At 62.6% G+C, this 111,162-nt stretch carries 112 protein-coding genes and 5 pseudogenes (2 of these 117 cut by a window edge); 56 read left to right on the top strand and 61 right to left on the bottom strand.

Annotation, left to right across the window (positions count from 1 at the left end):
• From P3T40_RS17430 to P3T40_RS17405, 6 genes are all read left to right on the top strand, one after another.
• Positions 1–507 carry the 3' portion of a phage terminase large subunit gene (locus P3T40_RS17430; protein WP_429268966.1) on the top strand. It extends 1,047 nt beyond the left edge of the window, so only the last 507 of its 1,554 coding nucleotides appear in the window; its start codon lies off the left edge, out of view; its stop codon occupies positions 505–507.
• A gap of 133 nt (positions 508–640) precedes the next feature.
• Positions 641–2,074 (top strand): MFS transporter, encoded by a 1,434-nt coding sequence (locus P3T40_RS17425; protein WP_429268965.1) that lies wholly within the window; start codon positions 641–643, stop codon positions 2,072–2,074.
• A gap of 622 nt (positions 2,075–2,696) precedes the next feature.
• Positions 2,697–3,287, top strand: a complete 591-nt coding sequence (locus P3T40_RS17420) for a DUF2760 domain-containing protein (RefSeq protein ID WP_429268964.1) — start codon at positions 2,697–2,699, stop codon at positions 3,285–3,287.
• A complete protein-coding gene (locus tag P3T40_RS17415) occupies positions 3,284–5,131 on the top strand; it encodes an Hsp70 family protein (protein ID WP_429268963.1) in 1,848 nt (615 codons plus the stop codon). The genes P3T40_RS17420 and P3T40_RS17415 overlap by 4 nt, the downstream gene beginning before the upstream one ends.
• Before the next feature lie 5 nt (positions 5,132–5,136).
• Entirely contained in the window at positions 5,137–7,905 is a 2,769-nt protein-coding gene (locus tag P3T40_RS17410; RefSeq protein ID WP_429268962.1) for an Hsp70 family protein, read from the top strand.
• Positions 7,906–8,049: 144 nt separating this feature from the next.
• A complete protein-coding gene (locus tag P3T40_RS17405; protein ID WP_429268961.1) occupies positions 8,050–8,961 on the top strand; it encodes a LysR family transcriptional regulator in 912 nt (303 codons plus the stop codon).
• A gap of 54 nt (positions 8,962–9,015) precedes the next feature.
• Here P3T40_RS17405 and P3T40_RS17400 read toward each other — a convergent pair whose 3' ends face one another.
• The 8 genes from P3T40_RS17400 to P3T40_RS17365 all read right to left on the bottom strand — a co-directional run bounded on the left by P3T40_RS17400 (position 9,016) and on the right by P3T40_RS17365 (position 19,406).
• Positions 9,016–10,428 carry an MFS transporter gene (locus tag P3T40_RS17400; RefSeq protein WP_429269019.1) on the bottom strand — a complete coding sequence of 471 codons (1,413 nt, stop codon included), beginning with the start codon at positions 10,426–10,428 and terminating at the stop codon, positions 9,016–9,018.
• 103 nt (positions 10,429–10,531) lie between these two features.
• The gene (locus P3T40_RS17395) at positions 10,532–11,338 is read right to left on the bottom strand and encodes an enoyl-CoA hydratase/isomerase family protein (protein WP_429268960.1); all 807 of its coding nucleotides are present in this window, start codon (positions 11,336–11,338) and stop codon (positions 10,532–10,534) included.
• A gap of 5 nt (positions 11,339–11,343) precedes the next feature.
• Positions 11,344–12,909, bottom strand: coding sequence for an AMP-binding protein (locus P3T40_RS17390; protein ID WP_429268959.1), 1,566 nt, complete (start codon positions 12,907–12,909; stop codon positions 11,344–11,346).
• Positions 12,902–13,462: a (2Fe-2S)-binding protein gene (locus P3T40_RS17385; protein WP_429268958.1), complete on the bottom strand. Its 561-nt coding sequence runs from the start codon at positions 13,460–13,462 to the stop codon at positions 12,902–12,904. The genes P3T40_RS17390 and P3T40_RS17385 overlap by 8 nt, the downstream gene beginning before the upstream one ends.
• On the bottom strand, positions 13,435–14,256 hold the full coding sequence (locus tag P3T40_RS17380) for an FAD binding domain-containing protein (RefSeq protein ID WP_429268957.1): 822 nt from the start codon (positions 14,254–14,256) through the stop codon (positions 13,435–13,437). The genes P3T40_RS17385 and P3T40_RS17380 overlap by 28 nt, the downstream gene beginning before the upstream one ends.
• The gene (locus P3T40_RS17375) at positions 14,253–17,300 is read right to left on the bottom strand and encodes a xanthine dehydrogenase family protein molybdopterin-binding subunit (protein WP_429268956.1); all 3,048 of its coding nucleotides are present in this window, start codon (positions 17,298–17,300) and stop codon (positions 14,253–14,255) included. Before P3T40_RS17375 ends, P3T40_RS17380 begins: the two co-directional genes overlap by 4 nt.
• Positions 17,297–17,917, bottom strand: coding sequence for a UbiX family flavin prenyltransferase (locus P3T40_RS17370; RefSeq protein WP_429268955.1), 621 nt, complete (start codon positions 17,915–17,917; stop codon positions 17,297–17,299). The genes P3T40_RS17375 and P3T40_RS17370 overlap by 4 nt, the downstream gene beginning before the upstream one ends.
• On the bottom strand, positions 17,910–19,406 hold the full coding sequence (locus tag P3T40_RS17365) for a UbiD family decarboxylase (protein ID WP_429268954.1): 1,497 nt from the start codon (positions 19,404–19,406) through the stop codon (positions 17,910–17,912). The genes P3T40_RS17370 and P3T40_RS17365 overlap by 8 nt, the downstream gene beginning before the upstream one ends.
• Positions 19,407–19,717: 311 nt before the next feature.
• Between P3T40_RS17365 and P3T40_RS17360 the strand changes: the two genes are divergently transcribed.
• On the top strand, positions 19,718–20,677 hold the full coding sequence (locus P3T40_RS17360; protein WP_429268953.1) for a LysR family transcriptional regulator: 960 nt from the start codon (positions 19,718–19,720) through the stop codon (positions 20,675–20,677).
• Positions 20,678–20,735: 58 nt separating this feature from the next.
• Here the strand turns inward: P3T40_RS17360 and P3T40_RS17355 are convergent, their stop codons facing one another.
• Complete coding sequence (locus tag P3T40_RS17355; protein WP_429268952.1) at positions 20,736–21,668, bottom strand: 2-hydroxyacid dehydrogenase; 933 nt, start codon at positions 21,666–21,668, stop codon at positions 20,736–20,738.
• A 283-nt stretch (positions 21,669–21,951) separates the two neighbouring features.
• Here P3T40_RS17355 and P3T40_RS17350 point away from each other — a divergent pair, with 283 nt between their 5' ends.
• Entirely contained in the window at positions 21,952–23,445 is a 1,494-nt protein-coding gene (locus P3T40_RS17350; protein WP_429268951.1) for a diguanylate cyclase domain-containing protein, read from the top strand.
• A 97-nt stretch (positions 23,446–23,542) separates the two neighbouring features.
• Here the strand turns inward: P3T40_RS17350 and P3T40_RS17345 are convergent, their stop codons facing one another.
• Positions 23,543–23,845, bottom strand: coding sequence for a putative quinol monooxygenase (locus tag P3T40_RS17345; protein ID WP_429268950.1), 303 nt, complete (start codon positions 23,843–23,845; stop codon positions 23,543–23,545).
• 207 nt (positions 23,846–24,052) lie between these two features.
• On the opposite strand from P3T40_RS17345, the gene P3T40_RS17340 reads away from it, so the two are divergent.
• The 8 genes from P3T40_RS17340 to P3T40_RS17305 all read left to right on the top strand — a co-directional run bounded on the left by P3T40_RS17340 (position 24,053) and on the right by P3T40_RS17305 (position 32,379).
• Positions 24,053–24,772 carry a carbonic anhydrase gene (locus tag P3T40_RS17340; RefSeq protein WP_429268949.1) on the top strand — a complete coding sequence of 240 codons (720 nt, stop codon included), beginning with the start codon at positions 24,053–24,055 and terminating at the stop codon, positions 24,770–24,772.
• Positions 24,773–25,124: 352 nt separating this feature from the next.
• A complete protein-coding gene (locus P3T40_RS17335; protein WP_429268948.1) occupies positions 25,125–26,093 on the top strand; it encodes an AraC family transcriptional regulator in 969 nt (322 codons plus the stop codon).
• A gap of 81 nt (positions 26,094–26,174) precedes the next feature.
• Entirely contained in the window at positions 26,175–27,239 is a 1,065-nt protein-coding gene (locus P3T40_RS17330; protein ID WP_429268947.1) for an ABC transporter substrate-binding protein, read from the top strand.
• Positions 27,240–27,307: 68 nt separating this feature from the next.
• Entirely contained in the window at positions 27,308–28,111 is an 804-nt protein-coding gene (locus P3T40_RS17325; RefSeq protein WP_429268946.1) for an ATP-binding cassette domain-containing protein, read from the top strand.
• A 14-nt stretch (positions 28,112–28,125) separates the two neighbouring features.
• Positions 28,126–29,409 carry a sugar ABC transporter permease gene (locus P3T40_RS17320; RefSeq protein WP_429268945.1) on the top strand — a complete coding sequence of 428 codons (1,284 nt, stop codon included), beginning with the start codon at positions 28,126–28,128 and terminating at the stop codon, positions 29,407–29,409.
• Between the two features lie 19 nt (positions 29,410–29,428).
• On the top strand, positions 29,429–30,157 hold the full coding sequence (locus P3T40_RS17315; protein ID WP_429268944.1) for an SDR family oxidoreductase: 729 nt from the start codon (positions 29,429–29,431) through the stop codon (positions 30,155–30,157).
• A gap of 113 nt (positions 30,158–30,270) precedes the next feature.
• Complete coding sequence (locus P3T40_RS17310; RefSeq protein WP_429268943.1) at positions 30,271–31,971, top strand: FGGY-family carbohydrate kinase; 1,701 nt, start codon at positions 30,271–30,273, stop codon at positions 31,969–31,971.
• Positions 31,972–31,986: 15 nt separating this feature from the next.
• A complete protein-coding gene (locus P3T40_RS17305) occupies positions 31,987–32,379 on the top strand; it encodes a VOC family protein (protein WP_429268942.1) in 393 nt (130 codons plus the stop codon).
• A gap of 188 nt (positions 32,380–32,567) precedes the next feature.
• Here P3T40_RS17305 and P3T40_RS17300 read toward each other — a convergent pair whose 3' ends face one another.
• On the bottom strand, positions 32,568–33,536 hold the full coding sequence (locus tag P3T40_RS17300; protein ID WP_429268941.1) for an AraC family transcriptional regulator N-terminal domain-containing protein: 969 nt from the start codon (positions 33,534–33,536) through the stop codon (positions 32,568–32,570).
• 395 nt (positions 33,537–33,931) lie between these two features.
• Between P3T40_RS17300 and P3T40_RS17295 the strand changes: the two genes are divergently transcribed.
• Both P3T40_RS17295 and P3T40_RS17290 read left to right on the top strand, forming a co-directional pair.
• Positions 33,932–34,984, top strand: a complete 1,053-nt coding sequence (locus P3T40_RS17295) for an NAD(P)-dependent alcohol dehydrogenase (RefSeq protein ID WP_429268940.1) — start codon at positions 33,932–33,934, stop codon at positions 34,982–34,984.
• A gap of 230 nt (positions 34,985–35,214) precedes the next feature.
• Positions 35,215–36,174 (top strand): LysR family transcriptional regulator, encoded by a 960-nt coding sequence (locus P3T40_RS17290; RefSeq protein ID WP_429268939.1) that lies wholly within the window; start codon positions 35,215–35,217, stop codon positions 36,172–36,174.
• Between the two features lie 197 nt (positions 36,175–36,371).
• Here P3T40_RS17290 and narZ read toward each other — a convergent pair.
• A pseudogene (gene narZ / locus P3T40_RS17285) lies at positions 36,372–36,764 on the bottom strand (nitrate reductase subunit alpha); the annotation flags it as partial.
• Between narZ and P3T40_RS17280 the strand changes: the two are divergent.
• Positions 36,755–36,919: pseudogene (locus tag P3T40_RS17280) on the top strand (OmpA family protein); the annotation flags it as partial. The pseudogenes narZ and P3T40_RS17280 sit on opposite strands and share 10 nt — an antisense overlap.
• 9 nt (positions 36,920–36,928) lie before the next feature.
• On the opposite strand, the gene P3T40_RS17275 reads toward P3T40_RS17280, so the two are convergent.
• Together P3T40_RS17275 and P3T40_RS17270 are read right to left on the bottom strand one after the other, a co-directional pair.
• A complete protein-coding gene (locus tag P3T40_RS17275) occupies positions 36,929–37,684 on the bottom strand; it encodes a Fic family protein (RefSeq protein WP_429268938.1) in 756 nt (251 codons plus the stop codon).
• 99 nt (positions 37,685–37,783) lie between these two features.
• Positions 37,784–38,278: a hypothetical protein gene (locus P3T40_RS17270; protein ID WP_429268937.1), complete on the bottom strand. Its 495-nt coding sequence runs from the start codon at positions 38,276–38,278 to the stop codon at positions 37,784–37,786.
• Between the two features lie 325 nt (positions 38,279–38,603).
• Between P3T40_RS17270 and P3T40_RS17265 the strand changes: the two are divergent.
• Positions 38,604–38,792, top strand: a pseudogene (locus P3T40_RS17265) (DotU family type IV/VI secretion system protein); the annotation flags it as partial.
• 51 nt (positions 38,793–38,843) lie between these two features.
• Here the strand turns inward: P3T40_RS17265 and P3T40_RS17260 are convergent.
• Genes P3T40_RS17260 through P3T40_RS17230 form a run of 7 tightly spaced genes read right to left on the bottom strand, consistent with a single transcriptional unit; the run spans position 38,844 to position 46,301 of the window.
• Positions 38,844–39,179: a hypothetical protein gene (locus P3T40_RS17260; protein ID WP_429268936.1), complete on the bottom strand. Its 336-nt coding sequence runs from the start codon at positions 39,177–39,179 to the stop codon at positions 38,844–38,846.
• A 34-nt stretch (positions 39,180–39,213) separates the two neighbouring features.
• The gene (locus P3T40_RS17255) at positions 39,214–39,678 is read right to left on the bottom strand and encodes a dihydroneopterin aldolase (protein WP_429268935.1); all 465 of its coding nucleotides are present in this window, start codon (positions 39,676–39,678) and stop codon (positions 39,214–39,216) included.
• A complete protein-coding gene (locus tag P3T40_RS17250; protein WP_429268934.1) occupies positions 39,675–40,325 on the bottom strand; it encodes a sarcosine oxidase subunit gamma in 651 nt (216 codons plus the stop codon). The genes P3T40_RS17255 and P3T40_RS17250 overlap by 4 nt, the downstream gene beginning before the upstream one ends.
• Positions 40,315–43,314, bottom strand: coding sequence for a sarcosine oxidase subunit alpha family protein (locus tag P3T40_RS17245; protein ID WP_429268933.1), 3,000 nt, complete (start codon positions 43,312–43,314; stop codon positions 40,315–40,317). The genes P3T40_RS17250 and P3T40_RS17245 overlap by 11 nt, the downstream gene beginning before the upstream one ends.
• On the bottom strand, positions 43,311–43,631 hold the full coding sequence (locus P3T40_RS17240) for a sarcosine oxidase subunit delta (protein ID WP_429268932.1): 321 nt from the start codon (positions 43,629–43,631) through the stop codon (positions 43,311–43,313). Before P3T40_RS17240 ends, P3T40_RS17245 begins: the two co-directional genes overlap by 4 nt.
• Positions 43,632–43,654: 23 nt before the next feature.
• Positions 43,655–44,899, bottom strand: a complete 1,245-nt coding sequence (locus P3T40_RS17235; protein ID WP_429268931.1) for a sarcosine oxidase subunit beta family protein — start codon at positions 44,897–44,899, stop codon at positions 43,655–43,657.
• A 16-nt stretch (positions 44,900–44,915) separates the two neighbouring features.
• Positions 44,916–46,301: an L-serine ammonia-lyase gene (locus P3T40_RS17230; protein ID WP_429269018.1), complete on the bottom strand. Its 1,386-nt coding sequence runs from the start codon at positions 46,299–46,301 to the stop codon at positions 44,916–44,918.
• Between the two features lie 411 nt (positions 46,302–46,712).
• Here P3T40_RS17230 and P3T40_RS17225 point away from each other — a divergent pair, with 411 nt between their 5' ends.
• Positions 46,713–47,792, top strand: a complete 1,080-nt coding sequence (locus tag P3T40_RS17225) for a GlxA family transcriptional regulator (RefSeq protein ID WP_429268930.1) — start codon at positions 46,713–46,715, stop codon at positions 47,790–47,792.
• Positions 47,793–47,871: 79 nt separating this feature from the next.
• Here the strand turns inward: P3T40_RS17225 and zwf are convergent, their stop codons facing one another.
• The 3 genes from zwf to lhpH form a co-directional block, all read right to left on the bottom strand.
• Positions 47,872–49,362 (bottom strand): glucose-6-phosphate dehydrogenase, encoded by a 1,491-nt coding sequence (gene zwf / locus P3T40_RS17220; RefSeq protein ID WP_429268929.1) that lies wholly within the window; start codon positions 49,360–49,362, stop codon positions 47,872–47,874.
• Positions 49,363–49,515: 153 nt separating this feature from the next.
• Positions 49,516–50,463 (bottom strand): bifunctional Delta(1)-pyrroline-2-carboxylate/Delta(1)-piperideine-2-carboxylate reductase, encoded by a 948-nt coding sequence (gene lhpI / locus P3T40_RS17215; protein WP_429268928.1) that lies wholly within the window; start codon positions 50,461–50,463, stop codon positions 49,516–49,518.
• A gap of 30 nt (positions 50,464–50,493) precedes the next feature.
• Complete coding sequence (lhpH, locus tag P3T40_RS17210; RefSeq protein WP_429268927.1) at positions 50,494–51,501, bottom strand: trans-3-hydroxy-L-proline dehydratase; 1,008 nt, start codon at positions 51,499–51,501, stop codon at positions 50,494–50,496.
• A gap of 193 nt (positions 51,502–51,694) precedes the next feature.
• On the opposite strand from lhpH, the gene P3T40_RS17205 reads away from it, so the two are divergent.
• Entirely contained in the window at positions 51,695–52,432 is a 738-nt protein-coding gene (locus P3T40_RS17205) for a FadR/GntR family transcriptional regulator (RefSeq protein WP_429268926.1), read from the top strand.
• A gap of 78 nt (positions 52,433–52,510) precedes the next feature.
• On the opposite strand, the gene P3T40_RS17200 is transcribed toward P3T40_RS17205, so the two are convergent.
• Together P3T40_RS17200 and P3T40_RS17195 are read right to left on the bottom strand one after the other, a co-directional pair.
• Positions 52,511–52,777, bottom strand: a complete 267-nt coding sequence (locus P3T40_RS17200; protein WP_429268925.1) for a hypothetical protein — start codon at positions 52,775–52,777, stop codon at positions 52,511–52,513.
• Positions 52,778–52,894: 117 nt separating this feature from the next.
• Complete coding sequence (locus P3T40_RS17195) at positions 52,895–53,539, bottom strand: C39 family peptidase (protein ID WP_429268924.1); 645 nt, start codon at positions 53,537–53,539, stop codon at positions 52,895–52,897.
• Positions 53,540–53,965: 426 nt separating this feature from the next.
• Between P3T40_RS17195 and P3T40_RS17190 the strand changes: the two genes are divergently transcribed.
• Positions 53,966–56,980 carry an autotransporter outer membrane beta-barrel domain-containing protein gene (locus tag P3T40_RS17190; RefSeq protein ID WP_429268923.1) on the top strand — a complete coding sequence of 1,005 codons (3,015 nt, stop codon included), beginning with the start codon at positions 53,966–53,968 and terminating at the stop codon, positions 56,978–56,980.
• A 321-nt stretch (positions 56,981–57,301) separates the two neighbouring features.
• Positions 57,302–58,156, top strand: a complete 855-nt coding sequence (locus tag P3T40_RS17185; protein WP_429268922.1) for a helix-turn-helix domain-containing protein — start codon at positions 57,302–57,304, stop codon at positions 58,154–58,156.
• 105 nt (positions 58,157–58,261) lie between these two features.
• Here the strand turns inward: P3T40_RS17185 and P3T40_RS17180 are convergent, their stop codons facing one another.
• From P3T40_RS17180 to P3T40_RS17170, 3 genes are all read right to left on the bottom strand, one after another.
• Positions 58,262–60,091, bottom strand: coding sequence for an ATP-binding response regulator (locus tag P3T40_RS17180; protein WP_429268921.1), 1,830 nt, complete (start codon positions 60,089–60,091; stop codon positions 58,262–58,264).
• Complete coding sequence (locus tag P3T40_RS17175; protein ID WP_429268920.1) at positions 60,061–60,570, bottom strand: molybdopterin-dependent oxidoreductase; 510 nt, start codon at positions 60,568–60,570, stop codon at positions 60,061–60,063. The genes P3T40_RS17180 and P3T40_RS17175 overlap by 31 nt, the downstream gene beginning before the upstream one ends.
• 242 nt (positions 60,571–60,812) lie before the next feature.
• Positions 60,813–62,477, bottom strand: coding sequence for an ATP-binding domain-containing protein (locus P3T40_RS17170; protein ID WP_429268919.1), 1,665 nt, complete (start codon positions 62,475–62,477; stop codon positions 60,813–60,815).
• A gap of 175 nt (positions 62,478–62,652) precedes the next feature.
• Here P3T40_RS17170 and P3T40_RS17165 point away from each other — a divergent pair, with 175 nt between their 5' ends.
• From P3T40_RS17165 to P3T40_RS17155, 3 genes are all read left to right on the top strand, one after another.
• Positions 62,653–63,279 carry a glutathione S-transferase family protein gene (locus tag P3T40_RS17165; RefSeq protein ID WP_429268918.1) on the top strand — a complete coding sequence of 209 codons (627 nt, stop codon included), beginning with the start codon at positions 62,653–62,655 and terminating at the stop codon, positions 63,277–63,279.
• Between the two features lie 24 nt (positions 63,280–63,303).
• Positions 63,304–63,957 carry a glutathione S-transferase N-terminal domain-containing protein gene (locus P3T40_RS17160; protein WP_429268917.1) on the top strand — a complete coding sequence of 218 codons (654 nt, stop codon included), beginning with the start codon at positions 63,304–63,306 and terminating at the stop codon, positions 63,955–63,957.
• 135 nt (positions 63,958–64,092) lie between these two features.
• Entirely contained in the window at positions 64,093–64,701 is a 609-nt protein-coding gene (locus P3T40_RS17155; RefSeq protein ID WP_429268916.1) for a transcriptional repressor, read from the top strand.
• 117 nt (positions 64,702–64,818) lie between these two features.
• Here P3T40_RS17155 and P3T40_RS17150 read toward each other — a convergent pair whose 3' ends face one another.
• Positions 64,819–65,229 carry a response regulator gene (locus P3T40_RS17150; protein WP_429268915.1) on the bottom strand — a complete coding sequence of 137 codons (411 nt, stop codon included), beginning with the start codon at positions 65,227–65,229 and terminating at the stop codon, positions 64,819–64,821.
• Positions 65,230–65,951: 722 nt separating this feature from the next.
• On the opposite strand from P3T40_RS17150, the gene P3T40_RS17145 reads away from it, so the two are divergent.
• The 6 genes and pseudogenes from P3T40_RS17145 to P3T40_RS17120 all read left to right on the top strand — a co-directional run bounded on the left by P3T40_RS17145 (position 65,952) and on the right by P3T40_RS17120 (position 71,822).
• Positions 65,952–66,272 (top strand): 2-keto-3-deoxygluconate permease, encoded by a 321-nt coding sequence (locus P3T40_RS17145; RefSeq protein WP_429268914.1) that lies wholly within the window; start codon positions 65,952–65,954, stop codon positions 66,270–66,272.
• 79 nt (positions 66,273–66,351) lie between these two features.
• Positions 66,352–67,071: a ribonuclease activity regulator RraA gene (locus P3T40_RS17140; protein WP_429268913.1), complete on the top strand. Its 720-nt coding sequence runs from the start codon at positions 66,352–66,354 to the stop codon at positions 67,069–67,071.
• Between the two features lie 56 nt (positions 67,072–67,127).
• Positions 67,128–67,574, top strand: coding sequence for a phosphotransferase (locus P3T40_RS17135; RefSeq protein ID WP_429268912.1), 447 nt, complete (start codon positions 67,128–67,130; stop codon positions 67,572–67,574).
• A 244-nt stretch (positions 67,575–67,818) separates the two neighbouring features.
• Positions 67,819–68,583, top strand: coding sequence for a gluconate 2-dehydrogenase subunit 3 family protein (locus P3T40_RS17130; RefSeq protein WP_429268911.1), 765 nt, complete (start codon positions 67,819–67,821; stop codon positions 68,581–68,583).
• 1 nt (position 68,584) lies between these two features.
• A pseudogene (locus P3T40_RS17125) lies at positions 68,585–70,363 on the top strand (GMC family oxidoreductase).
• A gap of 13 nt (positions 70,364–70,376) precedes the next feature.
• Complete coding sequence (locus P3T40_RS17120; RefSeq protein WP_429268910.1) at positions 70,377–71,822, top strand: c-type cytochrome; 1,446 nt, start codon at positions 70,377–70,379, stop codon at positions 71,820–71,822.
• Positions 71,823–71,831: 9 nt separating this feature from the next.
• Here the strand turns inward: P3T40_RS17120 and P3T40_RS17115 are convergent, their stop codons facing one another.
• Positions 71,832–72,650, bottom strand: coding sequence for a TetR/AcrR family transcriptional regulator (locus P3T40_RS17115; RefSeq protein ID WP_429268909.1), 819 nt, complete (start codon positions 72,648–72,650; stop codon positions 71,832–71,834).
• Between the two features lie 108 nt (positions 72,651–72,758).
• Between P3T40_RS17115 and P3T40_RS17110 the strand changes: the two genes are divergently transcribed.
• The 3 genes from P3T40_RS17110 to P3T40_RS17100 all read left to right on the top strand — a co-directional run bounded on the left by P3T40_RS17110 (position 72,759) and on the right by P3T40_RS17100 (position 76,900).
• Entirely contained in the window at positions 72,759–74,267 is a 1,509-nt protein-coding gene (locus tag P3T40_RS17110; RefSeq protein ID WP_429268908.1) for an MDR family MFS transporter, read from the top strand.
• Between the two features lie 365 nt (positions 74,268–74,632).
• Positions 74,633–75,652, top strand: a complete 1,020-nt coding sequence (locus tag P3T40_RS17105; RefSeq protein ID WP_429268907.1) for a zinc ribbon domain-containing protein — start codon at positions 74,633–74,635, stop codon at positions 75,650–75,652.
• 171 nt (positions 75,653–75,823) lie between these two features.
• Complete coding sequence (locus P3T40_RS17100; protein ID WP_429268906.1) at positions 75,824–76,900, top strand: TAXI family TRAP transporter solute-binding subunit; 1,077 nt, start codon at positions 75,824–75,826, stop codon at positions 76,898–76,900.
• Positions 76,901–76,987: 87 nt separating this feature from the next.
• Here the strand turns inward: P3T40_RS17100 and P3T40_RS17095 are convergent, their stop codons facing one another.
• Positions 76,988–78,418, bottom strand: a complete 1,431-nt coding sequence (locus P3T40_RS17095) for a PLP-dependent aminotransferase family protein (protein WP_429268905.1) — start codon at positions 78,416–78,418, stop codon at positions 76,988–76,990.
• Between the two features lie 111 nt (positions 78,419–78,529).
• Here P3T40_RS17095 and P3T40_RS17090 point away from each other — a divergent pair, with 111 nt between their 5' ends.
• The 10 genes and pseudogenes from P3T40_RS17090 to P3T40_RS17045 all read left to right on the top strand — a co-directional run bounded on the left by P3T40_RS17090 (position 78,530) and on the right by P3T40_RS17045 (position 88,384).
• Positions 78,530–79,453: a DMT family transporter gene (locus tag P3T40_RS17090; RefSeq protein WP_429268904.1), complete on the top strand. Its 924-nt coding sequence runs from the start codon at positions 78,530–78,532 to the stop codon at positions 79,451–79,453.
• A 153-nt stretch (positions 79,454–79,606) separates the two neighbouring features.
• Positions 79,607–79,981 (top strand): annotated as a pseudogene (locus tag P3T40_RS17085) (peroxidase-related enzyme); the annotation flags it as partial.
• Between the two features lie 72 nt (positions 79,982–80,053).
• Positions 80,054–80,254 (top strand): hypothetical protein, encoded by a 201-nt coding sequence (locus tag P3T40_RS17080; RefSeq protein ID WP_429268903.1) that lies wholly within the window; start codon positions 80,054–80,056, stop codon positions 80,252–80,254.
• Positions 80,255–80,363: 109 nt separating this feature from the next.
• Complete coding sequence (locus P3T40_RS17075) at positions 80,364–81,233, top strand: MerR family transcriptional regulator (RefSeq protein WP_429268902.1); 870 nt, start codon at positions 80,364–80,366, stop codon at positions 81,231–81,233.
• Positions 81,234–81,473: 240 nt separating this feature from the next.
• Positions 81,474–82,502 (top strand): sulfonate ABC transporter substrate-binding protein, encoded by a 1,029-nt coding sequence (locus P3T40_RS17070; protein ID WP_429268901.1) that lies wholly within the window; start codon positions 81,474–81,476, stop codon positions 82,500–82,502.
• A 405-nt stretch (positions 82,503–82,907) separates the two neighbouring features.
• Positions 82,908–83,807, top strand: a complete 900-nt coding sequence (locus tag P3T40_RS17065) for a mechanosensitive ion channel family protein (RefSeq protein ID WP_429268900.1) — start codon at positions 82,908–82,910, stop codon at positions 83,805–83,807.
• Between the two features lie 265 nt (positions 83,808–84,072).
• Positions 84,073–85,476, top strand: coding sequence for a flavin-containing monooxygenase (locus P3T40_RS17060; RefSeq protein ID WP_429268899.1), 1,404 nt, complete (start codon positions 84,073–84,075; stop codon positions 85,474–85,476).
• Positions 85,477–85,571: 95 nt separating this feature from the next.
• Positions 85,572–86,477 carry an SDR family NAD(P)-dependent oxidoreductase gene (locus P3T40_RS17055; RefSeq protein WP_429268898.1) on the top strand — a complete coding sequence of 302 codons (906 nt, stop codon included), beginning with the start codon at positions 85,572–85,574 and terminating at the stop codon, positions 86,475–86,477.
• Between the two features lie 99 nt (positions 86,478–86,576).
• On the top strand, positions 86,577–87,455 hold the full coding sequence (locus P3T40_RS17050; protein ID WP_429268897.1) for a metal-dependent hydrolase: 879 nt from the start codon (positions 86,577–86,579) through the stop codon (positions 87,453–87,455).
• Positions 87,452–88,384 carry an alpha/beta fold hydrolase gene (locus tag P3T40_RS17045; protein WP_429268896.1) on the top strand — a complete coding sequence of 311 codons (933 nt, stop codon included), beginning with the start codon at positions 87,452–87,454 and terminating at the stop codon, positions 88,382–88,384. The genes P3T40_RS17050 and P3T40_RS17045 overlap by 4 nt, the downstream gene beginning before the upstream one ends.
• On the opposite strand, the gene P3T40_RS17040 is transcribed toward P3T40_RS17045, so the two are convergent.
• A complete protein-coding gene (locus P3T40_RS17040; RefSeq protein WP_429268895.1) occupies positions 88,359–88,913 on the bottom strand; it encodes a putative glycolipid-binding domain-containing protein in 555 nt (184 codons plus the stop codon). The two genes, P3T40_RS17045 and P3T40_RS17040, sit on opposite strands and share 26 nt — an antisense overlap.
• Before the next feature lie 258 nt (positions 88,914–89,171).
• Here P3T40_RS17040 and P3T40_RS17035 point away from each other — a divergent pair, with 258 nt between their 5' ends.
• From P3T40_RS17035 to P3T40_RS17025, 3 genes are read left to right on the top strand one after another with little or no spacing between them, the layout of a single operon-like run.
• Positions 89,172–90,098: an urea transporter gene (locus tag P3T40_RS17035; protein WP_429268894.1), complete on the top strand. Its 927-nt coding sequence runs from the start codon at positions 89,172–89,174 to the stop codon at positions 90,096–90,098.
• A gap of 34 nt (positions 90,099–90,132) precedes the next feature.
• Complete coding sequence (locus P3T40_RS17030) at positions 90,133–90,909, top strand: class II aldolase/adducin family protein (protein WP_429268893.1); 777 nt, start codon at positions 90,133–90,135, stop codon at positions 90,907–90,909.
• Positions 90,855–91,142, top strand: coding sequence for a 4-oxalocrotonate tautomerase (locus P3T40_RS17025; protein ID WP_429268892.1), 288 nt, complete (start codon positions 90,855–90,857; stop codon positions 91,140–91,142). Before P3T40_RS17030 ends, P3T40_RS17025 begins: the two co-directional genes overlap by 55 nt.
• Positions 91,143–91,168: 26 nt before the next feature.
• On the opposite strand, the gene P3T40_RS17020 is transcribed toward P3T40_RS17025, so the two are convergent.
• The 24 genes from P3T40_RS17020 to P3T40_RS16905 all read right to left on the bottom strand — a co-directional run bounded on the left by P3T40_RS17020 (position 91,169) and on the right by P3T40_RS16905 (position 105,192).
• Positions 91,169–92,335, bottom strand: coding sequence for a tyrosine-type recombinase/integrase (locus tag P3T40_RS17020; protein WP_429268891.1), 1,167 nt, complete (start codon positions 92,333–92,335; stop codon positions 91,169–91,171).
• On the bottom strand, positions 92,283–92,495 hold the full coding sequence (locus P3T40_RS17015; protein ID WP_429268890.1) for an excisionase: 213 nt from the start codon (positions 92,493–92,495) through the stop codon (positions 92,283–92,285). The genes P3T40_RS17020 and P3T40_RS17015 overlap by 53 nt, the downstream gene beginning before the upstream one ends.
• Positions 92,495–92,965, bottom strand: coding sequence for an HD domain-containing protein (locus P3T40_RS17010; protein WP_429268889.1), 471 nt, complete (start codon positions 92,963–92,965; stop codon positions 92,495–92,497). The genes P3T40_RS17015 and P3T40_RS17010 overlap by 1 nt, the downstream gene beginning before the upstream one ends.
• A gap of 17 nt (positions 92,966–92,982) precedes the next feature.
• On the bottom strand, positions 92,983–93,279 hold the full coding sequence (locus tag P3T40_RS17005) for a hypothetical protein (protein ID WP_429268888.1): 297 nt from the start codon (positions 93,277–93,279) through the stop codon (positions 92,983–92,985).
• A complete protein-coding gene (locus P3T40_RS17000; protein ID WP_429268887.1) occupies positions 93,279–93,920 on the bottom strand; it encodes a hypothetical protein in 642 nt (213 codons plus the stop codon). Before P3T40_RS17000 ends, P3T40_RS17005 begins: the two co-directional genes overlap by 1 nt.
• On the bottom strand, positions 93,917–94,141 hold the full coding sequence (locus P3T40_RS16995; RefSeq protein WP_429268886.1) for a hypothetical protein: 225 nt from the start codon (positions 94,139–94,141) through the stop codon (positions 93,917–93,919). The genes P3T40_RS17000 and P3T40_RS16995 overlap by 4 nt, the downstream gene beginning before the upstream one ends.
• Positions 94,138–95,835: a Lar family restriction alleviation protein gene (locus P3T40_RS16990; RefSeq protein WP_429268885.1), complete on the bottom strand. Its 1,698-nt coding sequence runs from the start codon at positions 95,833–95,835 to the stop codon at positions 94,138–94,140. Before P3T40_RS16990 ends, P3T40_RS16995 begins: the two co-directional genes overlap by 4 nt.
• A 30-nt stretch (positions 95,836–95,865) precedes the next feature.
• Complete coding sequence (locus P3T40_RS16985; protein WP_429268884.1) at positions 95,866–96,249, bottom strand: hypothetical protein; 384 nt, start codon at positions 96,247–96,249, stop codon at positions 95,866–95,868.
• Positions 96,250–96,504: 255 nt separating this feature from the next.
• On the bottom strand, positions 96,505–96,849 hold the full coding sequence (locus P3T40_RS16980; RefSeq protein ID WP_429268883.1) for a hypothetical protein: 345 nt from the start codon (positions 96,847–96,849) through the stop codon (positions 96,505–96,507).
• Positions 96,846–97,433, bottom strand: coding sequence for a hypothetical protein (locus P3T40_RS16975; protein ID WP_429268882.1), 588 nt, complete (start codon positions 97,431–97,433; stop codon positions 96,846–96,848). The genes P3T40_RS16980 and P3T40_RS16975 overlap by 4 nt, the downstream gene beginning before the upstream one ends.
• A gap of 81 nt (positions 97,434–97,514) precedes the next feature.
• Entirely contained in the window at positions 97,515–98,270 is a 756-nt protein-coding gene (locus P3T40_RS16970; RefSeq protein ID WP_429268881.1) for a hypothetical protein, read from the bottom strand.
• On the bottom strand, positions 98,267–98,662 hold the full coding sequence (locus tag P3T40_RS16965) for a zinc-finger-containing protein (protein WP_429268880.1): 396 nt from the start codon (positions 98,660–98,662) through the stop codon (positions 98,267–98,269). Before P3T40_RS16965 ends, P3T40_RS16970 begins: the two co-directional genes overlap by 4 nt.
• Complete coding sequence (locus P3T40_RS16960; protein ID WP_429268879.1) at positions 98,659–99,342, bottom strand: cell division protein FtsK; 684 nt, start codon at positions 99,340–99,342, stop codon at positions 98,659–98,661. The genes P3T40_RS16965 and P3T40_RS16960 overlap by 4 nt, the downstream gene beginning before the upstream one ends.
• 106 nt (positions 99,343–99,448) lie before the next feature.
• Positions 99,449–101,074: a YqaJ viral recombinase family protein gene (locus P3T40_RS16955; RefSeq protein ID WP_429268878.1), complete on the bottom strand. Its 1,626-nt coding sequence runs from the start codon at positions 101,072–101,074 to the stop codon at positions 99,449–99,451.
• Complete coding sequence (locus P3T40_RS16950) at positions 101,067–102,152, bottom strand: hypothetical protein (RefSeq protein WP_429268877.1); 1,086 nt, start codon at positions 102,150–102,152, stop codon at positions 101,067–101,069. Before P3T40_RS16950 ends, P3T40_RS16955 begins: the two co-directional genes overlap by 8 nt.
• Positions 102,153–102,182: 30 nt before the next feature.
• Entirely contained in the window at positions 102,183–102,440 is a 258-nt protein-coding gene (locus P3T40_RS16945) for a KTSC domain-containing protein (protein ID WP_429268876.1), read from the bottom strand.
• Between the two features lie 39 nt (positions 102,441–102,479).
• The gene (locus tag P3T40_RS16940) at positions 102,480–102,662 is read right to left on the bottom strand and encodes a ribosome modulation factor (RefSeq protein WP_429268875.1); all 183 of its coding nucleotides are present in this window, start codon (positions 102,660–102,662) and stop codon (positions 102,480–102,482) included.
• The gene (locus P3T40_RS16935; protein WP_429268874.1) at positions 102,659–102,826 is read right to left on the bottom strand and encodes a hypothetical protein; all 168 of its coding nucleotides are present in this window, start codon (positions 102,824–102,826) and stop codon (positions 102,659–102,661) included. The genes P3T40_RS16940 and P3T40_RS16935 overlap by 4 nt, the downstream gene beginning before the upstream one ends.
• Complete coding sequence (locus tag P3T40_RS16930; protein ID WP_429268873.1) at positions 102,826–103,017, bottom strand: hypothetical protein; 192 nt, start codon at positions 103,015–103,017, stop codon at positions 102,826–102,828. Before P3T40_RS16930 ends, P3T40_RS16935 begins: the two co-directional genes overlap by 1 nt.
• A 1-nt stretch (position 103,018) precedes the next feature.
• On the bottom strand, positions 103,019–103,171 hold the full coding sequence (locus P3T40_RS16925) for a hypothetical protein (protein WP_429268872.1): 153 nt from the start codon (positions 103,169–103,171) through the stop codon (positions 103,019–103,021).
• A 106-nt stretch (positions 103,172–103,277) separates the two neighbouring features.
• Positions 103,278–103,466, bottom strand: coding sequence for a hypothetical protein (locus tag P3T40_RS16920; protein ID WP_429268871.1), 189 nt, complete (start codon positions 103,464–103,466; stop codon positions 103,278–103,280).
• A 738-nt stretch (positions 103,467–104,204) separates the two neighbouring features.
• Complete coding sequence (locus P3T40_RS16915) at positions 104,205–104,330, bottom strand: hypothetical protein (RefSeq protein WP_429268870.1); 126 nt, start codon at positions 104,328–104,330, stop codon at positions 104,205–104,207.
• 13 nt (positions 104,331–104,343) lie between these two features.
• Positions 104,344–104,601, bottom strand: coding sequence for a hypothetical protein (locus P3T40_RS16910; RefSeq protein WP_429268869.1), 258 nt, complete (start codon positions 104,599–104,601; stop codon positions 104,344–104,346).
• A gap of 393 nt (positions 104,602–104,994) precedes the next feature.
• Positions 104,995–105,192: an Arc family DNA-binding protein gene (locus tag P3T40_RS16905; protein WP_429268868.1), complete on the bottom strand. Its 198-nt coding sequence runs from the start codon at positions 105,190–105,192 to the stop codon at positions 104,995–104,997.
• Between the two features lie 115 nt (positions 105,193–105,307).
• On the opposite strand from P3T40_RS16905, the gene P3T40_RS16900 reads away from it, so the two are divergent.
• Positions 105,308–105,679, top strand: coding sequence for an Arc family DNA-binding protein (locus P3T40_RS16900; protein ID WP_429268867.1), 372 nt, complete (start codon positions 105,308–105,310; stop codon positions 105,677–105,679).
• Positions 105,680–105,749: 70 nt separating this feature from the next.
• Here the strand turns inward: P3T40_RS16900 and P3T40_RS16895 are convergent, their stop codons facing one another.
• The 4 genes from P3T40_RS16895 to P3T40_RS16880 all read right to left on the bottom strand — a co-directional run bounded on the left by P3T40_RS16895 (position 105,750) and on the right by P3T40_RS16880 (position 107,659).
• Entirely contained in the window at positions 105,750–106,145 is a 396-nt protein-coding gene (locus P3T40_RS16895) for a hypothetical protein (RefSeq protein ID WP_429268866.1), read from the bottom strand.
• Positions 106,138–106,356, bottom strand: coding sequence for a hypothetical protein (locus tag P3T40_RS16890; RefSeq protein WP_429268865.1), 219 nt, complete (start codon positions 106,354–106,356; stop codon positions 106,138–106,140). Before P3T40_RS16890 ends, P3T40_RS16895 begins: the two co-directional genes overlap by 8 nt.
• A gap of 34 nt (positions 106,357–106,390) precedes the next feature.
• The gene (locus P3T40_RS16885; protein WP_429268864.1) at positions 106,391–107,056 is read right to left on the bottom strand and encodes a LexA family transcriptional regulator; all 666 of its coding nucleotides are present in this window, start codon (positions 107,054–107,056) and stop codon (positions 106,391–106,393) included.
• A 375-nt stretch (positions 107,057–107,431) separates the two neighbouring features.
• A complete protein-coding gene (locus P3T40_RS16880) occupies positions 107,432–107,659 on the bottom strand; it encodes an ECs_2282 family putative zinc-binding protein (RefSeq protein WP_429268863.1) in 228 nt (75 codons plus the stop codon).
• A gap of 237 nt (positions 107,660–107,896) precedes the next feature.
• Between P3T40_RS16880 and P3T40_RS16875 the strand changes: the two genes are divergently transcribed.
• The 6 genes in view from P3T40_RS16875 to P3T40_RS16850 are tightly spaced (at most 3 nt apart) and all read left to right on the top strand, a layout consistent with a single transcriptional unit that may run on beyond the window.
• Entirely contained in the window at positions 107,897–108,292 is a 396-nt protein-coding gene (locus P3T40_RS16875; protein ID WP_429268862.1) for a hypothetical protein, read from the top strand.
• Positions 108,289–108,885 carry a helix-turn-helix domain-containing protein gene (locus P3T40_RS16870; protein ID WP_429268861.1) on the top strand — a complete coding sequence of 199 codons (597 nt, stop codon included), beginning with the start codon at positions 108,289–108,291 and terminating at the stop codon, positions 108,883–108,885. The genes P3T40_RS16875 and P3T40_RS16870 overlap by 4 nt, the downstream gene beginning before the upstream one ends.
• Positions 108,882–109,145, top strand: a complete 264-nt coding sequence (locus tag P3T40_RS16865; protein WP_429268860.1) for a hypothetical protein — start codon at positions 108,882–108,884, stop codon at positions 109,143–109,145. Before P3T40_RS16870 ends, P3T40_RS16865 begins: the two co-directional genes overlap by 4 nt.
• On the top strand, positions 109,142–109,684 hold the full coding sequence (locus tag P3T40_RS16860; protein ID WP_429268859.1) for a DNA N-6-adenine-methyltransferase: 543 nt from the start codon (positions 109,142–109,144) through the stop codon (positions 109,682–109,684). Before P3T40_RS16865 ends, P3T40_RS16860 begins: the two co-directional genes overlap by 4 nt.
• The gene (locus P3T40_RS16855) at positions 109,681–110,085 is read left to right on the top strand and encodes a hypothetical protein (protein WP_429268858.1); all 405 of its coding nucleotides are present in this window, start codon (positions 109,681–109,683) and stop codon (positions 110,083–110,085) included. The genes P3T40_RS16860 and P3T40_RS16855 overlap by 4 nt, the downstream gene beginning before the upstream one ends.
• 3 nt (positions 110,086–110,088) lie before the next feature.
• On the top strand, positions 110,089–111,162 hold the 5' portion of the coding sequence (locus P3T40_RS16850; protein ID WP_429268857.1) for a DUF1376 domain-containing protein. Its footprint extends 30 nt past the window's final position; 1,074 of the gene's 1,104 nt are visible here — the first part of the coding sequence; it begins with the start codon at positions 110,089–110,091; its stop codon lies off the right edge, out of view.

Genomic DNA, 111,162 nt, shown 5'->3' with positions numbered 1-111,162 from the left:
TGCCGGTTGACCGTCGACGTGTGCGGTATCGGCGCCGACTCGCTCGCACACCTTGACACGCTGCGTGATCCGGAAGGCAACCGCGTCCGTATCGGCGGCTTCAATGCATCCCTTGGCGTGCGCGATCCGGACAAACCTTTCGTCAAGTTCGCCGACGGCCGATTCAACACGAATAAAGAAACGTTTTTGAACGCTCGCGCACAGGCTATGCTTGGCGATCTGGCGCCGCTCTTCCGCAATACCTACCTTGCCGTGAAGTACGGCGTGAAGATGCGCCCGGACCAATGCATTTCGATCAGTGGCAAGATTGCGAAAGAGACCTTGCGCCAGCTTATGACGGAGATCGCACAGCCGCTCAAACAGCAGAGCAACGGAAAGCAAAAGGTCGAGTCGAAAGACGACATGAAAAACAAGCGCGGGCTCAAGTCGCCTAACCTGCTTGACGCGCTTGTAATGTCCGTCACGCCGCCGAACGATACGAAGGCCGCAGCGGGATTCTTCGGGTAGTCCAGGTATAGTCTGAAGTGTAGTTTTGACGCAACAAGCCTTGCCCGGTAAGGGTCCGGATTCCACTGAAAGGAACCGGGCCTCGGACCTAACCGGGTATTGAGGTCTTCGAACCATCCATTCAGGGGATGTCATGTCGAGCGCCGCTTCGCCCAGCGTTTTACCTCAAGCCCGTCCCAGTGCCGCTGCGCGTCTCGAGCGCCTGCCGTTTTCCGGCTATCACCGGACCATCTTCATCATCATCGCCGCGGCGTTTTTCTTCGATTCGATCGACCTCGGCACGATGACCTTCGTCCTCGGTTCGATCAAGACCGAATTCAAACTGTCGAGCGCGATGGCCGGACTGGTTGCGAGTGCAAGCTTCTTTGGCATGGTGCTCGGCGCGGCTGTCGCGGGGCTGCTCGCTGATCGCTTCGGACGCCGTCCTGTGTTCCAGTGGAGCATGGTGCTGTGGGGCATCGCGTCGTATCTGTGTTCGACCGCGCATTCGGTCGACGCGCTGATTTTCTATCGCGTGCTGCTCGGTATCGGCATGGGTATGGAGTTTCCGATTGCACAGACCCTGCTCTCCGAGTTCGTCCCCGCCGCCTCACGCGGGCGGCTCGTAGCGTTGATGGACGGTTTCTGGCCACTCGGCTTCATCACGGCGGGGATCGTCTCGTACTTCGTGCTGCCGCAGTTCGGCTGGCGCACCGTCTTCGCGCTGCTCGCAATTCCAGCCGTGTTTGTGCTGATCGTGCGCCGCGTCGTGCCCGAGTCGCCGCGCTGGCTCGAGCATCGCGGCAAGCCGGCTGAGGCGGACGCCGTCCTCATCGGCATCGAAGCGAAAGTGATGAAGGCAAACGGTCTCACGTCGTTGCCCGCACCGTCGATGCTGGCCGAGCCCGCGTCCGCCTCAACGCAAGGCGCCTTCCGCGAGATCTGGAGCGCGGCGTACCGCCAGCGCACCATCATGGTCTGGCTGCTGTGGTTCTTCGCGCTGCTCGGCTTCTACGGCCTCACGTCGTGGCTCGGTGCGCTGATGCAGCAAGCCGGTTTCGCCGTGACGAAATCGGTGCTCTATACGATGCTGATCTCGCTGGGCGGCGTACCTGGCTTCCTGTGCGCAGCGTGGCTGGTCGAACGTTGGGGACGCAAGCCAACCTGCATCGTTTCGCTGGTCGGCGGCGGGGTTATGGCGTTCCTCTACGGACAGACCGCGCTGCATGCAGACAGCGTCAGCCTGCTGATCTGTGCGGGACTGTTGATGCAGTTCTTCCTGTTCGGCATGTGGGCGGTGCTCTACACCTACACGCCCGAGCTGTACGGCACGGGTGCACGCGCAACGGGTTCGGGTTTCGCCTCCGCGATCGGCCGGGTCGGTTCGCTGATCGGGCCGTATGCGGTAGGTGTGGTGCTGCCGGTGTTCGGTCAGGGTGGCGTCTTCACACTGGGCGCGCTGTCGTTTGCAGTCGCTGCGCTCGCAGTGTGGATGATGGGGATTGAAACGAAGGGACTCGCACTCGAATCGCTGGCATCGCTTGAAGCTGCGGATAGTGCGCCAGCCTATGGCGTCGCGGTCGACTAAACGCGTTGAGCGGCTGCGGCCGCTTGCGTGGCGCGTTGCAGCAACGCGCAAAAAATAAGGCCCGCCTGACCTTGGCCTAACCTTCAACCACGCGGCACAGGCGAGCTTCGTAATGAGGTACCGGCCAACATCTGAGACCGGTTGCGTTCGTTTCCGGCTCGGTCCGGGTGTGAATTGCGGCGCCAACCGCCGCGTGACCTAGCCAATTACGAATGCGTCAGCATTTTATCGGCCAATGTTCTGAATACTTCATGAGTAATTTCCCGACCTTGACGCCGCTCCGTGTCAATCGATCTGGCGTCAACGTCAGTTCAGCACGGCGTCAATGCCGCGTATGTGCGCTCTATCACGGTAGCATTGCCACTTCCTTCGCAGGCTCCTGGCCCCACGACTGACCACCCTCCTCGGCACCCCATTGCGGCCTTTGGCCGATGCCGCCGCGCCCGAAAGGTAAAATACGGGATGAGGCCCGTTGGGCCGTGCCCAATCTGGGCCACCAGGCCAATCGATGGCCCCTTCGCACATCGACGTCCGCGACCCGATAACCCGCGGCGATGCCGGCTCGCGCCGGCATCGCCCGAGGACAGCTCGTCCTGTAACAGAGCCCCTCAGGAGCCACTTTATGACCGACTCGAACGTGTCTTTCCTAGGCAGGATTTCGCTAGCCGTCGGAACGTTCTTCAGCATTCTGGGCGACGGCGAGTTCGCCGCCCGCGTACAGCGCCTGCGCAGCGGCGCGCCCGTCACGGCCGCCCCGGTGGCCACGCCTGCACCCGTTGCTGCGCCTGCCCCCACACCTGCGCCTCAACCCGCAGCGCCCACGCTGCAGCAGGCGACGCCGGATGCCGCCCTCCAGCTTCTGGGGCTGCTGCAGCGCGATGCGCGCTTTATCGACTTCGTCGAAGAAGACGTGGCGGGCTACTCGGACGCCGACATCGGCGCCGCCGCCCGTGTCGTGCATGGTGGCTGCCGTACGGTGCTGCGCGAGCATTTCACGATTCGTCCGGTGCGTGAGGAAGCCGAAGGCAGCCGTGTGACGCTGCCTGAAGGCTTCGACGCCACCGCCATCCGCCTGACCGGCAACGTGGTCGGCAAGGCGCCGTTTACCGGCAGCCTCAGCCATCGCGGCTGGCGCGTCGCGGACGTGCGTCTGCCGAGGCTGGCAGCCAGCCACGACGCGTCCGTCATTGCAGCGGCTGAGGTGGAACTATGAGCGATCCGCGTTATTCGATCGGCATCGATCTGGGCACGACCCATTGCGCCCTCTCGTATGTCGACTTCGCCGGCAGCGACGGCGAAAAGACCACTCAGGACGTGCTGCCTATCACGCAGCTCACCGCACCGGCCACGATCGACGATCTGCCCTTGCTGCCCTCGTTCCTCTATCTGCCGCACGCGAGCGAACTCGCGCCGTTCGACCTCGGTTTGCCCTGGACAGGCGGGCGCGACTTCGCAGTAGGCGAAATGGCGCGCAGCCGCGGCGCGGGCACGCCTATCCGACTCGTGTCGAGCGCCAAGAGCTGGCTGTGCCACTCGGGCGTCGATCGCCGCGCCGCTATTTTGCCGAACGACGCGCCGCCTGAAGTGACCCGCGTGTCGCCGCTCGAAACCTCGATTCGCTACCTCACGCATCTGCGTGAAGCCTGGGACCATGTGCATCCTGACGCGCCGTTCAGCGAACAGGAAATTACCGTCACGATCCCCGCGTCGTTCGATCCGGCCGCACGTGAACTGACCGCTGAAGCGGCCCAGGCCGCCGGCTACGCAGGCATGACACTGCTCGAAGAACCGCAGGCCGCGCTGTATAGCTGGATCCAGAAGAGCGGCGGCCAGTGGCGCAAGCAGGTGCGTGTGGGTGACATCATCCTGGTGGTGGACGTCGGGGGCGGTACCACTGACCTGTCATTGATCGCCGTGGTCGAGCGCGAGGGCAACCTCGAACTGCATCGCGTCGCAGTGGGCGAGCATATCCTGCTGGGCGGCGACAACATGGACCTGGCGCTCGCGCACGTGGTGGCGCGCAAGCTGGCCGCCCAGGGCACGCAGCCCGATCCGTGGCAACTGCGCGCGCTGACCTACGCCTGCCGCGCGGCCAAGGAGACGCTCCTCACAGACGCTACCGCCGACGCCGTGCCGCTCGTCGTGCCGAGCCGCGGCGCCAAGCTGATCGGCGGCTCGATCCGTACCGAACTCACGCGCGCCGAACTCACGCAGACGATCCTCGAAGGCTTCTTCCCGCAAGTGGATAGCGCCGCGCGTCCGGTGAGCCGGGCGCGTGCCGGCTTGACGCAACTGGGCTTGCCGTACGCGCAGGATGCGGCGGTCACACGTCATCTGGCCGCGTTCCTCGGCCGCCAGGTCGCGGCACTCGCCGAACTCGAAGGACTGCAAAGCACGCAGCCCGAAGGTGCCAGCTTCCTGCACCCCACCGCCGTGCTCTTCAACGGCGGCGTGTTCAAGTCGCCGCTGCTGGTGGAGCGCATTCTGCAGACGCTCAACGGCTGGCTCGCGGCGGAAGGCGCGGCGCCTGCGCGTCTGCTGGAAGGCGCGGATCTCGACCTCGCCGTCGCACGCGGCGCAGCCTACTACGGCTACGTGAAGCGCGGCCAGGGCGTGCGGATTCGCGGCGGCATTGCGCGGGCGTTCTATATCGCGGTCGAATCCGCCATGCCCGCTGTACCCGGCCTCGAGCCGCCAATACAAGCGCTCTGTGTGGCACCCTTCGGCATGGAAGAAGGCACCGAGGCGGAACTGCCGGCGCAGGAATTCGGCCTCGTGGTGGGCGAGCCGGTGCACTTCCGCTTCTTCGGTTCGTCGGTGCGTCGGCAGGATCAGGTTGGCACGCTGCTCGATTACTGGTCGCCGGAAGAACTGCAGGAACTCGATGAGATCCAGGCCACCTTGCCGCCCGAGGGCCGCAGCCCAGGCGAAATTGTCGCGGTCAGGCTCCACGCGCGCGTGACGGAGGCCGGTACGCTCGAACTGGAAGCGATTCCTCGCGGCACCGGCGAACGCTGGAAAGTCGAGTTCGACGTACGCGGCAACGCCAACGCCTGAACGAGATGAAGCAGTACATCGTCGGGATTGATCTTGGCACGAGCAACACGGTCGTCGCGTATGGGGAGGCGGGGTCCGAGGACATCCGCGTCTTCGATATCGACCAGCTCGTCAGTCCCGGCGAAGTCGCTGCGCGGCCATTGCTGCCGTCGGTGCGGTATCACGCGGCGCCTGGGGAACTGAGCGCGGGGGATTTGCAACTGCCGTGGCCGGCTGCGCCGAAGCAAGATGAACACCCCGTCGTAATCGGCCGGCTCGCGCGCAGCCTCGGCGCGCAGGTGCCGGGGCGGCTCGTCTCCAGCGCGAAAAGCTGGCTTTCGCACGCCTCCGTCGATCGCACAGCGCCGATTCTTCCCTGGGGCGCCAGCGAAGACACCCACAAGGTCTCACCGGTCACCGCCAGCGCTAGCTATCTGGCGCATGTGCGCGCAGCCTGGAACCACCGCTTTCCACACGCCCCGCTCGAACAGCAGGACGTGGTGCTCACCGTGCCCGCCTCTTTCGACGACGGCGCCCGCGCCCTGACGCTCGAAGCGGCACGCATGGCGCAGTTGCCGAAGCTGCGGCTGCTGGAAGAGCCGCAGGCGGCTTTCTATGACTGGCTGTTCCGGCATCGCGGCTCGCTTGGCACCGAACTGGCGGACACGCGCCTCGTGCTGATCTGCGACGTGGGCGGCGGCACCACCGACTTCACCCTCATCAAGGTGCAGATGCAGGATGGGCAGCCGCAACTGACGCGAGTCGGCGTGGGCAACCACCTGATGCTCGGCGGCGACAATATGGACCTCGCGCTGGCGCATCTCGCCGAGAGCCGGCTGTCGACGCCGCAGTCGCGCCTGTCGGCGGCGAGCCTCTCGCAACTCGTCGAACGCTGCCGAGGCGCAAAAGAGCAACTGCTCGGCGCTGCTGCACCGGACTCAGCGTCGATTACGTTGCTGGGCGCCGGGTCGAAGCTGATCGGCGGTGCGCGGACGACCGAAATCACGCGCCAGGAAGTCGAGCAGATCATCGTCGACGGTTTTTTCCCGAGCGTTTCCGCGGATGCGCGGCCAGGACGACCGCGAGGTGCGATCGTGGAATTCGGCTTGCCCTATGCGAACGATCCGGCGATTACGCGGCACGTCGCCGCGTTTCTGAGCCGCCTGGCAGCGCAATCGCGCGAAGCCTTAGGCACAACAGGGAACGCTCACGACGACGCGTTACCCGTGCCCGATACGCTTCTGCTTAACGGCGGCGTGTTCCGTGCCGAGGCGCTCACCGAACGTCTCGCCACTACGCTGGGCACATGGCGCGGTGAGTCTCTGCATGTCTTGCACAACGACAACCCCGACGTGGCGGTCGCGCGCGGCGCAGTGGCCTACGCGCTCGCGCGTGAAGGCCACGCACCGCGGATCGGCGGCGGTTCGCCACGCAGCTACTTCCTCGTCCTTGATGAGGATGGCGAGGCGCTGCGCGGTGTCTGCGTGCTGCCACGCGGCACTGAAGAAGGCCGCGAGATTCATCTCGCAGACCGCACGTTTGCTTTACGACTTGGGCATCCGGTTCAGTTTCATCTGGTTTCCTCAGTATCTGATACGAAGTGGCAACCGGGTGAACTCGCCGCGTTACCGTTGGGCGAATTCGTGCGCCTGCCGCCAATCGCCACCGTCGTGCCGCCACGCGAAGCCAGCCAGTCCGGCGAAACCCCAGTCCAGCTCGTCGCCTCGCTCACTGAAGTGGGCACGCTCGAAGTGCACTGTATCGACGCCAGCGACGCCGCACAGCGCTGGCTGCTCGAATTCCAGTTGCGCCGTGGCGAGGCCAAAGTCACCGTCTCCGGTGAAGCGCCCCATCCGGCGTTGCCCCGCGCGCTCGAACTGATCGATCGCGCCTTCGGCTCGCGCTCGCAGAAAGTCGACTCCAAAGAGGTCAAACGCACGCGCGCGGAACTGGAGCAGATTCTCGGCCCGCGTGCGACCTGGAATAGTGCCCTCCTGCGCGAGCTGTTCAATGCGTTGTGGGAACGCGCCAAACGGCGGCGCCGTTCGGCGGATCACGAACGCCTCTGGCTGAACCTGGCCGGCTTTTGCATGCGTCCAGGATTCGGCTACCCGCTCGACGAATGGCGTGTCGAACAACTGTGGTCACTATTCGACGACGGCATTCAATACATCAATGACAGCCAGGTGTGGTCGGAATGGTGGACGCTGTGGCGCCGCGCCGCAGGCGGTCTCGGCGAGAGCGAGCAGCTCGATGTGCTCGACGCGGTGGCGTTTATGCAGACCGTCGGCACAGCACGCTCGAAGCTACCGTTCGATCCCGCGAAGTCCGGCTACGCCGATATGGTGCGCCTTGAAGCGTCGCTCGAACGGGTGCCAGCGGAACGCAAGATCGAACTCGGCGACAGGCTGATCGAGCGGCTCAGGAAGCCTGCTGAAAACCACCAGGGGTGGTGGGCGGTCGGCCGCATCGGTGCGCGCCGGCCGTTCTACGGCAGCGCGCACAGCGTCGTGCCGCCGGAGGTCGCGGTGAAGTGGCTTGACGCCATTCTGGCGCTCGACTGGAAGAAGGTCGAACCAGCCGCGTTCGCTGCCGTGCAGATTGCGCGCATGACCGGCGACCGCTCGCGCGACCTCTCCGATGAGGTTCGGGGAAGTGTCATTAAACGGCTCGAAACCGCGCACGCGCCGGCCAACTGGATCACGATGGTGCGCGAGACCGTCGAACTCGACGAGGCCGACGAGGGACGTGTATTCGGCGAATCGCTGCCGCCGGGGCTCAAGCTGATAGGCTGACGGCATGGGCTTAATGCACGTCCAGCGAGGCGCGCCAAGCAGCATGCGTATACGCGTGCACGCGCACCTACACCTGCGCACACATGCACGCGAGCGATTACACTCGAAGCTTCCACCAACCCTGCACGTTGCGCTTTCGGGCTTATGGATCTCAGGCAAATCCAGTATTTCATCGCTCTCTTCGAGGACGGTTCCGTCACGCGCGCGGCAAAACGTCTGAACATGGTGCAGCCCGCGCTCAGCATGCAGATCTCGAAGCTCGAAGCCGAACTGAACCAGAAGCTCTTCGAACGTGGTCCGCACGGCATGACCCCTACTGACGCGGCGCGTCTCATGTATCGCCTCTATACGCCGATCATGCGCGACATCGACCATGCACGCGAGCAATTGAGCCAGCGCGACGTGATCGTCACCGGCCGCGTCTCGCTCGGCATGGTCGCGTCCGAGGCGCAAAGCGTTTTGCCTGAGTCGCTCGCGAAGTTCAACGCGCTGTTTCCGCAAGTGGAAGTCTCGGTGGCTGACGGGTTCAGCGCGCAGTTGATCGACGCCGTTGAAGCTGGCCGGCTGGATGCGGCCATTATCAACAAACCGCGCGGGCGCCTCTCGCTCGATGTGGTGCCGCTGCTCGACGAAGAGATGGTGTTCGTGACGAGCGCCGCACACGGCGTCGAGTTGCCCGCAGAAATCGACCTCGCGCATCTGCCTGCCGTCGAACTGGTGCTGCCCACTCGACGCAACGGCCTGCGTGGCGTGCTCGATGCGGAATTGATGGCGGCCGATATCGTCATCAAACCGGCGTTCGAAATCGACCTGCTGAGCACGATTGTGCAGTTCGTCGAGCAGAGCCAGGTGGCGACGATCCTGCCGCGTGTCGTCGTGCAGCGGGAGGTCGACGAAGGCCGGCTGCGCGCTTATCCGATCGCTTCGCCGCCGATCGTGCGGCACATCATTCGCGTGAGCCACCCGAAGCGGCCGCTCGGACCGGCAGCCCATGCGCTGATCGAAATCATCACTGACGAGATTCGCCGGGTGACGACTGGCGTGCCGGGTCGCTGAGGCAGGTTATGCTGCCTCCTGGAGGCCGCACTCGTGCGGTGTCCTCAGTATGCGTTACACCGCCTCACGGGCTACGCCCTTATCGAGCCTACCGAGCGTCTCCGGTACGACAAACGCCCCAACCATAAAGATCACGCTAATCGCGCCCACAAAAATCGCCAGCGTCAGCGGCAACTCCCTTGCATCTTTGGCGACGAGCGAGACGGCGGTCGGCATCATCCCGCCTATGGCGAAGCCGATATTCCACGAAAGACCCGTGCCGGTCGCACGAATCGCTGTCGGGAACCGCTCGTTAAGGAAGATCAGGATCGGCGCATAACCTGCGCTACCGAGCGCACTTAGCACCACCGCATAGATACCGATCATCGTGATGCTCTGCGCGGTGGGCAGCAGCAGGAACAGCGCGGGCAACGCAACCAGCCGGATCAGGCCAATCCAGATGAATGCGCTCTTGCGACCGATAAACGTGCTGAGATGGCCAGCCGCAACCGACGCAACCAGTACAGCGATGCTGCAAATCATCAGGATTGCAGCCGCCGCGTTGTTCGGCACATGGCTCACCACCTTCAGGAAGGTCGGCAGATAGCCTGACGTCAGGTAGTAACCACTGCCGCCGCCGATGGTCAGCAACAGGTTGATGAGCAGGATCGAGCGGTAGTCCCTTGAGAACAGCGTGCGCAGCGGCGAGCGCACAATCTCGACAGGCGCGCTGCTGTTGCCGCTATTGCCGTCGCGTTGCACAACCGCAGCCGCAGCCGCAGCCGCTTTGGCAGCCTTCTCAGCGGCAAGCTTCTTCCACAGCGGCGACTCTTCGAGACTGTTGAAGACGAAGAGTCCGAGCATCGAACTGATGATGCCGGTGAAAAACATGCAGCGCCAGCCCCACACGTCGAACTGTTCGCCCGGGAACAGCGCCGACATCGCGAGAAAAGTGAGCGAGGCTAGCAACGCACCGAGCCCCGCCCCGCCACCGCCGATCAATCCCGATACCGCCCCGCGATACCTGGGCGCAACCGACTCGGTACCGATGGTATGCGTCGAGGCCACCACGCCGCCCACAAACACACCCTGTACAAGCCGCAGGACAACAAACAGCAGCGGCGCAATCAGCCCCACCTGCGCGACAGTCGGCAGCAGGCCGAACGCCGCAGTCGACAGGCCGACGCCGACCACGGCGAAGATCATCGCGCCCTTGCGGCCGTGCCGATCAGCGTAAGAGCCGAACCAGGCCGAGCCGAGCGGACGCATGAACAGCGTCACCGCAAATGACGCATAGACCGCGGCGAGCGAGAACATCGCATGTTCGGATGGAAAGAACAATCGCCCCACAACCGGCGCCACATAAAGCAGCACGAACAGATCGAACAGGTCGAGTGCCCATCCGAGGCATGAGGCAAACACCGCGCCCATCACCTGTTTCTGGTCGACTGCTGGCAAAGCGGCTCCATTTTGTGCGGCTACGGACATCTCCATCTCCTTGAAGGTCACCGGTTTCTCTTTCGATCGGTCCGGTGTCGAGGCACGCTTGATATGCGTGCTCTTGGTTGCCTTGTCGTTTTGGCAGTAGTACTCAGCTTCCGCGGAACACGGGCTTGCGCTTGCCATGAAACGCTTCGACGCCTTCGCGGAAATCGTCGGAGGTGCGCAAACGGCTATAGGAATGCCCTTCCAGTTCGATTGCAATGGACAACGGCGCGTCTTCGGTGTCGTTCAGGAGCTTCTTCGCGGTACGCTGCGCGAGCGGCGAGAAGGCACGCAGTTCATCGACCAGTGCATCGGTTGTCGCTTCCAGATCTGCATCGGGCACGCACTCCACGGCAATACCCCACTCGTAAGCCTGCTTGCCAGGAATGCGACGCGAGCGCATCACAATGTCCTTGGTGCGGCCAATGCCGACCATCTGCTGCAGACGCGCGGAGCCGCCCGAGCCCGGAATCTGGCCGAGCTTCTGCTCCGGCAGCGCATAGAAAGTCGTATCCGTGGCGATACGGAAATCGCACGCCAGCGACAGTTCGAAGCCCACACCAAAGCAGAAGCCGCGGTTCGCTGCGATCACGGGCTTCGAACAGCGCGCAGGCGCTGCGATATTCCATGCCAGTTTCGACACATGTTCCGGTGACGCTTCGAGAAAGCCCTTGATATCGCCGCCGCTCGAAAAGTGTTCGCCTATGGCGCGTACGACGATCACCCGCACGCGCTCGTCTTCATCGAGCGCTTCGAAGGCGGCGCGCAACTGGTCGCGGGCATGCATCGAAATGACGTTCAACGGCGGCCGATGCAGGATGATGTCGGCGCGCTCACGTGCGGCATCGATCTCGATCGAGAAGCCATCGAGCTCCTGAAGCAGCATCTGGCCGCGATGGGTCAAGTCAGTCATTTCGGTTACTCCTTGGTGGTATGAACAGGTTGGGCAACGGGCTCGCGGCCGTCGAGCTCGTACTCGCCGGCAGAGAGCTTGCGGCGCAGAATCTTGCCGACCGGCGACTTCGGAATATCGTCGACAAACACGTAGTCGCGCGGCCGTTTGAAATTGACCAGATCAGAGGTACGGCAATAGGCGTCGAGCGTTTGCGCATCGACGTATTCGCGGCGCTTGATAAAAGCCACTACGCGCTGACCCCAGCGTTCGTCATTGATGCCGGCCACGGCGACCTCGTCCACGGCCGGATGCAGCGACAGCACCGACTCGATATCGACCGGCGAAATGTTTTCGCCGCCGCTGATGATCATGTCGTCGACGCGGCCTGTGACGAACAGCTCGCCGTCAGCATCGAAATAGCCGGTGTCGCCGGTGAAATACCAGCCGTCGTGGAGCGACTTCGCGTTGGCGTCGGGGCGGTTCCAATAGCCCTCAAAGGCTTCGTCGCCGAGCAGGTCCGCGATGATCTGGCCTTCTTCGTGGACTTGCGCGAGCTCGTCCGGCGAGCCTGCGTCGAGCTTCACGACCCGCAAGCGCGTGTTGATACCGGCGCGTCCCGCGCAGCCCGGTTTTCTGGTGGCGTCCTGCTCGATGCTGACCGTGTACACCTCCGACGAGCCGTAGTGATTGACGAACAACTCGGGCTTGAATGCCTGCTGCAGGCGCTTGAGCAGGCCGTCGCTCATCGGCGCGCCAGCGAAGCCGAGCTTGGTCACCGTGGACGTGTCGGTACTGGCGAAGCCTGGATCAGCGAGTAGATCGTGATAAAGCGTCGGCACGAGATACAGGCAGGAGAGCCGGTAAGCGGCGATCGAATCGAGCGCGAGCCGCGCGTTCCAGCGGCGCACGCAGACGAACAGGCCGTCGACCAGCGCCATCGCCAGCAGCGAGCGCACGCCCATCGTGTGGTAAAGCGGCATCACGCCAAGCGTGCGTTCGCCGTGCCGGTAGAGGTTCTGCGCAACGTGCGCAAGCGCCGCGGCACGCTCATGCCGGTGACGGCGCGGCACACCTTTTGCCTTGCCGGTCGTGCCGGAGGTATAGAGGATCAGCGAGTAGTCGTCGGCGGTGGCATGGACGGCTTCGCCAGTATGTGCGCGCTCGACGAGCAACGCGTCGAATGAGGCCGTGCGGCCCTGTACCTCGTCGAGTCCGATACGCGGCAGCTTCTGCGCGGCGGGACTCTGGATCACCGCATCGGCGCATACCGGCTCGTAGACGATCGCCTTGACGCCCGCGTCGGTCACGCAGTAATCTAGTTCTTCGGGCTTGGCACGCCAGTTCAGCGGCACGATGACGAGCCCGGCAAACTGGCAGGCCCAGTGCAGCGTCGCCATTTCCCAGCGGTTTTGCAGCACCACCAGTAAACGATCGCCGCGTGCGAGACCGAACTCGCGCAGACCGTCGGCCACGTTGAGAATGACGCGATGCCACGCTGCATACGTTAGCTCGAGTTCGCCATCCACGAGCGCTAGCGCATTCGGACTGCGTTCAACGCATTGCAGAAACGTGCGGCCGAGATCAAGCATTGGCGGCCTCCGGGATTTCGTTGCGCTGCTTGCGGCGCGCAGCTACATCCAGCACGGCCGCGACGATCGGCGTATAGCCCGTACAGCGGCACAGATGGCCCGAGAGCATCTCGCGCACCTGTTCCTCAGTCGGATCCGGCACACGTTGCAGATAGTCGCCGCATGACATCAGAATGCCCGCCGTGCAAAACCCGCACTGCAGTGCGTGATGGCGCTGAAATGCCTGCTGCAGATCGCCGAGCGTCTGGTCGGGCGCGAGGCCCTCCACGGTATCGACACGCCGCCCTTGCACCTGCACGGCCAGCATCAGGCACGAACGCGCCGCGACGCCATCGATATGTACGGTGCACGCACCGCACACCCCATGTTCGCAGCCCACATGCGTGCCGGTCGCACCCAGTTCGTGGCGGATGAAATCCGACAGCAGGTCGCGCGTCTCACACAGACCACTGCGGGCGCGGCCATTAAGCGTCAGCGTGACGCGCTGAGTTTCGCCCTGCCGCATGATATTGCTCGATGCTTTGCTCACTTCGCCTCCTCGATCACGCGCCATCCGAGTTGCCGGACCAGATGCCGGCGGTATTTCGCGCTGATATGCGCATCGTCCTGCGCGCCCAGCTTCCAGCTCAAATCGTTCAATGCGCCGCGCAGATCATCGCCCTGCAGGTGCGGCCAGCGTTCGACCACCGGCCGGTCCGCCACGCCGCCCACAGCGAGGCTGATGGAGTCAGGCGTCACGACTGCCGCGCAGGCCACCATGGCGAAGTCGCCGTGCCGTGCGGAGAACTCCGTAAAGCCATAGCGTTCGCCCGGTTTTTTCAGCGGGAAGCGGACCGCTTCGACGAGTTCGTCCGGCGCGCGCGCCGTCATCAACATGCCTTGAAAGAAATCCGCGGCCGCCAGTACGCGCTTTTTCTTCTTCGAGCGCAGCACCACCTCGCCGCCCAGCGCGGTGAGCACTAGCGGCAATTCCGCGCTCGGATCGGCGTGCGCAATCGAGCCGCAGACCGTGCCGCGGTTGCGAATCTGAAAGTGTGAGATGTACGGGAAGGCCATCATCAGCAAGGGCGTTTCGTTCACCAGCCACTTGCGCCACTCGACGCTGCCCTGCGTCGCCGCCGCCCCAACCACCAGATAGCCCGCATCGTTGTCGACGCGCACCGAGTTCAGTTCCTCGGTGCGCGAGATGTCGATCAGGAGACGCGGTTGCGCAAGCCGCATGTTGAGCACGGCCATCAGCGATTGGCCGCCTGCGAGGATGCGCGCGTCCTCACCGGTTTCAGCTAGCGCATCGAGTGCATCCTGCGTCGTCATGGCGTGCAGATAATCGAATGACGCCGGTTTCATGTCGTCCTCCTGAAGATCGCCAACAGGCGCGACAGCCACGATCCGCCCGCTTTCAATGGATTACCTGACGCCTGGCGCCCAAGCGATTCGAACAACTGGCGCAACACGACCTTCGCCGCGCCCTCTAGCATGCGGCCGCCGACCGCCGCAACCTTGCCTGACACCTGCGCTTCGTAGTCGTACGAAAGCCGCGTGCCTTGCGCTATCGCTGTCAGTTCGATCAGACCGTTGCCGCGTGCGCTGCCTAGCGGCGAGATGCCCGCGCCGGCCAGTTTCAGCCGATGCGGTGGATCGAGATCCGATAGCCCGATCTGCGCTTCGAAGCGCGCCTTGATCATGCCCACGCCAACGGTGACATCCGCGCGATACTGGTTGGTCCCCGTCGACTCCAGCGCATGACAACCCGGAATCACCTTAGCGAGCGCGCTCGGATCCATCAGCACCGCGAAGATTGCCTCAGGCGTGGCGGGCAGATCGACCGTGCCTTGTGCGGTGAGCGCCTTGCCGCCACCCGGCACGGCCGGTTTCGCGGCAGGCGCCTCGCGGAGCTCCGGTCGCGACGGTTCGGGGTCGTCGATGCCGATCAACGCCATTACTTTCGATGGCGTCAGCGGCAAACGGATATCGTCCACAGCGAGTGCATCGGCCACCGCGTTGGCAATGCACGGCGGCGTGCTCATGTTGTTGCCTTCGCCAAGCCCTTTCGCACCAAGCGGCGTGAATGGCGACGGCGTTTCCAGATGCACGATGACCGGATCGGGCACCTCGCAGGTGGTTGGCATCAGATAGTCGGCGAGCGTGCCCGACTGGAAGCTGCCGTCCGCGCCATAACGAAACTCCTCCATCAGCGCCGCGCCCAGCCCTTGCGCGAACGCGCCGCGAATCTGGCCGTCGGCGAGCGCGGGGTTTAGCAGCGTGCCGGCATCGTGCGCCGTCACGTAACGGTCGATGCGGATCCGGCCGGTCACGCGATCGATTTCGACGCCGCACATATCGAAGGCAAAACCATAGGCTGCCGAAGTATTGATGCGATCGTTCTCGTCCGGCGCGTCCATGTTTTCCGGCGTCCAGAACACGGTTTCGCGCAGCCCCGGTTCCTCGCCTTCCGGCAATAGAGCGGGCGCCCAATGCGGCGCATTGCTGGCGACACGGCCGAACGGGATCGCCTTGTCTTCGGCGCCCTTCACATAGACACGTCCGCCTTCGAAGCACACTTCATCGGTCGTGCAGCCGTACTGGTTGGCGACGATCCGCGCCAGCTTGTCGCGCACCCGCACGGCGGCGAGATGAACCGTACCCGCCACCGCGCCCGCAAAACGGCTCGAATAATTGCCCGCCGCAACCGACCATGCATCTTTGTGCGTATCGAATTCGACGTTGACGACGATGTCTTGCGGCTCGACGCCGAGCACGTCCGCGACCACCTGCGCGCAGACCGTCATATGCCCTTGCCCCGCCGGAGTAGAGGCCACCGTGACCACCACGCCGCCCAGCAGATCGACGCTCACAGTCGCGCTCGCAATTGCGCCGCTCTTCGGCCCTGCCTTCTTGCGGGCCTCAGCGGGCATCACGGTAGTGATGTATCCCATGTTCGACACGGACGGCTCGACGATCGCCGCAAAGCCGATGCCGTACAGGCGGCCCTCCTTGCGGGCTGCCTCGCGACGTGCAACGAGCTCGTCGTAGCCTCCCGCGGACAACGAGCGGCGTAGCGCCTCCTGATAGTTGCCCGAATCGAGCAGCGCACCGGCTGCAGCGCGATAAGGAAACGCGTCCGCCGCGACGAAATTGCGCCGGTAGACCTCCAGCACGTCGAGTTTCAGCGTAAGCGCAATCCGTTGTATCAACCGCTCCAGCGCGAAATACACTTGCGGGCCGCCGAAGCCGCGCACGAGCCCGGTGGGCGTTTTGTTTGTCAGCACAACACGATTGCGCACCAGCAGGTTTGGAATCGCGTAGGCGCCGGTGAGGCAACCGTGCATCCGGTAGAACGTCGCGGGTTCCGGCGCGCGCAGATAACCCCCGCAGTCTTCGAGCTGGTCGTAGGAGAGCGCGATGATCCTGCCGTCGTTTTCCACCGCGGCTTCGAGTGTCGAAAAGCGCGCCGTCGCCGATGTGGCCGCGCTCAGATGTTCGAGCCGGTCTTCGACCCACTTCACCGGCGCACCGGCCTTTCGCGAGGCAAGGCACATCAGGACTACATAGGGAAACACCGCCTGCTTCACGCCGAAGCTGCCGCCCGAGTCGCGCGGCGCCTTGTGACGCAGCCGGTTCGCCGGCACGTTCAGCGCCATCGCCATTACCGCGTGCAGCGAGAACGGTCCCATGAAATTCGATGTTACGTCGTAGCCTTCGTCACCTGACAGGAACTCGGCAATCACCACGCCGCATTCAATCGGCGCACAACTATTGCGCGGATAGTGCGCCTGCAGCTTCACTCGGTGCGGCGCTTTCTCGAACGCGGCTTCGGGGTCGCCATAGCGGAAGTGCCGATCGCTGATCACGTTGGTGCCGACGCGCTCGTGCAAAATGGGAGCGTCATCGCTGGCCGCCTGTTCGATTGACGTCACCGGATCGAGCAGCGTGTAGTCGACCTTGATCAGGTCGAGTGCGTCTTCCGCCAGCGCACGCGATTCCGCCAGCACTACGGCCACCGGTTCGCCGACGTAACGCACGCGGTCCATCGCCAGCGACCATTGCTCCATGGGCGACTTCACGCCGACGACGAACGGCCGCGACCATGCGCGCAGATCATCGCGGGTCAGCACGGCGCGCACGCCGGGGTGCTTCAATGCGTCTTCGGCGCGGATTGCAGCGAGCTCGGCATGCGCATGCGGCGAACGCAAGATCGCGGCATGCAGCGTGCCGGGCTTCACGCCGATGTCATCGCCATAACGGCCGCGGCCAGTCAGGATCGCGGGGTCTTCGACGCGCTGCATCGAGCGGCCGACGTGCCGCCGTGGGGCTGCGCCCGGAGCCGCTTCTTCGGCTTCGTGCGGAATCCCTGGCTTGAGCTCGGCAAAAGCCGTATCGCGCTGGTTCATCGGTCTGTTCCCTCATCGCGGCCCGCAAATGCATCGGCGAGACCGCTCCAGCGGTGTGCGATCTCGCGATGCTCGATGCCGAACAGATCCAGAATCCGCCCCACCGTGTGATCGACCACGTCGTCGATGGTCTGCGGATGCGCGTAGAACGCCGGGACCGGCGGCATTACGATCGCACCCATCTCGGTGGCGAGCGTCATGTTGCGCAGATGGGCCAGATTCAATGGCGTTTCCCGCGCTACCAGCACGAGGCGGCGGCGTTCCTTGAGCATGACATCGGCCGCACGCGTCAGCAGGTTGTCGGCGAAACCGTTCGCGACGCTCGCGAGCGTTTTCATCGAACACGGTGCAATCACCATGCCCGAGGTCAGGAACGAGCCGCTCGCAACCGAGGCGCCAATATCGCGCACGTTATGGACCACGTCGGCCATGCCGTCGAGGTCGCCACGGCTGAGACCCAGCTCCTGCGCGGCCGTCACCGCGCCCGATGCCGACACGATCAGATGGGTCTCATGCGTGCCAAGGCGGCGCAGCGCGGCGAGCAAGCGCACGCCGATAACCGCGCCGCTGGCCCCCGAGAGGCCCACGACGATGCGCTCGCGCTGACGCTCAGTCATGCCGCTTGCCCGCGTCAGCACCCAGATAAGCGGCGAAGCTGGCGTTGTCCGCCGCAACCAGGGCGTCGAGATCGACCTTGTTCTCGCCGGGAATCCGCACGCGTGTGAACACGTGCGCCGGATAGACGACCGGCCGCGTGGCGTCGAGCCCCATCTTCGCGCTCACGCCTTGCAGATGAAGCGGTGCATCCACGGGCTGGCCGACCGTGGTGGACGGATCGAGCGGCGAGCCTTGTGCGCCCTCGATCACCACCAGATCACGATCAGCCTGAAAACGCGTCGCTACCGCCCATTCGATTTCCGCCGGATCGTGCACGTCCACATCGGTATCGACCACGACGACCTGCTTGATGTCGTAATGCGCGCCGAACGCGCAGAGGATCACATTCTTAGCTTCGCCTTCACGCCTCTTGTCGAACTGGATCCACAGGTGATAGCGGCACACGCCCCCTACCGAGAGGTGCACGTCCTTCACGCCCGGATGGCTGCGCTGCAGGTGAGCGAGCAGCGTCGCCTCGCGCGGAATCGCGCCGAGCAGCAGATGCTCCATTTCCGCCGGCACAATCGTATGAAAAATCGGCTTCTCGCGATGCGTGAGCGCAGTGACTTCGATCACTTCACGCGCCTCCTGTGCGCTGTAGTACTTAGGAAATTCGCCAAACGGGCCTTCCGGCTCACGCACGTTCGGCAGGATGCGGCCTTCGATCACGATCTCTGCAAACGCGGGCACATGCACCCCGTTCGTCACGCATTGGACGACCGGCAGCGGCATGCCGTGCAGCGCGCCGGCGATTTCCAGCTCGTCGTGATCGATCGGAGTAATTGCTTGCGAAGCGAGCATCGTCAGTGGATCGACGCCGATTGCGACTGCCACGTCGAGCGCATCGCCTGCTTCTTCCGCGGCCTTCTGAAACGCGTACAAATGGCGCGGCAGCATCAGGATCGCCATGCGGTCCGGGCCATGCACCTGGATGCGGTTGATCGACACGTTCTGCACGCCGGTGCGCGGATTGCGCGCGATCACGAGACCCGCTGTGATATAGGGGCCGTTGTCATGTTCGCTGTGCGTGGGGATGGGAAGCAACGCGTGCAGATCGATGTCCTTCGTCAGCACTACCTGCTGGCACGGCGCAGCGTCGCGCGGCAAGACTTTCGACGCAATCGGCTGCCCGGCCGCTTCGCGAAACCGCGTCAGCAGTTGAGATTCGGCCACGCCCATGGCTTCAGCAATCCAGGCGCGCTTTGACATGAATCCGCTCACGACCGGAATGTCACGGCCAGCCGGCTTCGTGAAGAATACGGCCTGGTCGCCGTCGAGATGTTTGGCGATGGCGGCGAGTTCGTGTTCGAGCGCGACGGGTTTGTCGATCGTCGCCAGACGATCCGTTCTTGCAAGATGCGCGAGCCAGTCGCGCAGCGTCAGCACGCCGGATTGCGGGGCCCACGACAAGGAAGAGGTGCCGTTCGTGACGGCATCGCGTGTGTTCATCTACGTCTCCATTGATGCCTCGCTATGCGCCGGGAACAGTCGCCGCGAGATATGCAATGAAGCGTAGCGAGATCGCTGTATAAGTTCTAATACTGTTTTTTGATGTTTTGAATCATCGATACTGATATCCGTGTTAGCCCCAATGACACCCGGCTTACAAAACGATATCCATTGAATTACCGTCTCAGGCGAGCTGGAGCGGCATCATCCGGGACATCCGTTGGTGCACTTTCCGGCGCAAACCTGATAATGTGATCCGAGCTCATTAGCCACGTTGATGGCCCCCGACTTGACGTCCCATTCAGATCGCTATGGACCTCAAACAAATCCAGTATTTCATCGCGCTGTTTGAAGACGGTTCCGTCACGCGTGCCGCAAAGCGCCTGAACATCGTGCAGCCCGCATTGAGCATGCAGATTGCCAAGCTCGAAGACGAGCTGCACCAGCAACTCTTCGAACGCGGTGCGCACGGCATGGCCCCGACCGCCGCGGGGCGGTTGATGTACCGCCTGTTCCTGCCGATCGTGCGCGATCTCGCCCATGCCAGGCAGCAACTCGTGCAGCGCGACGAAGTGGTGACCGGTCACGTCGCGATTGGGCTGATCGCCTCGGTGACGGAGAGCGTCCTCGCGGATTCGCTGTCGCGCTTTCATACGCGTTATCCGCACGTCGAAGTGACGGTGGCGGATGGTTATAGCGCCACTTTCATCGATTGGGTGGCGGGCGGCCAGCTCGACGCTGCGCTGATCAACAAGCCCCGCTCGCGGCTCTCGCTCGATGCGCAGCCGCTCCTCGATGAGGAAATGGTGCTGGTCACCAGCGCCATGCACGGTCCCGATCTGCCGCACGCGATCGAACTGGCGCAGTTGCCCGAACTGGAGCTCGTGTTGCCGACCAAGCGTCATGGTCTGCGCGGCGTGCTCGATACAGCCGCGCAGCATGAAGACATTCTGCTTGCACCGCGCTTCGAAATCGATGTGCTCTCCACCATCGTCAAGCTCGTGGAGAGCACGCGTTTTGCCACGATCCTGCCGCGCATCGCCGTCGAACGTGCCGTGCGGCAAGGCACGTTGCGCGCCTATCCGATCCTCGCGCCGCGCATCGTGCGCCATATCGTCTGTGTGAGCCACCCGCGCCGACCCCTGAGCGCGGCGGCTGACGCGCTGATCTCGATCATTGCCGACGAACTGCGTCAGGTGTCGAGTGCGTCAGATATGAACGTGCCGCTGCCGCACGAGCGGATCTCGACGGTTCGCCGCCCATCGTCCTGATTCAAGTGGTCCAGCAGGCGACTACCGCTTTCGCGGAGGCGGTCTACCGCAGCCCCGCTCAGATCGGCGTCAACACCGCCTCGCCCGCAAAATGCCGTGTAGCGTTGGTTATAAAGTTCTGCACCGAGGCCATGACCGCCTCTGGCGAGCGGCCACCCACATGCGGCGTCAGCACGACGTTGCGCAGCTCGCGCAAGGCTTCGGGCAGATGCGGCTCGCCCTCGTACACGTCGAGCCCAGCCCCGGCAATCGATCCCGCCTTGAGTGCGTCGGCAAGCGCCGCGGTATCGACGACACTGCCGCGCGACACATTCACGACGAACCCATTCGGTCCCAACGCGTCGAGTACCGCCTTGTTGACCAGATGCTGCGTGGCGGGGCCGCCCGGCGTCGCTATCACGAGGAAATCGCACCACTGCGCGAGCGCCGTGGCGCTATCGAAGTAACGCATCGACTCGCCTTCACGCGGCTTACGGTTGTGGTAGCCGAGTTCCATGTCGAACCCTGCGCCACGTCTGGCGACCTTCTGACCGATATTGCCGAGGCCGAGAATGCCAAGGCGCTTGCCCGACACGTTCGGGTGCATCGGCAGCGTGTTGCGCCAAACGCCCTCGCGGGCCGCCCGATCGAGTTGCGGGACATCGCGCACCACTGCCAGCAGCAGCGCGAAGGCATGATCGGCGACGCAGTGGTCATTGGTCCCTGCTCCATTGACCAGCACGATGTTGCGGGCGCGCGCGTGGTCGAGTGGAAGGTTTTCGTAACCGGCGCCCAGCGCGCTGATCAATTCGAGCTTCGGCAACTGATCGACTTCCACGGCTTTCACCCCGGTCGTGCCATTGGTCAGCACGGCGCGAACCGTGGCGCCGTGCGAGGCGATCGCCTCGGCGCGCGAGGCGGGATCCGGCGCATAGACCACGTCAAACGCGGCCGCGATACACGCGCGGCTTTCATCATTCAAGGGAATCAGAACCAGCAAAGTAGGCTTCATGGACTCAGCGCGTTGATTGGCGGGACACTGCGACGCTGGAAAGTGTAACAAGGGCTCAGCGGGTATGCAGACGACCACGCCCGGCGTACGCTGCGGCTCAAGTTGCCGCCCTGCCTGCCGTTAGCAGGTAAGGGTTTGAGCGCACCGGACCGGCTCTGGCGGCGACTTGCAGGCCCCAGCGGGCTACCCTTCGCCCCACCTCAGGCCAGGACCGTTATTGACCCGGCCGCCTTTGCCCGCCAAGTCGTCTTAAAATGGCGACACTTTCGACTACGGACTCGTCATGCTGGATACCCTTGGTGAAGAAGAGATGCCCCGCGGTGAAGCGACGGCCAGCGACGACTCGGAGATGTTCGAGCTGGCCCCCGTTTCACTCTGGCTCGAGGACTTCAGCGGCGTGCGCACGCTGTTCGACACCTGGCGCGCCGAGGGCGTCACCGATCTACGCGCGCATTTCAGCGAGCATCCCGAGCGGGTCGCGCAGTGCGCGCACAGCATCCGCGTCATCAAGGTCAACCGCAAGACGCTCGATCTGTTCGAAGCGGACAGTCTCGCCACGCTGACCGCCAATCTCGGCGCAGTGTTTCGCGACGACATGCTGAAGACCCACCTCGAAGAGCTGTGCCAGTTATGGGCCGGCCACAGGAATTTCATGAGCCAGACCGTCAATTACACGCTTGGCGGTCGGCGGGTCGATGTGCTGCTCAAGGGCGCCGTCCTGCCTGGGCACGAAGCGCGCTGGGACCGCGTGCTGGTCTCGCTTGAGGACGTGAGCGAGCTGGAAGGCGCGCGCCATCGCCTCGTGCACGCCGAGCAATACGCGCGCGGTCTGTTCGAAGACTCGCCGGTGTCGCTCTGGGTCGAAGATTTCAGCGCGGTCAAACGTCTGCTCAACGAGGCACGTGCGGCCGGTATCGCCGACTTCCGCGTGTTCACAGACGTGCATCCGGAGTTCGTCGAGCGCTGCATGCAGGAAATTCACGTGCTCGACGTGAACCGGCACACGCTCGCCATGTTCGCGGCGCCGGACAAGCAGACCCTGCTGGCCCGTTTGCCACAGGTGTTCCGCGACGACATGCGGCCACATTTCCGCGAGCAGCTCGTCGACCTGTGGGACGGCAAGCTCTTTCAGCAACGCGAAGTCCTCAATTACTCGCTGGACGGCAGCGAGGTGCACGTGCATCTGCAATTTTCGGTGCTGCCGGGGCACGAGCAGGATTGGGACCTCGTGCTGGTGGCGCTGACCGATATCACCGCGCGCAAGAAAGCTGAGGCCTATCTGGAGTTTCTCGGCAAGCACGATGTGCTGACCAAGCTGCGCAACCGCTCGTTCTACGTTGACGAACTCAACCGGCTCGAACGCAAGGGTCCGTTCCCGGTGACCGTAATCATGGCCGATCTGAACGGCCTGAAACGGATCAACGACCAGCTCGGCCACGCGGCCGGCGACGCGCTCTTGCGACGGGCCGGCGAGGTGCTGGCGAAAGCGATGGAAACGCCCTTTCACGCGGCGCGCATCGGTGGCGACGAATTCGCTATCCTGATGCCCAGTACCGATGAGCATGGCGGCGCGGCGATGATCGACACGATTCGGCAACTGGTTGAGCTGAACAATCAGTTCTACCCAGGCTCGCTATTGAGCTTTTCGATGGGCGCGGCAACCTGTCAGTATGGCGAACGGCTGGAAGCCGTGGTGCAGCGGGCGGATCTGCTGATGTATGAGGAAAAGCGCGCGCACTATGCGAACCAGACCATGAGCAAGTCGAACGAAGATTGAAACAGCGCTTGCCCGGGTCTGGCTCGGGCAGGCCTGCAGGCGGGCGAGTTCACGCTCGCGCGCTGCGCACGTGCACTGCCTGATGCCTGCGACGACCCTATCCGGGCAATTTGGCGGCGAGAACGTCGAGCTTTCCGATCGAGGGCGGCACCGCAAACAACTCTCCCGCCCTGGCCATCAGCGCCGCGGCCACCTTGCCGGAAAGATGCGCGTCACGTCCGGCTTCATCCGCAAAGGCATCGAAGATGCCGAAGGTGGATGGGCCAAGACGCAAACCGAACCATGCGGTCGTCGCCGGTTCGTCCTCGACCAGCGGTAAGCCGTCCAGCAGAAAACGCTCGACCTCCTGTTCCTTGCCGGGCTTGGCTTCCAGACGAACGAACAGCGCTAGCTTGACCATGATCTCTCCTTGGGTGGTGAGCGTCGGGTGCGTTACAACGGGGCAATGCACGCGCCCTCAGCCAAGTATAGTGTTTGCACCGGATGTGACATAGGCAAGAACTCACGCAGGCGATCGAGCTTTGCCGTGTGCCCGCGCCCGCCGCAAGTCACTGTCGTTCCACAGGGCGGCTGAAACAGTGCTGCCCTTCACGCAAGGAGAAGCGCCATGTGCAACACCGTTCTGCCGTCTGCATCACGCCGCCAGTTACTGTTCGCGGGCGCCGCATCGTTGACGTTGGCTGGCCTCGCGCCAGGCGAAACCCGGGCCGCCGAGCCGGTGGACGCCAACGCGCCCAATGCGATCACCCCGGCCGAGGCGCTCGCGCGCCTCATGGACGGCAACGCGCGCTACGCGACCAATGCGCCTTCCAACAAGGACTATTCGGCCGGCCGGGCGAGCCGTGTCACGGCGCAATATCCGATTGCCGCGATCGTCGGCTGCTCAGACTCGCGCGTTGCCCCGGAACTGGCTTTCGATCAGGGACCAGGCGATATTTTCGTGGTGCGGGTGGCCGGTAACTTCGTCAATGAGGATGGACTCGCGAGTCTCGAATACGGCGTGAAGTTTCTGCGGGTGCCGCTCATCATGGTGCTCGGCCATACCAACTGCGGTGCGGTGAGCGCCACGGTCGACGCGATTCAGAAAGGCGTCGTGCTGCCGGGCCATCTTCCGGATCTGGCGCGTTCGCTCAAACCCGCAGTGGCCATCGCCCAGTTGCATGGCGATGCCGATCTGAAAGCGAACGCAACCATCGAGAACGTGCGGCTCAATGCCAACCGGCTGAGCGTGTCGAAGCCCGTCATCGGCCGCTACGTCAGCGAGGGCAAAGTCAAAGTGGTTGGAGCCGTCTACGATCTCGCTACCGGTAAGGTCAATCTGTTGTGAGCGCAACGAAGAGCAATCGCCCAGCCTGGCGCTGGGATGGCTTGCTCGCAGGGCAATAATAAGCAATACATAGCGTTTATCGCGTGCCCTGCTCTTCTGATGACGAAAACCATCTTTTACGGGCGTGTGGCAGGTTCGCTCTGCAAATCAACTGCTCGTAAACAAGCTGCTGCGTTGCACAAAAGTTGACTCTTTATCCCTTACGGACTAACCCGAATGCAAGAAAGTATCGGTTTACAGTCCTATTTTCAGTGGTGAGATACCTCCAACAGGGCTAATTTTCGGTCATGGCAATGCGCAATACGGTTCAAGCGAACTGCCCGAAAAAGAAATTGGCTCAGGAGGAAGACAGATGCACACCACCCGGGGTGCCACGGCGCGTCAGGAGGCCCGCAGCGCCAACCTTGTCCAGCCGGATCTGGAACTGGTCGCCGTGCCGCGCGACGAATCGTTCAAGGTCTGGTCGCATGGCTACCCCTATCGCACGGTGCGCTGGCATTTCCATCCGGAATACGAAATTCATCTGATCACAGCGACCACCGGTAAATACTTCGTCGGCGATTACATCGGCAACTTTGCGCCCGGTAATCTCGTGATGGTGGGATCGAATCTGCCGCACAACTGGGTCAGCAGCGTGCCGCAGGGCAGCCGCGTGGACGAACGCGGTCTGGTGCTGCAGTTCGATGCCGAATTCCTCTCGCGAGCCACCCAGGCTTTTCCCGAACTCAGACGCATGGAAGGCTTACTCGACGCATCGCGTTGGGGCGTTCTGTTCGCAGCAAAAACGGGCGCAGCCGCAGAACCGCTCATGCGCGAGATGCTGGGCGCGCAAGGAATACGGCGTATCACGCTGTTTATTGCTTTGCTCGACCTGCTTTTGCAAAGCGCAGAGCCGGTGAAGCTGGCGAGCGCCGCCTATCGTGCGGACCCAGCGTGCTATGAGGGGACGCGCATCAATCACGTGCTTTCTTATATTGGCAAGAACCTGTCGCAAGAGTTGCGCGAGACGGAATTGGCCGAACTGTCGGGCCAGAGCGTGAGCGCCTTCTCGCGATATTTCCGCCGCCACACCGGCGTGCCCTTCGTCCAGTACGTCAATCGGCTGCGCATCAATCTGGCCTGCCAATTGCTGATGTCGGGAGAACTGAACGTCACCGATATCTGCTATCAGGTCGGCTTCAACAACCTCTCGAACTTTAATCGCCAGTTTCTGTTGCTGAAGGAGATGTCGCCTTCGAAATGGCGTGCCTGGCAGCAGCTCAATGCCGCCAGCGCAACCGAATCACCTGACGCCGCACACGCCTCGGAAGCGCTCGGCTAGCAAGTGTTTTACTGAAGCCTCACCCGCAGCCCAACCACGGCACCAATACGCCGGGAATTTTCTAATAAACGGAGACACCTGATGACCCGACTTTCGAACCAACTGATCCGCGTCAGCGCGCTGAGCCTGAGCCTTGCCCTGCTGAGCAGCACCGCGGCATTGGCCGCACCCAGTGGCACGGTCGCCTTTCTGATGCCCGACCAGGCCTCGACGCGCTACGAACAGCACGACTTTCCCGGCTTCAAGGCCGAAATGAACAAGCTCTGCCCCGACTGCAAGGTGCTGTACCAGAACGCCAATGCCGACGTCTCGACCCAGCAGCAGCAGTTCAACTCGGTGATCGCACAAGGCGCCAAGGTGATCGTACTCGACCCAGTGGACTCGACGGCCGCCGCGTCGCTGGTTCATATGGCGCAGGCGCAGGGTATCAAGGTGATTGCATATGACCGGCCTGTGCCCTCGACGCCCGCCAATTACTACGTGTCGTTCGACAACGAAGGCATCGGCAAGGCCATCGCGCAGTCGCTCGTCGAGCACCTGAAAGAGACGAACGTGCCCACCAGCAAGGGTGGCGTGCTCGAAGTCAACGGTTCGCCGACTGATGCGGCCGCAGGGCTGATCAAGAAGGGCATCCACGCGGGTTTGGCGGGCAGCGGCTACAAGACGCTCGCTGAGTACGACACGCCGGATTGGGCGCCGCCGAAGGCCCAGCAGTGGGTCAGCGGCCAGATCACCCGCTTTGGGTCGCAGATTGTCGGTGTCGTGGCCGCCAATGACGGCACGGGCGGCGGGGCCGTTGCGGCGTTCAAGGCAGCCGGCGTGAATCCGGTGCCGCCCGTGACCGGTAATGACGCGACGCTAGCAGGGCTGCAACTGATCATCGCGGGTGACGAGTACAACACTATCCTGAAGCCGAGTGAAATCGTCGCGGCAGCTGCGGCGAAGGTGGCCGTGGGCTTCCTGAATGGTCAGGCCCCAAAGGGTGAAACGACGCTCTTCAACACGCCGACGCAACTCTTCAAGCCCGCGGTCATCACAGCGAAGAACCTCAAGGCGGAAGTAGTCGACAAGGGCTTTGCGAGCGCCAAGGATCTGTGCACCGACCGCTATGCCGACGGCTGCAAGAAACTCGGCATCACGAACTGATCCGGCACAGCGCCGGCCGGGACCTGGTTCGTGCCGGGTTCCTCCCTTCATCATGAGGTATCCGTCCAATGACTGACAACTCCACAACACGGTCCGCGCGAGGTGAGCTGGTGCTGAGCCTGCGCGGCGTCTCGAAGCACTTCGGAGCAGTCTCGGCCCTGACGGACATCGAGCTCGACGTGCATGCCGGCGAAGTGGTCGCCCTGGTGGGCGACAACGGCGCCGGGAAATCCACGCTGGTGAAGGTGCTCGCCGGCGTCCATCAACCCAGCTCCGGCACGATCACCTTCGGCGGCAACGAGGTCTCGCTGTCCAATCCGGCCGCGGCACTCGATCTCGGCATCGCCACGGTGTTCCAGGATCTCGCACTGTGCGAAAACCTCGATGTCGTCGCCAACATCTACCTCGGGCGCGAGATGAATCCGCTGCGCCTCGACGAGGTGGCGATGGAGGTGAAGGCGTGGACGCTGCTGAACGAGCTATCGGCCCGTATCCCGAGCGTGCGCGATGTGGTCGCCTCGCTCTCGGGTGGCCAACGCCAGACTGTGGCGATCGCCCGCTCGCTGCTGCTCGATCCGAAGCTGATCATGCTCGACGAGCCGACCGCGGCGCTCGGTGTGGCCCAGACCGCCGAGGTGCTGAACCTGATCGAGCGGGTGCGCGACCGCGGCCATGCGGTGATCATGATCAGCCACAACATGGAGGACGTCCGCGCCGTGGCGGATCGCATCGTCGTGCTGCGCCTCGGCCGCAACAACGGTGTCTTCTATCCCGACTCGTCGAATCAGGAACTGGTGGCCGCGATTACCGGCGCCACCGAGAACGCAGTGTCGCGTCGCGCCGGCCGGCGCCAGGCCGAACAGGGCGCCTAGTCAAAGGAACCATCATGAGTAACGAAATGCAAGGCGCGCCACAGCCTGAACCGCAAGGCGCTGCGAAGCCCTCCACCCTGCTCGATCGCAGCGATGTGCGTGTCAAACACGCCGCCGGAGTGGGTGGCACCGTGTCGGCCTTCGTCGAACGGGTGCGTTCGGGGGATCTGGGATCGCTGCCGGTTATCGCGGGCCTGGTCATCATCTGGACCGTGTTCACCAGTCTGAACCCGGTGTTCCTCTCGGCCGACAACCTGGTGAACCTGCTGTTCGACTGTTCGACGGTCGGCGTGATTTCGCTGGGCATCGTCTGCGTGCTGATGGTGGGGCAAATCGACCTGTCGGTGGGTTCGATGAGCGGCTTCGCTTCGGCCCTCGTCGGGATGCTCTGGGTCAATCATGGCTGGCCGGTGCTGCTGGCCATCGTTGCTGCCGTGATCGTCGGCGCGGTGGTAGGTGCCATCTACGCGCTGTTGCTCAACCGGTTAGGCATGCCAAGCTTCGTCGCGACACTCGCCGGCTTGCTCGCGATTCTCGGGATGCAGCTCTACGTCCTCGGCGCGACCGGCTCGATCAACCTGCCCTACGACTCGGCGATGGTGAACCTCGGACAACTCATCATCATCCCCGCGGTCGTGTCGTACATCCTCGCGCTCGTGCCGGGTGCCGTGATGCTGTTGCTCGGGATGCGCACGCGTGAGCGACGCCATGCGTCCAATCTCTCGGCGCCCTCGGTAGGCAGCCTGCTCGTGCGCAGCCTCGCCATCACTGTGCTGCTGGAAGCGGTGGTGGCCTACCTCAACCAGGGGCGCGGCGTTCCGTTGATGTTCGGCATCTTCCTCGGCATCGCGGTCGCGATGGACTATGGGTTGAAGCGGACGCGCTGGGGCCGCTCGATGCATGCGGTCGGCGGCAATCACGAGGCCGCGCGGCGCGCCGGTATCAATGTCGGCGCCATCTACACCAGCGCCTTTGTGCTGTGCGCGAGTCTCGCCGCGCTCGGCGGCGTGCTGACGGCGGCGCGGCTTGCTTCGGCCAGCCAGCAGGCCGGCACCGGCGACGTCAACCTGAATGCCATCGCCGCAGCGGTGATCGGCGGCACGAGTCTCTTTGGCGGCCGCGGCAGCGCGTATTCGGCGGTGCTCGGCATTATCGTGATCCAGTCCATCGCCAGCGGCCTCACGCTGCTGAACCTGTCGTCGTCGCTGCGCTTCATGATCACCGGCGCGGTGCTGGCGATCGCGGTGATCGTCGACTCGCTCGCCCGCCAGTCCCGTGTCTCGCATGGCCGCGCGTAATTACAGAGGAGAGCATTAAATGTCTGAATCCATCAAAGGAAAGGTTGCCGCCATCACGGGTGCGGCATCGGGTATTGGCCTCGAATGCGCGCGCGCGCTGATCGAGGAAGGCGCGAAGGTCGTGTTGATCGATCGTGCGAAGGACAGGCTCGAGAAACTGTGCGCGGAACTGGGGCCGAACGCGTTTCCGCTCGTCGTGGATCTGCTGCAGCCGGCGGAGGTATCCGGGATGCTGCCGAAAATCCTCGCCCTCGCAGGCGGCCTCGATATCTTTCACGCCAACGCCGGCGCTTACGTCGGCGGCGAGGTCGCGGACGGCAATCCGGACGAATGGGACCGCGTGCTGAACCTGAACGTGAACGCCGCGTTCCGCTCGGTCCACGCCGTCCTGCCGCACCTGGTCGCGCAGAAATCGGGCGACATCGTCTTCACCAGTTCCATCGCGGGCATCGTTCCGGTCGTGTGGGAGCCGATTTACACCGCCTCCAAGTTCGCGGTGCAGGCTTTCGTCCATACGACCCGGCGCCAACTCTCCAAGCATGGTGTGCGGGTTGGCGCGGTGGCCCCAGGGCCTGTCGTCACTGCTCTGCTCGACGACTGGCCGAAGGCGAAGATGGACGAGGCGCTGGCCAACGGCAGCCTGATGCAGCCGAGAGAGGTCGCCGATGCGGTGCTTTTCATGCTGACGCGGCCCCGCAATGTGACAATCCGCGATATCGTTATCCTTCCGAACAGCGTCGATCTCTGAAACGCGTGACAGGCGCGGGCCTCATGTGGCCCGCTGTCCACTGTCCGCGGGGCGGCCGATCAGAAACGCCTCCCTGAATGAGCAATGAGCAGACAACGAGCAGGCAGCAAGCTATGACTTCAGAAAACCCGACCTCCGGCGCGGCAGACAGCACGCGCGATGTGCGCTATGTCATTGGCGTGGACGTGGGCACGGGCAGCGCCCGGGCTGGTATCTTCGACCTCGCTGGCCGCATGGTGGGGTCGGCCAGGCGTGACATCACGCTGTTCCATGCGAGCGGCTCCATCGTCGAGCAGTCGAGCGGCGAAATCTGGAAGGCCGTCTGCGATTCCGTGAAGGATGCACTGGCGCAGGCCGCGGTGTCGCCCGGTCAGATCGCCGGCATCGGCTTCGACGCCACCTGCTCGCTCGTCGTGCTGGGCGCGGACGGACAGTCCCTGCCGGTGGGACCCTCGGAACAGGCCGAACGCGACATCATCGTCTGGATGGACCACCGCGCTGTGGAGCAGGCGGAACGCATCAACGCGACGGGCCACGAGGTGCTGAAATTTGTCGGCGGCAAGATTTCGCCGGAGATGGAGACGCCGAAGCTGCTATGGCTTCTCGAGAACCGGCCGAGCGTGTTCGAAGCAGCATGGCAGTTCTTCGATCTGACCGACTTCCTGACCTGGCGCGCGACCGGAGATCTGTCGCGCTCCACTTGCACGGTCACCTGCAAATGGACCTATCTGGCGCACGAACGGCGCTGGGACGAGAGCTATTTCCGCACCGTCGGACTCGGCGTGCTGGCGGACGAGGCGTTTGTGCGCATCGGCCAGACCGTGGTCGACGCGGGCACGCCGCTCGGCAGCGGGCTGACGGCAAGCGCCGCCGCTGAGCTTGGACTGCTGGCTGGAACGCCGGTCGCCACAGGCGTGATTGATGCTCATGCCGGCGGGATCGGCACCGTCGGTGCCGATGGCGAGCCCGAAGCCTGCCTCGCCTACGTCTTCGGCACCTCATCGTGCACGATGACCACCACGCGCAGTCCGGTCTTCGTGCCCGGCGTTTGGGGCCCCTACTTTTCGGCGATGGTCCCCGATGCATGGCTCAACGAGGGTGGCCAATCGGTTGCGGGCGCAGCGATCGAACGACTGCTTTCGATGCACCCTGCAACGCCCGACGCCCGTCAACAAGCGGAGCAAGCGGGACAGTCCTTGCCGGTGATGCTCGCCGCTCTCGCCGTGCAGTCGGCGCAGACGGCGGACGGTTTGTCTGGCGCGGTGAGACTGGCCAACGGGCTACATGTCGTCCCCGAGTTCCTCGGCAACCGTGCCCCGCTGGCTGACCCGCACGCCAGAGCCGTGATTGCGGGCCTTGGCATGGAAGACGATCTGGACAGCCTGGTCGCCCTCTACATTGCCGGCATTTGCAGCATTGGTTACGGCCTGCGCCAGATCATCGAGACGCAGGCTACCGCCGGTGCACCGATCGAGCGCGTGGTGATCAGCGGCGGCGCCGGGCGACTCGATCTCGTTCGCCAACTGCTCGCCGATGCGACAGGAAAGCCCGTCCTCGCCACGCAGGCGGAAGAGCCCGTGCTGCTGGGTGCCGCGATGCTGGGTGGCGTGGCGGGCGGCAGCTTCGACGACGTGCGCTCGGCGATGGCCAGCATGTCGCAGATCAGCAAAACCTACGAGCCGGATCGAGGCGACATCGCGGCTCTGCACGAGGCGCGGTTTCGCGCGTTCAAGCAGTTGCAGAGCGTGGCCAGAGAAATCCGCCGAGCTCACGCCGACCCGCGGCAGGTCCAACGTCTACCATCTACCGTCTAAAGGAACGAGCAAGAGATGCTATCCCACGTCTTCGTTGGCATTAACGACTTCGAACGCGCCTTCGGCTTCTATTCCGCGCTGATGGACACGCTCACGCTCAAGCTCAAGTTCCGCGACGAACAGACGGGCTGCGCCGGCTGGATGGCGGCAGACCAGCCGCGTCCACTGTTTGTGATCAGCCGGCCCTACGACGGTAATCCAGCTAGTGTCGGCAATGGTCAGATGCTCGCGCTGCTGGCGCCGGACCGCGCCACGGTCGACCGCGCGCATGCCGTTGCGCTCGCACAGGGCGGTTCATGCGAAGGCCCGCCTGGCGTGCGGCCGCAGTATCACGAGCACTATTACGGCGGCTACTTTCGCGATCCGGAGGGCAACAAACTCTGCGTGTGCTGCCACGACCCAGCGTGAACTGAAGAAGTGGTTAAGCCCTGCTATGGTCTAGCCTGAACTCAGGCCGTTAGTCCTGCTACGGTCTGGGTTGAACTCAGGCGGTTACTCTTGCCACGATCCGGCCTGAACCCGGAGAGCACTTAGCCCTGCCAGGCAGCTCTTACCTGCAGGCCAGGCGCCGCTCGAGCCAACGCGCCGCTGCCCGCTCACACCGCCGTCACATACTTCGCCGCCGGCGGCGCGACGCGCGGCGGCGGCGAATCGATCACCGCGCGCATGCGCTTCACTTCATCCACGGGACTCAGCCCGAACAGCCGCTTGAACTCCCGGCTGAACTGCGATGCGCTTTCATAACCCACCCTTGCCGCGGCAGCGCCCGCATTCAGACCATCCTGCACCATCAGCAGTCGCGCGTGATGCAACCGCGTGGTCTTCACATACTGCATGGGCGAAGTCGCCGTCACGCCCTTGAACTGCGCGTGAAACACCGCGAGACTCATACCGGCCTCGCGCGCCAGGGTATCGACATCGAGATCGCCCCGGTAATCGGCATGAATGCGCCGCAGCGCCTTGGCGATGCGGCCAAAGTGATGCTGATGTGTGAGCGCGGCGCGGATCGCATCGCCCTGCTCGCCAGTCAGCACGCGATAGCAGATCTCGCGCATGATGGCAGGGGCGAGAATCTTCGCGTCGAGCGGCGAAGCCAGCGCTTCAAGCAGACGCTGCACGGCGTTGCTCATAACCGGATCGAGCGGTGTCGAATAGATGCCGCGCGGCTCGGTAAGCGTCGTGCCGTGGGTTTCGTTCAACGCCATCAGCAGCTCTGCGACCACCGTCAGGTCGACCCGTACGGAGATGCCCAGAAACGGCTCCTCCAGACTCGCCTCGGTTTCGCACTCGAACGGCAGCGGCACGGACAATACCAAGTACTGCTGCGCGTCGTACAAATAGGTCTGCTCGCCCAGATAGCCGCGTTTGCGCCCTTGGCACACGATCACGATGCTCGGCTCGTAGAGCACCGGCATGCGCGGCATCGGCCGATTCGAACGCATGAACTTCACGCCCTCAAGACGCGACGGCGTGTAGCCCTCGCCCGGCGCGAGAATGTCGCAGAGTTCGACCATGCGCTGCTGGGCGGGACTGATGGCAGCGCGGCAGGTTTGAGTCGTTTGCATGACAATGCCTATTGATGCAGCAGAGAATAAGGCTTGAAATTTAGCATCAAACGGCCTATAGCGCTCGCTCTCAGGAGAAATAGGCAAACCTTCGAGATATTCAGGTATTCCCCAGGGAGCGCCCGCCGCCTACGATGGGAACCCTGCCGGATCACCCATTCCCGCCGCTGCTGCCCGAAAGGGCGGCGGTCCGTAAGCCGGCCTTCCCGGGGCCCGCCATTGAGCCACAACAGCCGTGGCTAAGCCGATGGCCCGCCCGCAGAAGGCCGGTCGAGGGAGCCCACCCCCGCGATTGACTGCGGCGATCTCGGTCCAAGTCAAGGCAAAGCCGCTCTCGCGACCCCGCGTCGCTACAGCCGGCGCCTTGAGCCACCCATCCCATTGCAGGAGCACTCATGACCACGACTTACGCCTATGCTGCGAGCGACGCGCAATCGAAACTCGCCCCATTCGAATTCCAGCGCCGCGAGCTGCGCGCCCATGATGTGCAGATGGAAGTGCTGTTTTGCGGCGTCTGCCATTCGGACCTGCATCAGGCCCGCAACGAGTGGAAAAACTCGATTTACCCGGTGGTGCCTGGGCACGAAATCGTCGGCCGTGTGACGGCGGTCGGTCCTGACGTCACGAAGTACAAGACCGGCGACCTCGTCGGCGTCGGCTGTCTCGTCGATTCGTGCCGTACCTGCCCGAGCTGCGAAGAAGGCCTCGAGCAGTATTGCGAAAACGGCTTTGTCGGCACCTACAACGGCGCGGACCGCGAAACCGGTGACATTACGTTTGGCGGCTATTCGACGCAACTGGTCGTCGACGAAGCATTCACGCTGCGCGTGCCGCAGAACCTCGACCCGGCCGGCGTGGCGCCGCTGCTGTGCGCCGGTATCACCACCTACTCGCCGCTGCGCACGTGGGGCGCGGGTCCCGGCAAGAAGGTCGGCATTGTTGGCCTCGGCGGTCTCGGCCACATGGGCGTGAAGCTCGCGCGCGCGATGGGTGCGCATGTCGTGCTGTTCACGACCTCGCAGTCGAAGGTTGAAGATGCGAAACGTCTCGGCGCGCATGAAGTGGTGATTTCGAAGAACCCGGAAGAGATGGAAGCCCATGCGAACAGCTTCGATCTGATCATCAACACGGTGGCCGCCCAGCACGACCTGAACCCGTTCCTGAACCTGCTGCGCCGCGACGGCACGATGGCACTGGTTGGCGCACCCGAACACGATCACCCGTCGCCGCAGGTGTTCAACCTGATCATGAAGCGCCGCCGTCTGGCGGGTTCGCTGATTGGCGGCATTGCTGAAACCCAGGAAATGCTCGATTTCTGCGGCGAGCACGGCATTACATCGGATATCGAAATTATTCCGATGCAACAGATTAACGATGCGTATGAGCGGATGTTGAAGAGCGACGTGAAGTATCGCTTTGTGATCGACCTCGACTCGCTCCGGAAGTAACTGCCGGTCGTTTTACCCCAAGGATTTATCCCGGTAGTTCCACAGGTCGTCACGCCGGCGGGCCAAGCGCCCGCCAGCCGTGACGCACAGGCCGCGCCCGTTGCGGCGGCCTGCCCTGCTCCCGCCTCGCATCGTCATGCCGACACGCCTCCCCGACGGGACGAGGTGCGTTGGCTGTACGTCCTTATTCGGATTGTCCCGCGTATGTACTGTTTGACAGGAGATTGCCCGTGATTGACCGTATTCAGGCGATGCGCACTTTTATCCGTATCGTCGATACCAATAGCTTCACACGCGCCGCGCAATCGCTCGATATGCCGCGCGCGACGGCGACGACGCTGGTTCAGAATCTGGAAGCGCTGCTCGGCACCGCCTTGCTGGTGCGGACGACGCGCAGGCTCAGCCTGACTGCCGAAGGTGCTGCGTACTACGAACGTTGTGCGCAGATCCTCGCCGACATCGACGAAATGGAAGCCAGCCTGCGCCATTCAACCGATCAGCTGAGCGGCCGTCTGCGCGTCGAAATGCCGGGCGCGGTGGCGACCGCGCTGGTGTTGCCGGCGCTCGACGATTTTCATGAGCGTTTCCCGAACATCGATCTTGCGATCGGCGTCAGCAATCGCGCGGTGGATCTCGTCGGCGAAGCGGTGGATTGCAGCATCCAGCTAGGCGAGTTGCCGGACTCCGGCCTCGCGGCGCGGCGCCTCGGCATGCTCGAACTGGTGACGTGCGCCAGTCCCGACTATCTCGAGCGTCACGGCACGCCCGCCGATCTCGAAGCGCTGGAGAATCACATTGCCGTGCACTGCCTTTCGCCGCACAGCGGTCGCGCGGTGGACTTCGATTTCGAAGTTGGCGACACGGCGTTGAATGTGAAAGTCAACGGCTTCCTGAAGGTCAGCGACGAGCAGGCTTATCTGACCTGCGGGCTCGAAGGGCTCGGGCTGATCCAGCCGGCACGCATTGCCGCGCAACCGTACCTCGACGCGGGACAGTTGCGCGAAGTGTTGCCGCAGTGGAAGCCTGCGTTGATTCCAGTGTCCGTGGCGTATGTGAAGAGCCGGCGCGTGTCGCCACGCGTGCGGGCTTTTGTCGACTGGCTCGCGGTGCTGTTCGAGCAGGCCGAAAACGTCGATCAGGATCTGTCGCGGGTGCGGCAGTTGCTGCGCGGCGGGCTGCATGCGGCGTGAGGCGGTTGAGGAGGCACTTTCAGTCTTGAAGAGACATTCCTGGTGAGGCGTGGGTGCCGCGATAGCAGTAGCTGCGGCACCCACGTCACGTTATAACAGGTTTGTTATTCCCGCCCAGCCATGACTTATGACCCGCGTTGCGAAGCCGGCGAGTTGTGTCCCGACGGCAGATTCAAACGCCGGTCCCGCACGACCTAGTTGTCCGGATGGTCTGGGTCTTCGCAGCCCATCCTGAGCGAGCCGCCAGATAGCGTGCGCGCGACGTACTCTTTCGCGTCCACGCCGGCGGCCTGTGCATCGCGTGCCACCTGCAGCGGATTGGTCTGCAACTGCGGCGCCGACGGCAGCCAGCCCATCCGTTCGGCGCGCACGTTGTAGTCGATCAGCGAGCCACCGTAACGCTCTTTGTCCGCAAGCGGCGAGAGGATTTCCTCGACGCCCAGCTTCTCGTAGCGCCACTGATCCGTATGGGCATAAAAGAAGCTCGTGGAGTGCATCTGGCGCGGCGGGCGAATCCAGTCCAGCGCAAAGGCGAGCGGGGTCCAGCCCGTCTGCGGACGCAGCGTTTCCTGTCCGACGTAATGCGCCCAAGGGGTATCTGGTGTCCACGGGAATCGCGCCGCAGAAGTTGTCGAATACCGGCGTTGGCCCGGATCAGCCGATTGCTTCCAATGACACGAATGATGGACGGGCGAGGAATCGGCGGATTGAGTTTCGGGCTGGGTTGGCTGGCGGGGGTGCGTGATCAGGGCGGTTAGTTACGCAGCCCCAGAACGCTAAGGTAGGTGTCGCGCGAGCGATGCACCGAGTTCGCCACGAGCTGCGTGATGCTGCTGTAGTCGCCACTGACGCACGCCTCGTCCAATGAGTCGTAGTAGGCCAACCGGTCCTCTTTCTGGATGATTGCCGGTGGGTAGCCGGCCTTCATCAATTCGAAGTTGAGAAGCAGGCGACCGCTACGGCCGTTGCCATCCACGAACGGGTGGATCTTGACGAAGCGCGTGTGTAGTTCGGCAGCGCGCTCGACTGGGTGCATCCCGCCAGACTTATCGTGCCATTCGATCAGCGCGCGCATTTCCTCAGGCAGATGCAGGAAGTCGGGCGGCGTGGTACTCGCGCCGGCGATCACCACGTTTTCCTGGTGATAGCGGCCGGCTTCGGTTTGGTCGATGCCCTTTAGCACCAGGTTGTGAATGTTGCGTATCTGCCATTCGCTCAACGCCTCGTCCTTCGCGACAATCGACTCGACGTAGAGAATGGCGTCTCGGTGGTTCGTGGCCTCGAAGTGGTCCCGCAGCGACTTGCCGCCTACCGTGATGCCCTCGAGCACCACCTTCGTCTCACGCAACGTGAGGGTATTGCCCTCGATAGCATTCGAGTGATAAGTCCATTCCAGCATCAGCTTCTCGCGCAACGACGCAAGCGTGTGAGCCGGCAACGGGCGCGCAGCATCCAGCTTTGCCTTATCGGCATCGATTGCTTGCAGCAGCGCCGTCGTCTGGGGAGTCATCACGTTTCTTTAAGGCACAGTTCGATAGGCTTAGGTTTGCCTATCATAGCACCGCGATCCCACCCTCAATCGGCCCTGCGTGTGGCGGCGTCAGTTTGACTACTTAAACACCAGCGGCTCCGAAAACGGCGCCTTATCCGGCTCAGCCCGATACTTATCTACGATCGCGCTCACGCAACTCGTGAACTGAGTGCGAAACTCGACTGGGTTATCGCTGGGTGGCGAGAGACCATCCGACGTAACGTTCCACCCATCGGCAGTACGGATGGCGTCGAGATCGAAGGATGCCGCTGTACCGCTGTCCAGTATCACCGCCTCACGCCTTTCTCCGCCCGGCACACGGAGCATCGCTTCGCAACCCTGTTGAAGCTTTACAGGCGCATGCGGGGCCGAACTGCCGAACGGGGCGACGTTGTCGGGCGCCGTATGGTACATACGCAATGACTCGAATTGCGACGGCAACGCGGAGACCACGAATCGTACGTCGTCCTGTGAAATGCCGTCGCTACAGCCAGCCAGGGTTCCGACCAGCACCGCAAGCGTAAGGCGAGCAAAAATGCGCTGAGCCAACAGATTGGGACTCAAGCCGTTCATCGTGCCGACGCTTGCTGCCCGGCGCTTGCTAAATTCATGCGCGCGGAGCCGGGCGGGTTCCGCAGATCGAACGGATTCGGCGGCCGGTCTTTCGATGCAGCAGTTGCAGATGTCATCTCGCCTCATTTCTTTCCAATCCCTTTCCACACCGCAAGGCATCAGTAAAATGACGCTCTTCGGCTACCACGTATATCGGCAGCCAAAGGAGATTTCTTTAGGTTGAGAACATTGAAGGCCGCCCGGAGCCCTCAATTCCCCTCTTCGGGCTTCACCCCCAACAACTCGCGAATATGCGCAAGCGACCCATCGTCCTTGACGACGGTCGGTCGCGCGCCGCCTGAAACGCGAAGTGCCGCTGTGGAGTATCGGCACGGTGTTCGCGCTGGTTGCGCTGCTCGCCTATCTCGGCCCGAACAGCTATCTGCGCGATTCCACGCTGCACACGCTCGCGCCGTACTCGCAGATCATCAAGCTCGGCCCGCAATCGGCCAATCTGACCATCTCGCTGCCTTAGCGTTTGATGCTCACGCCGGGCCTAAATGCTCAGCCTAAACGTTTTGAACCCTTAAACTGCGCGAGAATCTTGCCCAGCGGAGGCGGCACGCGCAGCGGCCGTGCTGTCCACGGGTTCATAAGTACCGCGTGCCGCACGCATACGCGCCTCGCCCACCAGACGCGCCAAGGTCGCCGGACTCATGCGAGCCGCAACCTCGCGCACATAATCATGATGACGCGCCTCTAGCGTTGCGTGCAGATGCCGCGCCTGCAGATACCGAAGCAAGGCGATCCGCCGATGCCCCAATGTCATGCTCTGCTCCAGCAAGGCCAGCGCCGCGTCGCGATCGCCCGCTTCGTAGGCCTGTTTGAGCAGTTCAGCAGTGCGCGCGCGTGGCATCCTCATCCCCCTCGTGGCTCAATCAACGGGCCTAAGGCGCTCAACGCGCAGCGACCACCGCCTGCACGCTGACTCGGGCACGCAGTGCGTCATAGTCCGCACGGGTCCAATCCAGTTCGACGCCAATGCGGCGCGTCCCTTCGCGGATCTTCGGCTTGTGCAGCGCGAGCGTCAGCGCGTCGAGCGCGGGCCATTCGCGAAACGACAATTCCGCCACTTCGACAGCCAGGGTTTCGAGCATCCGTGTATGCGGCTTGGCCGCCAGAAACGCGCTCACCCGCTCGCAATAGCGCTCATAGTCGATCATCGCGTGCGCCCCCTCTTCCGACGGCTCGCCACGGTAAAGGAGGCTTGCATCGATCACGACCGGCTGCGGCGCGGCATACTCGTGCGCATGCAGCCCGATCCGCGTCGCCACCGCGAGTTCGTCGATAAACACGCGCCAGCCGCGCCCTAAGCGCGGAGGCGCGGAAAACGAAGCCATGGCCTCTTCGAACGGCTTCACGACAGCAGCGGCAGAGCCGCGTCGAGCATGATGCGGAAGAAGTAATCGGCGAAGCTGCGGCGCACGACCAGTTCAAAGGTGTCGTCGTTGACCGGGATCAGCACGATCGATGCCTTGAAATAATGGCTTTGCGCACACTGGCCAGGAGCGAACACGCGCGGGTGCAGATCGAGCGGGCAACCGCGCGACAGCACATCGCGCACTTTCTCGCCGCTCACTTCGAGCAGCGTGTAGCCGCTGCCGATATCGACCGCCGACGCAAACTGTCCGGCCAGAGCCTGCGTGAGCTTCGCTTCGAGCGTCGCGCCCTGTTGCTGTTGCGAGCGCACCAGCCACTCGTCCGGGCCAAGCCACAGCACTTCATAGCCGTTGCCGCGTGCCACGGTGTTCGGTTTGGCAGGCGGCCGGCAGCCAGTCACGCTTTCTACTGCACTGACGAAAGCCGGATCGCCGGTATCGCCGCGCAGATTCGCCAGATCGCGAAACGGCCGCTCGCTCAAACTGAACTTCTTCGAGGCGCTTGCCTGATGCGTCTTCAGCAAATCGCCGACGCCCACCAACGGGGACTCCTGCCACACCTCGCCTACGGCGCGCTGCACGATCGTCGAAGCCGCGTCCGGTGCTTTGCTTCTCGCTTCATTCCACATGTTGACGCACTCCTTCGGTATCGTAGAACACCGGGCTGGCAATCTTTGCAGCAACCTGTTTGCCGTTCGCGAGCGGAATCGTCACGCTCTCGCCCATCTTATTGAGGCCACCTTTGATAACGGCAAGCGCGATAGAACGCTTCAGGATCGGGCTGTAGTAGCTCGACGTAACGTGTCCGAGCATCGGAGCCGTGTCGCCCGAGAACGGACCGGCCACTATCTGGCTGCCTTCGGGAATCACGAACGACGCATCATCCGAAAGTAAGCCCACGAACTGCTTGCGGCCTTCCTTTGCCGTGTCGGAGCGTGTCAAGGAACGCTTGCCGAGGAAGTCTTTCGACTTCGCCACCAGCCCGCCCATGCCGAGGTCGTACGGCGTGATCGACCCATCTGTATCCTGGCCGACGATGATGTAGCCCTTCTCCGCACGCAGCACGTGCATCGTTTCCGTGCCGTATGGCGTGATATCGAACTCGGCGCCTGCGGCCATCAACGCTTCCCACACGGCACGGCCCATGTTTGCCGGCACGTTCACTTCATAGGCCAGTTCGCCCGAGAAGCTGATGCGCATCACGCGCGCGGCGACACCGGCCACCGTGCCTTCGCGATACCACATGAACGGAAAGGCGGCGTTAGCAAAATCGATATCGCTGCACACCTTCTGCAGTACCTTGCGGCTCTTCGGCCCGACCACGGCGAAAGTCGCCCAATGGTCCGTCACCGATGCCAGCCGCACCTTCAGGTTCGGCCACTCAGTTTGCAGCCAGCGCTCGAGCCACGTCAGCACGCGCGCGGCACCGCCGGTCGTGGTGGTCATCATGTAGTGCTGTTCGGAAAGACGTACCGTTACGCCGTCATCGAAGACCATGCCGTTTTCGTCGAGCATCAGGCCATAACGGCACTTGCCGACTTCGAGCTTGCTCCACGGGTTGGTGTAGACCCAGTTGAGCAGTTGCGCTGAATCCGGGCCCTGAATATCGATCTTGCCGAGCGTCGATGCATCGAGAATGCCCACACCGTTACGCACCGCCAGGCATTCGCGCGCCACCGCCGCGTGCAGGTCCTCGCCCTTCTTCGGGTAGTACCACGGACGCTTCCAGTTGCCCACGTCCTCGAATGCCGCACCGTTCTCGACGTGCCATTCGTGAATGCAGGTCTTGCGGATCGGATCGAGCAGGTCGCCCAGTTCGCGGCCCGCAAACGTGCCGAACGTGACCGGCGTGTAGTTCGGCCGGAACGTAGTCGTGCCGGTTTCGGGGATCGTCTTGCCGAGCGCATCGGCCAGAATCGCCATACCGTTGATATTGCCGAGCTTGCCCTGATCAGTGCCGAAGCCCATCGCCGTATAACGCTTCACGTGTTCGACGGACTCAAAGCCCTCGCGAGCGGCCAGCAGAATATCCGCAGCGGACACGTCGTTCTGGAAATCGACGAACTGCTTCGGGCCACGTGCCGCGGTTTCGCGACTGCCTACCAGCCACAATGGCAACAGCGGCGCTTCAGCGATCTCCGCGATATGCGGCACTTGCGGACGCGTCACGTTGAACCCCACCGCCTTCGCTGATTCAACACCTGCATCGACTGCAAGCCGCAAGCCGCGCGCGAGGCTGAATTCTCCTGCTGCCGCGCCAACGCTGGTTTCAGGTTGCATCGCCTTACCCGGCACAAAGCACACCTTCTCGCCGTTCCAGTGCGCCTTGCCACCCGATTGCGCAAACAGATGCAGCACGGGACTCCAGCCGCCGGACATTGCGAGCAGATCGCAAGCCAGATCGGGCATTTTTGCGCCCACCTTGCCGTTCGCATACGCCGCGACTTCAACCGAGCCAACCCGCAGCTTGCCCTGCGCAGTCGTAACAACTGCGTTGTTCAGCACCCTCACCCCATGACGGCGCGCCGCAGCCGGCAACGCGCCGTTGCCTTGCCCGCGCGGATCGACCACCGTCACCTTTGCGCCGCAGGTCTTCAGATCGAGCGCGCACTGATAGCCGTCGTCGTTATTCGTGAACACGACAGCCTCGCGGCCCGGCAATACGCCATAACGATGGATATACGTCGACACCGCCGACGCCAGCATCACGCCGGGCAGATCGTTGTTGCCGAAGACAATGGGACGCTCATGCGCACCCGTGGCGAGAATCACGCGTTTGGCGCGGACCTTCCACAGCAATTCCCGCGTGCCCTTGCGCATCGAGACCGGCAGATGCTCGGTCAAACGCTGCGTCACGGTAACGAGGTTGTGGTCCTGATACCCGAACGCCGTGCCGCGGCTCAGGATTTTCACCTCGGGCATCTGGCGCAGTTCCGCCTCGATCTTCTCCACCCAGTGCGACGCAGCACGACCATCGATTTCCGCGCGGCCCGACAGCAAGCTGCCGCCGAGTTCACGCTGATCGTCGACCAGAATCACACGTGCGCCCGACAGGCCTGCTGCATGCGCCGCCGCCAGCCCGGTCGGGCCGCCGCCCACCACCAGCACGTCGCAATACGCAAAGCACTTGTCGTAACGGTCAGCGTCCAGCGCCTCGGGCGCCTTGCCCAGACCCGCGGCTTCACGAATCTTGTCTTCGTACTTCGGCCACCATTTACGCGGCCACATGAAGGTCTTGTAGTAGAACCCCGCAGGCAGGAAGCGCGAAAACTTCTGGTTGATCGCCATGCGGTCGTGCTCGAGACTCGGCTCGGCATTCACGCTGGTGGCCACCAGCCCCTGATACAGCTCCACTTCCGTCGCACGTGCATTCGGCACCGTGTACGCGCCGCGCTCCAGTTGCACGACGGCATTCGGTTCTTCCACGCCCGCTGTCACGATGCCGCGTGGACGGTGATACTTGAAACTGCGCGCTACAAAGTGCACGCCGTTTGCGAGCAACGCCGACGCCAGCGTGTCGCCCTGAAAGCCCTGATAGGTGCGGCCGTTGAACGTGAAGGTCAGCGGGATCGCACGATTGATGCGCCCACCGGCGCCGAGGCGGTCTTTCTGGCTCATTGCTTGTTGCCCTCGTGAGCGTCGTTGGTAGCGGGTTTAACAGCCGACCCAGCGGTCGAGCCGCCGAAGGTTTCATAGCTGAGAAACTGATAGGACACCGTATCACGCGTCGCCATGAACCAGCGGCGGCAACCCTGCGTATGCAGCCATTGTTCGCGGTGCACGCCGCGCGGGTTCTTGCGCATGAACAGGTAGTCGCCCCATTCCTTGTCGGTCAGTTTCTCGGTTTCAAGCGGACGGGCGATATCGGCCTCGCCGCCACACGAGAATTCGGATTCGGCGCGCGGCCCGCACCACGGGCATTCGATCATCAACATAGGTTTCTCCGGTGCGTTCAGCGTTAGTGGGCGACGGCAGCGGCGCCGTGTTCGTCGATCAGATGACCCGTGTAGAACCGGTCCAACGAGAACGGCGCGTTCAGCGGGTGCGGTGCGTCGTTGGCAATCGTATGGGCGAACACCCAACCCGAACCCGGTGTCGCCTTGAAGCCACCCGTGCCCCAGCCGCAGTTGAAATACAGCCCCTTCACGTCGGTCTTGCTGATGATCGGGCACGCATCCGGCGACACATCCACAATGCCGCCCCACTGCCGGTTCATCCGCACGCGTGAGAACACCGGGAACATTTCGACAATCGCTTCGAGCGTGCCTTCGATGATGTTGAAGCTGCCGCGCTGGCCGAAGCCTGTGTATTGATCGACGCCCGCGCCGATCACCAGGTCACCCTTGTCGGACTGGCTGATATACGCGTGCACTGCGTTCGACATGACCACGGTGTTCACCACTGGCTTGATCGGCTCGGACACCAGTGCCTGCAGCGGGTGGCTTTCCAATGGCAGGCGCACGCCGGCCATATCCGCCAGCGTCGATGTATTGCCTGCGGCGACCACGGCCACCTTCTTCGCCTTGATGAAACCCTTGACCGTATCGACGCCCGTCACCGCACCGCCTTCACGGCGAATGCCGGTGACCTGGCAGTTCTGAATGATGTCGACGCCATGCTGATCCGCGCCGCGCGCAAAACCCCATGCCACGGCATCGTGACGCGCTACGCCGGCACGGCGCTGGATCGACGCGCCCAACACCGGATAGCGGCTGTTGAGGTTGATGGTCGGCTCGATTTCCTTGATCTGCTCGGGCGTGATGAATTCGGCATCCACGCCGTTCAGGCGGTTCGCGTTCACACGACGCTCGGTATCGCGCACGTCCTGCAGCGTATGGGCGAGATTCATCACACCGCGCTGGCTGAACATCACGTTGTAGTTGAGGTCTTGAGACAAGCCTTCCCAGAGCTTCATCGCCTTCTCATACAGCGCGGCCGATTCGTCCCACAGGTAGTTCGAGCGCACGATCGTCGTGTTACGCGCGGTATTGCCGCCGCCGATCCAGCCCTTCTCGAGAATCGCGATATTGCGCACGCCGTGTTCTTTGGCGAGGTAGTACGCGGTCGCCAGACCATGCCCACCGCCACCGACGATCACCACGTCGTACTCGCGCTTCGGCTCCGGGCTTCTCCACTGCCGCTCCCAGTTCTCGTGATACGACAACCCGTTGCGGAACAAACTGAATATCGAATAGCGGCTCATGTCGCAGACCCTTTGGTTAGCATTCGATGACGTTCACGGCGAGACCACCGCGCGACGTCTCCTTGTATTTCGTCTTCATATCGGCGCCGGTTTCGCGCATTGTCTTGATCACGTTGTCGAGCGATACGTAGTGCTGGCCGTCGCCCTTCAAAGCCATGCGCGACGCGTTCAGCGCCTTGATCGCACCCATCGCATTGCGCTCGATGCATGGAATCTGCACGAGACCGCCAACCGGATCGCAGGTCATGCCCAGGTTGTGCTCCATGCCGATTTCGGCAGCGTTTTCGACCTGGGTCGGCGTGCCGCCCATCACGGCGGCGAGCGCCGCGGCAGCCATTGAGCAGGCCACGCCCACTTCGCCCTGGCAGCCCACTTCCGCGCCGGAGATCGAGGCGGTTTCCTTGTAGATGATGCCTATCGCTGCAGCGGTCAGCAGGAAGGTGACAATGCCGTCGTCATTCGAACCCGGCACGAACTTCACGTAGTAGTGCAGCACCGCTGGAATCACGCCGGCCGCGCCGTTGGTCGGCGCCGTGACCACACGCCCGCCGGCGGCGTTTTCTTCGTTGACGGCCATGGCGTACAGATTGACCCAGTCGAGCATCGATAGTGGATCGCGCAGCGACTCTTCCGATCGCAGGCGCAGGTTCGTTGAGAGATCAGCGGCGCGGCGCTTTACGCGCATCGGGCCAGGCAACTCGCCGCGCACCTTGCAGCCGCGCTCAACGCAGGCCGCCATGGTGCGCCAGATCGCCAGCAGGCCTTCGCGAACCTCGGAGCGCGAGCGCGACGCGCACTCGTTCGCGAGCGCCACCTCGGCAATCGACAACCCGCTCTCGCGGCACACCCGCATCAGATCATCGCCGGTGCGAAACGGAAACGGCACTTCGCCGCCCGCACGCACGCCGTTGACCCGATCACCCTCGCGATTCACCACGAAGCCGCCGCCGACCGAGTAATACTCTTTCTCGACCAGCAACTGGCCGTTCTCATCAAAGGCCTGAAAACGCATCCCGTTCGGATGAACCACGCCCGTGCCCGCCATCAGCTTGCGGAAGAACGACAGGTGTTCCTTCTCGTCGTACTGCACGCGGTGCTTGCCGAGCAGCAACAACGCCTTCTCCTGACGAATCTGCGCGAGACGCGGCTCGATCAGGTCCGGATCAATCGTATCGGGCAGATGGCCCTCAAGCCCGAGCAGCACCGCCTTGTCCGTGCCGTGGCCTTTCCCGGTCGCGCCGAGCGAGCCGTACAGCTCGACCTTGACGCGCCTCACGAAGGCGAGCAGGTTGGCGTCCTCGATATGCGAGGCGAAGCGGCACGCCGCAATCATCGGGCCGACCGTGTGCGAGCTTGACGGGCCGATGCCGATCTTGAACAGATCGAAGACGCTGACGTTCATGTGGGCTGCCTGGTCGTAATGGATCGAATGGGTCGAACGGGTCGATTTGCCGGATCGGAGATCGCCGCCACGGTGGCGCAGACCGTTCGCTCCGGAGAATTCCACGTGCTTTTCTGCATGACGCAAGTACACCAAAGCGTAAAATTGTCAGATAGAACAAAAACGCCATCGACCTGGGACGGCGACGCCACCGCGGCGCAAGGCACGGCGGCGGTTCGTTTCTGCGATGGTTGATGGCGGAAAAGCGCAAGTCGGGGCGGCGCGGATCGGCGACGCTAGGGTCATCGCGCGCATGCGCCCGCGCGCGTCCCGCCGGGTTGGTCCCGTTCGGCCCCGTTCGGCCCCGGTTGGTCCCGTTCGGCCCCTTTGACTCCCATTTGCCCCTATGACGCACCCTGGCGCAGTTGCACCATGAAAACCGCAGAATCGCTACCGCTGACTTCCATCGACGGCGTCCCCAAAGAACGCATCCGTTTCGGCATCGTCCTGCTGCCGAATTTCACGCTGACCGCGTTCTCCGGCTTCGTCGACATGCTGCGGCTGTCCGCCGACGAAGGCGACTACAGCAAGCCGGTGCGCTGCTCGTGGAGCGTGATCGGCGACACTCTGGCACCCGTGCGGGCCAGTTGCGGCATTCAGATCACCCCTTGGGAGACCTTCGAGAACGCCGAGCCGTTCGATTACGTGGTGGTGGTGGGCGGTCTGTTGCACTCCGGCCCGCAGGCGAATGACGAGACGCTGCAGTTCATCCGCCGGTCCGCTCGCGGCAATACCACGCTGGTCGGCATCTGCACGGGCGTGTTTGCGCTGATGCGCGCCGGCGTGCTGGACGAGCACCGCATCTGCGTGAGCTGGTTTCACTACTGGGACTTTGTCGAGCGCTTTCCATCGGTGAATTCGGACGCGCTGATTGCCGACCGCCTGTTCGTGATCGACCGGCGGCGCATCACCTGCTCCGGCGGGCGAGCGTCCATTGATGTCGCCGCCGCGATTCTGCTCAGACACTTCGAGCACGCGACGGTGCAAAAGGCGCTGCGCATCCTGCTGGTCGGCGAGATGCAGAAAGGCAACGCGCCGCAGCCGCATCCGCCGGGTTTGGAGCCCGCCACGCATCCCAAGGTCAAGCGGGCAATTCTGCTGATGGAACAGCATGTGGGGCGCTCGTTGCCGCTCGAAGAACTGGCCTGCAAGCTCGATATGTCGCCGCGGCAACTGGAGCGGCTCTTCAAGGCGGAAACCGGCAAGAGCCCACAGGCCTTCGCCAAGCAGGTACGCCTGCGGACCGCCGCGTGGCTGCTGACCAGTTCGGACCGCACCGTGGCCGATATCGCGTCGAGCTGTGGCTTCTCGGACGCCTCGCACCTGGGGCGCGAATTCCGCAAGCAGTTCGGCGTGCCGCCGGTAATGTTCCGCGAGCAGCGCGGCGCCGTGCCGGCTGAGGATGCTGCCGTGTTCGACGAAACGTTTCCCGGGCGCGTGGACGTCTATTAAGGAATCTTAACCATGATGCCCATAACAACAAAGGCGGCCCGATCGAGCGGCCGCCTTTGCAACGCAAAGCGTTAAAGGGCTAATCCCCGTACTGCGATTCTTCCGCCCACACGGCATTTTCCCGCGCCATCAAGGCCGTAGACGCTGCCGGGCCGAAAGTGCCGGCGGAATAGCCGCGCGGCCGCTCGCCCGACTTCTTCCAGCCGTCCAGAATCGGCTCCGCCCACGCCCATGCCGCTTCCAGTTCGTCGCGGCGCATGAAGTGTGTCAGACGTCCGCGAACCACATCAATCAACAGGCGCTCGTAGGCCTCTGCACGGCGCTCGGTGAACGCCTCCTGCAGATCGAGGTTGAGGTTCACAGGCAGCATGTGCATGCCACTGCCCGGTTCCTTGGCCATCATCTGCAACTGGATCGATTCTTCCGGCTGCAACTGGATCACGAGGCGATTGCCATAGTGGTGCGGGCCGCTCGGAATGATCGAGAACGGCATTTCGGAGAATTCGATGACGATTTCCGACACCTTCTTCTGCATGCGCTTGCCGGTACGCAGATAAAACGGCACGTTGGCCCAGCGCCAGTTGTTGATCTGCGCACGCAACGCAACAAAAGTTTCCGCACCGCTTTTGGCCGGCACGTTGTCTTCTTCGAGGTAGCCCTTGACCGCCTCTCCGTCCACTGCGCCTGCGGTGTACTGGCCACGCACGGTGTCGCGCGCGATATCGTCGGGCGTCATCGGACGCAGCGAGCGCAGCACCTTGAGTTTTTCGTCGCGTACCGCATCCGGGTCGAGCGACACGGGCGGTTCCATGGCGACGATGCACAGCAACTGCAGCAAGTGGTTCTGCACCATGTCGCGCAACGCGCCGGTCTTATCGTAGAAGCCCGCGCGGGTACCTACGCCGACGGTCTCCGCCACCGTGATCTGCACGCTCTTGATATACGGCGCCTGCCACAGCGGGCCGAAAATCGCGTTGCCGAAGCGCAGCACCATCAGGTTCTGCACCGTTTCCTTGCCGAGGTAATGGTCGATCCGGTAGATCTGCGCTTCGCTGAAATGCCGCCCGACATCGGTGTTGATCTCCTGCGCCGATGCCAGATCGTGACCCAGCGGCTTTTCCAGCACCACGCGCGCATGCTCGTCGATCAGGCCCGCGGCCGAGAGGTTGTCGCAAATGTTCGTGAACAGATCGGGTGAGGTGGCGAGATAGAACACGCGCCGCGCGTCGGGCCGCGACACTTCCTTCAGACGCTGGTAGTCCTCCGCCGAGTCGACGTCCATGCGCACGTACTCGAACAACGCGAGAAATTTGTCCCATGCGGCGGCATCGAACGCTTTCTTTTCGATGAAGGGCTTCGCCTTCAATTCCATGAATTCGCTGATGTATTCCTCACGCGACCACGGCTTGCGGCCAATCGTGAGAATACGGGTCTCCGGCGGCAGATTGCAGTGCAGATGCGCCATGTATAGCGCGGGCAGCAGCTTGCGGAACGAGAGGTCGCCGGTGCCGCCGAAGATGATCATGTCGAGCGGCAGCTCTGGGGTGGCAGAAGCGTGTTGGGTAATCATAGCGCGATGTCACCGTCGTGAAAGGCGTCGCTAAAGGCAACGTGAAAGGGCAAAAATGCCGGAGGCCGGCATTTTCTGGCAAACGCCTATGGTGCAACGTTTTCGGATTGTTTGCACGTCGCGTGCGGCCGGCGGTGTAGAAAAACTACAGCTTTATGCGTGCTGCAAAGCTGCGCGGGCCACCCGGCATGCACCCAGATCCCACGCCGCACAACCGACGCTCTTGAATAGCACGGGCGTGCTGGCCGCGGGCAGCGGCACCGTACCGCCCACCAGCGCAGCAATGCCGGTGACGCTCGCCCAATCCACCCCCGCCTGGATGAAGTCGCCGGCTTCGTGTTTCGCGCCGGCCAGATCGTCGACGTAGAGCGCGCTGCCGTGCACGGTGCGCGCGCCGAGTTCCAGCATCGCCGGCGTGAACGCCCCGACGCCGATCACCAGCCGCTCCGCGCGCGGCGCTTCGTCGTAGACCGCCTGTTTGCTGGTCGTGAGGGCAATCACGACATCGACGGAATCCGGCACCTCCGCGCCCGCGAACGGCCGCAGATTGCGCGCCTTGTCGCGATGCGCGGTACAAAACGCCTCGGCCTTCGCCGGCGCACTGCCCTTTACGTGCACGAGGGCATCGGGGAACAGTTCGCCAATCGCCTCAACGTGGTTTGCGGACTGCGTACCGGTGCCGATAAGCAGAAACTCGCGCGGCGCCGAACGGCCGGACGCGCCGCCTTTGAAGGTTTGCACGCCGAGCATCGACATCGCAGCGGTTCGCCGGCCGGTGACGGTGGGGCCATCGAGGATGAACAGTGTCTCGCCGGTGTCCGCGTCGAACCCCATCACCTGACCGTGGATGGTCGGCAGGCCGCGCGGGCCGTTGGCCGGACAGACGTTGACCAGTTTGTGGATGCCGAGATCGGGCGCGGTGGCCGGCATCGACAGCATGATGCCGCCCTCGTTGAGCGGCACGACGAGCCGCTCAGGGCTGACGATACGTTGCTGGGCGTAATCGATGGAGGCGGTTTTCAGCGCCTCCACGAGTTCCGCATAGGGCGTGAGCCGCGCGGTGGCAGCGGTGTCGAGGATCTGTGTGGCCGGGTGAGTCATAAAGGGAGTGTCTCCATCAACATGCGCGGCTTAGCGCACGAGAAAACCATACGTTAGCGGATCGCGCTCGTCGACGATCCAGTTTGCGAAGCCGCAGATATGCGCATCGCCCTCGATTTCCGGAATCACCGCGTCGAAGCGTTCGAGCTTCGTTTCGGACAGCACCCGGCCGCGGAAAATCGTGCCGATCACCGATTCGTTGACAAGCGTCTCGTCGCGCCTCAACTCGCCGCGCAGATAGAGTTGCGCGACGCGCCCAGCGGTACCCGAGCCGGTGGGCGAACGGTCCACCTCGCGGTCGGCGAATACGCAGCAATTGGCCTGCGTCGAGCCTGCGTGACGCGGCGCGTTGTCGATGATCGTGCCGTAAATATGGTTGATTTCGGGGATGTGCGGGTGAACCACCTTGAACGCTTCGTTGGCCGCGCGTTTCACTTCGGCGCCGAACTGGATCAGGCGGTCCACTTCCGCTTCGCGCACGTTCAGATCGAACGGCTTGCCGGACGTGTAGAAATAAAACGCGCCGCCGAAGGCGATATCCCCCTTCACCTCGCCGAAGCTCGGCGTGGTCACCGTGACATCGCGCTGCCAGATGAACGAAGGCACGTTGACAAAGCGCACGCTGCCCGCGTGATCGCCGTCCCATTTGACGAAGGCTTCGATAAAGCCGCACGGCGCATCGATGCCCACGCGTGTCTCCGGCTCGGTGCGCTCGACCCAGCCGAGCGCCACCGCGGCGGTCGCGAGCGCGATTACGCCATGGCCGCAGTGATCGCTGTAGCCCTCGTTGTGGACGAAGATGATGCCGAAGTCGGCGCCTTCGCTGACCGGTTCGGTCAGGTAGCCGCCGTACATATCCGCATGGCCGCGCGGCTCGAACATCAGCGCGCGGCGCAGGTGGTCCTGATGCTCCTTGAGCCACGTACGCCGCTCGACAATGGTCTTGCCGGGAAACCTCGGCAGCCCGCTCGTGACGATCCGGAACGGCTCGCCGCCGGTATGCACTTCCACCGTGCTCATGACGCGATTCAATTTCATAGCGCGTGGCAACCGTTTCCCGCTTGCGGCGCGAGCGCCGAAAATACCTTGCTGCACACCATTCGGTTGTCTCCATCCTGTTCTATACTGGATCAAAATGTAGACCACCTTTGGTTTTACATCAACCAATTTCAAAATTGTTCAGGCAAGCTGGTTCGAATCTGGATCAGTAGCCTCTGACAAACAGGTGTGTATGGTCAGCCTCGCCCTCGCTATGGAAAGCACCTTCCGCCCGAAGCAGATCTACGAGCAGGTCTCCGAGCGCATTCGCGCCGAGATCCGTAACGGGCAGTTCGCAGCGGATTCGCGGCTGCCGTCGGAGCGTGAACTGGCCGCGCATTTCGGCGTGGGACGCCCGGCGGTGCGCGAGGCGATCGGCGCGTTGCAGAACGAAGGACTAGTGATCACGCGCCGCAATTCGGGCACCTACGTCTGCGCGGATGCATTGCAGCGCCTCGCGGCGGCGCCGCAGGAACCCGCGTCGCTGGCCGATCCGGACTTCAGCCCTACCTCGACGCTCGACGTGCGGCTGATCCTCGAACCGGCCATCGCCCGGCGCGCGGCGGCGCACGGCCAGCGGGACGAACTGGCCGAGCACTATCTCGCTCAGATGGATTCGATCGTCGACATCGCCGATCCGCATCAGCGCGTCATGTGGAACAACAGCGATCGGCTGTTTCACCGCCAGTTGGCGGTCATGACCGGCGACGCGTTGCTGGTGAAAATCGCCGACGAAGTCGCGAACACTATGGACCAGCCGCTCTGGAAGCGGCTCAAGGACGACGGCATTTACGATGCAGGCCGGATTCGTCTTTACGTGTCCGAACACCGGTTGATCTACGAAGCGATTGTCGGCGGCGATGCGGACGCGGCGGCGTTCTACGTCGAGCAGCACATCATGCGCGTGCGCCGCGATATCGCGCCGAAGTGACAGGCAAGCGCGGCGGGTATCGCCATACTGCACCGCCGCGTCCTGAGCGCCCGCGCACCCTCAGCGTAACTATTGCGCCTAATCCTGCTTCTTGGTCGAGCTCGCGGCATTGCCGGAGGAATGACCACCTTGCTTGAACATCGCCTGGCAGGGCGGGCTCAGTTCGCTCACGTGCTGCTTCATGCACGCCGTAATCTTCTCCTTGTTCGGAATTTCCGCGCTGCAAAAATGCATCGCATCGCCGCGGCAGGCCTTTTCCTGTTCGTTTTGGGTCGCCGCGTGCGCTTCGCTGACCGTCAGCAGCGTGAGCAGGCCGGCGGCAATCAGGGCGGGGTATCGTTTCATACGGGCTCCGGGTTGGCAGGTCGATCGAAGGCTGATCAGCAGCGGACTCCCCGCTGCTCATCTGTCCCTTCAGCAGAAATCGGACCCGGCAACGTGTCCAGGCCGCAGCGGCGGCGCTTAGCCGGCCGGACGGCTGGCGGGTCGAGTCAGCGTCAAACCGCGGCCGGCGTAAAAGCGCGCGACGGTAGCGAACGGCATGTAGACATCGCTCTGATACGGCGCGATGCCGGACGGGTTGTGAAACCAGACGCCGTCTGGATCGCGTCCATGCAGCAGGATCAGATGGCCGCCGCGCTGCGCGTTCGGCTCGTCAGGACGGCGGATTTCCGGGCTCACCGAAATGATCGCCAGCGTCTCGTTGTCGATGCGCGCAGCGATCTCCTCCAGTGTTGCCTCGGGCAACACCTCCACCTGCAGACCGAAGGCCGCCCCGGCCCAACTGGCGAACGGCCTGTAAATCAAACCATCGACGCCGCCGTCTTCGCGCATCCGGTACACCTCATGGCGTAACGCTTCGTCGAGCAGTGCGGCGCGTGGCGCATGCTCGATGCCCCAGAAGTCCAGCGCGGATTCGAGACACGTCAGGCCGCACAGACGTTGCGCCCAGAAACGGTAATGCTCCTGCTCCGTGAAGCCACTGCGTTGCCATGCAGGGTCGTCGCATGGATCGGCGTCGTCTTCGACGATCGGCTGCACCCATTCGGGGCTGCCCCATTGCGAGTAGTACGGCACGCCGGTATGGCGGATGGTCTTGTGTTTCATGAATGAGATCGGGGTGGATAGAACGGTAGCGTGCCAGCGCGTCAATGAAACAGACGACCCAGGCCGCCCCTCATTATTGCGGATTATTGAATGCGGTCCTTGGTGTGGTCCTTGGTGTGGTCCTTGGTGTGGTCGTATAGCGCCACGTCATTCACGCGTTGATCACGACACGCTTCCCTGCATGGATGAAGTATGTTTCCGCATTCGAAACAATCAATAGCATAACTTATTAATTATCATCAATGCACGATTCACAGCCGTGTCTCTTCACTTCGCGAAGAGCATCTACTAAAGTTGGGCGACTTGATACCGCTATCGAGATCGCTCATGACCGCGCGTCAACTACGTTCAGTCCGGTGTGTCGAAAGTCTCGTTCACAGCAAGTCCGTATTGCATCGTTGCTGGCCACTTTCCATCGCGGCGTTCATGCTGTTCAGAGCCCTGCCGCAGGCGCAGGCAACTGAACTGGGCAGTTCCATAACCGGCTACAGCCTGAGCCCGAACCGGAATCCCTATACCGTCGTAACCGGCGCAATCATTGATACGCGCGCTTCAGGCAACAGCGGTATTTCAGGCGAACACGGCACGACATGGACCCTCACCAACAACGGCGCCATCTATGCCGGTGATTTCGCACTCGAGTTCGGGGACCCGGCCACCGTCGTCAACAACGGGACCTTCTTGAGCCCGGTCACGACAGCGCTCGCCCTGTTCGGCGGCGCCAGCGTGACCAACTCGGTCGGAGCTGTGATTGCCGGCAAGCTCGATGGTATCTACGCCGCGAAGTCAACGAGCGTCGTCGTCAACGCAGGTACCATCGCGGGCGACATCCTGGGTCTCGCCGATACTCAGAGCGGCGTGCACTTGCCCAATGGCGGCACCGTCAACAATCTTTCAACGGGCAGGATCGGCGGTTCCGAATCCGCAATTCTCGCCGCGCCGGGCACCACCGTTATGAACGCCGGTGTCATCGCCTCAGCAAACGGACCGGCAATCAATCTGACCGCCGGCTCGAGCAGTACTGGCGGCGTGATCATCAATAGCGGAACCATCACCGGAAACGGGGGCGTGGCGATTCAGTTCGGCCCGAACGGCAGCACCTTGCAGCTGAACGGAACGTCGGTCATCAACGGCGTTGTGGAGGGTGGTTCGCACAGCGCATCGACCACCAACACGCTAATTCTCGGCGGCACGGATGCGGGCAGCTTTGATCTGTCGGCAGTCGGTCCAGCCGCCCAATACCGCGGCTTCGACACCTTGCTCAAGGCGGACTCAAGTGTCTGGACGATGACCGGCGCGAACAATTCGAATCAGGCATGGCAGATGTCGGGGGGAGGCCTCGTAGTCGCCGGGCAATTGCTGGGCAGCATCAGATCGGTCCCCGGCAGCAACGGCCTCTATGTCGACGTCGCACCGGGCGGCGCGATTCAGGCATCAACCGGCAGCGCCGTGTCGCTCGATGGCGCAAGCGTCGTCGTCAATAGCGGTTCGATTGCCAATAGCGACGGTGCCGCGCTCACCGCGGGTTCGAATGTTTCACTCACCAACGCAGGCACCCTGAGCGGCAATGGCGTCGCGGTGCGCTTCACCGGTTCGAACGACAGCTTGACCCTCGACACAGGCAGCGTCGTATCAGGCGCCCTGGACGGCGGCGGCGGCACCGGCAACATGCTCGTCCTGCAGGGCAGCGGCGAGCTGTCGAGCGCGGTCTACGGCTTTCCCGCGCTGGTCATGCAAGGCGACGACTGGACGCTAACCGGCACGACCAGCATCGGCACCTCGACCCTCATCGAAACCGGCACGCTGCACCAAAACGGCACTCTGACCAGCCCAACGGTCACGGTCACGCCAGGCGCTACGCTAGCGGGAACAGGTACGGTGAAGGGAGCGCTCGTGACTCAGGGCACCATCGCGCCCGGCGCGGGCACGGCCGGCCCCAGCATCTCGCCACTCGCACCGCTTTCGACCGGTACGCTGAGCGTGCTCGGCAGTTACACCCAGGCCGCCGGCAGCCGCTATGCGGTCGGGGTAACGCCGGGCGGCAACGACCTGATCGACATCACCGGCGCTGCAACGCTGCAAGGCGGCAACGTGCTGGCTCAGCTTCGGGCCGCGTCGTTCAGCCCCAGCGATACCTACCTCATCCTGACTGCGACGGCCGGCGTGATCGGTACGTTCGCAGGCGTCTCGACCCTCAACCCGTTTGTCAGCGCCTCGCTAACCTATGACGCGAACAACGTGTGGCTGGCGGTCCAGAGAGGTTTTCAGAATGCAGGCGGCACACCCAATCAGATCGCAGTAGAAAAGGCGCTGGATCACGGCGTCGCGGGAGTCGCGTCCAACGCAGCGCCAAGCGGCGACTTCCTGAAGGTCGCGGTCGATCTGGTCAACCTCGAAGGCGCCTCGGCCTACGCAGCACTCGACCAGTTGAGCGCGGAAGCCTACGCCGCGCTCCCGAATGGGCACTTCGCCGCGGCGCAGAGCGAGATGAACGCGATCGACGCCCGTCTGACCGACGCTCGCGGCACCCTCTCCTGCGCCGACGCTCAAAGCGGCCCCGAGGCCCCTGCCGGACAGCAGGCGCGCCGGCCGGCGGGCGGCGACACGCGGGTCTGCTCGTGGGCCGCCATTCTCGGCAACACCGGGCGGATCGGCGGCTACGACACCTGGCTCACGCAGCAGATCGACCTGGCCGGCGCGATCGCCGGCGTCGATTACCGGATCGCACCGCCCTTGACCCTCGGCGCGGCGATCGGCTACATACATGGCAACACCTCGACCGATACGCTGCCGGTGCACGGTCAGTTCGACAGCTATCAGGCGCTGCTGTATGGCAGCTACGCACCAGGTCCGTACTGGCTCCAGACGACTGTCGGCGTCGCACGCAACGACGACACAATGAAGCGCAGCATCCTGTTCACCGATACGCCGCGCACGGCGCAAGGCGACACGGCTGGCAACCAGTACTTCGCGTCGCTGCGCACCGGCGTCGATTTGCCTGGCCGCGCCCTCGGCATGATCGCGCCGTTTGCCGGGCTGCAGGCCCAGTATGTCGAACTGTCCGGCCTGACCGAAACCGGTGCCGGGTCCGTGGATCTGGCGCTGCCGGACACCTCGGCGAGTTCGGTGAGTTCACTGCTCGGTGCTCAATGGCGCAAGGCGTTCGACTGGGCGGGGCACGCATGGCATGTGGACATGGAGACGGCGTGGGTCCATACCTATGGGGCGCTCACGCGCGCGATAGACGCGAGCTTCGCGGGCGCACCGGCCAGCAGTTTCACCGTGCATGGCAGCGGTCCGGCCAGGGATGCGGCACAGATCAGCGTGGGCACAAGGGTCGAGTTTGCAAGGCGCGCCTTTGCGTTCGTGCACTGCGAAGGTGAATTGGGCGCCCACGAGAGCACCCTGGAAGGAACGGTCGGTCTGGACTATCGCTGGTAGCGGTGCACAGCGAACGTCAAAGTGGCCACGGGCCGCACCTGGTAAATTCACACGCTTACCGCTCTATACCGCACGAATAACCACATACGATCACACTTCATTACATGTGGCGTCCACATTCCTCGGTAAAATACGCGACATGCATCGGGCGTGACCGATACGCGGAGTCCCACAAAAGCAGCAGCGCCACGTTTTTTTGCTGTACATTTGCTCTCCCATGCGTGGCCGGTCGGCTCGCAAAGAAGGCGATGCACCCATCGCCATCAAGTCTTTTCGCGTCCTTCACCCGATACCATTTAAAAAGACGGACCTCCACGCAGCATGGCCAACGAAGCAACCTCACCTGACTCCATCGCAGTCGCGGAACGCGTGCGCGAGTTGATGAGCCGTCACGGCATCGGTAAGCGGCAACAGACCACGGAGCTTTGCCGCATTCTCGACCTGAGTTTTTCTCAAGGGCACCGCAAGCTGCGTGGCAATAGCCCTTGGACGCTATCGCAGATCAAGAAAGTGGCCGAGGTGTTCGGCGAACCGGCCGCGCAACTGTTCGGCGCGCAGTCGCTCGACCCCGGCATGGTCGGCGCCATTGCTCAGGAAGCCGTGTTCGCAGTCGGCGGCATCGAACTCGCCTGCACCGCCTGGGTGGGCGCGGCGCTCGAACCCGGCAGCCGCCCCGAATTCGTTGCCTATTCGAAGATGGGACAATGGCGCGTCACGCGTCATGATGGCGCGCTGTATCAAAGCGCATTCGAAGTTCACAAGATCGAAATCTATCCGCGCCGCTCGGAAGCCGACAAACCGCTGATCGCGGTGGTCGACGACGATCAGGCCTCCGCCGACAACCTGCGCGACTATCTCGACCGCAGTGGTTTCACCTCGGTGGCGATCTACGGTCTTGGCGCGTTCGTCGAGCAGTTGCAGACGCAGGTGTTCGACGGCGTCGTGATCGACTGGCTGTTCGGCAATCAGACTTCCGCGGCGGCCATTCGCGCCGTGCGCGCGTCGGAAAACCCGGAGGCACCGGTGTTCGTGCTGACCGGTGAGTTGCTGACAGGCAAAGCCAGCGAGTCGGAGATCAGCGAGATCATCCGCAATTACAACGTGGCGTGCTACGAGAAGCCGGCGCGCATGGCGATTCTCGTCGCCGATCTGTCCAAACGTCTGAACCGGGCTTGAAACGCGCGTGAAGCAGGCCGCATAGAGCGGACCCAGAACACCGGACGCACTACAGGCAAATCAAGCCACGCCGACCGACCGCCCGGTCAACTCTGCAAGCCAACCTCAAACCAGACTGCGCGCGGCCAGCGCCCGCTGCAACGCTGCTCGCAACTGCTCGTAGTGCACGGGCTTTACCAGGTAGTCGAAGAACGGCGCCGTGTCGGTCGGCGGCGCTTCCGGTGCATACGCGCTGATCGCGATCACCGGTGCGCCGGCGGACGGTCCGCTGCGCGCGGCGAATTCGGCGAAGAAGGTGTAGCCGTCCTGATCCGGCATATGCAGGTCCAGCAACAGCACATCGCAGCGCCGTACGTCGAGCCATGCGAGGGCATCTTTGGCATTGGCGACTGCGGTCGCTTCAAAGCCCATGTGCGTGATCATTTCCAGCAGCGATTCGCGAATCAAGCCGTTGTCGTCGACGATCAGCACCTGCGAGCGACCGCCTTCCTGGGCGCTCGCCGCCTTCGCATCGGGTCGCTTGGCTGGCTCGACCGGCCCCACCGGAATCGTCACAGTAAAGGTGGTCCCTTCGCCCACTTTGCTTTCCACCGCGACGCTGCCGCCGAACAGCTTCAAGAGCCCCTGGACGATCGCGAGGCCCATGCCCGCCCCTTCGAAACGCCGGGTGCGCGAGCCGTCGAGCTGGGTAAACTCCTTGAACATCAGCGGCAGTTGTTTGGGCGGCACGCCCGGCCCGGTATCGCTCACCTCGATGGTCAGCACCGCTAGCCGCTGCACCAGCCGCACCCGAACCGAACCCTTCTCCGTGTAGCGGATCGCGTTGGTCACCAGGTTGCTGACAATCTGGCGGATCCGGTGCGGATCGGAGTCCACCGGTCCGGTCAGGCCGCTCGCTTCGCTGGCGAGCGTCAGCCCTCGCGCCAGCGCGGCTGGCGTGTGCTCGTCGACGATCGACGCCAGCAGTTCGCGCGGCTCAAATTGCTCGTAGCGCAATTCAAGCTTGCCGGCGCCGAGGCGCGCGTAATCGGTGAGATCGCGCATCTGTGCTTCCAGATGCCGGGCCGCGCTTTCGAGCCGCTGGATCACCTTGCGGTCCGCTTCGGACTGGAAGTTAAAACCGAGCAATTCGATCGACGACACGATCGCATGCAGCGGCGTGCGCAATTCGTGGCTGATCATGCCGAGGAAGGCGTCCTTCGCGAGGCTCGCCTCACGCGCGGCGCGGGTCGCCTGATGCTCGGCTTCGAGCGCGGCGCGTTGCTGGCGGATCAGGCGGCTACGGCGGCGGCCGTTCACCACCAGCAGCAGCGTGGCCGCCGCGGAGAGCAGCACCAGCATGATCCCGGCGGCAAACAGCATGCGCCGCTTGTCGATGAAATCGCGGCTCAGCGCTTCGCGGTCGGCTACGTCGGCAAAGCGCCGGGTCAAGGCCAGATCGTTGACTTCCTGCCAGTGCGCGCGCAGCGTGGCAACGATCAGGTCGGCCTGGTGAGCATCCTGCGGCAGCGCTTCGAGGTTGGGCTCGAGTTCGTCCAGCGTCTCCTCGAGCGTGCGGATCTCGCTCTCCTGGCGCTGCAACAAGGCGAGCTGACCGACCAGCATGCGCGTCGAGCCGGCCATTACGTGCAGCTTCGACTGCAGCACTTCATAGCGCAACTGCAGTCGCGGGTAATCGACGTCAGTGCCGCTGCGATACAGCAGCAACTGGTTTTCGAGGCGGGCGTAGGCGATCTGCAGTTGCGCGGCGTCCCAATAGAAGCCGTCGTACGTGCCTGTCAGCAATTGCGTGGAGCGCGGGTTGAGCAGGTTGGCGTACATCAGGTAGCCGATCGCCCCCACCGGCGCGGCGAGTGCCGTGGCCCATACGACCACCAGTAGCCAGCGCCGCAGCCGGTGCGGCATCACTTGACGATCAAGCCCTTGATTTGCCATACAAATTTTGAGTCCGCGGCCGCTCCCGAGAGTTCCGTCGGGAACGCGTCGCGCGGATAGATGAGAAACAGCGGTCCGAAGTCGCTGACCTTTAAACGCTTGCCGTTCATGCTATACGCAACGATCACGCCGTAGCGATCGCAGTCCGATATCGGGATCGTTTCCGTGTAGTCGTCGAGCGTATGGACCTCGATCTGGCTGCCATGGGCGCCGACCAGCTTCAGGATATCCGCGAGCGAGGGACCTGTGAAGGTCGAGCGGGCAGTCCAGGTGGTCGACGTCGTGATAGAGTGAACGGGCAGCGCAAGAAGCTGGGCTTCCGTCAGGTGATAAACCGTGTGGGATGGGTCGTTGGTTGCGGCAACCTTGCCGCCCACGTCGAGCGAGAGCGTGGCGGCATGCGCGAGCCCGGCCCCTATCGCTCCTAGCGCGATCGCGAGACACGAGATCCATCGCGCGCCTTTGCGGGTGTAGCCCATATGACTGACCTTATTTTCATCTGTTTTCTTGTTCCGCCATGACCCGCTTGCCCGCGACTGACCCGTTTCCTCCTGATAACCCCCAGGTATCCAGAGGCGTCGCAGACCCGATCCCGACGTGCTCTCCGCCATCCCTACCCTAACGGGGCTGAACGGCCAAACCGGACGCATCATATCGTCAAACTGGGACACATCAATAAGCGCGGCTGAGCGCTTCGGCACCGCTCACGTTCAGCCGCCGCTCACGCCTTGCCGTCCGCCACCCGCAGATGACGCGCCGCGCGCTGCGAGGCCACCACGATCAGCTTCATGGTCGCGCGCGTGGCGCCGACGAACAGCTTGCGGGCGCTGCGCTCGTCGAAGCTGTCGAAATCGACCTCTGTCAAGATCACGCAGGGCGCCGATTGACCCTTGAAGCGATAGATCGACTCCAGCAGCACGTCGCCCTCGCGGTACTCCGGATTGCCGAACAGATCGTACTTGCCAGTGAAGCTGCGCAGGCGATGCGGTCCGAGCTGATCGAGCGCACTCAGCGCCGATCCTTCGCGCCCGCGAAACGACAACACCGCAATGTCCTGCTTGCGAAACCCTAGCGAGAGCGCCTGGGTGATCGCGCGCTTGGTGGCGTCGATGCAGCCCTCGGCCGCGTGCGTCTCGTCGTACGTCGAGAGCGACAGATCGGAACCGTCGAACGGGCTGCCGGACGAGAGCGCCGCGGCGAGCGGCACCTCGGCGCCCACCACGTTGCGCACGAAGTCGAGAATGTCGCGCGGGCTCCGATAGTTAGTGGTCTCCTTGAGCGTCGTCCAGCCGGGCAGATCGACCGGCGCACGCATATAAAGATTCTGCAGCGGGTCTTCCAGCCACCACCAGGCTGCACCCGGCCGTAGCAGGCGTTCGAGCGTGCCAACCCAGGGCTGCTGGAAGTCCTGCCCTTCGTCGACGATCAAGACGTCGAATTGCCAGCGCGCGTCGATCGGCGTGTCGGCGAAGATCCGTTCGAGCTGGTCGAAAATATCGGCGGACTGGAAGTCCGGCGTGCGGCCGCCGTCGCGGGCAACCCAGTCGCACAGCTGGTGATAGTTCGCCACTTTCGCTTCGGGCGGCGCCACCCGCGCGATATGGTCCGCGAGCGGCCGGTTGAAACACACGTACAAGGGCTGCTGGCCGCGCGCCACTGCATCCTTCATCACCTGCACGGCCAGTTGCGTCTTGCCGGAGCCCGCTGTGCCGGCGACGCGCAAGCGAAATGGCGTGAACTCGAGCCGCCGCGCCCACGTTGCGAGACCGCCGGCGAGCCGTGTGACGAGCGTGCCCGCCTGGCCGACCAAGGCGCTGGCATCGGGCGTCAGCGCGAGCTCGTCGGCGAGAAAGTGGTGAATCTTCGCGGCGCAGGCAAGCCGCGGCTCATCGGCCGGCAACGCCTCGCGGATGATCGCGGCGAGCCGCTCCTTGCGCGTGGCATCGACGATCCGCGCCGGGTTCACGCCGGCAATCGCCGCATCCTTGACGGCATGATCCGGGCAGTACAGCAATTCCTCGATGAAATAGGTGCCCGCGCCGAAGGCCGCGGTGAAGCGCCGGTGCATGCCTTCGATGGTCCGCGCCAGCGCGATCGCCACATTGCGCTCGGTCTGCAGGTAGACCTTGACGAGCCCCTTCGCGGTCTCACGCAAAAAGCCAGTTTTCTGTTCGACGATCATCACGCGCCCCGAGGGACTGACGATCACGAAATCGGCTTCGCCGAACACCGAGAAGCCCTGGTTGAGCCGCGTCCAGTGCACTCCGTGATACACGGTGTAATCGTCGGACAAGGCCCCTTCCAGCAGCGCCAGGGTTTCACGTTCGCGCGCGGCGGCGCCGGTGGCAGCGAGGTTTTTCCAGTCGTCGGGGACAATGCGGGCCATGCGATGCCTCGTCATGTTCGGGTGCGCTCATTGTACGCAACGCACATGCCTTTCCGGCATCGGCCATTCGGCAGAGAGAAGGCAATGACAGGCTGCATCGTGTATCGTTGTTGGCTGAACGCCGCACTCGCGTGCGGCTTGCCAACCACGAAGGTCAGAAAAAAGGATCTGCCGGATGATTACGATCTGGGGACGCGCCAACTCGGTCAACGTCCAGAAAGTCTTATGGTGTTGCGACGAACTCGTATTACCGTACGAGCGTATCGATGCGGGCCTGCAGTTCGGCCGCAACAACGAGCCGGAATATCTGGCGATGAATCCCAACGCCCGCGTTCCGACGCTGGTCGACGGCGATTTTGTACTGTGGGAATCGAATTCGATCCTGCGCTATCTGGTGATGCAATACGGCTCGTCGAGCCCGCTCTATCCGCCGGAGCCTAAGCAGCGCGCGAGCATCGACCGCTGGCTGGACTGGTCGCTGTCCACACTGCAACCCGCCGAACGTCCGGTGTTCTGGACCATCGTGCGCACGCCCGTTGCCGAGCGCGACGCCGCCAAGCTCGTTACCGACCTCGCCGCCGTGACCGTGCTGTGGAAGCTCGTCGACACGCATCTGCAAGGGCGCTTTTTCCTCGAGGGCGAGAAGTGCACGCTGGCCGACATCGTGATCGGCGCGTTTGCGAAACGCTGGTTCGGGCTGGAAGGCATCGAGCGTCCGTCGTTGCCGAATCTCGAACGCTGGTATTCGCGCCTCGCCACTCGCACGGGCTTCAAGAAGTACGTCGATTTCCCGCTGACCTGAACGGCTACCTCTGATTGGAACGATATGACAATTACGCTCTACGCCTGGGGCACGCCGAACGGCCGAAAGGTCACCGTCGCCCTGGAAGAAATGGAACTACCGTACACGGTGGTACCGATCAACATCGGTAAGGGAGATCAGTTCCACCCCGAATTCCTGCGCATCAGCCCGAACAACAAGATTCCGGCCATCGTCGATCCGGACGGCCCCGATGCTGCGGGCGGTTCGGGTAGTTCGGGTGGAGCGCCCATCAGCGTGTTCGAATCGGGCGCGATCCTGCTCTATCTGGGCGAAAAGACCGGCAAGTTCCTGCCTGCCAGTCTGCGCGAGCGCGTGCCGGTGCTCGAATGGCTCATGTGGCAGATGGGCGGTTTCGGACCGATGCCAGGCCAGGTACACCACTTCGCCGCGCTCGAAGCGGAAGTCGACCGCCGTTACGGCCTGAAGCGCTTCTCGGACGAAACGCACCGCCTGTATGGCGTGCTCGACCGGCGGCTGGCGCAAGTGGAGTTCGTCGCGGGCGAGCTGTCGGTGGCGGATTTCGCGATTCTCGGTTGGGCATGGCGGCACGAACGCCATAAGGTCGACCTCGCCACCTATCCGAATGTGCGACGCTGGTACGAAACGCTGTTCGCGCGTCCCGGCGTGCAGCGCGGGTTTGCCGTGGAATTCGACTGACGGGCCGCGCCGCGCGGCATCCATCGCGAACCTGGCACCATGCGGGCACCCACGCGCATGTCGCCTACGCGCTGTCGCCTGCACGCTCGCCACCGCCCAGCCACGCCGAACCGCGATGGACCTTATAATCTGCGTATGAAGAACGCAAAGCCTTCCACGGCCGCCGAAAAAGCCGCCCCAGCCCCAGCCACGACTCAAGTGAGTACGCACGACCATCCGCCTGCTCATGTCCACGATCACGAGCATGATCATGGGCATCGCGAGGCCGCTTCACCGGAAGCCGCGCTGGTGCTGGCAGAGGAATATTGCCGGGAACGCGGCGAGAAGCTCACGCCGATCCGGCGCAAGGTGCTGGAGTTGCTGCTGACCTCGGGTCGCGCCACCAAGGCCTATTCGCTGCTCGACGACATGCGGCAGATTCACCCCGGCTCCGCCCCGCCCACGGTTTACCGGGCGCTCGACTTCCTGCTCTCGGCCGGGCTTGTGCATCGGATCGAATCGATCAACGCGTTCACCGTCTGCCACGACCTGACCCAATGTCAGCATGGCATCCTCGTGGTGTGCCAGCAGTGCGGCAACGTGACCGAACTGCATCAGCCGAAGCTGCGGCAAGCGCTGGTAGCACAGATCGAAGATGCGGGCTATCGTCTCGCTAGCGAGGGAATCGAGCTAAAGGGCTTGTGTTCCGCGTGCCAGGCCGCTGAGGCCAGTGCTGCAGCCAAGGCAACCGCGAGCGGCGCCTGATCACCGCCTGAGCCCGTCAGAGAAAACACCGCACCCGCCCCAGCTTTTAATGCTCCTGGGGGAGTGGACGCATAGCGCCCGTTTCAGCGGCGCCTCACTGCGCCATGCAGCCGGCGCTTAGCCGGCCGCCCGGGCGTCAATCGCGTCGTGCAGCAGCTCGACCAGTTCATCCGGCCTGGCAGGCTTGGTCATGAAATGCTGGAAGCCCTCGCCGATGCTGCGTAAGCGGTAGGTGTCATCGGTGTGGCCGGTGAGCGCTACCGCGACCGCCGGCGCATGATCGCCACGAATCTCGTGATCGCGAAGCCGCTGGATCATATAAAAGCCGTCCATACAAGGCAGTTCGAGATCGCAAACCACTGCATCGGGTGACAACCGCAGCGCCGCTTCGACGCCCTCTTCCGCATCCGCCACTGCGACGACATGCGCGCCCTCCGATTCAAGCAACAGCGTCAACGATTCCCTGCTTTGCAGGTCATCTTCGACGAGCACGATCGTTGCCTGATCGAGTCTCAACACTCCGTTCATTTTTTGGTTGTTGCTAAAAAGCAGGTTAGGCCCAACAAGCGGCCATTGTATCGCGCCCGGCGTTGCGGTTCAGTTGACCCCGCTTGTTCGCCATGAGCAGTTCGCAAAGTCCGACTCGATTTCGCGCGACGAGTTGCAATCGTTCTGTAACAAAAACATCTGGTGAATGGCTGTGCCGCTGAGACGTACAGTGCATCCTCATGCACCGGCAAGTCACATGCATGAAACAGGCCCATTGGCCCATCGCGTATGCGCCGTCCGGCGGCAGGCTGGTTCAGCGCATTCCGGCCACGGTCCCCATGAGCCCATCACCATTAGCACGACGCGTGCCGTGCCCCTGCACGCGCGACCCGCTGCTGCCCATGCGGCCCGTGAAGCTTCGCCGCACCTGATATAAGGGCGGCCGCTGCCCACGGCATCGCGTCCGGGCAGGCCCAAACACAGCGATCCAGGACGCCCTGCCGCACAACGGCACTGCGCAAAAATTGCCACGTCATGCCATTTTTTGCCTGCCTCGCTTAGGTGTAAACGATGACTTCAAAGCGCCGCTAATTTCCGGGCAGCGCGACTCGTCAATGCTAAATTTCGATCGAGGCGACGACCGTGGCGCGCATCGACCGGGGTGCCATGCGGCATGACGTCCGTGACCTGCACGGAGTGCGGCCGGGCGCGACAAAGACAACAAACCGATCGGGCAGACCGTCCGTGGAGGAGCATCCGGCATGAAAATCAAGAAGGCGATCGACCGTATTCCCGGCGGGCTGATGCTCGTCCCCCTGCTGCTCGGTGCGTGCGTGCATACCTTCGCGCCGCACGCCGGCAAGTTTCTGGGGTCTTTCTCCAATGCTCTGATCACCGGCACGCTGCCGATCCTCGCGGTATGGTTTTTCTGCATGGGTGCCAGCATCAGCCTGAAGGCCACACCGATCGTGCTGCGCAAGAGCGAGGGGCGTACTCTCGGCAAGCTACCGGCGCAAGCACCCGGCCTCCGCCGACCCGCTATCCGAGAGCCGCGAAAATCGCCACAATCACGATGGTCATGACAATCACGGACTCGAGCCCACGCTCCATCATCCGTTGAAGTAGTCTCTCCTTTTCAACCCGACAACACCTGGTCTCACGATGCAAGAACTCGATCCCGCTACACTCGAAACCCTCCGTCATGTCAGCACGGCCACGCTCACCACGCAGTTATTCAAACGCGGGCTGCGCAACACGTTCATGCAGGGTGTCGCGCCGCTTGCTACGCCGACCGGCGAAAATCTGGTGGGGCCTGCGTTCACCTTGCGCAATATCCCGTCACGCGAGGACATCGATGTCCTCGAACTGTTTGCGAATCCGGAGTACGCACAGCGCAAATGCGTCGAAACGATTCCCGCCGGACACGTGCTCGTGCAAGACTGCCGCGGCGAGCGCAATAGCGCGTCGTTCGGCTCGATCCTGACGCAGCGCCTGAAGGTGCGCGGCGTCGCCGGCATGGTCTCGGACGGTCCGGTGCGCGACAGCATCACGATCGCTGCCCTCGGCCTGCCGGTGTTCTGCGCTGGCGCGAGCGCGCCGCCTAATTTGCTGCGCCATCACGCGATCGATATCAACGTGCCGATCGGCTGCGGCGGCGTGGCCGTGTTTCCGGGCGATGTGATCGTGGGCGATGCAGACGGCGTAGTGGTCATTCCGCGCGAGATGGCGGCCGACGTCGCCAAAGCAGCCGCCGAACAGGAGCAACTGGAAGAGTTTCTGACGGAGCGTATTCGCGAAGGCGCGGCGTTGCCCGGAACATATCCGCCCAATGAAGCGACCAAGGCGGCATACGATGCGTGGAAGAAAACACGTAACCCGTAAGCCTTCATTCAGGTAGCGCGTCGCCGGCTTGCCGCCAGGGATTCCGACGCGCTGCCTTGCGTTCAGCTTTCGATTCGCTCTCCGATATTTCATCACGCTTGCGTGCGATACGCCGCTCCGTCGAACCCTACTTCGCTTCGTTGCGTCCCATCTGCTTTCTGGACGACATGACGGTCAACAATGTGCTCGTCGATCACAGTGACTTGCAGGGCATCATCGATGTCGACTTCGTCTGCTATGGCGACCCCTCGATGACGATCGGCACCACGCTCGCGCACATCGCGGCCGATGTCGGCGCGGCCGGACGTTTCTACGGAGAAGAGCTGATTCGCTGCGCGGCTCCGTCACGGGACGCACATCGGGCTATCTACTTCTACAGCTCGCTCTGGATGACGGGTTTTCTCGCTACTGCCGAAGCCGCAGGACAGGCGCAGCGCGCCGCTGAGTTGCTGCAGGCGGCGGACGCCATGCTACGCATAGCCGAAGCGGACCTTCGCGGCTGAGCCGCGGCGGGCTCTTTCACTCGCCCTTTCTGTTGCTTTCAGACGTGCATCGACACGCCTGCCTTTATTTCAAAATAATGGATCGACTCCGCCTGCCTCCCGTGTAGGCCGGGAATTTCGTTTTTAATATGGAGTCCATCTTATTATTGAAATTTAATGGTAAATATTTAGTACTGTAAACAATTGAACTTCACATGCAGCCGGCATCTCTACCTTATCGTTCTTCAACCGATCGGTAAGTGCGATGGAAAGAAAGAAACAGCATTTCAACTTTGGCGAAACATACGACGCATTACCCAACCCGCGGCGTCGTTTCATGTTCAAATCAGCGCTACTGCTGCCCGCCGCCGTCAGCCTCGGCGCGTGCGAGCCGCAACAATCCTCCAGCAGCACCTCGCCCACTGGCAGTTCCGGCTCCGCGTCGCCTCCTAAAAATTCTCATACACCGCGCTACTTCAACGCGGAGGAATGGGCTTTCTTACGCGCCGCCGTCGCAGTACTCATTCCCAACGATGATAACGGGCCCGGTGCGCTTGAACTCGACGTGCCGGTCTTTATCGACCGGCAAATGGAGAGCGAATTCGGGCACGCGGCACGTTGGTACATGCAAGGCCCCTTCCGCAGCGCCAGTCCTCTATTCGGCTATCAATCGCGACTGACGCCGCGCGAGGTCTATCGGCTTGGCATTGCCGCGACCAACGAGCATTGCCGTCAGCTCGAGGGAAAGGACTTCGCCGCCCTGCCGTTCGCGGTTCAGGATGCGGTGCTGCATCAACTCGACGAAGGCGCGCTGCGGTTTGAAAGCGTCGACGCCAAATCCTTCTTCGATTTCCTGCGGGCCAACACCATTGAAGGCTATCTGGCCGACCCGATCCATGGCGGCAACAAGGGCGCAGCAAGCTGGAAGATGATCGGCTTTCCCGGTGCCCGTGCAGACTTTCTCGAGTTCGTCGGGCAGAACAAACCTTACCCCTACGGTCCGGTCGGTATCTCGGGCGAGGAGAGTTGAGATGACAGCGATCAAGAACAAACCGGTCGATGCCGTGCTGGTCGGTTTCGGCTGGACAGGCGCCATCATGGCCATGGAACTGACCGAAGCCGGGCTGGACGTGCTCGCTCTCGAACGCGGTCCGGCGCGCGACACGTACCCCGACTTCGCCTATCCGAAGATCGCCGACGAACTCGCCTACGGCGTGCGTCTCGGCCTGATGCAGAACCTCGCCACCGAAACCGTCACGGTGCGTCACGCCCCCGGCGACGACGCACTGCCCTACCGCCAGCTCGGCTCCTTCCTGCTTGGCAACGGCGTGGGCGGCGCGGGTGCCCACTGGAACGGCATGCACTGGCGCGCCACCGCGAGCGACCTCGTGCTACGCAGCCACTACGAAGAACGCTACGGCAAGGCTTTCATCCCGGCGGACATGACAGTCCAGGATTGGGGCGTGACCTACCACGAACTCGAACCGTTCTACGACAAGTTCGAGTATGTCTGCGGTACCTCCGGCAAGGCAGGCAACCTCGGCGGAGCCATCGTCGAAGGCGGCAATCCGTTCGAGAGCCCACGCTCGCGCGAGTATCCGCTACCGCCGCTAAAAGACAACCTCGCCGCGGCGATGTTTGCCGATGCCGCACGCTCGCTCGGCTATCACCCGTTCCCTTCACCTGCCTCCCACGCTTCGCAGGCCTATACGAATCCCTACGGCCTGCAGCTCGGCCCGTGCAATTTCTGCGGTTATTGCGAGCGCTTTGGCTGCTATATGTATTCGAAGGCCTCGCCGCAAACCACGCTGATCCCGGCGTTGATCAAGAAACCCAACTTCCGCTTGCGTACCCAGACGCAAGTCATACGCGTCAACCTCGACTCGACCGGCAAGAAGGCGACCGGCGTGACCTACATCGATGCGCAAGGCCGGGAAGTGGAACAGCCTGCCGATCTCGTCATCCTGAGTGCCTTCCAGATGCACAACGTGCGCCTGCTGTTGCTCTCGAAGATCGGCCAGCCCTACGATCCGCTGACCGGCAACGGCACGGTCGGCAAGAACTTCGCATACCAGATGAACGGCAGTGTTTCGCTCTTCTTCGACCAGGACGTCTATCTGAATCCGTTCGCCGGCGCTGGCGCAGGCGGCCAGGCGGTCGACAATTTCAATGGCGACAACTTCGATCACGGACCGCTTGGCTTCGTCGGCGGCGCCTACACCGCCGTCAATCTCACCGGCGGGCGGCCCATCCAGCAAACAGCCCTGCCGCCTGGCACACCCGCTTGGGGAAGCGGCTGGAAAGCGGCAATGAAAGAAAACTACCTGCATACGATGTCGATCGGCACCGAAGGCTCGGTGATGTCCTACCGCGACAATTTCCTCGATCTCGATCCGACCTATCGCGATGCCTTCGGCCAGCCGCTGCTGCGCATGACGTTCAACTGGAAAGACAACGACATCCGCATGTCGCAGTACACAACCGCTCAGGCGGCTTAGATTGGGCGTGCGATGAAATCGAAACAGCTGGTGGTGAAGACGAAGCACATCGGCGATCAATACGACGTGCGACCGTATCAGACGACCCACACCACCGGCGGCGCGATCATGGGTGCGCGCCCCGATTCGAGCGTCGTCAACCCGTACCTGCAAAGCTGGGACGTGCCAAACGTGTTCGTGCTCGGCGCCAGCGCATTCCCGCAAAACTTTTCGTACAACCCAACTGCCACGGTCGGCGCGCTGGCCTATTGGGCTGCTCACGCCATTCGCACGCGGTACCTGAAACATCCCGGCGCACTGGTTGCCGTTTGACGAGGACGCACACATGAAAACATCATTCCCACGTCCCCACGCATTGTCAGCCTGCGCGGCTACCGTATCGCTCGCGCTTCTGTTCGCAGTTGGCAACGCTCCGGCGCAGGCTGTGCGCGAAGCGGCGGCCGCCGATGCTGTGGCAGCCAGCCCGCCGGCATCCCAGGATGCGCGCCTGCATCGGGGCGCCTACCTTGCCCGCGCCGGCGATTGCGCCGCCTGTCATACAGCAGCAGGCGGCAAGCCGTTTGCCGGCGGCCTGCCAATGAGCACACCGTTCGGCACGATCTATTCGACTAACATCACCCCCGACAAGGCGAGCGGAATCGGCACGTACAGTTTCGAGGATTTCGAGCGTGCCTTGCGTGAAGGCAAGTCCAAACGCAACGGGCATCTCTATCCGGCCATGCCGTATCCGTCCTTCCGCATCCTGTCGCAGGACGACATGCAAGCGCTCTACGCCTACTTCATGCATGGAGTGGCACCGGTGAACCAGGCCAACCATGCGAACGCACTACCGTTTCCGTTCAACATGCGGGCGCTGATGATCGGCTGGAATCTGCTGTACCTCAAGCATGATGGACCGTACTGGAATGATGCGACCCGCAGCGTCGAATGGAATCGCGGTGCTTATCTGGTTCAGGGCCTGGAACATTGCGGGGCATGCCATACGCCCCACGGCATCACCGGAGAGGAGGAAGCGCTCAACGAGTACGACGCGGCCGGCGACCGCTACCTCGCCGGCGCCACGCTAGCAGGCTGGAATGCGCCCACGCTGACAGGGGCGCTCGACACAGGCCTCGCCGGCTGGTCGAAAGAGGACATCGTGTTATTCCTGAAGTCCGGGCGCACCGCACACACTGCAGCGTTTGGCGCAATGACGGAAGTGGTCGGCGACAGCACACAGTACCTGAGCGACGCCGATCTCAAGGCGATCGCCGAGTATCTGAAGGCTCTGCCCGGCAACAGTGCGTCGCGTGGCGCCGCCGCGGCCACACAGACGGACGCGGAGGCTCAGACCACGCAAGGCACCGTCGCAGCCGCGCGCGGTACGGAGGAGGCGACGGCACTCGCACTGCGCAACGGCGATCTGCAGGTGCGGGGCGCTCACGTGTATCTCGACAACTGCAACGCCTGTCACCGTTCGGATGGCGCCGGCGCACCCCATACGTTCCCGTCTCTTGCCGGCAACCCCGTCGTCACGTCCGACGACCCCACCTCGCTGATCCATATCGTACTCAGCGGGTCGCGCATGCCGTCCACCTCGACTTCGCCCACGCCGCTCGCCATGCCCGACTTCGGCTGGCGTCTCGACGATCAGCAGATTGCCGACGTGCTGACCTTCATCCGTAGCAGTTGGGGTAACCAGGCGGCCGCGGTCGAAGCAGCCAGCATCGCCCAGTTGCGCAGAACGACGACAGCAGGCCCATCCCAGCTGCGTACACAACAGGCGGACTGAGCGGCTGTTCTAGCGCGTCCCGCGGTGCGGCGCGAGCCCGTGCACCAGCAACGCCACCGCGTGGCGCGCAATGTCGTCGGGAGTCAAACTGCGCCGCACCGGATCGTTGCGCCACATTTTCGAAGTGGCAAGCGGCAGGATGGTCAAACCCAGCAGCGTGAGAAACACCAGCGACGGCTCCAGGTCCGCGTTGACGCGCCCCTCTTTCTGCCACTGCTCGATCCGCGCCAGTGAGGCCTTGTGATGGGTGTGCCCGAAGCGCTCGTGCATACGCTGGCGCAACAGCCCACCCTCACTGATGACCTCGCGGACCCACAAAGGCGGAAACCACGGATTTTCGACCGCGACCGCCACCATCCCACGCGCCAGTTGTGTAATCGCAGCCACCGGATCGTCCGGATTGGCCTCGAACGCGCCGCCGATAGCCGCGCGCAACGGCAGGAACCGCTCGTCGATCAGTACGTCGAGCAACTGGTCGCGCGTCTTGAAGTAGTAATGCACCATCGCCGGCGTGAAACCCGCCTCCCGGGCTATCGCGCCAAGCGTCGTATCGACGATGCCCTGGCGCGCAAACAACGTGAGCGCTGCGTCGAGCAGCCGGGCGCGCTGCTCCGGCCCGCGTGCGCTGCCGGTGGGCCGGCCGGGCCGCCGCGCGGCAAGTGGCGCAGTAGCCGCGTCCGCTGTTGCGGCAGCCGTCGCGACGTGAGCGGCCTGGGCGGCCTTGGAGGCCTTGGAGGCAGGCGCGGAGCCCGCTGCCCGCTCGGCCTTTTTCTTTGCCCCCGCTGCGCCCGCTTTCGGCGTGCGCTGATCGGACGATGCAGTGGTCATTTCCTTTCCATTTGACTGATTGGCTGATGTGGCATATATTAATCTCCTAGTTAATTAATTTCAACACATTCCATACACGCTTCACACCGTTCGACAGGTCCCCATTCCATGGATCAACGTACCACCACCCCAGCGGAGCTCGCGACAGGCGCGGAGCATCCGCCGCTTCGCCTGCTGTTTCCGGCACTGCTGCTGGTGATGCTGCTCGCGGCGCTTGACCAGACCATCGTCTCGACGGCGTTGCCCACCATCGTCGGTGAACTCGGCGGGCTCAACAACCTGTCGTGGGTCGTCACCGCGTACCTGCTGACCTCGACCATCGTCGTGCCGCTCTATGGCAAGTTCGGCGACCTGTTCGGTCGCAAGATCGTGCTGCAGGCGGCCATCGTGCTGTTCCTCGTCGGCTCCGCGCTGTGCGGGATTGCGCAAAACATGGCCCAGCTGATCGTGCTGCGCGCCCTGCAGGGTCTCGGCGGCGGCGGCCTGCTGGTGGTCACCATGGCGGCCATCGCCGACGTGATCCCGCCTGCCGAGCGCGGCCGCTATCAGGGCGTATTCGGCGGCGTGTTTGGTCTGGCCACCGTAATCGGTCCGCTACTCGGCGGCTTTCTGGTCGAGCATCTGTCATGGCGCTGGATTTTCTACATCAACCTGCCACTCGGCCTGCTCGCGCTGGCCGTGATCGGTGCAGTGTTCAAACCGCACACCGCGCATATCAAGCACACCATCGACTACATGGGCGCCGCATTTCTGGCGGGCGCACTCACCTGCATCATCCTGTTCACGAGCCAGGGCGGCACGATCCTGCCGTGGTCGTCGCCGCAACTGTGGTTCACGCTCGTGATGGGATTCGTTTGCATCGGCGGCTTCATTTACGAAGAACAGCGCGCAGTCGAGCCCATCATGCCGCTCGAACTTTTCAAACAGCGCACGTTTCTGCTGAGCAGCCTGATCGGTTTCATCATTGGCGTCTCGCTGTTCGGCTCGGTGACGTTCATCCCGCTCTATCTGCAGGTGGTCAAAGGTTCGACGCCGTCCGAGGCCGGCATGCAGATGCTGCCGATGATGGGCGGCTTGCTGGTGATGTCGGTGATCACGGGACGCGTGATCAGCAAGATCGGCAAATACCGAATGTTCCCGATCGGCGGCACGTTCCTCGTCGCCGTGGCGATGACGATGCTCGCGCGGTTGCAGATCTCCACACCGATTCATGTGATGTATCTGTACATGGGCCTGCTGGGCCTGGGTCTCGGCATGGTGATGCAGGTGTTGATTCTCGCCGTACAGAACACGGTGGAGTTCAGGCATATGGGTGTCGCCACATCGGGCGCCACTCTGTTCCGCTCCATTGGCGGTTCGGTGGGCGTCGCAGGCTTCGGTGCGGTGTTTTCGAACGGCCTCGCGTCCCGCCTGCAAACCTTGATTCCGCCCGACACCGAGCTGCCGCACTCGCTCGGGCCGGCCGCTATCCACCAGTTGCCCGCGGTATTGCACGACGAATATTTGCAGGCCTTTGCCGGCGCACTGCACACGGTCTATTTGTCCGCCTCATGCGTGGTTGTGCTGGCATTCGCGCTTGCCTGGCTGCTCAAGGACCATCCGCTGCGCAAGCATTGAGTGCTGCAATGTGCGAAGCCGCATTCATCGTGGCCGGCTTCGCTAAGCGCTTCATCCAGACAAACTCCTCGCCGGTCTCGCGCCGCGGCGCAGGATGCAAAAAATTCCCCTTTCGTTCGTTCTGCCGACATGTGCCGCAGTTCGCCCGTCGTTATGTGCGGTGTACCACACTTGGTAGGTGCGATCGTCGATTGACGTTCACCTCGAAAGCTCACATATTGTTCATGGCAGCGTCGTCATTTTTTCTGTGGCGAACGCTGAACTCCAGCGCATGTGGATCGTGATTCACGCAGCGATTGCACGCTGCCTCGACCACGATCTGGAGCATGCCGTATCGGCATAGCCTATCGCAGGTGGGTTACCGCATGTCCGCCCAAAATACTCCTGACCAGAGTTATCCCGCGCCGTGCAAACGTTGCGGTGGTGCGTTGTATCAGCACGCCGATCTATGTCCTTACTGCGGCGTACCTGCTCCGCTCGCGACGCCCGCGCATGCGCGCCTTGCAGGGGCGGATGGCCCGCTGCACCGTCCGCTGCAGGCGGATACCCAACGCAAGCTGGCCGTGCAGAAACTCGCGTCACCGAATACACCGGTGCCTCAACTGGGTCATGTGCCGGTCAGTGCCTCCGTGGGTTCGCGCGGGCTGCTCACGCGCGGGTTGATTGTGCTTGGCGTCGTCATACTAGGGTATGGCGGATATACGCTACTCCGCGATCATCACACGAGTACGCCGGCTTACGATGAGCAGGACACCCGATCAACGGCAGGCTCCATTGCGCCGTACACGCCGGATCAGACAACGAACACGCGAGCCAGCACGGGGGCCATCAATTCATCCGCCGTCCCCACGCCGGTGGTGGCCCCGCCGGTCGTCGTCCCGCACTATCGAGATTTGCCCGAAAGCCTGCGCGCCGCGCATACGTACGCAGACGCCCATGACCTGTCGGGCGCTCAAGCGGCGCTAAACGCAGCGTTCTCGATGGAACCCGACAACGCCGATGCGCGCACGGTCCAGAGCGAACTCAGGCCGCTCGAGCAACGCCGCGACGCCGCACTGCAAACGGCGAACGTATGCATGAAGGACCACTTGTGGGGCTGTGTGCAACACAGCGCCAGCGACGCCCTCGCGATCGATAACGGCAGTCCCCAGGCGAAGTCGCTACTGCAACAGGCGATCGTCGCAACCGGTTGGGCGCCGCTCGGCAGTCATGCCGCGCCGCCTCCGAAAGCCGCCCCTGTTGCCCAGGTCCCTCAGCCCTCACAGCCCGCTCCGGCCACTCAGGTAGCGCCTGCCGCCCCTGGCGGCGTCGATGCACAGGTACGCGCTATCTCGGAGTCCGGCTGGCGAAACTCGCCGGCATCGGCGGCGGCGCCCGCTCATTGAGCGGCCCACTGAGCGACCCTCTGAGCGGCCGGCAAATCGCGCAAGTCCGACCGCAAGTTTTAGGCACCTCGCAAGACGCAATATCTGGAAGTTGCAGAACCGACTCACCGATGCTTCGTCGCGGCTCACCGCGCGAAGCCTATTCAAACCAGACCGATAGGTGGAACGACCATGCTCAAGACAATGCTGGCGGGGTGGCTCGGATTGATGCTGGTGTCTTCAATCGCGCTTGCCGACAATGCGCACTACAAGATCGTCACCGGACCCGAACGCGGCACCTATATTCAGATTGGCGCGGATCTGGCGAAATGGGTGGCCGAGCCGGTCGGCATCGACCTCGAAGTCATGCCGTCGAAGGGATCGGCGGAGAACGTCCAGCGCATGCGGTTTGAGCCAGGCGTCAAGCTCGCGCTCGTGCAGTCGGACGTCTATCAGGCCTACGTCGACATGGCCAACGCCGGCAATGCCGATGCGGGCCAGGCGATCCGGCCCTTGCGGCTCATCATGCCGCTCTACGACGAAGAGATCAATTTCGTCGTGCGCGCCGACTCACCGATCAAGACCATCAACGAGATCAAGGACAAGAACATTAGCGTCGGCCTGCTCGGCAGCGGCACGGCGCAGTCCGCCAACACCATCTATCACCTGATGTTCGGCCAGCCAATTCCCGATCAGAACGTTCAACACTTCAGCAACGAGGACGCGCTCGCCGCGCTGATCGTCAAGAAGATCGATGTGGCAGTGATCGTGGTCGGCCAGCCCGCCAAGCTGTTTACCGACATGAACCCCGAGCTGCTGCAGCAGTTGCGCCTGCTGCGTGTCGATCCCAACGCACCCGAAACCGCGCGCGCAAAACAGACCTACTTTCCGGCCATCATTCACACGGCCAGCTATCCGAACTGGTTGAAGGAAGACGTGCCGACCTTCACCGTGAAGGCCTTCCTCGTCACCTACGATTACGGGTTGCGCGATACGATCGTCAATCTCGATCGCTTCGCCGAGTCGCTGTGTACGAACTTCGATAACCTGCAGGAGCACGGTCATCCGAAGTGGAAGCAGGTAAAGATGGAATTGCCCAGTCTCGGCAAAGGTTGGCAATACTACGGGCCGGTGGAAAAGCATCTGCGTGCCTGCGTCGCCCGTCGTGAGGCCGGCACAACGACCCCGGCGCCCGCGCAAACCGCGGAAAAAGCGCCTGTGAAGTCGAATTGCACGGATGAAGCGCGGGTGCTGATGCTGTGTAAATGAGTCCGCTCGGAGTCCATCTGCGGGCGCCTAATGTGGCGCTCGCTGCCGTGCTCAGCGCCAGCCGTCTGAGCACGCTGAGGTGTAGCCTCAAACGGGCAACTGCGCAAGATCCATCGCGCGCTGCAGCGCTTCGTAGGCCTTCGGCCGGTTGCACTGCGAAACGTTGAAGCGCAAGAACCCCGCCGCCGATTGCGCAGCGCTGAACACATTGCCCGGCGCCAACACCACGTTGTCCGCCAGCGCGTGCCGCGCAATCTCTGCCGCATCCAGTTCAGCGGGTAACCGTGCCCAGACGAAAAGGCCTGCACGCGGCCGGGTCCACACCTCGAGGCCCGCTTGCGTGAGGCGCCGGATGGTTTCGCCCATCGCGTCGGCCAGTTTCGCGCGCAGGCCTTCGAGATGCCGCCGGTACGTGCCGTCCACCAGCAGGCGATGCACCACACTCGCTGCCAGTTGGCCGTTGCCGAACGAGGTCGCGAGCTTCAGGTCGATCAACGGTTCGATCCAGTCGGCGCGTGCCGCGATGAAGCCGCAGCGCACGGCCGCCGAGAGCGTCTTCGAAAAACTGCCGATCGACACCACTCGCGCGAGCCCGTCGAAAGCGGCCAGACGCGGCGCGGCTTCGTCTTCGAAGTCGGCGAAGATGTCGTCCTCGACGATCAGCAGGTCGTGCTCGCCAGCCAGCTTCAGCAGGCGATGCGCGACCGCCGGCGCCAATGTCGCGCCGGTCGGATTGTGAATGGCCGAGTTGGTCACATAGAGGCGCGGGCGGTGCTCGATCAGCGCCCGCTCGAAGCTCGCCAGGTCCGGTCCGGATGGCGTGTACGGCACGCTGACGATGCGAGCGCGATGGGCGCGCAGCAACGCCTGAAAGTTGAAGTAGCACGGATCGTCGATCAGCACGGTGTCGCCCGGTTCGAGCAGAAAGCGGCACACGAGATCGAGCGCATGGGTGCCGCCATCGGTCAGAATGATCTGCTCGGGCGGCGCGTCGACGCCATGCTGGGCAAGACGCCAGGCGAGTTGCTGGCGCAGTGCGGGCAAGCCAGGCGGCGTGGCGTAATCGGCCAGCGCGGCATGCGGGTCACGCGCCACTGCGCGCAGCGCACGCCGCACGCCGTCTTCCGGCAACCATGACGCCGGCAGCCAGCCACAGCCAGGCTTGAGCACCTTCTGCCCGGCTTCGAGCGATTGCCGCGTGAGCCACAGCGGGTCGACCTGACGGTCCAGACGCGGGCCCAGATCGGCCAGCGCGAGCGGCGGCGCATGGCCGGAGACGAAAAACCCCGAGCCGCGCCGCGCGACGATGGCGCCTTCCGCGACCAGCCGGTCATAGGCTTCGACCACCGTCGATTTCGACACGCGAAGCGTCTCCGTCATGACCCGGATCGACGGCACGCGGGCGCCGGGCATCAGCGAGCGGCTCGCAATGCGTTCGCGCAATGCGTCCATCACGACTTCAACGCGGGTGCGCGACGACGAAATGTACCCCGGATTGTCTCTGCTGCTTTCTACCATCTGTACTGCTCCACGTTCGGTACAGTTTGCACGAATTGTACTGATCCGTAGCTTACACTTTTAGCCGCCCAGGAGCATGGTGGCGGTTTAATCGCGCGGATGGAAATCTCGATGCAAAAGTCCATAGACGGCGGCCCCGGCCATAGTCGCGCCTCGAGTGCCTGGGTGAGCGGTTTACTCGGTGTGCTGATCTTCAGCGGGTCGCTGCCCGCCACACGCATCGCCGTGCAGGGGCTCGATCCGATCTTCCTGACCGTGGCGCGCGCGACGATTGCGGGCACGCTCGGGCTCATTCTGCTGCTCGTGTTTCGCGAGACGCGCCCGGCGCGGCGCGATTTGCTGCCTTTACTCATCGTCGCGCTGGGCGTGGTGGTCGGCTTTCCGTTGTTGACCGCCCTCGCGTTGCGCCATATCACCTCGGCTCATGCGGTTGTGTTCATTGGCCTGCTGCCGCTGTCCACCGCTATCTTCGGCGTGCTGCGCGGCGGCGAGCGTCCGCAGCCGGCGTTCTGGCTGTTTTCAGCGCTCGGCAGCTGCGCGGTCGTCGCGTTTGCGGTGCGCGACGGGCTGCATGCATCGCCGCTCGGCGATGCCCTGATGCTGGCCGCGATCGTCGTGTGCGGGCTCGGCTATGCGGAAGGTGCCCGACTGTCGCGGCACCTCGGTGGCTGGCAGGTGATCTCGTGGGCGCTGGTGCTCTCGCTGCCGGTGATGGTGCCGCTCACGTGGTGGGCGTGGCCGGCTTCGTTTGAAGGCGTCAGTCAGGCCGCGCTGTGGGGGCTCGCGTACGTGTCGCTCTTCAGCATGCTGATCGGCTTTGTGTTCTGGTACCGAGGGCTCGCGTTGGGCGGCATTGCCAGCGTCGGACAGTTGCAGTTGCTGCAGCCGTTTTTTGGGCTCGTGCTGGCCGGCGTGCTACTGCATGAGCAGGTGCCGCCGGTGATGATCGTCGTGACGGTGATGGTGGTGGCGTGTGTGGCGGGGGCGCGGCGATTTGCGCGGACTGTGCCGGTACCGGTGCGGCCAACTGCGTAGCAGCGTGCGAGCGGTGTGAGCCCCTCGCGTGTCTGCCCTCTCCCGCCTCCCTGCTGAAACGTGCGCGCAAGACCCAGCCCCGCGAGTACGTCCGGCTGCACGCCGGTGACATCGCGTCCGTCGAATTGCACGCTGCCGCCATTGGGCGTATTCCCGGGCGGGCTGCCGCGTGCGGAGCGCGAACTGGCGAGCACCGTGGTTTCTCGTATCAATGGCTGCGTGTATTGCGCGTCGGTGCACGCGCAACGCTTCGGACAACTGGCGAAGCGCACGGACGCCATCGAGCAGGTTTTCGAGGATCCCGCCAGCGCCGGCACGACCGAGCGTGAACGGGCCATCATCCGCAACGCGATCGAGTTGACCGAGCATCCCGAAGCTGTGGATGCCGAAGCCATCAAACGGCTCGAAGCATATGGGTTCACCGAGCCGGAGATTCTCGACCTGACGCATGCGATCGCCATTTTCGCGTGGGCGAACCGGCTGATGCTGACGCTGGGCGAACCGGTGTTTCCTGCGCAAAGCGGCTGATAGCTCGAACCGGAACGGACGGCTGTCCGGCGCATTGCGGTATGCTCACGGGCTCGTTCAGAAGGAGGATCCATGAAGCTTTCGACCTGTCTGGGGTGCGCGGCGCTGTTGCTGTCCGTCAGCGCGTATGCGCAAACCTCGCAGACCTTTACGTTTGGTGAAGGCCAGACCACGCCTCATGCCACGAATGCGCGCCCGTCGTCGGGCGCTCATCCCAAGGCCAAGCCGAAGCATGCGGCTACGCACCACAAACCCCGTCCGCCTCAAGCGTAGAAGCCGGACGTCTGTTCGCAGAGCTGAGTCCCAGCGTACCTTGGGCGTGGGAGACGCGGCGTTGCCGGACGAGCGGCTGGCCTGGTTCGTCACGCGTTAAAATCTCCCCATGCCGAAAACGCCCCCCTCTCCGTCCCCAACGCCGGCCGCGCCGCGCAACGAATACACCGTCGACGAACTCGCTCGGGTGACGGACAGCACCGTGCGAAACGTACGCGCCTATCAGGACCGCGGCCTGCTAGCGCCGCCGGAAAAACGTGGCCGGGTCGGCGTGTACGACGATACCCACGTATCGCGGCTGAAGCTGATCAATCACCTGCTGGCGCGCGGCTACACGCTCGCCAACATCCAGGACCTGATCAAGGCCGTCGACGAAGGCCACGACCTGCGCTCGATTCTCGGGCTGGAAACGGCCATCGGCAGCCGCTGGTCGCGTGAACGGCCGAAAAAGTACTCGCCGGTCGAACTGCTAAAGATGTTCGGCGACAAGGCCTCGCCGGGCGCGTTGTCCAAAGCGGTCGAGTTGGGCCTGCTCGAGCGCAACGGCCTGTCGTTCGTCGCCAATAGTCCTGCGGCGCTGTCGGCCGGCGCCACCATGGCGCATGAAGGCATTCCGCTCGCCGATCTGCTCGACGCCGTGCGGATCTCGCGTCCACATTTCAATGCCGTCGCCAAGGCAATGGTCGACCTGGTCGTGCGCCAGCTCGACCGCTACGACGCCGGCGCGCTGCCGCCGCCTGCCGACGTGCCGGCGCTGGTCGAGGCGATCTGGCGGGTCCGGCCACTGGCGATGGTGCTGGTCGAAACGGAGATGAACCGTGCGCTCGAAGAAGCGTCCGGCGACTACCTCGGCGACCGCGTCGCGGGAATCCTGGAAAAGCTCGGCAGCACGCACGAGGGCACACCGCCGGTGTCAACCGAGGCTGAGGCGAAAACGGCACGCGACGCCCGCGCAGAGCGGACAAAAGCTAAAAAGTAAGTCCCGTAGTCGTTCTCGCTGTTATTCCTGCGGTCACTCCTGTCACGCGCAGCAGACCGGCTCCTTCATGCGCGTCATATCCAAAGCTCCATTGCTTGGTTTGCGCTACGGCACGTCCATGCGACGATCCTTTCACCGCAGCCGCAACGTCATTACAGCAGTGCCGACATACAACACGCGAGGACGCGTGGAATGAACGAGCCCGGCTGCTGCATCGACCGCACGCATGGAGACTCCTGAATGACCAGCAAACCTGACGGCCGCGCACGTCTCGCCACCCGTAGAGCGTTGACCACGTTCATCGCATTGGCCGCGTTCACCTCATTGACGCTGCTGCCCGCCGGCAACACCTTCGCCCAGGAGACCAGCAGCGCCACAAGCAAGGTGTTGCGCATCGGCTATCAGAAAGCCGGCTTGCTCGCGGTCCTGAAAGCACAAGGCTCACTCGAGCAGAAGCTCAAGCCGCTCGGCTACAGCGTGAAATGGTTCGAGTTTCCGGCCGGCCCGCAACTGCTCGAAGCATTGAACGCGAATAGTATCGACTTCGGTTATACGGGAGCGCCGCCACCGGTGTTTGCGCAGGCGGGCGGCGTCAACTTCGTATATGTGGGCGCGGAACCGGAGGGACGTCATACCGAGGCGGTCATCGTCAAGTCCGACTCGTCGCTACAGGCGATAGCCGACCTGAAGGGCAAACGTGTCGCGCTGCAAAAAGGCTCGAGCGCGAACTTCCTGCTGCTCGAAGTCCTGCAGAAGGCGGGCTTGCGCTACGAGGATATCCGGCCGGTCTATCTGCCGCCTGCGGACGCTCGCGCCGCGTTCGAAAGCGGTGACGTCGATGCGTGGGTCATCTGGGATCCTTACTATGCCGCCGCGCAGGGAGCGCTGAAGGCCCGCACACTGGCCGACTATTCGAACGTCGACACGGCGCATAGCTTTTATGAGGCGACTCGTGACTTCGCCCAGCAACGTCCCGATATCATCGGCGCGCTTCTCGGCCAGTTGCGCACGACAGGCCAATGGGTCAACCAGCATCCCGACGAAACCGCCGCGCTGATTGCACCGAAGGTGGGCCTCGATCAGAAACTGGTCGAGACCTGGGTGCGCCGCTCCCCCTACGGCACCACTGCAGTGACCGACGAGATCGTCCGTTCACAACAGGGCGTCGCGGACGCTTTCTACGGCGCGCATCTGATTCCGCAAAAGATCACAGTGCGGGACAATGTCTGGCAAAACAGCGAACTGGTGGCGAGTCTGGCGACGAAATAAGCGTCCAATAGCGTACGAAGCGGAGCACGAAGCCGAGCCAACCTGGTTCATTCGTGCTCCAAAATAAATTTCTGCCTCCCTGCGACGCAACTCCGCTATCTCGCTCCACCCTCCATGTTCCCTTCCAGGGGTGACGGGGTCATAACAGCCCATCTGCGAGCCGGTATCATGTGCGTCCCGCAGCGCGCATTCCAGCCAATCTGATTGTCAAAAACGTTGTATCGGTAGAACTTTACCTTTTCGAAGCGGTCCCTTCTCCGCACGCTTTACAGCGTCGTTTTCGGGTTGCCCCGCCGCTGCGGCGTAGCGCTTGCCTCGTGCGAGCGCGCCGGCACCCATTGCCTCTTTTGAACCACCGCGCGGCGCCATGCGCGCCGTCGCCTGAAAACAAGGACCGTCAAGGCCATGCAGAATCTTCTCGCTGAGATCCACCCGAACCGGTGGACCTTCCTTTGGGATGCGCTCACCACCATCTCAATGCACCTGTGCGCCGCCGCGCTGATCCTCGTGGTTGGCTGGTGGGTCGCACGCCGCATCTCGCGCTCGCTCAACCGCCTGCTCACCCGTCAGTCGCGCATGGACGCCACGTTGCGCCCCGTCCTGTGCGACACCAGCCTGTGGGGCATTCGCGTGGTCGCGATCATCGGTGCGCTATCGCAACTGGGCATCCAGACGGCCAGCATCGTCGCGGTGCTCGGCGCTGCCGGTCTCGCGATCGGACTCGCGCTGCAAGGCACGATGCAGAACATCGCGGCCGGCATCATGCTGTTGCTGTTACGGCCCTTCAAGGTGGGCGATTCGATCGAAGCCGGTACGGGCACCGTCGCAGGCACGGTCGAAGAAATCAGTCTGTTCACAACGCGCCTCACCAAATCCGACGGCATCTGCGAATACGTGCCGAATAGCGCGCTGTGGAGCAATTCGATTCGCAACTACAACCGCAATCCGACCCGCCGTCTGGATCTGGAAGTGGAAATCTCCGTGCGTGACGACGTCGATCACGCACTGGGTGCGCTGCGCGCCCTCGCCGCCTCCGACCCGCGCGCGCTGCAGAAACCCGCGCCGCAAGTCATGGTGACCCGCTTCGACGACAGCACGGTGGTGCTCAACGTCCGCGTATGGGCGAATATCGATGTGTTCTGGGATATGCGCTGGGATCTCGCGCGCCAGGTGCGCCAGACGCTCAACGATGCGCAATGCGGCTTGCCGGTACGCACGCGCGAGTTGCATATCGTGCAGAGCAGCGAAGCGAGCGAACCGGCACCTGTGCGCGCAGTTGCCGTGGCGCGGGCCGTCACACAGTAAAGGAAGCGGCAGCTGCTTTTGTCGTTTCCTCGGTTTCACTCTGGCGCTATTCCGCATAGTGGAATGGCGCCCCGGCCGCGCAGTGGCTCTCGCGGCCTCTCCCAACGGCCTCCCGGCCACACCCCGCCCGCTTCTCTCCCCGCCTCCATAGAGTCAGCAATCTAAACCGCTTCTTGCGTGATTCGATCTCAGCCCCTATCGTTACATTACTCAATGTCACAGTTAAGAGTGGAAAATAGGAGACGGATCGGATGAACGCACGCACATGCCCCCCGACGCGTTGGCGCCCCTCGAGACCGAAGTCGCGATTATCGGTTCGGGCTTTGCCGGACTCGGCATGGCGATCCGGCTCCGGCAGGCCGGCATGACCGACTTTATGGTCGCCGAAAAGGCCGACTCGCGGCATATCTGCTTCGGACACGAACTGGTCAGCGCCACCTATGACGAGACGCGCCATCGCTGGCAAATGTTGTTCGCCAATGGCCAGCAGTGGTCGGCGCGCGTGCTGGTGTCGGGCATGGGCGGCCTGTCCCGTGCGGCCCTACCGGACATCCCGGGTGTTGCCAGCTTCAAGGGCAAGACCTTCCACTCACAGCAATGGGACCACAACTATTCGCTCGAAGGAAAACGCGTCGCCGTGATCGGCACCGGCGCGAGCGCGATCCAGTTCGTGCCGCAGATCGCACCGCGCGTCGCGCAACTGAATCTGTTTCAGCGCACTCCACCGTGGATCATGCCGAAAGCTGACCGCGCGGTGAGGCCGCTCGTACAGTGGTTGTTCCGGCATCTGCCGCTCACCCAGAAGATGATGCGTGCGGGTCTCTATTGCATGCTGGAATCACGGGCGTTCGGCTTTGCGGTACATCCTTCGTTGATGAAGAGCGCGCAAAAAATCGCACTGCGTCATCTGCGCCGTCAGGTGCCCGATCCGCAGTTGCGGGCCACGCTTACGCCCGATTACACCATGGGCTGCAAGCGCATCCTGATTTCGAACGACTACTTCCCTGCTCTGTCGCGCCAGAACGTCTCGGTCGTGACGAGCGGGATTGCACGCGTCGAAAAAGATGCGGTGATCACCACCGACGGCGTGCGCCATCCCGCCGACTGCGTGATCTTCGGCACCGGCTTCCAGGTCGCCGATCCGTTCCCACGCGGTGTGGTGCTAGGCAAAGGCGGTGTCGATATCGTCGATACATGGCGCGACGGTGCGCATGCTTACCTCGGCACCACGTTACCTGGTTATCCGAACTTCTTCATGATCGTCGGCCCGAACACCGGGCTTGGCCATAATTCGATGGTTTACATGATCGAGTCGCAGGTCGAATACATCCTGCGTGCCCTGCAGACCATGAAGACCGAACGAACCGCTGCAATCGAAGTGCTGCCACAGGTCGAACGCGCCTACAACGAGCAGATCCAGCAAACGCTCGGCCGCGCAATCTGGTCCACCGGCGGCTGCAAGAGCTGGTATCTCGATCCGAAAACCGGCAAGAACACCACGCTGTGGCCCGGCTTTGCGTTTCGTTTCCGCCAGGCCACCAGCACGTTCAGCATGGACGACTACTTCGCCTATGCGCCTGCCGGACAGCCGAATGCAGCGCCGGAAGCGCACGCTACCGCTGCGATGCAGGGCGGCACACCGGCTCCGTCGTCGGCCGAGGTGACTTGAGACGCGGCCAGCGCTCGGAGCATGCAATCGATCACACCGGCTTCACAGACAGACAAAACAACAAGGCACCGCTCAGGGAGCATGGGAGAAACGCAATGAAAAGTTTCACAGACCGGGTTGCCGCGATTACCGGAGCAGGTTCAGGCATGGGCCGCTCGCTGGCCGTCCAGTTGGCACGCGAAGGCTGCCATCTGGCGCTCGCGGACCGCAACGCTAAGAGCCTCGCCGAAACAGCGGAGCTCGCGCAGGGCGCGGCGCCGCAGATCGTCGGCGCGCCGCTGCGCGTGACAACGCGTGTGCTCGACGTGGCGGATCGCGCGGCCATGTTCGATTGGGCCGCCGAGACTGTAGCCCAGCACGGTTGCGTGAATCTCGTGTTCAACAACGCGGGGGTTGCACTGTCGAGCACGATCGACGGGATGGAGTACACCGATCTCGAATGGATTGTCGGCATCAACTTCTGGGGCGTCGTACATGGCACGAAGGCGTTTCTGCCGCATCTCAAGTCTTCGGGCGCCGGGCATATCGTCAACACGTCGAGCGTGTTTGGTCTGTTCGCACAACCAGGCATGAGCGACTACAACGCCACCAAGTTTGCCGTGCGCGGTTTCACTGAGGCACTGCGCCAGGAGCTCGACCTGATGAAATGCGGCGTGTCGGCTACCTGCGTGCATCCGGGCGGCATCCGCACCAGCATCGCGCAATCGAGCCGGATCGCCTCGAATATGGTTGGTTTCATGATCGAGAGCGAACAGCAAGGTAAGGACGATTTCGAAAAGCTCTTCATTACGACCGCCGATGAAGCCGCGCGCGTGATTCTCGACGGCGTGCGCAAAAACAGGCGGCGCGTGCTGATCGGCCGCGACGCGCGTGCCGCCGACTGGCTCGCCCGCACGCTGCCGGCCGCCTATCAGACGCTCGTCGTGATGCAAACGCGCCGCATGCAACGCATTGCGCACAAGCGCGCCCGCGCGGCGGAAGCTGCCGGACGGCGCGCGTAACTCACAAGCATCATCAGCATCATTAGCACTGTCAGCACCATAAGGACCATAAGGACCATAAGGATCATAAGGACCATAAGGATCATAAGGAGAAAGGCCATGATGCCCGTTCGCCGCGACCTTCGTTTCGCTTTACCACCTGAGCGTGCCTGCGACTGGCATCAGCAGGGTTCACATGTGACGCACTTTTTCAATGCGCTCTCGCTGCTGTTTCCCGCGGGCGAGCGCTTCTTCATGGACAGTGTGCGCAATTACCGCGACCGGATCCACGACCCGGTGCTGAAAAAGCAGGTGCTCGGATTTATCGGCCAGGAGGCGATGCACACCCGCGAGCACATCGAGTACAACGATCTGCTGCAGAACGCGGGCCTTCCTGCGCACAAGCTTGACCGGCGTCTCGGGATGTTCCTCAACCTCAATCGCAAGATGCCGAAGTCGTTCCAACTGGCGATGACCGTCGCACTCGAGCACTACACCGCGATGCTGGCCGGCCTGTTGCTGGAGGACGATACCCGCGTGGGTGGATCGGTCGAAGGCTATGCGCAGATGTGGACCTGGCATGCGCTCGAAGAGACCGAACACAAGGCGGTTTCATTCGACGTGTGGAACACCGTGGTCAAGCCCGGTCTCGCGCGCTATCTGCTGCGCACCGGCACCATGCTGACCGTCACGCTGGTGTTCTGGCTGATCGTATTCGACTACCACGTGCGCCTCCTGATCGCCGATCGCAAACGCGGCGGCCATCTGCGCGGCATGTGGCGGGTCGTCAAATTCCTCTACGGACCGAGGCACGGCGTATTCCCAGGCATCGCACTGGAATGGCTGCGCTTTTTCAAACCCAGTTACCACCCTTGGGATCACGATAATCGTGCACAACTGGCGCGCATCGACGGTCTTGTCGCCGCGGTCGATTCGGCCAATGCCGCCAACCCTGCCGCGCTAAAAGCAAGCCGCCGCGGCGTGCGGGCGGCCGCATGATCCGCGACGCGCTTGTCGTCGACGTCGGCGACGTCCGCCTTGCGGTGTACATCAGCGGACCGCGCGACGCGCCGCCAATGGTGCTCGTGCACGGCTATCCGGATTCGGCCGCGGTCTGGGAGCCGCTGCGGGCGCAACTCGACGGGCGCTATCGCGTGATCACCTATGACGTGCGCGGCGCCGGCGCTTCGGATGCGCCGCCTCGCCGGGACGGGTATCGTCTCGAACGGCTCGCCGCCGATCTCGCTGCCGTGGCCGACGCCACCTGCGCTGGCTGGGCGTTTCATCTGGTAGGCCACGACTGGGGATCGATCCAGAGCTGGGAAGCCGTCACCAGCGCTGCGTTCGAAGGCCGCATTGCCTCGTTCACGTCGATCTCCGGCCCGAGTCTCGACCATGCCGCACTCGGTTTGCGCGGCCAAGGCGGGCCATCCTCCGGGCAGCGTGCCGCGCGGCCGTTAGCGAGCGGTCTGCGGCAAACACTGAGGTCCTGGTACATCTTCCTGTTTCATCTGCCGCTCTTGCCGGAACTCGCATGGCGCGGGGGCGTTGCCCGTGGCTGGCCCCTGTGGTTGCGCCTCTCCGAGCACGTGCGCGCTGAGCGAGATCCGGACCAGCTGCGCAACGCGATCAACGGTCTGAACCTCTACCGGGCCAACTTTATCGACCAGTTGTTTCATCCACGTGCACGCCGCGCCCATGCGCCGGTGCAATTCATCGTGCCCCTGCGTGACCGATACGTGGCACCTGCGCTCTCGCTCGGACTCGAAAAATGGCTTGGCGACTATGCACGCGAGCCGATCGACGCCGGCCACTGGGTCGTCTTGCGCGACCCCGTAGGCATTGCCGCCAGGATCGACCGTTTCGCCGCCCAGCATCCCCCGCTTAGCCCGGCAACAGGCGTCAGCGCGTTCGCGGCAAGCGCGTGAAGAGCGTAGGGTAGTCGATGACCAGGCCATCTTCGTCCACGGTCATGTTGGCGCTGAAGTTACGAAAGATCCCTTCATAGCGATATTCGCGGTTCAATGCGATACACGAGTAGGCCTGCTGGACACGCGTCACCTGCAGGTCCGGCGTCGAGATGTACGCCACCTCGATCGGCTGGCGCTCGCCTTCGGCCAGTTGCAGACGGCGGATGGGCAGTGTATTGGTGAACGGCGTTGCGGCAATATCGATGTCGGTGCAGCCGTCGATGGCACCGAGCGTCGCGCCTTGGCCATCGCGCCAATGACCGTCACCGTCGCTGTGCAGCTCCAGCTCGCCGCCACCCATGATTTTGAGGAACGCGTAAGTGACGTGCCAGCGCGGATCACAGCGCACCCGGTAGTAAAGCCCGTAGCCCTTCCCATAGCGCTGCCCGACAACGGCGCTCTCGACGAAGAAACCCTCGTCACCTGCCTCGAACACCAGATGTTCGACGCCGTCGCCCTCCTCCGATGCCCAACGTACTTCACGCATAGTCTTGCCTCCTTGTGGATCGGCGCGGTGGGCACGGGTTCGCAAGTATCTGCGTACGAGGCCGCGCGTGCCGGACTTCTATCGTAGCAAGACCGGCACGCGCGCGCTGCGCCCTCAAAGCGCATCACAAATAGCCACTATCATCGCCCCGGGATGCCGGGCGCGGCGCCGGTACCCTATGCTCGCAGTTCGCAAAGAACTGACCGCGGCGCCCTCGCGTCACGCGGTCCCGCCAAACCGCCATACCGCCTCGCCACCATGCACGACGTGTCCAACCAGGCAGAATCCGCCGCGCTGCGCACGCTCTTGCGCAGTCTCGGCCAGATCGTCCTGCAGACCAATGCTTTCACCGGCGCATGCCTCGTCGCGGCATGGCTTGTCTGCGATCCGCGCCTGGCTTGCGCGGCGTTGACTGGCGCCGTGGCAGCGAATATCAGCGCCCTGCTGGCCGGTTATAGCGAGGCCGGTACGCGCGATGGACTTCATGGCTTCAACGGTGCATTGGCCGGGCTGGCGGCATTCACATTCATCGCCGACGACGCCACCGCCGCCGCGGTTGCGATTCTCGCGGGCACCGCCACGGCTTGGGGACTCGAGCCGTGGTCACGCTGGCTACGCATGCGGGGCCTCAGCGTCTATTCGAGTCCGTGCCTGATCGTCACCTGGCTGTGGCTGCCATTGATCAAGCCCGACGCCGCGCCGCTTGCACCCGCTCACCTCGCCACGTTCTCCCGCATCCCGGATGGCGTGCTTGCAGGGCTCGCACAGACTGGCTTTGCGTCAGGCGCGGTGGCTGGCTTGTTCGTGCTGGCCGGCATCGCCGCGTCGTCATGCCGGCTTGCAGCGTGGGCGCTGGCAGGCGCAAGTATGTCCAGCGCGGCACATCTGTTGCTCGGTGCGAGCCCCGCCTCGTTCGACGCAGGCCTGCCAGGATTCAACGGCGCGCTAACGGCACTCGCGCTCGCCGACACCGGCTGGCTCGCGACGCTCGGCGCAATCGTGCTGGTTATTGTTCTGCAACAGGCGGCCGCACACTACGGATTGCCCGTCATGACGGCGCCATTCGTGGTCGCGACGTGGGGCGTGCAAACACTGGCGCGCCGCCGTCACGGCAAGCACGCACCGGCTACACTCAAGCCAGCCGAACTGCGACGCCCACCGCGCTCTGTCACGCGCGCCGGTTAGCCTTAGGTAACGGCCAGCTTACTTGGAGACACCTATGTCATTTACTCACACGCCCGCAGGACGTATTGCCGCACCAGGCCCGCTATCCGCCGCGGAGCAACAGCCCCGCGTCGATCTGGCCGCTGCCTACCGGCTTGCCGCGTTAAACGGCTGGGACGATCTCGTCTACACGCACATCTCCGCGAGCGTCCCCGACGAGCCTGGCCACTTTCTGATCAATCCGTTCGGTCTCGCCTTCGACGAAGTCTGCGCCTCGAATCTGGTGAAAATCGACATTGCAGGTAACATCGTCGGGGCCAGCAAGCATCCGGTCAACGCAACCGGGTTCGCTTTGCATGCGGCTGTCCACGCGGCACGCGCCGATGCGTTCTGCGTCATGCATCTGCACAACACCGCCGGCATCGCCGTTTCGCTGCAGCCCGCGGGCTTGTTGCCGGCGTCGCAGCACGCGCTGCGTTTTCATCAACAACTCGCCTATCACGAGTACGAGGGACTCTCGTTCAGCCCCGCAGAAGGCGAACGGCTTGTCGCCCATCTCGGCGACAAGCCCGCCATGCTGCTGCGCAATCACGGCACCTTGACGGCGGGGCGTACGGTCGCGGAAGCCTACGTGCTGATGGCGACGCTGATCAAGGCGTGCGAGATCCAGCTGCAGGCGCAGGCTGGCGGCATGGAACTGGTGCTGCCGTCCGCCGCAGTAGCGGACCGCACGGCAGAACAACTGTACGACGGCGGCGCCGTAGAAGGCGCGCTGGAATGGCCCGCGCTGCTGCGCAAGCTGGACCGCATGGATGGTTCGTATCGCAACTGACGCTTGCGCATCGTTCGTTTTCAACAACCCAATGTCTTAAGCCACGGAGAAATGCCATGCCCACGTTTCATGTCGAACTGTTCGAAGGACGCACGCTCGAACAGAAGCGCGAATTCGTCGAAGCCATCACGAAGGCGACCTGCGAATCGCTCGGCGTCGAGCCGAACTCGGTCGAGATCATTCTGACGGATATAAAACAGGCCGCTCAGCCTTTATCTGCAAGGCCCGTCTAATATTCATCCAAAATTCATCTAAAGTCTTATCCCGCCTGAAGCCTGATTTCGGTCCACTCCCGGCCCCGAGAATCGCGATAAAGCGCAGTCATTTCTGCCGACTTGTGGCCCAGTAAAGCCTGGGCGAATTCAGCCCCGTACTGCTCCGTGTACAGGCGTGCGGCAAGTGACCGGAGTTCGTGAAACGTCGGCATCGTGCGCCCATCCTCAACCGCGATCTCCGCCGCATCCCGCATCCTTGCAAACATGGTGCTGATGTATTCAAGTGACGGCGTACCGCCAGGGGACGCAAGACTCGTCTTCTGCACCAGGTGGATCATGTGCTTGCTGATGACGTTATCGCGGCAGCGGCGAATCACCTCCTCAAGAGTGACGCCCAGCGCGTCGAGTCGTAGCGATACCGGAATCCTGAGCTTGGCCCGGTTGCCTTCGCGCCCCTTGGATTGTTCGACCAGCAGAAAGCCGTCCTGAACGTCATCGAACCGCATCTTGCCAATATCCTCCCGGCGCTGCCCGCAGACCAATGCAAGTTCCATCGCATTGGCGATCCATCGATTGGCCGGGTCTTCCTTGGCTTTCGCGTAGATTGCCCGATAGTCCTCCAGCGTCAGGCGCGTGCGTCTGACAACGACCTCGGGCTTGAACACCGCATCAACCGGGTTTTTTCCGACCTCGACGTGTCCGTGTTCGATTGCCTCACGAAAGACGTCCAGAAGCGTACCGCGGAGTTTCGATGCTGCCGAGGGTCCGCGCTCCTCGGTCGCCTTTTTCAGGGCGTCTGCGATCTGTTTCGGCGTGATCTTGCTGATTGAATGGACGGAGAAATCCATTTCCCGAATGGTGTTCGCCGCCGCCTGAATGCCGCGCAGGGTGTGCCGATTGACCGATGACCGAGCGGCCTCATATGTCACAAACCAATCGCGCAGGGAGACGTCTCCGCCGTCAATGCGCTGAATCAGCGAGACATCACCCTTGCGGCGCTCCAGCTCGGCGTTCGCTGCCCGCACCTTCGCTGACGCGAGTTTGAAGTCTCGCCCCAGCCCATAGGTCTTCTTTGTTTCCGGGTGTTTGAACCAGTAGTAACCCTGCGAATTCAGGTACAGGTTCGCCGGCCAGCTTCGCCGCGATGCAATCCGCCGTCTAGCTGCTGCCATTTGCCATCCTGTTGATCTGGTCTGCGACGGGGTCGACATACTGGGCGTCCGGGCGGCAGAAGTAGGACCGTCCGACCTTGACCGGCATCGGCCTGATCTTACCGCCGTTGACCCAGTTGCGAAGTGTGTGCCGGTGCGGCATCTTCTCGCCAAGTAGAGCCTTGGCCCATTCATGCAGCGGTATCAGTTGTGCTGCCATCACGCCTCCGCCTGTTTCCGCGCAATCTCAACCAGCCTCGGGTCTGCGCTCGTCAGCACATCGAGCAGCAATCGCTTTTCCTCCAGATACGTGACGGCGAATTTCGGATCGTGCTTCACGATACTCGACGTGTTGCTGATCAGGTCGGCGACCTTGATTGTCTGAACCCACGCCGGCGCAGTAGCCAATCTGGCGCGCGATGCCGCCTTGCGCTCGGCCCGGTTGCCAGTCTCAAGGTCGGACAGCATCAGGACGCCATAAGCCACGATCTCACCGAACCGGTCGCGCAACAATGCGGCCGATACACCCTGGTCCTCCACTGAGTCGTGCAGCCATGCCACGGCGACGGAATTGTCCGTGTCCAACGCGACCGTTGCCACGATCCCCGCCACTTCCGCCAGGTGATCGATATACGGATTGCCCGTGTACTTGCGCACCTGATCCTTATGCACTTCTCGCGCGAACAACATTGCTCTGTATGCGATGCTCACCATTCACCTCCCAACCCATTAAGTTTGACCAGCACGTACCGCACGTTATGCAGGCTCGACTCGCGATATTCGAGCCGTTGGCACGCACCAACGAGGTACAGCAGATAGAGCCGCTGCGTGTGACGCGTCCACTCGTCGAGCGCCGGGCCAGCGGTCGGCACCGGAAGCGCCGGCTCGCAGCGCGGCCGCAGTTTTTCGGGTAGCGCTGCGATCCGCTCGGCGTGTACCGACGGCGCGGCCAACTCGGCAACTTCCTCTTCCGCAAAGAGATCTCCGAACAGGTCGGTTTGCATCAGACCGCCCTCCGGAATTCCACAACCCACACCCACGGGCCCATGTCCCACGAATCCTCGCCGTTGATCTTTCGCCAAAGCGAGCGAAAGCTGGCGGCTGCCGGATAACAACCGGCACCTGTCTCGTACTGGCGATAGCCGCCGCCATTCAGCACCTCAACGCCCTCCGCCAGCGCATCTGCCTCACTGATGTCGCGCAACCGCTCGACGCGCACGCCGGTCACCTCAAGCGTGATCCGCGACGCGGCGCGGGGCATGTGGATCGATGGCTTCCACGTGATCGTGTCCGCAGGCGGCACGTTCTCGAATCCGGGCGGCACGCACGCCGGATAATCCGCACGGTAGAACGTTGGACCGGGGTCAAGCGTCGTTGGCTGTGCCCAAGTCTCGCGCACCCACAGATGGTCACCGGGATGGCCGTAGGGGCAATCCGCGAAGGCCAACGAGCGCCAGCCCATCAATCCGAACCAGCGTCCTTTCTGCTCGCGCCATTCGATGATGTCCTTCAACGCGTGCGGCCACATCTCTTTCGGGCATTCGTCGCTAGGCTTTGCCTTCACGATGCGCCGCGTCTGCGTCTTGCTGCCGTCCAGTAACGCGCGCACCATGGCGCCGGAAAACAGAATTGGCCTTTCCTTCATCGTTTCCTCTTGTCCCATGTCCATAAAAACACGCGCCCTTGTACCGGCGCATCCTTCGGCAAAACCAGCAATACAAGCGCCTTGATTTCCTCGCCACGCCGCTTGACTTCGAGAATCTGATATCGGCTGCCGCGCGCGGTAATGAGTTCGTCGCCAGACTCCGGCGGATCGGCGTCCCAGTGCGAGACACGGAAGCGGACCCGGTCCCACGGCTGTTTCATGCCTCGGGTAACGGCGAATGCTTGGGCTTCGCCGCTTGCTTGGCGCGGATCTTCGCGATTGTCTCGGGAACATTGATGCGCGCCAATTCGGTTTCGCCAGCGGCATGCATATCCAGGCCGTTCGCGAGGCACAGCGCGGCGAGCGTCACCATGACGCCGCCCACCTCCTGGAAAGGCTCACCCATCGGGCGTCCCCACGTGTAGTCGACGAGCTGGTGAGCCTCGCTAGCAGTCATTCCGCACGCTTGCACGAGTTCGGCGGCTTCCTCGAAGAAGCGGTGATTGCGCTCCTCGCGGTCGCCCGCGATCATCGGGCCGAAGCACTCCATCAGCCACGGCTGGACGCGCGCCTGGAACGCCACCGGCTCCCTCACCACTTCGTGCACTGGTTGCGTTACTACGCTTGCGATGTTCCGCGTGTTATCGCCAAGGGTGAAATCGTTCGGGAGGTATTGAGCTTTCCACTGCGCCATATTGGTTTGTACGGCGGCGGGATCGTCTGCTAATGGCATGTTTGACGGAATTGATACCGGGTACCCGAGACCCGCCAAGAACCCGATCACCCGATGGATGGCCCCAGTCTTGATGCGGTAACCTGTCACCGCATCACCGTCATCAGGATTTACGTAGCAGCTTGCCGACATCATCATGACGGTCAAGTGCTGAGCAATTTCCTTCAGCGCGGCATTTTCCGGCGCTCTCGGTTGCCCGGGCGCGGCCCGGGCGCGAGTCCACTCGTATGCGGTGACCCAAGTTTCCCAGTGTTCGGCCGTATTGCTAGAAAAGTAGCCATCTACGTCGCCGGCCAGCGAGTGCTCCTGATGACCGGCATCATCGATGAAATACCGCTCAAACTCCGCGAGGACGGCGGCGTTATTCAGATGCTGTCGCGGCTCCGTTTGCTCTGGCACATCATCAAACAGTTGCAACACAAACTCGCGCAAAACAAACTTTTCTTCGTCGGTAGGATCGCGCGAGTCGTTGTTGTCACCGACGATTTCGAACTGATCGATGAATGACAGCGCGGCGGCTTGAGTAATCGCCTCCTCGGCTGACGCTATTGGGGTGGGAAGGGCGATGTGCGCGCGTTCCAAGACGTCAGCGTAATGCCTGTACATGGCGACACCGTCTTTTCGCTCGGACTCCCATCGATCCGCCCATCCGCGCAAAGATTGAACTGCGCATCTCACAGCTTGCGATAGATCGGCCGCGCTGGCCATCGCCCAGCGATGGCGCGCAACTTCTTCGCCGGAGTGTTGGTGTGGGCTATCTTTTCCGCAGATAGGGCATCCGAACGTACCTTCCATTTTCGGTTCCTCAGTAATCGGCTCTCCCACCGCTACCGCTGCGGCGTTGCTGGATGCGAGACCCTCAATAAGGTCGGCTAACTCTGCGCAATCCTTGCCAGAAAAGAATGGCTTACCTTGGTCGAGATATACGTGCGCTCTGCGGAGTTCACTGATCCAATCGCGCGTCCGCTCATCGCCCTCTTGCGAAGCGGGGGCGGCTTGGGTGGCGCGTCGGTTCCATGTCTCGGCCATCTTTCCTTCGAGCCATTCGAGACCGTAGCGCAAGGCCCTTTGGCGATACTCGATGCCGCATTCAATGCAACGGATCTTCAAGCCATTGTTCTTGTATGGCGTAAATGCGACAGCATCGCCGCAAAACGGACAAGGCTTCAATTCTTCGCTCACATTAATCTCCAATGATGCGGGGCTAGGCGGTCACGGGCGATTGTCGGCGCCGCAGTTCGAGCAGTCGTGCGAATACCGGTCGGCGTCGTTCAGAAAGCGGCCACATCCTGAGCAGTGGAATTTGTAAGCCGGTGCTGCGCGAGGCTTCACCAGCTTGATTCCGGATCGGGTGACTTCCTTGCGCTTGATGTACTGCATATCAACGGCCGGCCGCGTCTTCGCATCGATGTAATCCTTCGGCCACGGAATATCGGTCGAACGCGCATCGTGCATGGATTGCGCCTCTTCCTTCGTATAGACATGCGCCTTGCGAAGGTCGGTCGTATAGCCCTTTCCATGCCACGCCCACCACAGCACATCGTTGCCGACGTAGGATCGGCTATCCTGAAGGTAAAAAAGCTCGTTCACACTCATCTCCAATAAGTCGCCACGGCACACATCAGAAATACCGCGCCGATCGTCACGCATACCCAGTCGCTACTATTCATAGTTCCCCAAACAAATCCGCTTGGACTGGCTCCGTCTTGCACGCCGCGGCCTGCAATCTCCGCTTGGCCACCCACCACATCAGCCGCGCATGCCACGCAGAGTGCTGCGGATACTGGCGCACGTGCTGCGCTTGCGCGAGGTATGTGCGGGCCATGCGGATGTGCCAGGCGCGGTCGTCGCTCATTTCGCCGCTATACCGAACGCCTCGTTAGGCGTGAGGAAAAGCATGTCTTCAGGCACACCGGGTCCGCTCTTGTCGTCGCGGTCGAAGTAGATGACCTCGATGTTCGAAACCTCGCGCGGCGGCTGATTGCTGAATGCGCCGGGGATTTTCCACTCGCGCCGAATGACGATCTCTGAGCGGCGGGGCGTGAAGACGGTAACGCTGGCAATCTCGTCATATCCGCCGCGCATGATCCGGCGATACAGTTTCTTGTTTAACTCAAACTTCGGCTTAGCCAGGTCGATCAGATTGATTTGCATGGGGTGTCTCTCGGAAATAGTGGATGGGCAGTCGGCCTTCATGCCAGGCTGTCGCGCAGCGCCTTGATCCATTGCGTGCGAGAGTGGGCGCGCTCAACCTCTTTGCGATGCTCCTGCTCGTAGTGGGCGACGCTATCCTTCAGGTCGACAATCCAATCGGCCAGCCACTGCGACGACTCCTGCGGCTCCGGTGCAACGTCGTGCGCGGTGCTGCAATCAAAGTCGATCGACTGGAGAATCTGCTGCTCCATGAACGCCTTGTATTCGACGTGATCAGGCGTCGGCGGCGTCCATGCGCGGACCGTTAGCAGCATCGCCGTGTACTTGGCGCGCAGGTCGGCGGCTTTCTGCATGCGATCGGCATGCGCTAGAACGCGCTTCTCGAAATCGATGCGATATTCCAGTTCAATCTGCGCGGGCGTCCATGCACTGACGCGCTCAAGCGTCTTGTGCTTTTCCTCAAGCGACTTCTGGTAGTAGTCGGACGGCTCGATACGGTCAGGAATCGGCGCGCTGGCCGGTTCATCGCGCATCGTGACGAGCGCGCCGAAAGCGCGTGCGCAACCCAAGGCGTATTGTTCAAACGTGATTCCGTCAGCGATCGGGGCGGTATAGCCTGTAGGCATAATCTCTCTCTAAAAAGGACCGGCCCATACGGGCACCGGTCAACACAACACCGCCGCGCGGGGGTGCACGGCGCCGTACACTTACAGGTCTCGCCACTCGCTACCGCGAACCATCCTTCCCACCGGCGCGAGGACCAATACCTCGGATTCAGCTTCATTTCGAACCAACGCCGCCGCGCGGCGCTGGGCCTTCGGCAAATCACCGTGACGCTTCGGCGGCGCTGTCTTGCCCACCGTGACGTAGACCTTCGGTAGCTTCACATCGGCTACGCCGGTCAGGTCGTCGATCGAACGCTCGAGCGCCGCGGTGTTCTCCTTCAGCTTTGCGTTCGCCGCCTTCAGTGATTCGATCTCCGCAGCCGCCGCGTTGCGGTAAATGCCAAAGTTCTCCGATGCCTTTTCGTGCATCTCGCGAATATCGTCCCGCTCGCGTATCAAGGCGCGCGCACCGGCGATGGCATCGATCAACTTGAACCGGGAGTCGTCGCTCACACCGAGAAGCGCCAATAGATCGCGGAGCACAGGCACGTCATCCGCCGCAACTTCCGGTTTCGCCACCACCACCGGCGCCGCTTTTGGCACCGCAACAGCGCTCGCGGGCAAAGTCGCCGGATGCACCTCGACACCGTTCGCCACCTTCTCCGCCGGTTTCGCCTCGACCCGCGTCAGCCAGTACGCGTACTCGCCTTTGCGCATCTCGCGTTCGATCGTGCCGTCTTTGATCATCGCGTTTAGCTCGCGCGACACGTCGAGCACGTGCACACCCAAGCGGGCCGCGAGGTTCTTTACCGTCGACTGAGCGACGGTCCCGAGGTACTTCAAAATTTCTTCCTTCACGATGCTTTGCTCCTGAGTTCGACGGCCGCCACCACCGCGCGGCACGCGTCAAGGTCAAACATTCCGATGTGGCAGTTGTCCGACGACACGCCAATTGCCCCTGCCAACCACTCATAAGCCGCCTGCCGCGTCATTGCGCCCGACACCCACAGCGGATCGAACGCCGCGTGCGTGGCAACCTTCGCCTTGCGCAGCTCCCGGTTCGCCAGCCTGCCGAGCGGCTCGTCACCGTTCAGCTTCAACTTCCGGTTGCGGCGGTGCGTGCCGACATAAGCGTCGCACGACGCGCAGTGCCAGAAGTTGCGGGCATAGAGGTCCTGACGGTGCGGGTAGATTACGGTGCCCTTTACGAGCACCGCGTCGCGGTCGCAGTAGGGGCAGACGACTCTCACGCTTTGCCGCCCTTCTTCTTGGTGCTGCCCTTCTGCTCGTCGTGCCACTGCTTCCAGCCCTTCACCCATGCAATGCACAGCGCGCCGGCCATCGCCGGGCAATCGCTCTGCGGCTTGCCTTCGCCGGCGGCCAGATAACCGGCTTCCTCTGCGGCGTCAATTTCCTCCTGGAGCGGCTGGTGCTCGATCTGTTTCGCGTCGACGTCGACCACGCCATCGCCAGTCGGGTCGTCCATGCCATCACCATCTTCGGACGTGTATTCCTTGCCGAGGTCCATCGCCCGCTGGTCGGACTCACCGCGGATTTCATCCATACCGCCGGTGTGATCGTCAGCGCTCGCCACCACGACGAGCACCGCCTTGCTCTGTGCGTCGTACAGTTCGTGCAGCGACGGCGCCGCCGCACTGAACTTGATCACCGCCTTGACGCCATCCTTGATCGTGATCTGGTCGAGATCACCGGCCACCACCGTGCGCCCCGAGCTGGCGAGCGTATGCACGGCCATTGCAATGTTGGATTGCACGCGAGCGCGCAAGCGGTCGATCACGTCGTTCTGCTTCTTCTCCGACAACTTCGGCCACACATCGGGCAGAAGCTTCAGTTCGAGGACAAGGGCGTTCAGCAGGTCTTTGCCGATGGTGTCGGCGGTCATTGCGCGGAAGTCTTGAGGTGCGTTCATCGTGGGTTCCTGGGTGAAAAATTCGATGCTGTGGGGCTCTACCGCCGGCCAGTCGGAGAACCGCGCTATGCGCCTATTCCTGTTGGCCGGCGGCGTCGCCCGTTCGTTACGCGGCTTGCCGGCTCGGCGCCTTTTCTGCTGTTACCGCCTCAATGTGCTTGATTAGCGCGGCACAGATCCTCGGGAAGTCCTGTTCGTGGTAGAGCTTCGCGGCCTTGTCCGTGGCGGCGTGCGCAAAGCCAAGACTTGCCAGACCATCAGCGGACAGTGCGATCGGTGCCAGGCGTTCGTTGATCTGTCCGAGGCGGAGCGTGGGCGCTCCGGTAGTCGCAGCGCGTGCGATGACTGGGCTGCTGACGGCAAGCGGAGACGGGTCTAGCGGCCTCGGGATTGCCGTTTCGATGATCGGCTGCGCCGCTGCGTCCGCCTTGCGCTTTGCTTCTTTCTCATCTTCCTGCCGCTTGTGCTCAGCGATCCGCGTCGTCACGGCCAGTTCGAAATCTTCGGCCGGCTTTTGGATCAGCGCTTGCAGGTCACGGAACAGGAACGCATGTTCGGCGTGCGGCTTGTACCAATCCAGCTTGGCGCGCAGATCCTTCGCGGCTGCATCGGCTGCGATCTTGCCGTTAGCCAGTGCGGTATCGAGCTTGTCATAGAGGCTGGCGATGGTCTTCAGCCCCTTGATCGCGCCCGCGAAGTCGGGGGCGGCAACCACGATGCTGACCTCGCCAAGCTCCTTGTTCAGCCCCGCAACGTGCTCGCCGTACTTCTGGCGGCGCTCGGCGACGGCGTTTTCCTTGATCTGGGTCTTGCGCGTCTCGATCTGTTTGCTAAGAGCCAGGCGTTTCGTGCGCAACTGGTCCTTGACGTAATTGCCGGTTCGCATCAATTCGTCAATGCTCGCCATTTGGGCAATTGCCGCATCCATTGCGATCGCAATCTCCTTCTCTTTTGCATCGCAGAATTTGACCGTTGCATCGGCCTGGACGAAATCCTCGTCGGTCTTGAGATCCATCTTGATTTCGGCGATGAACTTCTCAGCGGCTGCCTTGAACACCGGCAGATTGCTAGTCAGGACCTCGCCGCGAATCTGGACGGCGAGCGCCGGCAGCGCCATGATGACTTCGGCCTTCGGCTTTTCCGGGATGTCGTGCGGCACGTACTCTGCAAGATCCTTGGCGAACTGCGCCCAGCCAGCGCGAATCCGCTCGTGCCAAACCGGATCGGGCAAGACCTCCATGTATTCCATCTTCTTGCGTGTACCGTCCGATACCGCGAAAATCACCCTCTTGGCCGGGCTTGCCATCGTGATCTGCTGACACTGCGGCTGAAATTCTTCCGGCAGGATCTTCGCCCTGACCGATGCAGCGAGTTCTTCATTCCATTGCTTATGTTCGAACGCCGTTTCATCGGACATCGTCAGGCCGTCGAGCGACGCCGACAGCTTGCCCAGTGAATAGGTGACCGGGTACAGATCCTCGCCAAGAATTTCCTCCATGATCGGGCGGGCGAGCGCTTCGACTTCGTGGCCGTAGTCCAGAATATTTTTCTGCACCCAGTCCGAGAACTCCTTCGGTGTGCCGGTATGCTTCATGTGCAGAAGTTCGGTGCGCTTGACCTTCGACGACAGACCGAGCATCGCAGCAGCTTCGCTCGCGCCGAAGTGCGTCAGGCGAAACGCCATCCATTCGTCGCTACCCTGCACCAGGTTGTGAAGGATCCGTTCAGTCATTTTCGTGGCTCCAGGCGTCGATAGTCATCTTCTGGTCTTCGGTCAAGCGGTCCTTCGTTTCGATCATCGCGATCAGGTCCACCGCCGTTTTCTTCTTCTCCAGAATCAGCTTTCGCCACTCGGGAGTTTTGGCCTTGAACTTTTCATCGGTGCACACCGGGATCACGGCGGGCCCTGCGGCCGGCGCGCTCGCGCCGCCACTGCCAGCCGGTGCACCACTCGAATCACCGCCGCCAGACTGTTCGGCCTTGTTTTCCATGACCTGCTTCCACGTCGCCTCGCCGTCCTTGATAGCGCCATAGATGCCGCGCAGGTCGACCAGTTCAGTCGGCGAACAGGTATCGAGCGAATGACCGAGATAGGTAACAAGGTCCGCAGCCTTCACGCCAATTTCGCCAAATGCGTCGGCGATGCGCTTGCGCTCAGCGCCCGGATCGCGGGCGGCATCGTCCATGCGAATCGCCCTGATGATTTCCTCGGCCTCGTCCTGCAGGTCGCCTGGAATAATGCGCAGGCCCAGCGTGCGGATTGCCTTCGAGATCAGCGCGGCCCGCTTGTTCAACAGGTCGTCGTCGTTGGCCGGGACGGTGTAGGTGAGCTTGCCGTAGCTGTTCTTGCGAACCGAAATGTACGAGCCGTCATCCATCGGATTCGAGCGCTCGACCGTCTTCGACACCCGCACATCCAGCGGATAGGTCAGGTTCGATTCGAGATCCGTCACGCTGACGCAATGAATCTCTTTCGCGTCATCCTCGAAGTTCATCGTCGTTTCAACGAGCACATTCTTCATGCAGCGAAGCGCGACCTCGACAAAGCGAATGCCAAGGCCTTCGACACCCTTTCCAATCGGCTTGCGGTAAAGCGTGCTCTTGTTGTTCGCAAACGATGGGCGCTTGCACTCGAGAATCAGATCCTGACGAACCTGATCCCAGTTGCGCGGCTGACGCATCGCCACGATGTACCGCGCCTCAACCATCGCTTTAGCCTTAGCGGCAATGGCGGTTGATGCTGTCTCGACCAAGGCGGTCGTCGTCTCTTGCGCGCCGAACTCCTGGCGCACGGAAAGGGCTGTGCTCATTGATAACCTCGATGAATGTTGGGGAGCCCGTTACGCCGCTTGCGACTCGTCGACGCGCACGTACGGGTACTTGTCCTTGAACGGCTTGATGTTCTTGTAGAAGTGCGAGCCGATCGACTCCGCACCCTTGAACGCGGCAAAGTCCTCGCCGGTCACGTTGCTGTAGTGATACAGCGCGGCCGGCGCATCGCCCTTCTTGAACCGGATCGCCAGCGTCTGCGTTTCCGCGTCGTGGCCGATGCTGTGGATTTGCGAGGACTCAACCGAGTCCATTGCGATAGTGGTCATCTGAATCTCCTTTGTTGGTTAGCCGCAAGACGCGGCGTTTTACAGTTCCATTTCCGCCGGCATTTCCGGCTCAACACCCTTAACCTTGGCCTCTGCGTGCTGCCAGCCAAGCATCCAGCAGCTACGTGCGAAGCCGTAGATGTAGGGGCAATCGACAAGCGTCTCGTGGCGGGCGTGGGCGGCGATACCCTGGCGGTACGCGATACGATCGACGGTGCTCACGTCGCGCTCCTGAAATTTGCCGACAGCCACTGAATGCGAAGCGCCGCGTCATCAGCCCGGTCCCACTCGGCCGCGATATACAGCAGCACGAACACCACAGCGAACCCGAGCAGCATTCCCAGAAGTGGGCGACTGTTGATGTAGTTAGAGGCGCGGCGGATCATCACCCACCCGCCTTGATCAACACGACACCGTAGAGAAAGGCGCCAACGATGACGCCATAGCCGATGACCCAAAGCCACCCTTGAACGCTGCGCTTACGCCTGACGCTAAGCTGAGCGTAAGGACCAAAGGCGTCCTGCAAGGTCCTCGGTGCGCGCAAGCGCTCGTACTGCGTGTTTCGTGGAAAATTCATCTCATCCCCCAAAAAGCGAAAACACAAAATCGACGAACGGCTGGCCAATGATGGTGATCAGGCCAGCGAAGCCCAGGAACACGGCACCGAGCACCACGCAGACAACCGTCATGAGTGCGTGCGCACGGTCGAATTCGAGGTCAGTCGGGTGCATCTTCTTTCTCCTGTACTTCCGTCGCTCGATCACGAGCGGCCGCGTATGAAAAGAACGCAGCAACCAGCAAGGAATAGCCAGATGCCCGCGCAGACAAGCGCGCTGCTCATGAGCGCTCGTTTCCGAGGCGCACGCGTTGAATACCCGGCACGTGAAGTTCGTCGCTAAGCGTCACGTGGCGGGGTTCGAAGTCATCCCAACCGGCGGCGCGCTCTGCCTCTGACAAGTCGTCGCCCTGCTCGCGCGTCTGGCGTGCGAGCTTTTCGTACAGGTCAAAATTCGCGTGCTTTCCCATGGCTATCTCCGATAGGACTACTATTTAGTAAGGTTTGAACCCTGGCGGATTGCGGCGAGTTACCGGAATTCGTCATGGTGCCCGTACGCAGGGACCAGCGGCTCGCTATGGAAGCTCCACCCGGATCGTCAGGCCCGGCAGTGTGTTGCGACAAGCATGTTCTGTGGCGCCGTCTACTGGTTAGCGAGGGTGGGCACTCCTCAACCATCGGGCATTTGCGATCCCATGCGAATTTCGTTTCGCTTTCACGGGCCTATGGCCTGCTTTGCTCACTCACGGTTAGCGCATGGCATCGCCCTCCGCCAATTCATTACCTGGACATTCGGTCCGGCCAGGATTCGCCGTTCTATCGGGATCACGCCCGTACGTCCAACAAAACCTGTTCGGTAAGCCTCCTAACGGGAGGCATCCCCACCGGTCGGCCACACCGGACGCTAACGCCACGAGGTATTCTCATGAAGGCAAGCTGGGTACGATCCAGCGGCATCGTCCTGAAAAGAGCCCGTCGCCGATTACCTACGGGGAATTAGTCAGTCCGTTGCGCAGCCTGCGCCAGCTACTTTGTTTCGCTTGCCTTCGCGTGCGCACGCTCCGGTTCGCTACTGATTTCGCTTCGCATTGCCCTCATGAAAGCCCTCTAACGGAGGGCATCCCCACAGTCCGCACCAGCTACGTAAGCCCCTTTATCCGCAGGGCGAGGAATTCTTGCGGCTTCTCAGTGCTTCGTCGCTTTGCTCTTTACTGCAAGCAGACCCAACTCAGATCCACGGTCCGCCGAAAAACAGTTTTGTTCAGCCACGGCACGAAGGTGTACTCGTCGTACGCATTGCTGCCGATCACGATGAAGTTGTGCAGGGTGTACATGGCTGGCTCAGAGTTAAAACGGGTGATAGTCGCCGGTGTAGTTGCCGACTTCGATGACGGTGCCAAGGCCTTCGCTGATCGTCGCGTAGCCGCCGAACTTCGAGCACACACGATTCACGTTTGCGCGAGCCACGTCACGCTTGACGCCACGGTTGCGAAGCTCACGAACCGCCGCCGATTTGCTAAAGCAATACTTGGCAGCGTTGGAACCGCTGTACGACGGGTGACCGACGCGAATCACGGTCTTCGTTGCTTCGATGGCTTGGTTCATGTCGGCTCCCGCTGTGTGGTGTGTGCTGCGATGGATTGAAGTATAGAACGCTAAACCGATCGCAGTCAAGAAACCTAAACCAAAAAGTCAAAAAAATCGCCCCGAAGGGCGAGAGACGTGCGGTGAAGCCTTACGTCGTGGCTGTTACGGCCACCATTAGGTCGCGAGACAGGACGTCCGCGAGCCACATGATGTTCATCTGAACCTCAGTGCTCATTTCGAAAAACGTTGCGTTACCGCGCATCAGGGCCAACAGGCTCCCCAAAAGAATTGTTCTGCTGTGTACATCAAGGGTGACGGCACACCCAATTCCAACATTCATTACAGACCCCACTGTTAGTTTGAAACGGCCCTCGGCGGCCGCGTCCAGAGGTGGTCGATCTCTGGTTGACTTTATATCCGCCTCTTCCGGGCGCCTTCGTGCACATCCTCGTCTGCCGCCTCTGCGAGAAGCCCAAGTGCGCGGAAGCGTTCGCGCAATATGGATATGATTTGACGGTTCATCGATCGGTGTGAATTGCGAGCGTCTGTCGCGAGGGCATCCCGAACTTCGGTCGGAAGTCGTACCTGAAATTTCACCTCTGACTTCATTTTGTCCCTCGATTTTTAGCGACGATCTAGTGAACTGCCATGTAAAGTGCCTCCTGTTTGAAGGCAACACTATTTTAGTGGCACTTTGGTGGCAGCGCTCGGTAAAATCGCGCGCATGGCAAAACAAGACGACTTCATCAAGACCGCTCTGCGGCTACCGCGCACGCTCCGCGATGAAATCAAGGCGGCCGCCGATGCCGCAGGCCATTCAATGAACGATGAGATCATCGACAGGATTCGCCTCGGCCCCGACCAGGTGGCGGCGACGGCAATCCTCGAAAAAATCAGCGAATACGATGGCGCGCTAAGGGATTTAGCAAAAAAGCAGGGCAATGCGCTATGGCGTGTGATTGATCGCGCTGAGCTGGTCTGCGACCAGGCCGATCACATGCTTGCCTCCGGCGGCGCGCCGGAAGAAGAGGATGCACTCAGGAGGGAAATCGCCTTCCTACGCGAGCTGGTCGCGCTGGTGAAGCTGCATAGATAACGCACGCGGCGACTTGGCGGGTGGCGCGGACGTCAGATGTGAAAAACCCCCGCTTGGGGCGGGGCTCAGGTCATTTATGAGGGGCAGCAGAGTCAGGGGCCGTGGCTGCTGGTGCGGTTGCAGGCACCTGGATGATGATCGGCGCACTGGCTTGCGGCGCCGCTGGTGGCCGGAGCGAGTTGCTCATGGCGAAAAACAGGCCGGCGAACCCAAAAAACAGGCCGATGATCGTCGCGATCATCCACGTCTTGATGCTGGCGTCCATCTTGTGCAGGTCCGCGCGCAACACCTCGCCGTCCGTCTTCGTCATCAAAGTCGGCATCAGGGTTTCAATTGCAGTGAGGCGGCGTTCGGTTTCCATGCCACCATCATCTCCGCCACCACCGACCGTGTCAACCTGCAGATGTGATGCCCAATCCTGCAATTTTTCTACGCGCTCTAGCAACTTTAGGTTCGGCTCAGCCATTAGTGCGACGCTCCTGAACAAGCTTTCCTATCGCGGCGATCGAATTCTCCACGGCCGCAATTGACTCTCCGATCATGGCATTGATTCCCGCGACTTTATCCTGATCCTCGGTCAGTTCCATCAATCGAAAGCCGAGCGTCATCGTCAACTTTAATAGCGTCACCTGCGACTGATTTATAGCCGTTAGGGAGCTAATTTCTTCAGGAGTCATCTTTCACATCCTTGCTGGGTTACGCGCGGACGATTCACTCCGGGCGCCAAGCCGACGGGCGGCAGATCGCCCGCACGAAGTGCATCTTTTCTATTTCGTCGTCCGAAAACGCCATCGGCGGGTGCGCGTCATTGACGGAGATCAGATGCGTGCGGCCGGCGCGTCTATAGAGAAAGCGCTTGACCATAACCCGGCCGTCCTTCGCCTTTAGCAGTACGTCATCACCGGGCTCGACTGGCTGACTGGGCTCGACCACGACAAATTCACCCGCCTGAATGCGCGGCTTCATGGAGTCGCCCTCGCACTTGAGTGCGTATGCGTGAGGATCAAGCGTCGGAAAATCCACATATCCGTCACCATGGCCTACTGGGTACTCGAGATCCGCCCAGTGCCCGTTATCGCCCAGCTGCGCCATACCCACCATCGGAATTGCTTTCCAGTTCTTGATTGGGATCGGATCGAACGGGTCTGCATGGTGTATCCCGGGCACCTTTCTCGGCTCCTTGTCGAGGACGATCCACACAGCGTTGTAGCCGAATTTCTCCTGCAGGCCGACCGCGTACTCCAGCTTGATCGACTTGATGTCGCCGCTGAGCCATTGATTGACCGTTCCCTTCGAGACGCCAGCCGCCGCCGCAAGATCGACTTGCTCGGCCTTGGTGTCGTTGAGGATGGTCTGGATGCGTTCGCTGAGATTCATAGTTTACAAATCTAAACTAAACTCGGTATAGAAAGCTTGACCCGTTTCGGTTTAGCGATCTATACTGACCAGCATGAATGCAAACCAGGTCATTGACGTGATGGGAGGGCGCCGGGAGGTGATGCGAATCACCGGCCTGAGCAAAGGCCGCATTTCCCAGTGGATTACCGGCAACCACATCCCCGGTTCTTGGCTCGTGGCGTTCCGCGCACTGAAGCCAGAAGCCTTTCCTCATGGAGTCGCAATCCCAGTGGCTCGCGAGGACAACACACAACCGCCGGTAGGTGATTCTGAAAGGGGTGAGTGATGAGCCTTCGCCTACAAGTCCAAATTGACGCTGCGGAACTCGAGGCGAAGGTCTCGGAGACGCTAGCTCTACTTGAGCGCCTTCCGCAAGGCGTCCGCAACGGCCTGCTGGAGCGCTTTTCCAATCTTGTCGACCTCGATATCCAGCTCGGCCGGGCTCAGGTGCTTTCCGCAACCGGCACATACGGCACCACTCTGCTTCACGTCTTCCGGCCCAGCTGTCTCCTGCTGGACGAACTGAGTGCTGCCGCAGTGCGGGCATTGGATGTTGGCAGTCCCTAAGTTTATGTCGGTCATGCGGGCCCCGTTGTGTGTGGGTTGAGGGAGTGAAGAACTTTGATTCTCGCATAGCGGTGGCTCGCATCTTTTTCGTTTGAGGGCATGTTCCGCATGCTCCTTTTTTTGCGTCGCACAAGGAACCCTAGCCTCCCCTAAGAATGAGGGGACCGAAGGGAAGACGGCGGAAACGGGCCACCAGAGCCGTTCCGACCACATTTAACTATCAGGACCGGACTCACCAGGATGCAGACCAAATTGTTCTACGAAGACTCCCACGAAGCGCTTCAGCTCATGGTCAGCAATAGCGGAAAGACGATCAAGGAGATCGCCGCCTTCCTCTGGCCGGAAATGAAACCTGAGAGCGCGTACGCAAAACTGAAGGCGTGCCTGAATCCCAAAGGCGATGAGAATTTCCGCTTTGAGCAAGTGATCGCCCTCATGAGGTTCTGCAACAGCTACGAACCGCTCGAATACACCTGCGACGAAACCATGCACGCGCGACCCGACCGCAAGGTGCCGGAGGACGACATCGTGAAGCTCTCCGAAACGATCCAGACGGCTGCTGATGTGCTGGCCAAGGCGACTGCGGCGCTGGACCGGATCCAGAATCAGACGCTGGCAATGCGCTCCGGCGTGCGGCGGGCAGCATGAACACCGTCATTCAGGCGCGAAACGTCGCCACCAAGATAACCGGCGCACGAAGCGCGCACGTCAAGGTCTGCAAGGCTGTCGAACGCGGCGATTTGCCGCCAGTCACAACTTGCTGTTGTGTCGACTGCGGCGATCCCGCGCAGGCCTATGACCACCGAGATTACGCGCGTCCGCTAGACGTGGAGCCCGTTTGCGACTCATGCAACGTGCGGCGCGGAAAGGCGTTGCCCAATCCATCTGCCGCCAAGGCCTACAAAGCGGCCGTCATCGAGTACGAGCGAGATTGGAAGTCGCGTATGCCGGAACCCAACCCGCTCCCCGATGAACTCATCGCCGACTGCCGGTCATTCCGCGACGCCGTTTATCTCGCATGGGAAATGCGCTCGACTCGGAACATGACACGCGCGGCACTTGCTGAGCGCGTAGGTATTCATCCGCCGCACATCACCGAAGTGCTTTCGGCTGGTGAGAGTAAGGGCAAACGCTCCCTGCACCCGGAACAGATCGACGACTTCGAATGGGCAGTTGGGAATCGGGCCGTGACGCAATACCTGGTCCGCAAGGCCGGTCTCGTTTTGCGAGGTGTCGCATGACCCACGAAGAAATCGTTGCCCGCGCATTCGAGATTGCCGACGAGTCGATGCTCGAGCTGATCGCCGGACATGCCGTCGCAATTGAGCCGCGGCTTTATGGCCTTGTCGACGAGAATAGTCACGAAGTCGCCACGCTCGATGTGGCCGATCCCGCCATTCAGGAGGCGTTTGAATGGCTCGCGCTGCGCGGCATTGCCGAACTGGCGACGGATGAGCGCGGCGAGATTATCAGGCTGGCGACTGATCCGGTGGTGGCATGAGCGGCATGTTCGGAGAGCGCCGCGACGCGCCCAAACACAAGTCCGTCGAGTGGTACACACCTGGTTGGATTTTTGACGCGCTCGGCCTGCACTTCGATACCGACCCGGCGAGCCCGCACGATATGGAAACGTGCGTGCCGGCGCACACCAAATACACCGTATTCGACGACGGGCTAAAGCAGCCGTGGCGCGGCCGCGTCTGGCTTAACCCGCCGTATGGCCCAACCACGCCGCAGTGGATCCGCCGCTTCATCGACCACGGGCGCGGCATCGCGCTCGTCTTCAGTCGCACCGACGCCGCCTGGTGTCAGGAAGCGCTGCGCAGCGCGACCGCAGTTCTTTTCGTCGCCGGCCGCATCGAATTTATTCCGGGTAAGGAAAACGCTCACAAGAAGGCCCGCGCCGGCGCCGGAACGCTGATGCTCGCCTTTGGCGACGATTGCGCCGAGGCGCTGCAGCGGTTGAGCGCGTGCGGTGTTTTCATGCGCGGCGCGCGGCCTGAAGCGACATCCACAGCTCTGGCATTGGAGGCTGCATGACCCCCGAACAGAAGGCCCTCCTCGCCTGCACCGACTACGCTCGCCTCTCTGGTGAGATCAGGCGGTTGACGGTCGAGATTGGCGAGGCGATCGACAAATGCCCTGGCGTGAATGGCGACCTTCAGCCGGCCGCCGATGATGGCTGGTATGCGCGGTACCAGAAAGACCGGCCGCATCTGAAAGAGGCCTATGAGCCCGACCTCCAAGGCTATCCACCCGAGGCGGTCTACATGGAGCCCGACGATATCGAAGAATACCTCGCCGTCTGCCCGCGCTGCCTCGCCGCTCACAAAGCCATCCAGGCACGCAAAGCGGCTCGCAAATCACTTGGCGCGGCTAAGCGGGCTATCACGATGATCGGCCGCGCGGCGGCACAACAGCATATCAAGGCAGGAGCCTGACGCGTGACAGAGTTACCCGATCCGCTGACGCCGGCCGACTGCGACCTTCGCGGATATCGATGGATGCCGCTCGACGTGGAGCGCGTCATCGACAGCGACACGTTCGGCCTGTCTACCGGCGACGAATTTAAGACCGCATTCCGTCTCTGGGCCAAGTCGTGGACCCAGATTCCGGCCGCAAGCCTGCCTGATGACGACCGTCTGCTCGCACACCTGGCAGGTCTATCCGAGAACATGCCGAAGTGGAAGAAGATGCGCGGGGTAGCTCTGCGCGGCTTCGTCAAGTGCAGCGACGGGCGTCTCTACCACCCAGTCATCGCCGAGAAAGCGCTCGAGGCGATGGGCAAGCGCGAGGACCATGCGGAACAACAGGAGAACATACAGTCACGCCAGCAGCGTCTTCGCGAGCGGCGCAAGGCGATGTTCGAGCAGCTTCGCGAGCACGGAATCGTGCCAGCATGGGACACAAAGACGGCTGAACTGGAACGTTTGACCGCATCACTTGGCAGTCCTCAACCCGTCACAGGTAGCGTCACACCTGAGACGCAAAACGTAACAGGTGGCGTCACCGGTGACGTAACAGGTGACGCACCTGCAACGCACCTGCAACGGCTAAGAGAAGGACCAGACAGTACCGGACAGGACATAACAAAAACAAAAGAAGAGACGTCAGCGGTAGTTCATACCGCGGCACCCGAAGAAACGCCAAACGTCGCTTCTCCGGTTTCGAGATCAATCGAAATCGCCGTGTACCTGCGACAGCGCGGCATCGTCGGCGCGAACAGCGCAAACCCGAACATCGCCGCATGGGGCGATGACGTGCGCGTCACCAACGAGATTCTCGACGCCGCGCTGTCGATCGTCGCTTCGCGCAAGCTCGACAAGGCGGCCGGGCCCAACTACCTCGCGACGATCATCCCCGATCTGCTCAACCCGAAAGCCGCCGCGCCTGCAAAGCCGCGCGACGACTGGCATCGCACCAATCCGGGCATCGAGCGCAAGGCGTCCGAGCTGGGCATCGTTTGCCCGCCGGGCAAATCTCACGACTGGCTTCGCGAACGCTGTGAGGCCGAACTG

It is taken from the genome of Paraburkholderia sp. EB58 (genome assembly GCF_050436665.1).
Classification (GTDB): domain Bacteria; phylum Pseudomonadota; class Gammaproteobacteria; order Burkholderiales; family Burkholderiaceae; genus Paraburkholderia.
Note: the sequence above shows the minus strand (reverse complement) of the source record. Positions and strands in the feature narration are given on the sequence as shown.

What these genes read in the sequence shown, in the direction of transcription:
- P3T40_RS17425 (WP_429268965.1), top strand. Translation starts at nt 641, where the DNA reads ATGTCGAGCGCCGCTTCGCCCAGCGTTTTACCTCAAGCCCGTCCCAGT.
- P3T40_RS17420 (WP_429268964.1), top strand. Translation starts at nt 2,697, where the DNA reads ATGACCGACTCGAACGTGTCTTTCCTAGGCAGGATTTCGCTAGCCGTC.
- P3T40_RS17415 (WP_429268963.1), top strand. Translation starts at nt 3,284, where the DNA reads ATGAGCGATCCGCGTTATTCGATCGGCATCGATCTGGGCACGACCCAT.
- P3T40_RS17410 (WP_429268962.1), top strand. Translation starts at nt 5,137, where the DNA reads ATGAAGCAGTACATCGTCGGGATTGATCTTGGCACGAGCAACACGGTC.
- P3T40_RS17405 (WP_429268961.1), top strand. Translation starts at nt 8,050, where the DNA reads ATGGATCTCAGGCAAATCCAGTATTTCATCGCTCTCTTCGAGGACGGT.
- P3T40_RS17400 (WP_429269019.1), bottom strand. Translation starts at nt 10,428, where the DNA reads ATGTCCGTAGCCGCACAAAATGGAGCCGCTTTGCCAGCAGTCGACCAG.
- P3T40_RS17395 (WP_429268960.1), bottom strand. Translation starts at nt 11,338, where the DNA reads ATGACTGACTTGACCCATCGCGGCCAGATGCTGCTTCAGGAGCTCGAT.
- P3T40_RS17390 (WP_429268959.1), bottom strand. Translation starts at nt 12,909, where the DNA reads ATGCTTGATCTCGGCCGCACGTTTCTGCAATGCGTTGAACGCAGTCCG.
- P3T40_RS17385 (WP_429268958.1), bottom strand. Translation starts at nt 13,462, where the DNA reads ATGGCGCGTGATCGAGGAGGCGAAGTGAGCAAAGCATCGAGCAATATC.
- P3T40_RS17380 (WP_429268957.1), bottom strand. Translation starts at nt 14,256, where the DNA reads ATGAAACCGGCGTCATTCGATTATCTGCACGCCATGACGACGCAGGAT.
- P3T40_RS17375 (WP_429268956.1), bottom strand. Translation starts at nt 17,300, where the DNA reads ATGAACCAGCGCGATACGGCTTTTGCCGAGCTCAAGCCAGGGATTCCG.
- P3T40_RS17370 (WP_429268955.1), bottom strand. Translation starts at nt 17,917, where the DNA reads ATGACTGAGCGTCAGCGCGAGCGCATCGTCGTGGGCCTCTCGGGGGCC.
- P3T40_RS17365 (WP_429268954.1), bottom strand. Translation starts at nt 19,406, where the DNA reads ATGAACACACGCGATGCCGTCACGAACGGCACCTCTTCCTTGTCGTGG.
- P3T40_RS17360 (WP_429268953.1), top strand. Translation starts at nt 19,718, where the DNA reads ATGGACCTCAAACAAATCCAGTATTTCATCGCGCTGTTTGAAGACGGT.
- P3T40_RS17355 (WP_429268952.1), bottom strand. Translation starts at nt 21,668, where the DNA reads ATGAAGCCTACTTTGCTGGTTCTGATTCCCTTGAATGATGAAAGCCGC.
- P3T40_RS17350 (WP_429268951.1), top strand. Translation starts at nt 21,952, where the DNA reads ATGCTGGATACCCTTGGTGAAGAAGAGATGCCCCGCGGTGAAGCGACG.
- P3T40_RS17345 (WP_429268950.1), bottom strand. Translation starts at nt 23,845, where the DNA reads ATGGTCAAGCTAGCGCTGTTCGTTCGTCTGGAAGCCAAGCCCGGCAAG.
- P3T40_RS17340 (WP_429268949.1), top strand. Translation starts at nt 24,053, where the DNA reads ATGTGCAACACCGTTCTGCCGTCTGCATCACGCCGCCAGTTACTGTTC.
- P3T40_RS17335 (WP_429268948.1), top strand. Translation starts at nt 25,125, where the DNA reads ATGCACACCACCCGGGGTGCCACGGCGCGTCAGGAGGCCCGCAGCGCC.
- P3T40_RS17330 (WP_429268947.1), top strand. Translation starts at nt 26,175, where the DNA reads ATGACCCGACTTTCGAACCAACTGATCCGCGTCAGCGCGCTGAGCCTG.
- P3T40_RS17325 (WP_429268946.1), top strand. Translation starts at nt 27,308, where the DNA reads ATGACTGACAACTCCACAACACGGTCCGCGCGAGGTGAGCTGGTGCTG.
- P3T40_RS17320 (WP_429268945.1), top strand. Translation starts at nt 28,126, where the DNA reads ATGAGTAACGAAATGCAAGGCGCGCCACAGCCTGAACCGCAAGGCGCT.
- P3T40_RS17315 (WP_429268944.1), top strand. Translation starts at nt 29,429, where the DNA reads ATGTCTGAATCCATCAAAGGAAAGGTTGCCGCCATCACGGGTGCGGCA.
- P3T40_RS17310 (WP_429268943.1), top strand. Translation starts at nt 30,271, where the DNA reads ATGACTTCAGAAAACCCGACCTCCGGCGCGGCAGACAGCACGCGCGAT.
- P3T40_RS17305 (WP_429268942.1), top strand. Translation starts at nt 31,987, where the DNA reads ATGCTATCCCACGTCTTCGTTGGCATTAACGACTTCGAACGCGCCTTC.
- P3T40_RS17300 (WP_429268941.1), bottom strand. Translation starts at nt 33,536, where the DNA reads ATGCAAACGACTCAAACCTGCCGCGCTGCCATCAGTCCCGCCCAGCAG.
- P3T40_RS17295 (WP_429268940.1), top strand. Translation starts at nt 33,932, where the DNA reads ATGACCACGACTTACGCCTATGCTGCGAGCGACGCGCAATCGAAACTC.
- P3T40_RS17275 (WP_429268938.1), bottom strand. Translation starts at nt 37,684, where the DNA reads ATGACTCCCCAGACGACGGCGCTGCTGCAAGCAATCGATGCCGATAAG.
- P3T40_RS17270 (WP_429268937.1), bottom strand. Translation starts at nt 38,278, where the DNA reads ATGAACGGCTTGAGTCCCAATCTGTTGGCTCAGCGCATTTTTGCTCGC.
- P3T40_RS17260 (WP_429268936.1), bottom strand. Translation starts at nt 39,179, where the DNA reads ATGAGGATGCCACGCGCGCGCACTGCTGAACTGCTCAAACAGGCCTAC.
- P3T40_RS17250 (WP_429268934.1), bottom strand. Translation starts at nt 40,325, where the DNA reads ATGTGGAATGAAGCGAGAAGCAAAGCACCGGACGCGGCTTCGACGATC.
- P3T40_RS17245 (WP_429268933.1), bottom strand. Translation starts at nt 43,314, where the DNA reads ATGAGCCAGAAAGACCGCCTCGGCGCCGGTGGGCGCATCAATCGTGCG.
- P3T40_RS17240 (WP_429268932.1), bottom strand. Translation starts at nt 43,631, where the DNA reads ATGTTGATGATCGAATGCCCGTGGTGCGGGCCGCGCGCCGAATCCGAA.
- P3T40_RS17235 (WP_429268931.1), bottom strand. Translation starts at nt 44,899, where the DNA reads ATGAGCCGCTATTCGATATTCAGTTTGTTCCGCAACGGGTTGTCGTAT.
- P3T40_RS17230 (WP_429269018.1), bottom strand. Translation starts at nt 46,301, where the DNA reads ATGAACGTCAGCGTCTTCGATCTGTTCAAGATCGGCATCGGCCCGTCA.
- P3T40_RS17225 (WP_429268930.1), top strand. Translation starts at nt 46,713, where the DNA reads ATGAAAACCGCAGAATCGCTACCGCTGACTTCCATCGACGGCGTCCCC.
- zwf (WP_429268929.1), bottom strand. Translation starts at nt 49,362, where the DNA reads ATGATTACCCAACACGCTTCTGCCACCCCAGAGCTGCCGCTCGACATG.
- lhpI (WP_429268928.1), bottom strand. Translation starts at nt 50,463, where the DNA reads ATGACTCACCCGGCCACACAGATCCTCGACACCGCTGCCACCGCGCGG.
- lhpH (WP_429268927.1), bottom strand. Translation starts at nt 51,501, where the DNA reads ATGAAATTGAATCGCGTCATGAGCACGGTGGAAGTGCATACCGGCGGC.
- P3T40_RS17205 (WP_429268926.1), top strand. Translation starts at nt 51,695, where the DNA reads ATGGTCAGCCTCGCCCTCGCTATGGAAAGCACCTTCCGCCCGAAGCAG.
- P3T40_RS17200 (WP_429268925.1), bottom strand. Translation starts at nt 52,777, where the DNA reads ATGAAACGATACCCCGCCCTGATTGCCGCCGGCCTGCTCACGCTGCTG.
- P3T40_RS17195 (WP_429268924.1), bottom strand. Translation starts at nt 53,539, where the DNA reads ATGAAACACAAGACCATCCGCCATACCGGCGTGCCGTACTACTCGCAA.
- P3T40_RS17190 (WP_429268923.1), top strand. Translation starts at nt 53,966, where the DNA reads ATGCTGTTCAGAGCCCTGCCGCAGGCGCAGGCAACTGAACTGGGCAGT.
- P3T40_RS17185 (WP_429268922.1), top strand. Translation starts at nt 57,302, where the DNA reads ATGGCCAACGAAGCAACCTCACCTGACTCCATCGCAGTCGCGGAACGC.
- P3T40_RS17180 (WP_429268921.1), bottom strand. Translation starts at nt 60,091, where the DNA reads ATGGCAAATCAAGGGCTTGATCGTCAAGTGATGCCGCACCGGCTGCGG.
- P3T40_RS17175 (WP_429268920.1), bottom strand. Translation starts at nt 60,570, where the DNA reads ATGGGCTACACCCGCAAAGGCGCGCGATGGATCTCGTGTCTCGCGATC.
- P3T40_RS17170 (WP_429268919.1), bottom strand. Translation starts at nt 62,477, where the DNA reads ATGGCCCGCATTGTCCCCGACGACTGGAAAAACCTCGCTGCCACCGGC.
- P3T40_RS17165 (WP_429268918.1), top strand. Translation starts at nt 62,653, where the DNA reads ATGATTACGATCTGGGGACGCGCCAACTCGGTCAACGTCCAGAAAGTC.
- P3T40_RS17160 (WP_429268917.1), top strand. Translation starts at nt 63,304, where the DNA reads ATGACAATTACGCTCTACGCCTGGGGCACGCCGAACGGCCGAAAGGTC.
- P3T40_RS17155 (WP_429268916.1), top strand. Translation starts at nt 64,093, where the DNA reads ATGAAGAACGCAAAGCCTTCCACGGCCGCCGAAAAAGCCGCCCCAGCC.
- P3T40_RS17150 (WP_429268915.1), bottom strand. Translation starts at nt 65,229, where the DNA reads ATGAACGGAGTGTTGAGACTCGATCAGGCAACGATCGTGCTCGTCGAA.
- P3T40_RS17145 (WP_429268914.1), top strand. Translation starts at nt 65,952, where the DNA reads ATGAAAATCAAGAAGGCGATCGACCGTATTCCCGGCGGGCTGATGCTC.
- P3T40_RS17140 (WP_429268913.1), top strand. Translation starts at nt 66,352, where the DNA reads ATGCAAGAACTCGATCCCGCTACACTCGAAACCCTCCGTCATGTCAGC.
- P3T40_RS17130 (WP_429268911.1), top strand. Translation starts at nt 67,819, where the DNA reads ATGGAAAGAAAGAAACAGCATTTCAACTTTGGCGAAACATACGACGCA.
- P3T40_RS17120 (WP_429268910.1), top strand. Translation starts at nt 70,377, where the DNA reads ATGAAAACATCATTCCCACGTCCCCACGCATTGTCAGCCTGCGCGGCT.
- P3T40_RS17115 (WP_429268909.1), bottom strand. Translation starts at nt 72,650, where the DNA reads ATGACCACTGCATCGTCCGATCAGCGCACGCCGAAAGCGGGCGCAGCG.
- P3T40_RS17110 (WP_429268908.1), top strand. Translation starts at nt 72,759, where the DNA reads ATGGATCAACGTACCACCACCCCAGCGGAGCTCGCGACAGGCGCGGAG.
- P3T40_RS17105 (WP_429268907.1), top strand. Translation starts at nt 74,633, where the DNA reads ATGTCCGCCCAAAATACTCCTGACCAGAGTTATCCCGCGCCGTGCAAA.
- P3T40_RS17100 (WP_429268906.1), top strand. Translation starts at nt 75,824, where the DNA reads ATGCTCAAGACAATGCTGGCGGGGTGGCTCGGATTGATGCTGGTGTCT.
- P3T40_RS17095 (WP_429268905.1), bottom strand. Translation starts at nt 78,418, where the DNA reads ATGGTAGAAAGCAGCAGAGACAATCCGGGGTACATTTCGTCGTCGCGC.
- P3T40_RS17090 (WP_429268904.1), top strand. Translation starts at nt 78,530, where the DNA reads ATGCAAAAGTCCATAGACGGCGGCCCCGGCCATAGTCGCGCCTCGAGT.
- P3T40_RS17080 (WP_429268903.1), top strand. Translation starts at nt 80,054, where the DNA reads ATGAAGCTTTCGACCTGTCTGGGGTGCGCGGCGCTGTTGCTGTCCGTC.
- P3T40_RS17075 (WP_429268902.1), top strand. Translation starts at nt 80,364, where the DNA reads ATGCCGAAAACGCCCCCCTCTCCGTCCCCAACGCCGGCCGCGCCGCGC.
- P3T40_RS17070 (WP_429268901.1), top strand. Translation starts at nt 81,474, where the DNA reads ATGACCAGCAAACCTGACGGCCGCGCACGTCTCGCCACCCGTAGAGCG.
- P3T40_RS17065 (WP_429268900.1), top strand. Translation starts at nt 82,908, where the DNA reads ATGCAGAATCTTCTCGCTGAGATCCACCCGAACCGGTGGACCTTCCTT.
- P3T40_RS17060 (WP_429268899.1), top strand. Translation starts at nt 84,073, where the DNA reads ATGCCCCCCGACGCGTTGGCGCCCCTCGAGACCGAAGTCGCGATTATC.
- P3T40_RS17055 (WP_429268898.1), top strand. Translation starts at nt 85,572, where the DNA reads ATGAAAAGTTTCACAGACCGGGTTGCCGCGATTACCGGAGCAGGTTCA.
- P3T40_RS17050 (WP_429268897.1), top strand. Translation starts at nt 86,577, where the DNA reads ATGATGCCCGTTCGCCGCGACCTTCGTTTCGCTTTACCACCTGAGCGT.
- P3T40_RS17045 (WP_429268896.1), top strand. Translation starts at nt 87,452, where the DNA reads ATGATCCGCGACGCGCTTGTCGTCGACGTCGGCGACGTCCGCCTTGCG.
- P3T40_RS17040 (WP_429268895.1), bottom strand. Translation starts at nt 88,913, where the DNA reads ATGCGTGAAGTACGTTGGGCATCGGAGGAGGGCGACGGCGTCGAACAT.
- P3T40_RS17035 (WP_429268894.1), top strand. Translation starts at nt 89,172, where the DNA reads ATGCACGACGTGTCCAACCAGGCAGAATCCGCCGCGCTGCGCACGCTC.
- P3T40_RS17030 (WP_429268893.1), top strand. Translation starts at nt 90,133, where the DNA reads ATGTCATTTACTCACACGCCCGCAGGACGTATTGCCGCACCAGGCCCG.
- P3T40_RS17025 (WP_429268892.1), top strand. Translation starts at nt 90,855, where the DNA reads ATGGCCCGCGCTGCTGCGCAAGCTGGACCGCATGGATGGTTCGTATCG.
- P3T40_RS17020 (WP_429268891.1), bottom strand. Translation starts at nt 92,335, where the DNA reads ATGTCGACCCCGTCGCAGACCAGATCAACAGGATGGCAAATGGCAGCA.
- P3T40_RS17015 (WP_429268890.1), bottom strand. Translation starts at nt 92,495, where the DNA reads ATGGCAGCACAACTGATACCGCTGCATGAATGGGCCAAGGCTCTACTT.
- P3T40_RS17010 (WP_429268889.1), bottom strand. Translation starts at nt 92,965, where the DNA reads ATGTTGTTCGCGCGAGAAGTGCATAAGGATCAGGTGCGCAAGTACACG.
- P3T40_RS17005 (WP_429268888.1), bottom strand. Translation starts at nt 93,279, where the DNA reads ATGCAAACCGACCTGTTCGGAGATCTCTTTGCGGAAGAGGAAGTTGCC.
- P3T40_RS17000 (WP_429268887.1), bottom strand. Translation starts at nt 93,920, where the DNA reads ATGAAGGAAAGGCCAATTCTGTTTTCCGGCGCCATGGTGCGCGCGTTA.
- P3T40_RS16995 (WP_429268886.1), bottom strand. Translation starts at nt 94,141, where the DNA reads ATGAAACAGCCGTGGGACCGGGTCCGCTTCCGTGTCTCGCACTGGGAC.
- P3T40_RS16985 (WP_429268884.1), bottom strand. Translation starts at nt 96,249, where the DNA reads ATGAGTGTGAACGAGCTTTTTTACCTTCAGGATAGCCGATCCTACGTC.
- P3T40_RS16980 (WP_429268883.1), bottom strand. Translation starts at nt 96,849, where the DNA reads ATGAAGGCCGACTGCCCATCCACTATTTCCGAGAGACACCCCATGCAA.
- P3T40_RS16975 (WP_429268882.1), bottom strand. Translation starts at nt 97,433, where the DNA reads ATGCCTACAGGCTATACCGCCCCGATCGCTGACGGAATCACGTTTGAA.
- P3T40_RS16960 (WP_429268879.1), bottom strand. Translation starts at nt 99,342, where the DNA reads ATGAACGCACCTCAAGACTTCCGCGCAATGACCGCCGACACCATCGGC.
- P3T40_RS16955 (WP_429268878.1), bottom strand. Translation starts at nt 101,074, where the DNA reads ATGACTGAACGGATCCTTCACAACCTGGTGCAGGGTAGCGACGAATGG.
- P3T40_RS16950 (WP_429268877.1), bottom strand. Translation starts at nt 102,152, where the DNA reads ATGAGCACAGCCCTTTCCGTGCGCCAGGAGTTCGGCGCGCAAGAGACG.
- P3T40_RS16945 (WP_429268876.1), bottom strand. Translation starts at nt 102,440, where the DNA reads ATGACCACTATCGCAATGGACTCGGTTGAGTCCTCGCAAATCCACAGC.
- P3T40_RS16935 (WP_429268874.1), bottom strand. Translation starts at nt 102,826, where the DNA reads ATGATCCGCCGCGCCTCTAACTACATCAACAGTCGCCCACTTCTGGGA.
- P3T40_RS16930 (WP_429268873.1), bottom strand. Translation starts at nt 103,017, where the DNA reads ATGAATTTTCCACGAAACACGCAGTACGAGCGCTTGCGCGCACCGAGG.
- P3T40_RS16925 (WP_429268872.1), bottom strand. Translation starts at nt 103,171, where the DNA reads ATGCACCCGACTGACCTCGAATTCGACCGTGCGCACGCACTCATGACG.
- P3T40_RS16920 (WP_429268871.1), bottom strand. Translation starts at nt 103,466, where the DNA reads ATGGGAAAGCACGCGAATTTTGACCTGTACGAAAAGCTCGCACGCCAG.
- P3T40_RS16915 (WP_429268870.1), bottom strand. Translation starts at nt 104,330, where the DNA reads ATGTACACCCTGCACAACTTCATCGTGATCGGCAGCAATGCGTACGAC.
- P3T40_RS16910 (WP_429268869.1), bottom strand. Translation starts at nt 104,601, where the DNA reads ATGAACCAAGCCATCGAAGCAACGAAGACCGTGATTCGCGTCGGTCAC.
- P3T40_RS16905 (WP_429268868.1), bottom strand. Translation starts at nt 105,192, where the DNA reads ATGAAGTCAGAGGTGAAATTTCAGGTACGACTTCCGACCGAAGTTCGG.
- P3T40_RS16900 (WP_429268867.1), top strand. Translation starts at nt 105,308, where the DNA reads ATGGCAAAACAAGACGACTTCATCAAGACCGCTCTGCGGCTACCGCGC.
- P3T40_RS16895 (WP_429268866.1), bottom strand. Translation starts at nt 106,145, where the DNA reads ATGGCTGAGCCGAACCTAAAGTTGCTAGAGCGCGTAGAAAAATTGCAG.
- P3T40_RS16890 (WP_429268865.1), bottom strand. Translation starts at nt 106,356, where the DNA reads ATGACTCCTGAAGAAATTAGCTCCCTAACGGCTATAAATCAGTCGCAG.
- P3T40_RS16885 (WP_429268864.1), bottom strand. Translation starts at nt 107,056, where the DNA reads ATGAATCTCAGCGAACGCATCCAGACCATCCTCAACGACACCAAGGCC.
- P3T40_RS16880 (WP_429268863.1), bottom strand. Translation starts at nt 107,659, where the DNA reads ATGACCGACATAAACTTAGGGACTGCCAACATCCAATGCCCGCACTGC.
- P3T40_RS16870 (WP_429268861.1), top strand. Translation starts at nt 108,289, where the DNA reads ATGAACACCGTCATTCAGGCGCGAAACGTCGCCACCAAGATAACCGGC.
- P3T40_RS16865 (WP_429268860.1), top strand. Translation starts at nt 108,882, where the DNA reads ATGACCCACGAAGAAATCGTTGCCCGCGCATTCGAGATTGCCGACGAG.
- P3T40_RS16860 (WP_429268859.1), top strand. Translation starts at nt 109,142, where the DNA reads ATGAGCGGCATGTTCGGAGAGCGCCGCGACGCGCCCAAACACAAGTCC.
- P3T40_RS16855 (WP_429268858.1), top strand. Translation starts at nt 109,681, where the DNA reads ATGACCCCCGAACAGAAGGCCCTCCTCGCCTGCACCGACTACGCTCGC.